The sequence below is a fragment of the Arthrobacter sp. Soil762 genome, from assembly GCF_001428335.1.
Classification (GTDB): Bacteria; Actinomycetota; Actinomycetes; order Actinomycetales; family Micrococcaceae; genus Arthrobacter.
On sequence record NZ_LMSG01000012.1, the window covers coordinates 230,687 to 346,029 of the forward strand.

Genomic DNA, 115,343 nt, shown 5'->3' on the forward strand with positions numbered 1-115,343 from the left:
GGGAGCGCCTGCCGGCAGCCCTCAAGGACAGGGTCCCCGGTGGCATTCGCTCCCGCACAGGCCTGGTGGATTCCGGCCCAGTCGTTGTCCAGGGCGGTGGGCCCAGGAATGATCCTGCCCTGCGGTGCCGGTGATCCGGCGTTACCCGGGGTCAGCAGGGCCGCTCCCGGCGTCAGCTCGCGGGGCTGGGCGGCGGTGGCAGCTTCCTCCGCGGTGAGGCTCGTCTGCAAGACTGCCACGGGTCCGGCCAGCAGGGCGCAGCAGGCAACCACGACGACGGCGGTGCGCCAGGTGCGCACCTGCGGCCAGCGCCATTCCCGGAGGGGTTTTTCCACAAAGCTGGTGGTGAGGACGGCCAGGACCACCGACGCGGCGATGATCGCGGCGCCCTGGATGAGGGTGGGTGCCTCAACGCCGGTAGCGGCCAGCGCAAGCACCAGGACGGGCCAGTGCCACAAATAGAGCGCGTAGGAGTTGTCCCCCAGGGAAACCAGCGGCTTCCAGCTCAGGAGGCGGTCCACACCAAACCGGCTCCCGCTCTGCCCGGCCACAATGATCGCCGCGGCAGCCAGCGTGGGCCACAGTGCCACGAATCCGGGGAACGCCCGGTCCACGGTCAGTAACAGACCGCACGAGACCATGGCCACGAGGCCCGCCCAGCCGAGCACCACCCGCAGGAGTTTCCCGGGTTTCAGGTGCGGCAGGCCAAGTGCCAGCAGCGAGCCCAGCGCGAATTCCCAAAGCCGCGTCCGGGTGTCGAAGTAGGCGTAGGCCTGGTTTGTGGCCGTCTGGTCAATCGAGAACGCGAGCGAGGCAATGAGGATACCGGCGAACGCGGCTGCCACTACGGCGCGGTAGCTGGCGTTGAAGCGGTGCCGGAGGAGCCGCCACACAACAGCGGAAGCGGCGAAGACGAGAGGCCACAGGATGAAGACCTGTCCTTGGATGGACAGGGACCAGAAGTGCTGCAGGGGGCTCGCCGCGGCGTGGTCCTGGGCGTAGTAGTCCACGGCGGTGTCCGCCAGCAGCCAGTTCTGCCGGTACAGCAGCGCCGCCCAGGCCTGGTCCAGGATGACGGGCCAGCGGCCTTGCGGGAGGACCAGCCAGGTGCCTGCCAGGACCCCGAGGATCACCACGACGGCGGCCGGCAGCAGCCGCTTGAAGAGGTGCAGCCAGTGCCGCAGGAGATTGAGGGAGGTGCCGGCCTCCACCTTCCGGACGAAGGACAGCGTCAGCAGGAAGGCCGAGATCAGGAGGAAGATATCCACCCCGCCGGACACCCGGCCAAGCCACACATGGTAGGTCACTACCATCAGGACGGCGAGCGCGCGGAGGCCTTGGACTTCGGGACGGAAGGTCGGTTTCCGGGCAGGCTTCCGCTCGCCGGTATTTGCGTCCAGCGCAGTGCACGGGGCAGCCTCGGCTGGTGCACTGGACACAGAGGACCTCTCCAAGCGGGTAAGCAAAGCATCAAGCCTACGGAGCCGCACGGCGGATGGCCAATCAACGGCCGCCGTCGAGCCCCGTCGGAGCCTGCCACAAACTATGCTGGCCACAGGCCAGCGAAGGGAGAGCATGTGATTGTCCAGCTGCGGATCTGTGTGCCCCGTGAACTGTCGGCAGTGACGTTGGACGCTTGCAAGGAGCACACGGGAACCGCCGAGGTAGCGCTCTTCCCGGGAGCATCCGTGTCGCCGCGGGGCGATGTCATCGACGTCCAGGTTGCCAGGGAAGCGGTGGAGGAACTGCTTGAGAAACTCCACGTCCTGAAGGCGCAGGAGGTGGGATCCATTGCCATCTCCATGCCGGAACTCGTCCTGTCCCGGCGCTCGGACAAAGCGGAGGCTTCTGCCCCCGGAGACGGCGCAGACGCCTTGATCTGGGACGAGGTCACCCGCCAGACGGGCCAGGACTCCCGGCTCACGTGGAGCTACCTTGCCTTCCTGATACTGGCCACACAGCTCGCCGCCATCGGCATCGTGACGAATTCCACCATTGCCATCGTGGGGGCGATGGCCGTGGGGCCGGAATTCGGCCCCCTGGCGGCGCTGGCAGTGGCCTTGGCCCGGCGCCAGTGGGCACTCGGCCGGCGTGCTGCCCTGGCGCTTGGTGTGGGATTCCCGCTGGCCATGCTTCTGGCGGCCTTGACCACGTGGGTCTCCGCGGCACTGGGCCTCTTCGCGGACAACACCCTGGACACAGGGTCTGCGGTGGAGTTCATTTACCACCCGGGACCGTACTCACTGATCGTGGCTGTGCTGGCGGGGGCCGCCGGAATGCTCTCGGTGATCAGCCGGCGTTCGGCCGCGCTCATCGGTGTCTTCATCTCGGTGACCACGGTGCCGGCGGCAGGATTCGTCGCGGTGGCGCTGGTCCTCGGCGAATACCAGAAAGCTGCGGGTTCGGCGCTGCAGCTGCTGCTCAACCTGGTGGGGATTGTGGCCGCTGCCGTGGCCGTACTTGTCTTCTACCGGTTGGTCTCCAGCCGGCTGCCGGAGGGCACGGCGCGCCAGCTCAGGTGGAAGATGCGGCGGACGCGCGGCTGACGGAAACCGGGATTCGTCCGGCCAGGTAGCGCGCATCGCGGCTGGCACCCACAAGGGTGGCCGAAAATGCGGAGTACATAAATTCCTGTCCAAGGAAGAACAGCCCGGGTGAGTCCAGCGCGACGCCGCGTTCCTGTCGGGGCAACCCGCCGCCGTCGAGCATTGCCGGATCGATCCAGCCGAAATCATCCCTGAAGCCCGTGCACCAGATCACGTTGGAGACCTCCAGCCGGGTCCCGTCCGCGAGCACCGGCAGCCCGTTCTCCACCCCGGCAATCCGCGGCACAAGCCGGACGCCTGCGGCGACCAGGTCCTTGGACCTGGTCCGCATAAGGGGCGCGGCGTGCGCCTTGAATGTGGGTGCCGCTTTGCGCCCGATAAGTGTGTTCAGGGTCAGAACGTGGAGCCCTAGGAAACGCAACACCGGCAGGAAGTACCGGGCCGCTGTCCGGCCGTGCTTCACTGGAATCTCGCCTCCCGGTTTGCCCGCCACGAACGTCGGATGCGTCCGGCAGACCTCGAATCCGATCTCCGCTCCCGAGTTCCCCAGCCCGACCACCAGGACCGGACCGTCCTGCAGCTGCCGGGGGTTCCGGTACTGGCTGGAATGCAGCTGGACGACGGCGGGGCTCAGCTCCGCGGCGAAGCCGGGCACCTTGGGTGCCTGGCTGCAGCCGGTGGCGACGACGACGTTGTGCGCCTCCCAGCGTTGACCGTTGGAGGCGGCGACGTAGCGGCCCTCCTCCCGCCACAGCCGGTTGACCCGGACCCCGTGGAGGACAGGCAGGTCGAATCGCTCCGCGTAGCCTTCGAGGTACCCGGCCACGTCGTCTTTCGTGGGGAAGGCCAGCGGATCCGCCGGGAAAGGGGCGCCCGGGAGTCCGTCGTACTTGGCGGGAGTAAACACACGAAGCGAATCCCAGCGCTGGCGCCAGGCGTCTCCCGCCCGGGGGTTGGCATCCAGGATCAGGAACTTCCGTTGTTGTTCGTTCAGGTAATAGCCCATGGCAAGGCCGGCTTGGCCGCCGCCGATGATCATCGTGTCCAGCATGCCGGTCACATCGTTGTGGTTCATCACTGCGCTCCTTTTTGACTGATGTAGATTTCTGCGGCTGAACCCTCCACGGGACCTGCCGTCCGTCCGGCCGTCGTGCCGCCGTCGGCTTCGCGTCCTGTCTCCCTGTAGCGCCACCACCAGGCCAGCATCAGGGCGGATGCCAGGACGTAGGCCAGGTGCAGTGCCCAGATGGGGCCGGCGGGCAGGTTGAAGACATAGATGGAGTGAACGGCATTGGCCACATTGCTCAGGACCAGGTTCCCCAGGCTGTACGAGGCGAGGTCACGCGTGCGGGCCGCTTTCACCAGCATCGGCAGCATTCCCAAAGCAAACAGCACCGTCGAAAGGGTGCCGGCAAGGACTGGAAGGTTCATGCTTTGAGGCTATGGCCGCGCCCCTGGTGGCCGCGTCGGCCGAATCATGCAACTTCAGTCACGGCGCGGCTGGGTAATTCTATGTAGTCAGAACGGTCCTATGTTGTCCGTTAGCCTGCGAGCCCGTGTTCATAGGCATAGCTGGTGGCGGCTGACCGTGACGACAGGCCCAGTTTCAGGAAGATGTTGCTGACGTGCCGGGCTACGGTCTTCTCGCTCAGGTAGAGCTCGCCGGCGATGGCCCGATTGCCCCTTCCGGTTGCCAGCATCTGCAGGACTTCAAGCTCGCGGCGGGTGAGGAGACCCACCGTGCCAGGCGTCGCTTCGCTGTCCAACATGCCTTCGTGCAGCAGCGACGCCGCCCAGGTTGCCGCCGGCGCCGCGCCCAGGTCCAGGAGCGCAGCGTGGGCTGCCTCCAGGTACATCAGTGCGGAGGCCTCGTCGCCAAGTGCGCGGCAGGCACTGCCAGCCAGCGCCTGGCAGCGCGCCGCCTCGTACGGAACACCGAGTTCCTGCCACAGCCTCCACGCCTCCCGGAGCGGTTTCAGGGCAGCGGAGGGGTCGCCGTCGGCCAGGCGGACCGCGCCGTCCGCCTGGCCGGCAACGGCCCGGATCATGGGCATAGAGAATTCACTGGCCAGGGCTTCCAGCTCCTGAAAACCTTGCCGCGCGGCTTCCAGGTCGCAGGCAGCCAACTCGATCTCCACCAGTGCCGGCAGCATGTTCCGGCGGGTTGCGACGTCTGCCGCGGCAGCTGCCCTACGGATCATCGCTTGTGCCTGTAGCGCATTTCCACGGGCAAGCCAGAGCAGCGCGAGGCCAGGCTGTGGCTCATAGCCTGATCGGGCGGCCTGCCGGTAGGAAACTTCGGCGTCGTCCAGTTTTCCACTCAGCCGTTCCACCTCCCCCTGCTGGTAGTAGCCTCCGTAGAGCGCCTGAGGGTCCCCCCTTACGGCAAGTCCCTGGGCAGCAGCAGCCGCCATCAGTGCCTCGGCCCAGGCCCCATGGAGCATGAAGAGTTCGGCGCGGTGCGACTGGCACTGGCCGCTGAAGGACACCATGTCAGGGCGTGCACGGCACCAGCGGTCCAGGGCAGCCGTCCATTCCAGGGCCCTCTCCAGATCGAAGACCAGGTGGCAGTTGCCGATGACTGCGCAGTAGATAATCCCCGACGGGATCGGGGAGAGTTCACCTGCCGTGACGGCCACCATGACCTCGTCAAACATCTTGAGTCCCTTGTCAGCGTGACCAAGCATCAGCGTCGCCTGGCCTGTGCCGAGGAGGGCCAGCGCGGACACGTCTTTGTCGTGGAACCGCTGGCCGAAGTCCGCAACGCGGGTGAAGACCTGCAGGGCGCCTACCGGATCGCCGCCGTATAGCTTGCCGAGGCCCATCGGAAGAAGCAGAAGGCCCTGCACGGCGTCGGGCTCGGCCAGTTCATCCACGAGCCTCTGGCCACGGGCAAACCAGCCCCCGGCCCGTGCCGCCTCCCCCAGGTTCATCAGCTGCATCCCCATCCAGCCCGCACACCGGGCGGCGCCCACGACGTCGCCGACAACGAGGTACTCCTCATGCGCCCGTGTGAGGGTGTCCAGTCCGGCCGTTGTGTTGCCGGTCAGGATTTCCGCGATGGCGAGCCGGTCAAGGTCCGGTGCCGGCAGCCCGCCGCGCTGGTCGGCATCCCGGAAGATCTCGAAGGCATCGGTCCAGCGGTGCTCGCGGAACGCCGACCGGCCCTCGTCGATGCCCGTCTCAGCTGTCATCTGGCCCCTTTCGGACACCAACCGCCCAACCTGTTCGCCCGCGCACGCTGGGTGCGGCGGTACTTAAGCGCCACGGTACGCCCGGTGGAGAAGCGGCACAACTACGAACGCAGCAGCGCGCGCAGCGTCTGGATGGTGTCGGCCTCCGCGGCTGTCTTGTCGTCGCGGTAGCGCTTGACGCGTGCGAACCTCAGCGCGATTCCGCCCGGATAGCGCGAGGACTGCTGAACCCCGTCGATGGCTATTTCGACGACGGTGACCGGCTCCAGCCAGACGGTGCCGGCCGTGCGCCGCATCTCGATCTCCTGGAACCGTTCGGTCTGCCAGCGCAACAGCGCGTCGGTGAGGCCCTTGAACGTCTTGCCCACCATCACGTAACCGCCGGGTTCACCAAACTCTCCGGCCGGGTCCAGGGCGCCGAGGTGCAGGTTGGACAGCAGCCCAGTGCGCCGTCCCGAGCCCCACTCGCACGCGAGCACCACAAGGTCGTAGGTGAGCACCGGCTTCACCTTGATCCAGTTGGAACCACGCCGGCCGGCAGCGTAGGCCGATCCAACAGCTTTCACCACCACGCCCTCGTGGCCCGCGGCGAGCGCGTCGCGCGACACTCGCTCCGCGACGGCCGCGTCCGCCGTGATTTCCCCCGGGATCCGGTGTTCCGGGGCGATGCGCTCGAGCACGCCGATGCGCGTCGACAGCGGCTCCTCGAGCAGGTCGCGCCCGTCGATGTGCAGTACGTCGAAGAACCACGGATGCAACACCGTGGCCCGCACCGCATCCGTCCCGAACCGCGACATGGTCTCCTGGAACGGCCGCGGCCCGCCATCCTCGTCGAGCGCGAGTGTCTCGCCGTCGAGAATCACGTCGCATACCGGCAGTCCGCGCACCACCTCCACCACCTCCGGCAGCCGGTGGGTCACCTCGGCCAGGGTGCGGGTGTAGATGCGAATATCGTCGCCGACGCGATGCACCTGGATGCGCGCGCCGTCGAGCTTGTATTCCACGGACGCCTCCCCCGTGACCTCCAGCGCCGCGGTAGCGCTGGCCGCAGTTGCGGCGAGCATGGGCTGCACGGGGCGGCCGACGACCAGGCCGACGGCGTCAAGCTCTGCTGCGGTGCCCGTGATCGCCAGCAGTGCGGTCTCGCCGAGATCGCCGGAGAGCATCGCCGCGCGGCGTACGGCGTCGACCGGCCGATCGGCGGCGCGGGCAACGGCATCCGTCAGCACCCCCTCAAGCGCACCGGTACGCAATTCACCAAGCAGCACGCCGGCGATGAAAGCTTGCTCGCGCTCGGTGGCTGCCGCCGTGAGCAACCGGAGGGTCGCGGCGCGCTCCGCGGCTGATCCAGCGCCTGCGGTGACGAGCAGCCGATCCAGCGCAGCATCGAGGTCGGCCACAGTCAGGCTCGGTTCGGCGGCTGGCTCCCCCATGGCTGCTGTCATACCGCGCCAGCCGATCCCGACACGGCCCTGTCGCGGCTTGGCGATGAGCAGCCCGACGGCGGCCGCGATGTCCGCGGGCTCGAGCCGGCGCAGCAGGTCGGCCAGTGCGTCGACCTTTGCGAGTCGGGAGCGGGTCGACGCGACGGCATCCGTGGTTTTCACAAGCTCGTCGAGCAGCATGGCATCAGTCTGCCACGCCCGCCGACGCTGGACAGTGAAGAACGCGAACGCTGGACAGCACCGGGACGCCGTTCCAGAATGGACGCGTGGGCATCATCGTCGCGAACCTGTTCATCACCCTCGACGGCGTCTACCAGGCGCCCGGCGGTCGCGAAGAGGACACCGAGAGCGATTTCGCCTTCGGTGGCTGGCAGGCGCCGGTGTCAGATGACGAGGCCGATGCCGCCATCGGCGCCGAGGTCGGCCTCATTGACGCCCTGCTTCTCGGCCGGAAGACCTACGACATCTTCGCGGCTTACTGGCCGCACCAGTCTGACGACGTCGGCAGCACGCTCAACCGGGTGCCCAAGTTCGTCGTCTCCAGCACGCTGACCGCTCCGAGCTGGGCGGGCACCACGGTGCTGCCGGATGCCGCGGCCGCGGGTCGGCTCCGTGAGGAGTACGACCAGGTGCACATGTTTGGCAGCGGCGTCCTCATCCGTTCCCTGCTGGCGGCAGACGTGATCGACCGCCTGCACTTCTGGCTCTATCCGGTCACCCTCGGGCAGGGCAAGCGCCTCTTCGACGCCGGGACTATCCCCGCCTCCTTCCGTCTCGTCGAGCCGGCGCGCACCTTCCCGAAGGGGGCGGTGTCGCTGGTCTACGAGCGCGCGGGCGACGTCAAGACGCAGGACATGCCGGGCGCGTAGCGCGGGAAAGAGGGCCGCGAGTGAGCTGTGAACACAAAGAACCGGCCCAGCCGAAGCTGGACCGGTTCTTTGTGTGGAGACCTAATGCAGGGCCCACGCCGTCCGGGTTCCCTGACCGAGCGAAGCGAGGTGAGGGGGACGGTGGGGATTAGTGGCTGTGGCCTGCGTGCTCGTCTTCGTTTGCGGGCTTCTCCACTACGAGGGTCTCGGTGGTGAGAACCAGCGCAGCGATGGATGCCGCGTTGCGCAGTGCTGCACGGGTGACCTTGACCGGGTCGATGACACCGGCGGCGATCAGGTCCTCGTACTCGCCCGTTTTGGCGTTGAAGCCGTTGTTGGTTTCGAGCTCTGCAACCTTGGCGGTGACAACGTAGCCGTCGAAACCGGCGTTCTGGGCGATCCAGCGAAGCGGCTGGACCAGCGCGCGGCGGACGATGCCCACAGCAGCGGCGGCGTCGCCTTCGAGTGCCTTGACTGCAGGATCCTCGTCGAGGGCCTTCAGTGCGTGGATCAGTGCGGAACCGCCACCGGCCACGATGCCCTCTTCAAGGGCGGCGCGGGTGGAGGACACTGCATCTTCGATGCGGTGCTTCTTTTCCTTCAGCTCAACTTCGGTGGCTGCGCCGACCTTGATGACACCGATGCCGCCGGCCAGCTTGGCCAGGCGCTCCTGGAGCTTTTCGCGGTCCCAGTCGGAGTCGGTGCGGGTCAGCTCGGCGCGCAGCTGGGCAACCCGGGCTGCGACGTCTTCTGCGGAACCGGCACCGTCAACGATGGTGGTGTTGTCCTTGGTGACCGTGATGCGGCGGGCGGTACCCAGCACCTCAAGGCCAACCGAATCCAGGCTGAGGCCCAGTTCCGCGGAGATGACCTGCGCACCGGTGAGGGTGGCGATGTCCTGAAGCATGGCCTTGCGGCGGTCGCCGAAGCCCGGAGCCTTGACGGCAACAACGTTCAGCGTGCCGCGGATACGGTTGACGATCAGCGTGGACAGGGCCTCGCCCTCAACGTCTTCGGCAATGATGAAGAGCGGCTTGGAGCTCTGCAGCGCCTTCTCCAGCAGCGGCAGAAAATCCTGCACGGAGGAGATCTTGCCCTGGTTGATCAGGATAAGGGCGTCTTCGAGGACGGCTTCCTGGCGTTCGGAGTCGGTCACGAAGTACGGGGACAGGTAGCCCTTGTCGAACTGCATGCCTTCGGTGAGGACGAGCTCGGTCTGCGTGGTGGAGGACTCCTCGATGGTGATCACACCATCCTTGCCGACCTTGCCGAATGCCTCGGCGAGGAGCTCGCCGATTTCGTCGCTCTGGGCCGAGATGGCTGCCACGCTGGCAACCTGCGTGCCTTCAACCGGGCGGGCGTTCTCGAGCAGGCGGGCTGCAATGGCTTCTACGGAAACCTCGATGCCACGCTTGATCTGGCCCGGAGCGGCGCCCGCCGCAACGTTGCGCAGGCCTTCCTTGACCAGGGCCTGGGCGAGCACGGTGGCCGTGGTGGTGCCGTCGCCGGCAACGTCGTTGGTCTTGGTGGCTACTTCCTTGGCCAGCTGCGCGCCAAGGTTCTCGTAGGGGTCATCAAGCTCAATTTCGCGGGCGATGGTGACGCCGTCATTGGTGATGGTGGGTGCCCCCCACTTTTTGTCGAGGACAACGTTGCGGCCGCGGGGGCCGAGCGTCACCTTGACAGTGTTGGCGAGCTTATCGATGCCGGCTTCAAGCGACCGGCGTGCAGCGTCGTTAAACGCAAGCTGCTTTGCCATGGTTTTGTCCTTTCAAAGACAGAACCCCGCGCTGCTGTTCAGTCAGGGACGGAACAGCGGCACGGGGATCCAAAGAGTTACTTTACGACGATCGCCAGAACGTCGCGGGCGGACAGCACGAGGTACTCGTTGCCACCGGTCTTGACTTCGGTTCCACCGTACTTGGAGTAGATAACGACGTCGCCAACGGCTACGTCGACAGGGACGCGGTTGCCGTCTTCGAAGCGGCCGGGGCCTACTGCAACAACTTCACCCTCCTGCGGCTTCTCCTGTGCGGAGTCCGGGATAACCAGGCCGGAAGCCGTGGTCTGCTCGGCTTCGAGCGGGCGGACAACAATACGATCCTCAAGAGGCTTAATAGAGACCGACACTCGGACCTCTCCTTCTACGTCAGCGAAATTTGTGGACAGTTGAGCCGCTTCGCCGTGGCTGGCAAACCGTCGTCGCGGTGCCGGCAGCAGCCTGGCTGGCAGCTCGTCATGTGTTAGCACCCTCCTAGGGAGAGTGCTAATGATGACTCTATGTACTGGTTAGCACTCGGTCAAGGTGAGTGCCAGAATTATGTCTCCGGCGAACAGCCTGTTACCGGCCGGTGAGGTCCTCGAGATCGACGTCCTCGTCGCCGTCGTCCCCTTCACTGAAGGTTCCCCGCCGCAGATACAGCACCACGGCGCCGCCCACGGCAGCCAGCATCGAGGCCACCAGCAGGATGATGCCGCCTACGCGTGCCCCGGCATAAAGGCCGCGGATCTCCTGTGCCTCGTCCGTAGCGTCCTGGATGTCCTTGCCGCCCACGGAATACACAGTGGCGTTGAACGTGTCCAGAAAGAAGATGATCACCAGCAGCGCGACGCAGACCACGGCCACTGCGGATCCTGCAATCAGCGCGGGGCGGGCGAACTTCACCAGGTCCGGGTTGCTGGTTTGGGGTAGTCCGGACGGCTGGGTGCCTGCGCTGTCTTCCATGCCTTCAACCCTAGCCGGATCTGGCCGCCGGGCCACCTCCACTAGGCTTGAACCCATGGCTCAAGCACCGCAGGACCAGATCGCCCCACTGCTCACCAGCGAAGGCTGGGAGCTCCTGGCGTCCCTGGGCCCGTACCGCGAGGACAAGTCCTTCGAACTCAACGCGGCCCTCCGCAAGGCCGGGCACTCCCCCGCGCTGGTCTCCGCCGTCCTCACCCAGTCCCGGCTCCGCACCAAGGCCGAGCTGAAGTTCGGCGAGTTCGCCCGGAGCATGCTCTTCACGCAGGCCGGGCTGGAACAGGCCACGCGACTCACGGTTGCAGCCAGGCATGCCGAGCGCTTTGCCCAGGCCGGCGTCCGCCACGTGGCCGACCTCGGGTGCGGCCTTGCCGCGGACTCCCTGGCACTGGCATCGATGGACATCACCGTCACGGCCGTGGAAATGGACGAAACCACGGCCGCCTGCGCCACGGTCAACCTCATCCCCTTCCCGAACGCCACGGTGGTGCATTCGGACGCCACCACCGTTCCCCTGGACGGGGTCGACGGCGTCTGGCTGGATCCCGCACGCCGCGTCACCTCCACGTCGGGTACCAAGCGGATCTGGGATCCTGAGGCGTTTTCACCGCCGCTGTCCTTTGTGGAATCACTCGCCGCCACCGGGCGCGCCGTTGGCGTCAAAATGGGCCCCGGCATGCCGCACGAGTCAGTTCCCGCCGGCTGCGAAGCGCAGTGGGTATCGGTGGGTGGCGACGTCACCGAGGTGGCTCTGTGGTTCAACTCCGTGCGCAGGCCGGGAATCCGCCGCGCGGCGCTGCTGCTCGGCCCGCAGGGTGCCGCCGAGCTGACCAGCGCTGAAGACTTCGACGGCGGTCCCGCCGCGCCGGTGGGTCCGGCAGAGGGCTACCTGTATGAGCCCGATGGCGCGGTGATCCGCGCCGGACTGGTGGCCGACGTCGCGCTTCAACTGCGCGGGCACCTTCTGGACGAGCACATCGCCTACATCTGCGCTCCGGAGCTGGTGGACACGCCGTTCGCCCGCGCCTACAAGGTCCTGGAAGTGATGCCGTACAACGTCAAGGCGCTCAAGGCCTGGGTGAAGGAGAACGGCATCACGGTGCTGGACATCAAAAAGCGCGGCACCTCGGTAACTCCGGAGGAACTGCGCAAGCAGCTGTTCGCCGGAAGCAAGGTGGCCGGGAAAAAGGCCGGCCAAAAAACAGCCACCCTCGTCCTGACCCGCATTGGGGAGGACCGGGTGGCCATCTCGGTGGAACCTGTCTAACGCAGCTAACCGTCCTGAGACGCGGCCTTACTGGGCGCGCATGAAGTCCTCGGCGGCCCGGACCTGCTCGTCGGTGGGCCGGACACCGGTGTAGAGCACAAACTGCTCGAGCGCCTGGATGGTGGCCACCTCGGCCCCCGTGATGACCTGTTTCCCGGCGCCGCGGGCCGCCTTGATCAGCGGCGTCTCCGCGGGCAGCGCCACGACGTCGAACACCACTTTGGCTGCCGCGATCGCATCTTCCGGGAAGGACAGCGAGTCCACTTCCGGACCGCCTTGCATACCGATGGGGGTGACGTTGATGATCAGGTCCGCCGTCCCGCCGTCGAGCGTTGCCCGCCACTGGAACCCGTACTGCTCAGCGAGCGCCCGGCCGGTGTCTTCGTTCCGGGCGATGACGGTGACGTCCGTGAAGCCGGCGTCCCGCAGGGCGGCGACCGTGGCCTTGGCCATGCCGCCGGCGCCCTGGACCAGCACCGAATAGTCCGTGGGCACGGCGTTGCCGGCGAGGAGCTGCTCGATGGCGGTGTAGTCCGTGTTGTAGGCCAACAGACGCCCGTCGGTGTTGACGATCGTGTTGACCGAATCGATGGCTTTAGCGGAAGGATCCAGCTCGTCCACGAGGGCCATCACGTCCTCCTTGTACGGCATGGACACCGCACAGCCGCGGATTCCCAGGCCCCTGACGCCGGCGATCGCCTGGGCCAGGTCGGTGGGGGCGAAGGCCTTGTAGATCCAGTTCAGGTCCAGCTGGTCGTAGAGGTGGTTGTGGAACCGTGTCCCGTTGTTGCTGGGCCGGGCCGACAGCGAAATACACAAGGTCATGTCTTTATTCAGAATGGGCACCTGTCCATTAAACAGCCGTTGCCCGTTTCGGCGATCTGTTGCGGGCCACGTTACGGGCAGCCCGTCCCAGCCGGATAGCTTCCGACGGCGGCGGGCAGTTTTCCCGGGGCCGTCGCATTGCCTGCCAGCACGGCAACGAGGGCGTCAAAGGCACCCTGTGTCCGGCCGTACAGCGCAATCTTGACCGGCGCGCTGGAATCCTGCAGCGGCCAGGGCGCATCCAGGGCCACGGCGATGTCGCCTCCGACCGGCAGACCGGCGTAACCGATGAGGCTGACGAGGGGTCCGGCCCCTGTGCCGAGCCCGGCCTTCGCTGCCGCCGCCTCGAACCGGGCCCTGTCCTGCGCTGATCCGCCGGCAATCCGGATGCTTCCCTCGACGATTGGCGCGCCGCAGTGTCCGGACAGCACGGTGACTGCGGCCGCCGAGACCCGCGCCGAGATGTCGGCGCCGCTGCCGGGGGCTGCGCCGGCAGCGGCCGAGCCGGCGGGCGGCGACGTGACGCGGCCGCGCCAGGTCATCATGGTGGCCACTCGGACAGCTGCTTCGTCCAGGCGCGCCACCGGCAGTGTTCCGGCCGCGACAGCGCTCACGATGGCTGCGTGGGCCTGCCCCACGTCCGTGGGCATCAGGAGCAGGTCCGCGCCCGCGGCGAGCGCCGCCGTTGCTGCGGAGCCGCCCGGGTATTGCTGCTGGACTGCGCCCATGTTGAGGGCATCGGTCACCGCCACACCCTTGAAGCCCATGCCGCGCAGGGCGGCATAGGTGGGGCCGGACAACGACGCCGGGACGCCGGGTTCCAAGGCCGGTACGGCGATGTGCCCGGTCATGACCATCGGCATACCGGCGGCGATGGCCGCCCGGAACGGCTTCCAGTCCCGGGCCTCGAGCTCCGAGATACCCGCGGGCTGCACCGGGAGGTCCTGGTGCGAGTCAACGGTGACGGAGCCGTGGCCGGGGAAATGCTTGACGGCGGGCAGGACGCCGGCCTCCTGCATGCCCTGGGAAAACGCCACCGCCAGTGCTCCCGCTGCATCCGGGTTGCCGGACATTGACCGGGCACCGATGGTGGGATCTGCTGGGCCGATGGTCACGTCCGCGTCGGGGGCGAAGTCCACGGTGAAGCCCAGCGACACGATCTCCGCGGCCAGAGCGCGGCCGGCGTCCTTGGCGAGTGGCGCATTGCCGGCAGCCCCGTAGCTCAGGGCGGTTGGCCATTCGGTCAGGGGCGCACCCAGCCGCGCGACGATCCCGCCTTCCTGGTCCACGCCGATAAGCCCGGGCCAAGGCCTGCCGTCGGCCTTGGCGGCCTGGGCCAGCCGGGCGTTGACAGCAGTCATGGCAGCGGGATCCGCCTGACCACGCGCGTCGAGCGGAATGTTGTCGCCCATAATGATGGACCCGGCCAGATGGAGGCGTTCAATGGTGGCGGCCTGGGCTTCGGCGTCCGTGCCGGCGTACACGGGCATCAGCACCTGGCCGGCCTTCTCCTCCACCGACATCGCCGCCACGGCGGCCGCGGCGACATCCTGGTCCCGCTGCTCGGGGCCCCAGCCCAGCGGCAGCAGCCCGGGGTCGGGTGAGGGAGAAGCGGACGGAGGTGCCGTCGTCGGCCGCCCTGATTCCGGGGTTGCGGCCGGCGCAGGGCCGGAGGTCGCCGGGGCGGTGGCGGGAACCGCCGTGCAGGCAGTCAGGGCGGCCACCGCAGCGGCCGCAATAAGGAGGGTGGTTTTGTGAATACTGTCACGGGTCCAAAGGAACAAGGCCATCAAGACGATGCTACCCCTGCATTAGACTTGAATGCGGCGCGTGCCCAGGGATATCTGAACAGTTAGGGGAACGCATGAAGATTGATTTCGCTTCATCGAAGCAATCAACTCTTGGTGTGGAATGGGAGCTCGCCCTGGTGGACGGCCAGACCGGCGAACTGGCATCAGTGGCCAACGAAGTACTCAGCGGCGTGGTTGCCAAGCACCCCGAACTCAACGAAGACGACGAACACCCGCACATCAAGCAGGAACTCCTGCTCAACACCGTGGAACTGGTCACTGGCATCTGCGAGACCGCCGCCGAAGCCAAGGAAGACCTCAGCCGGTCCCTGGCCGCGGTGCGCGAAATCACCGACCCCATGGGCGTGGAGGTTTTCTGCGCCGGCAGCCACCCGTTCAGCCCGCCGCAGCTGCAGCCCGTGACGGACAAGGCCCGGTACGCCAAGCTGATCGACCGCACCCAGTGGTGGGGCCGGCAGATGGTCATCTACGGCGTGCACGTCCATGTGGGCCTCGACCGGCGCGAAAAGGCACTCCCCGTGCTGGACGGCCTGGTCAACTACTTCCCGCACTTCCAGGCACTCTCGGCGTCGAGCCCGTTCTGGGGCGGCGAGGACACCGGCTACGCATCGCACCGCGCCCTGATGTTCCAGCAACTGCCGACGGCGGGCCTGCCCTTCCAGTTCCCGTCCTGGGATGAATACGAGTCCTACGTCCAGGACATGTTCACCACCGGCGTGATCGACACCCTGTCCGAGATCCGCTGGGACATCCGGCCCGTTCCCAACCTCGGCACCATCGAAATGCGCATCTGCGACGGCCTGGCCACCCTGGAAGAGGTGGGCGCCATTGCCGCGCTCACCCAGTGCCTCGTGGATGAATTCTCCACCACGCTGGACGGCGGCGGGACCATCCCCACCATGCCGCCGTGGCACATCCAGGAGAACAAGTGGCGTGCCGCCCGCTACGGCATGGAGGCCATCATCATCCTCGACGCCGCCGGCAACGAAAAGCTGGTCACAGACCACCTCCTGGAGACCCTGAACCGGCTTGAGCCGGTGGCAGCGAAGCTCGGCTGCCCCGACGAACTGGCCGACGTCGAGAAGATCATCCGCCGCGGCGCCGGGTACCAGCGGCAGCGCCGCGTCGCAGCAGAGCACGGCGGCGACCTGCAGGCCGTGGTGCTGGACCTGGTCAAGCAGATGCGGAACGGCCCGACCGCCTGACCTGTCCGCTCCCGAAACGGGGCACTTCGACACGGACACGCCGGCCGCGGTCGTGATTTACGACGGCGGCTCCCCCAAAGTGCCCCGCGACGGTTCGCCGGGCTAACTGCCTTCAGGCGGGCAGGGACACCGCGGTGACCGGCATCGACGAGTCCGGCGCGAAGCGGATGCCGCTGGGCCCGATCCCGGCCATCACCAGCTGCGCACCGAGGGCCGCCACCATGGCGCCGTTGTCCGTGCACAGGTCAAGCGGTGGCACGTGGAGTCTGATTCCGGCTGACGCACAACGCTGGCCGGTGAGTTCGCGCAGCCTGGAGTTGGCCGCCACTCCCCCGCCCAGCAACACGTCCTCGATGCCATGCTCCCGGCAGGCCAGGACGGCCTTGGACGTGATCACATCCACCACTGCTTCCTGAAAAGCTGCGGCGATGTCGGCCACCGGCACGTCTTCGCCGCGGGCCTCGAACTGCTCGACACACCGCGCCACCGCCGTCTTCAGGCCGCTGAAGGACCAGTCGTAGCGATGCTTTCCCGGTTCCTCGGCAGTGCCCATGTACTTGGGCTGGCTGAGGCCGCGCGGAAAGCGGATGGCTTTGGCGTTGCCTGTACGGGCCAGCCTGTCGATGGCCGGGCCGCCCGGGTAGCCAAGGCCCAGGATGCGGGCCACCTTGTCGTATGCCTCGCCGGCGGCGTCGTCGATGGTGGAGCCGAGGAGCTGGACGTCACTGGTGATGCTGTTGATCTTCAGGATCTCGGTGTGCCCGCCGGAGACCAGCAGGGCACCCAGGTTCTCCGGGAGACTGCCGCCATGACCGAGCCCTGCCGCGGGGCGGGCGGCAGCACCGCCGTCGGGGTTTCCGTCCAGCAGCCCGACGCCGACATGCGCCACCAGGTGGTTGATGGCGTAGAGCGGCTTGCCGGTGGCCACGGCCAGGGCCTTCGCGGCGCAGACCCCCACCATGAGGGCGCCCGCTAGCCCGGGCCCGGAAGTGACGGCGATGGCGTCCACGTCCTCGAGCGTCACGTCGGCGTCGGCCAGGGCCTGCCGCAGAGTGGGCACAAAGGCATCAAGGTGTGCGCGGGAGGCGATCTCGGGGATTACACCGCCAAAGCGGACGTGCTCGTCCATCGAGGAGGACACGGTGTTGGTGAGGAGCGTGGTGCCGCGGACGATGCCGACGCCGGTTTCGTCGCAGGAGGATTCGATGCCCAGCACCAGGGGCTGCGAGCGGTTCATGCCTTGCCTGCTTCTGTTGTGGGTTCGGGGGCTGGTGCGTGAGCTGGTGCGGGGTCGGCTGGTGCGTCGTCGGGGACCAACGCCAGCCGCATGATGAGGGCGTCAACCCCGTCGCGGTAGTACCCGCGGCGGACGTGGATCTGTTCGAAACCGAACCGCACGTACAGCTGCTGCGCCCGGGGATTGTCCGCGCGGACCTCCAGGAGGACGTCCGCGGCACCGCGGTGCCGGGCTTCCTCAATCAGCCGGGCCAGGAGCGTTGAGCCGATGCCCCGGCCTTCGAATTCAGGCACGACGGCGATGGTCTGGACATCCGCGATGGGCTCGATGCACATCAGGCCGGCGTAGCCCACAATGTCCCCGCCGCTTTCCGCCACCAGGTAGCGGCGGGTTTCGTGCTGGGAAAGTTCGGACAGGAACATGTGCAGCGGCCAGGCGTCAGCCGGGAACAGCCTCTGTTCGAGGGCGTCCACGGCGGGCACGTCCTCCAGGGTCATGTCCCGGAAGACCACGCCGTCAGCGCTGGTGGGCATGCTCACAGGGCCCGCTTCCGCGGGCCGGGGACCTGGGCGTCGGATTCGCGGAGGTACAGGGGTGTGGAGTCGAGCAGCTGCCCGCCGGCGGCGAGCCGGGCCAAAGCGAATTGTCCGAGGTAGAGGGCGTCGGGCTGCTCGTTGCTGAAGCCGGGGTCTGCGCGCAGCACGTCACTGTAGAGTCCGGCGCCGGCGCCGTAGGCCGGGAGGTCCGGCAAGTCGGCCGCGAAGCTGACGTGCGGGCCGTCCTCGAGCTGCGGCAACTGGCCGTCGGCGAGGCTGTACCGCGCCCAGTAGACCTCCTTACGCCGGGCGTCCGTGACCACCAGGAATTCGGCCGCGGCATCGGTGGACTCAGCCACTTCCAGTGCCACGGCGTCCAGGCTCATCAGCCCGTACAGCGGTTTGTCCCAGACGAAGGCGAGCGTCCGGGCGGTTGCGATCCCCGAGCGCAGGCCGGTGAACGGGCCGGGGCCCACCCCTGTCACGATCGCGTCAATGTCCCCGCCGGTGACGCCCGCAGAGGCCAGCAGGTCCTCGATGCCGGGTGCAAGCACTTCGGCGTGGCTGCGCGTGTCCTCGGTGGAGAAGCTGGCCACCACGCCTTCGAGGGCGTCGTCCGAGACCAGCGCCGCACTGGCCACGGCGGAGGTGTCGATGGCGAGAATAAGCATCACGGTGTCCCTTCGAAGGCGCCGCCCAGAGCAGGCTTGGTGCTCCAGCGGGGACCAAACCCGCGCAGCACGATGGTGCGGGGTTCGTCGAGGTCCTCGGTGTCGAAGTCCAGGATTTCGGTGTGGGCGGGGTTGGGTTCCCGTGCCGCCGCTTCCGCCGCCCCCGCCAGCCCGATCGGTTCCAGCCCGATCGCGCGGTGCAGGTCCACTTCCAGCCGGCTTTCGCTCAGGTGCTCCACCCGGCCGCGGCCCCACTCCACCACGGTCACGGACGAGTCCAGCGTGTTTTCCAGGTCAATGTCGTCGATTTCCGACGCCGATCCGAGCCGGTACGCGTCCACGTGCACCAGGTCCGGGCCGCCTGGCCGCGGGCCGTCGGGCAGGTTGGGGTGGATGCGGACCAGGACAAAGGTAGGCGAGATGATGCCCGCGCGCACGCCGAGGCCTTCGCCAAGGCCCTGCGTGAAGGTGGTTTTCCCGGCACCCAGCTCGCCGGTCAGTACCAACAGGTCCCCGGCCTGCAGCTCCGCCCCCAAAGCGGCGGCGAGCGCGTGAGTCTCATCCGCCGTCGTGACTCTCAGCGTCTGTTCCCAGGTTGGCATCTCTGCCGGGAGCACGCTCACGGTGCTGTCTGCCCGACGGCGGGACTGTCGTTGATGAACCGGCGCGGCACCCGCGGGCTGATCCGCGTCACGATCTCGTAGTTGTTGGTGCCGGCGGCGACCGCCCAGTCATCCGCCGTGGGACCGCCGTCGTCCCCGTTGCCGAACAGCACCGCTTCGGCACCGACGAGGTCTGCGCCGGCGGGGCCGATGTTGCCGAGGTCGATGACCATCTGGTCCATGGCGATCCGGCCCACCACGGGGTAGGTCCGGCCGGCCACCCGGACGGGACCGCCGGTGGCAACGCGGGGCACACCGTCGGCATAGCCCAGGGGAATCAGCGCCAGGGTACTGGGGCCACTGGTCCGGTAGCGCAGGCCGTACGAGACGCCCTGCCCGTCGGGGACCTGCTTGCACTGGGACACCAGCGTGCGCAATGTCATCGCGGGCCGGAGGCCCAGTTCGGCGGACGTCTGGCCTTCAAAGGGCGAGAGGCCGTAGATGCCCAGGCCCACGCGGACCAGGTCAAAGTGAGTATCGGGGCGGGACAGCGTGGCCGGGGTGTTGGCCAGGTGACGGACTTCGGGGTCCACCCCGGCGTCCTCCGCCACAGCCAGCACCTCGCGGAAGGCCGCCAGCTGTTCATCGGTTTCCGGCCGTTCGGGTTCATCCGCCACGGACAGGTGGGAGAAGATGCCCACCACGCGCAGGAGGCCCTGGTCCTGGTACTCCATGGCTTCGCCCAGCAGCTGGTCCCAGGCATCGAGCGCTACGCCGTTCCGGCCCAGGCCCGTGTCCACTTTCAGGTGGATCCGTGCGGGACGTTCCTGGTCACGCGCGGCGGCCACAATCCGGTCCAGTTCCCAGCCGGAGCAGCCGATGTCGACGCCGGCAGCCACCGCTGCGGCGAAGTTGCTTTCCGCCGTGTGCAGCCAGGCCAGCAGGGGGGCGTCGATGCCCGCGGCCCGCAGTGCCAGCGCCTCGGAGATATGTGCGACCCCCAGCCAGGATGCGCCGGCTTCGAGGGCGGCCCGGGCCACCGGAACCGCGCCGTGTCCGTAGGCGTCGGCCTTCACCACGGCCATGACCTTCGCAGGTGAGGCCGCGTCTGCCAGCCGCCGCACGTTGTGGCGGATGGCGTCCAGGTCAATGACGGCGGACCGCTCGTACCGAGGATCAGGTCCTGAGGCCGCGCGGAAGTCACCGGTTGTTACGGGATAAGTCACGTTAGTGAGTCTAGTGCGGGGGCTCGGGGCGGGATAATCGCGCCGCCAGGGCGCCTGGGCGCCCGGGCACAGCCGTCAGGCGTCGGACAGGTGCGCGATGGTGGCGGTGGCGCGGCGCTGCGCTGCCAGCGGGACGTCGCTGATAATGTCCGCCAGGAAACCGAAGCGGCGAAGCCACTGGCTGCTCTGGCGTTCGGGCCGGGAGTTGGCCCGCTTCCACCAGTCGGCGATGTCTCCCCAGCCGGGCGCTGCCAGCGAACCGCCCACCTCCTGCACGGCAAGGGAGGCGCAGAGGTTGGCGAACCGGAGCCGGTTGCCCAGCGGCCAGCCGGCCAGGCTCCCCACGATGAAGGCCGCGTCAAAGCAGTCGCCGGCCCCGGTGGGATCGTAGGCGGCCACCGGCAACGACGGCACCCACTCTTCCTCCCCGGTTTCTGAGTCCACGGCCATGGCACCTTGCGCACCGAGCGTCACCACGGCCACGGGCACGCGGTCCGCCAGCGCATACAGCGCGGACCACGGATTGTCCTTCCCCGTGAACGCCATGGCCTCACGCTGGTTGGGCAGGAAAGCATGGAAATACTGCAGGTTCTCCAGCCGCACCGGAGCCCACTCCCCGCTGGGATCCCAGCCCACATCCCCGAACAGCTTGACCCCTGCCTGGTGCGCGGCCACCGCCCACGGCTCGATCTCAGCGTCCAACGCGGCAACGCCGGCGAGCGCCTGCGGCGGCGAACCGATCAGTTCCGACGACGTCACGGGGGCCGGGTGGCCATGCGTCACCAGGGAACGGTCGTTGTGGACGCTGAGCGAGACGGTGACCGGGGAATGCCACCCCGGGATGCGGCGCGACAGGCTCAGGTCCACGTGTTCCTGCCCGGCCAGGATTTTCCAGTTGTAGTCGCCGTAGCCGTCGTCGCCGAAGGCGGCTGCCAGTCCCGTGCGCAATCCCAGCCTCGCCGCCGCAATTGCCTGGTTCGCGACGCCGCCGGGGCAACTGCCCATGCCCTCGCTCCAGATTTCCGTGCCCGGCTCTGGCGCGTGCGGCAATCCGGTGAAGATGATGTCCTGGAAAACCGTGCCGGCCAGCAGCAGGTCGAACCCGCCGTCGGACGGTGCGCGGACGGTTGAGAGCGGATCGAAGCGGCGGTCCGGGATGGCGTCCATGTCCGGCACACTACGCCCTGCCGCGGCCCCACGGTAGGGGCGCGCCCGGCGGCCCCCTAGACTGCTGACTATGCGGCTCATGATTGCCGGCGGCGGCGGATTCCGCGTGCCGCTTGTCTACCGGGCGTTGGCGTCCGGCGCGTTTGCGGGGCTGGTCAGCGAACTGGTGCTGTTCGACGTCGATCCCGCCCGCCTCAGCGCCATCAGCGCGGTTCTGCGCGCCATGCCCGAATCCGACGGCGGCCCCTACCGCGGCCCGAACGCAGGTGTCCAGCCCCCCGCCGTGCGCACCACCACGTCCCTGCCGGAGGCCCTGGCGGGTACCGACCTGGTTTTCGCCGCCATCCGTCCCGGCGGTACGGCCGGCCGGATCAAGGACGAACGCGTGGCCCAGGACCTTGGCCTGCTAGGCCAGGAGACCACCGGCGCGGGCGGCATCTCGTACGCCCTGCGCACCATCCCAGAGATGCTGCACCTGGCGCGGCAGATGCGGGAGTTCTGCCCGGACGCCTGGCTGATCAACTTCACCAACCCGGCCGGCATGGTCACCGAGGCCCTGCTGCCTGTCCTCGGCCGGAGGGTCATCGGGATCTGCGATTCGGCGGGCGGGCTGGTGCACCGGGCCGCGAACGCCGTCGGGATTCCGCTGCAGGACGGAAGGCTCGACGGCGTGGGCTACTACGGGCTGAACCATCTGGGCTGGCTGTACCGGCTGGAGTCCGGCGGCCGGGATGTGCTTCCCGGCCTGCTGTCAGACCCCGTTGCCCTCCACACCATCGAGGAAGGCCGGCTGTTCCCGCAGCCGTTCCTCGCGGAGCTTGGCGCCCTTCCCAACGAATACCTCTATTACTACTATCAGCGGGACGGCGCCGTCGCGGCCATGCGCTCCATGGCCCAGACCCGCGGCGAGTCCATCCACCACCAGCAGGCCGACCTGTACCCGCGGCTCGCCTCAGCCGGGGCGGAGGCGTACACATTGTGGGACGCCGCCCGCCGCTCGCGGGAGGAAGGCTACCTCGCGGAGGCGCGGACCCACGGTGAGCAGCGCGACGAGGACGACCTCGCCGGCGGCGGCTACGAACGCGTCGCCCTGGCCGTGATGCGCGCGTTGGCGGGGGCCGGGGACGCCCAGCTCATCCTCAACGCGCCCAACACGCTTCCGTCCGGTCCTGTCGGGGCGACCGCCCCCGGAAGCACCACCCCGAAACCGGCCATTCCGGGACTGCCGGCGGACGCCGTCGTCGAGGTCCCCTGCACCATAACGCCCGACGGCGCGGTTCCACTTCCGCAGTCAGCTCCGGGAGCGGAGCAACTCACGCTCCTCCAGCGGGTCAAGGAGGTGGAGCGGCTCACCGTCCGCGCAGCGACGCATGGAGACCGGGCGGCCGCCGTCGACGCTTTCGGCCGGCATCCCCTGGTGGACTCCCCTGCCCTCGGTGCCACGTTGCTGGCCGGCTACGAGCGCGCCTTCCCTGCACTGCGCGGGCTTTGGCGCGGCTAGAGCTTCCGGTACATCACGTGCAGGCCCACGTATCCCAGCGTCGGGTGGTTGAACGCCTCGGGAATGGTGGCGAGGATTTCGAAGCCCATCCCCTGCCAGGCGGCCACCGCGCGGACATTGCTTTCCACCACGGCGTTGAACTGCATGGCCCGGAAGCCCGCATCCCGTGCCGCCTCGAGGGAGTAGGCGCACAATGCCCGTGCCACGGCTTTGCCGCCGTGGCCGCTGTGGACCATGTAGCCGGCGTTGGCCACGTGGCTGCCCGCGCCGCCCTGGTTGGGATGCAGCTCGCCCGTGCCGATCACGCTGCCGTCGGCCGTCACGGCCACAAACGCCTGGCCGGGGGCGTCCTTGAACCAGCGGGCCCGGGCGTCGGCCTCAGTTGTGTCCCGGTCCCAGGTGAACGTCTCGCCGGACCGGATGACTGGCTCCAGTACGGCCCACATGCCGGGCCAGTCGGCGTCCTTGGCGGGGCGGATCGAGTATTCCGCGGAACTGTGCGGTGTTGTGGCTGCATTCACACGCGCCACGTTAGCAGCCGGCCACGTGCCGGGAGGCCGCCCGGGAGCGGCTGGAGTAGTGTTTTACCGAGTGGGCAACAGCGGGGCCCACGCCGCGCCAGCGGTGGGAAGGAGAAGCCATGACATTGATCCGCAGGGTCGCGTTACTCTCCCTCCACACCTCCCCGATGGAGCAGCCAGGCTCCGGCGACGCCGGCGGCATGAACGTCTACATCCGGGAACTGGCGTCCGCGCTCGCCGAGACCGGCGTAGAGGTGGAGATCTTCACGCGCTCCACGTCAGCCAACCAGGCCGCCGTCGAACATCCGGACCCCGGCGTGTGCGTCCACAACGTGCTGGCCGGGCCGCCGCGGAAGATCCCCAAGGAAGAACTGCCGGGGCTGCTGCACCACATGGTGGCCGAGATCGAGCAGATCCGCCAGCGCCAGCCGCACGGCCGCTACGACGTCATCCATTCGCACTATTGGGTGTCCGGAATCGCCGGCCTGGAGCTCTCGGAGCTCTGGGGCGTACCGCTGGTGCACACCATGCACACCATGGCCAAGGTCAAGAATCTCCTGCTGGAGTCCGGCGAACAGCCCGAGCCGCGGCGGCGCGAGGAGGGCGAGCACCGGATCGTCGACGGCGCCGCCCGCCTGATCGCCAACACCACCGCCGAAGCCGAAGAGCTGGTGTCCCACTACGGTGCCGATTACGACCGCATCGACGTGGCACCTCCCGGCGTGGACCTCAGCACCTTTACACCCGCGTTCCGCGCTCGTTCCCGGGCCGAACGCGGTGTTTCGCCGGGGACGTTCCACTTGGTGTTCGCCGGCCGGATCCAGCGGCTGAAGGGCCCGCAGGTCCTGCTCAAGGCCGCGGCCCTGCTGCGCGCCCGGCGGCCCGAGATCGATCTCCGGCTCACCATCCTGGGCGCCCTCAGCGGGAACAAGGATTTCAACCTCCGGCACCTGATCGCTGAGTCTGGAATGGACGACGTCGTCACGCACCTTCCGCCGGTCAGTGCGGCTGACTTGGCGTCCTGGTTCCGGGCGGCCGACGTTGTGGTGATGCCTTCCTACAGCGAATCGTTCGGGCTGGTGGCCATTGAGGCCCAAGCCTGCGGGACGCCCGTTGTGGGCACCCGTGTGGGCGGACTGTCCCGCGCCATCTGCCATGGCCGGACCGGGCTGCTGGTGGACGGGCACCATGCCAAGGACTGGGCGGACGCGCTCGAAGCCATGTACGACGATCCGGGCACCCGCGCCGATATGGGGCGGGCCGCGGCCATCCGGGCGGAGAACCTCGGGTGGAATCGCACTGCCGCCATCACGCTGGAAACGTACCACGCCGCCGTCGAACAACAGCTGGCCAGCCGGCTGACCCCGGCGTCCCCAACCCTCTCTCACCTTTAAGCCGTTTTCCCCCAACCCTCTCTCACCTTTAAGCCGTTTTCCCCCAACCCTCTCTCACCTTTAAGCCGTTTTTCCCCAACCCTCTCTCACGGCTGAGTCGTCGGCTGATAGATTGTCGCGCACAGTGTTCCGCACAGAGCCAAAGGACATCGATGTCTGAAAACAAGATCCTTAGCGATCTTGAGATCGCGCAAAAGGCCGCCATCCTGCCCATCGGGGAGATCGCGGAGCGGGCCGGGATCAATGCCGATGCCGTGGAACCGTATGGGCGTTACAAGGCGAAAATCGACCCCGCCCGGCTGCGGATTCCGGTGGGGAAGCCCGCCGGCAAAGTGGTCCTCGTCTCGGCCATGTCCCCCACCCCCGCAGGCGAGGGGAAGTCCACCACCACTGTGGGACTCGCCGACTCCCTGGCACGTGCGGGCCATAAGGTCATGATCGCGCTGCGTGAACCGTCCCTTGGCCCCATCCTGGGCATGAAGGGTGGTGCGGCCGGCGGCGGCTATTCCCAGGTCCTGCCCATGGACGAGATCAACCTGCATTTCACCGGTGACTTCCACGCGATCACCGCGGCCAACAACGCCCTTATGGCCCTTGTGGACAACCACATTTTTCAGGGCAACGAGCTGAACATCGATCCGCGGCGTATGACGTTTAAACGCGTCCTGGACATGAACGACCGCTCGCTCCGAGAAGTGGTCATCGGCCTTGGCGGGCCGGCGCAGGGCGTGCCGCGCCAGGACAGTTTCGACATTACGGCGGCCTCCGAGATCATGGCCGTCTTCTGCCTGGCCACGGACCTCGACGACCTTCGCAAGCGCCTGGGCCGAATCACCTTCGGCTACAGCTACGACCGCCGGCCGGTCACAGTGGCGGACCTTGACGTCCAGGGCGCCCTGACCATGCTGCTCAAGGACGCCCTCAAGCCGAACCTCGTCCAGACCATCGCGGGGACGCCCGCCCTGGTCCACGGCGGCCCCTTCGCGAACATCGCGCACGGCTGCAACTCCCTCATCGCCACTCGAACCGCGCAGCAGTTGGCCGACATCGTGGTCACGGAAGCCGGTTTCGGGGCGGACCTCGGCGCCGAAAAGTACATGGACATCAAGGCGCGCATCGCGGACGTGGCACCGTCCGCCGTCGTGGTGGTGGCGACGATCCGGGCGCTCAAGATGCATGGCGGCGTGCCGAAAGACCGGCTCAAGGAGCCGAACGCCGAGGGGCTGGCCGCCGGCGTCCGGAACTTAAAGCGGCACCTACAAAACGTCGAGAAGTTCGGCATCGCGCCCGTGGTGGCCATCAACAAGTTCGCCACGGACACGCCCGAAGAGCTGGAGTGGCTGCTTGCCTGGTGTGCGCAGCAGGGGGTGCCGGCTGCCGTCGCTGACGTCTGGGGCCGAGGCGGCGGGGGCGACGGCGGCGATGAGCTCGCGGCGAAGGTCGCCGTCGCGGTGGCAGCGCCGTCGGACTTCCGGCATCTGTATCCGCTGAACCTGTCAGTAGAGGACAAGATCCGTACGATCGTGCAGGAGATCTACGGGGCAGACGGCGTGGAATTCTCGGTGCCGGCACTCAAAAGGCTGGCTGACATCGAGAAGAACGGCTGGGGCGGAATGCCTGTGTGCATGGCGAAGACGCAGTATTCCTTCACCGACGACGCCTCGCAACTGGGCGCACCCAAGGGCTTCACCATCCATGTGCGCGACCTCATCCCCAAGACAGGCGCCGGTTTCATCGTGGCCCTGACCGGTGCCGTCATGACCATGCCCGGCCTGCCCAAAGAGCCCGCCGCGATGCGCATGGACGTCGACGCGCACGGCAACCCGGTCGGCCTCTTCTGACCTATCCCGCTACCGCCACCACGGACGCTCTCTCACATATGGGGGTGTTCAAACGAACCCTCTCTCACCTTTGGGGCCTTTCCAGGCAACGCTCTCTCACCTGTGGATAACTTCTGCGGGCCCCGGCGACTCTGAGGAACAATGCCGGTATGCACATGCAGACTGCGCTTCCCGCCACATTGGCATCCGGCCCGTTCACGCTCACGGACGCCACGGTCGAAGGCGTCCCTCGGAATCGTCTCCTTCGGCCCGACGTCGCGCATGTCAGCCGCGGACTGTACCGTCCCGCTGACTGGGATTTCGAACTTGAGGCTGCCGCCCGCGCGCTCTCGGCAGCCACTCCGGGTGCCTGGATCTCGCACGTGACGGCGGCACGCCTTCGCAGCTCGTGCCTTCCACCGTGGCTCTCCGACTCCACGGAACTGCATCTGAGCAAGCGGCGGTCCCTGCCGAGCGTTCGCCGCAAAGGCGTGATCGGACATACGGTGACCGCGGCTGATGACGAGGTCGAATCGGTTGACGGAATCCGCATCAGCACGCGGCCGCGCACCTGGCTGGACATGGCCCGCGTGCTGCCGTTGAAGGACCTCATATGCCTGGGTGACGAGTTGATCCGGTTGCCCCGGCAGGCGTTTGAAAACCGCGACGTACCGTTCACAACCGTTGAGGAATTGCGCGCCCTGACGAATCGGCACAAGAACCTGCAGGGAGTCGTCCGCGCCCGCGAAGCCCTGGAACTCATGCGCGTGGGAGCGGATTCCGGCCCGGAGACCCTGCTCAGGCTGGCAATGCTCGACGCTGGGGTGCCCGAGCCCCAGCTTCAGCTCAGGTTGCGCGAGGCAGACCCGCTGTCGCCGTCGGCGGATCTGGGATACCGCAGTCGGCGCGTGGCTATCCAGTACGACGGCGGCCATCACCTCATGCCCAAACAGCAGCTCAGTGATCGGCGACGGGACAAGACCTTCGAAGCCGCTGGCTGGACGGTCCTCCTTTTCGATAAGGAAGATCTGGCCGACGGATTCGAAGGCGCCGTCAGGATGATCAAGAGGGAACTGCGGTCCGCCTGGGTGGATCCCGCCGTCGCGTCGGGCTTTTCGCGCTCAAGGTAATGCGAGAGCGTCCGTCAAAAACGCCCCAAAAGTGAGAGAGCGTCCCAAGGGGCGTTAAACGCCGGACGCTCCCCCACCAAAGTGAGAGAGCGTCCGTCAAAAACCCACCAAAGGTGAGAGAGCGTTTAGCGCTCCAGGTCGCCGCGGATGAAGGCCTCGACCTTTTCACGGGCGAGGTCGTCGTTGAACTGCTCCGGCGGGGACTTCATGAAGTAGCTCGAGGCCGAGAGCAGCGGGCCGCCGATGCCGCGGTCCAGGCCGATCTTGGCGGCGCGGATGGCGTCGATGATCACGCCGGCGGAGTTGGGTGAGTCCCAGACCTCCAGCTTGTATTCGAGCGATACGGGGGCGTCACCGAAGTTGCGGCCTTCGAGGCGGACGAAGGCCCATTTGCGGTCGTCGAGCCACTGGACGTAGTCGGACGGGCCGATGTGGACGTTGCGCGGTGCAATGTCGGCTTCAACGTTGGAGGTCACGGCCTGGGTCTTGGAGATCTTCTTGGACTCGAGGCGGTCGCGTTCCAGCATGTTCTTGAAGTCCATGTTGCCGCCGACGTTCAGCTGGTACGTGCGGTCCAGGGTGACGCCGCGGTCTTCGAAGAGCTTGGCCATCACGCGGTGGGTGATGGTGGCACCGATCTGGCTCTTGATATCGTCGCCCACGATCGGCACGCCGGCAGCGGTGAACTTGTCGGCCCATTCCTTGGTGCCGGCGATGAACACGGGGAGGGCGTTGACGAACGCCACGCCGGCGTCGATGGCAGCCTGCGCGTAGAAGTGCGCTGCATCCTCGGAACCAACCGGGAGGTAGCAGACCATAACGTCTGCCTTGGATTCGCGGAGCGCGGCGACGATGTCCACGGGCTCTTCGGCGGACTGTTCGATGGTCTCGAGGTAGTACTTGCCGAGCCCGTCGAGGGTGTGGCCGCGCTGGACGGTCACACCTGTCGGGGGCACGTCGGCGATCTTGATGGTGTTGTTCTCGCTGGCCAGGATGGCGTCGGCGAGGTCCACGCCCACCTTCTTGCCGTCAACATCAAAAGCGGCAACAAACTGGACATCGTTGACGTGGTACTTGCCGAACTCCACGTGCATCAGACCCGGGATCGTGGCCTGGGGATCGGCGTCACGGTAATACTGCACGCCCTGGACGAGCGAGGCGGCGCAGTTACCCACACCAACGATGGCAACACGAATCGGATTTGCAGACACGGAGCTCCTTTGAAGACAACTTCAGCCGCCAGGACGGTCAGTACCGGAAAGTACGACGGCGGCACGCTGGCAGTGCGCCATTCGGCGCCTTTTCATCTTACCCAACCAAGCGGGGGCCGGGATTGTTCCCGGCCCCCGTCAGTTGAAGCGTTAGGTTGTTACTTCTGCTTCCATAGGTTGATGTCCGACTCGACGGCGAACTCGTCGATGGCCTTGACCTCGTCTGCGGTGAAGTCCAGGTTGTTGATGGCGGACAGGGTGTCTTCCAGTTGCCGGACGCTGGAAGCGCCGACGAGTGCGGATGTCACGGAGGAGCCCTTGCCCTGATCGCGGAGGATCCAGCCGATCGCCATCTGCGCCAGGCTCTGGCCCCGACCCTCGGCGATCCGGTTGAGCCCGCGCACACGGTCCAGGTTCTCGGGAGTGATCATGGCTTCGTCCAGGGACTTCTGCTGCGCTGCCCGGGAGTCTGCGGGCACGCCGTTGAGGTAGCGGCCCGTGAGCATCCCCTGGGCCAGCGGCGAGAAGGCGATGCAGCCGGCGTCCACCTGCTCCAAGGCCTCGTAGAGGTTGGGGCTGCCGTTCTCGGTCCAGCGGTTCAGCATGGAGTAGCTCGGCTGGTGGATCAGCAGCGGCGTGCCCAGTTCCTTCAGGATCCGCGCCGCCTCGAGAGTCTGGGCCGGGGTGTAGGACGAGATACCCGCGTACAGCGCCTTGCCCGAGCGGACTGCCTGGTCCAGCGCGCCCATGGTCTCTTCCATCGGCGTTTCCGGGTCCGGGCGGTGGCTGTAGAAGATGTCAACGTAATCCAGGCCCATACGCTCCAGGGACTGGTCCAGGCTGGCCAGCAGGTACTTGCGGGAGCCAAAGTTGCCGTACGGTCCGGGCCACATGTCGTAGCCGGCCTTGCTGGAGATGATGAGTTCGTCGCGGTACGGCTTGAAGTCGTCCTTGAAGTGGCGGCCGAAGTTGGTCTCGGCGGCGCCGTAGGGCGGTCCGTAGTTGTTCGCGAGGTCGAAGTGGGTGACGCCCAGGTCGAAGGCGCGGCGCAGGATGGCGCGCTGAACTTCGAAGGGCTTGTCGTCGCCGAAGTTGTGCCACAGGCCAAGGGAAATGGCCGGCAGCTTCAGCCCGCTGCGTCCGACGCGGCGGTAGGGCATGGATTCATAGCGGTTTTCCGCGGCTGAATAAGTCATACATACCATCCTGCCATCTGTGACGCGCGCGACAGACCGCAAGGCCCCGGGTTACGGCCGCGGAGCCGGCGGAGCCGGCAGATCAAGTGGAAATCAGGGCGTTCCTGGCCGTGGTGTACGCAGCCGTCGACAGGTAATTCCCGTGAGTCGCAACATCCTCCATGTAACCGCCGGGCTCAAACTCCTCGGCAATGCAGTCCCGCTGCCCCGGGCCGGTGCAGAAGGAATCGATGGGAAAACCCAGATAGTCGGTGCGGCGCCAGATATTGATCCAGTGATTTCGTGGCGGGCTGGGTTCTGCATTGCCCCAATCCCCGTTGAGCAGGGACGCCAGTGTGTATTTCCCGTGCTCAGTCACGTGCATTTGGTTGGCCAGGACGAAATCCCGTGAAACCTGCGTGATCCACGGATCTGCCCGATGTAAGGCTGGACCTGCCGATGGCACTGTGCTGACCACAGCTGGTCCCAGCAGTTCGGGAAAGAACCGCCCGAAGTAGGACCGGAGCTGGACCCCATAGGTGAGCAGCCGGATCCGCGTAAAGTCCGTTTCCGGCGACGTCGCCTTCAGATGAAACAAAGCAGCGATGGCCAGGACGGCACCGAGGCTATGTGCCGAAACCACAATCTGGGCGTCTTTCCGGTTTGCCGGCTGTAACCATGCGGCCATCCTGTCGCTGAGTTCTGGTACCACCCGTTCGCCATAGCAAGGGGGTGCAAAGGGATGCGCTGCCCGGGGAAGGAAACAGATGATGTCCCAAATGAGCGATAGCGGCCGGTCTTTGGAGGACGCGGCGTTTCCGATGGCGAGCCCCAGCACCAGGACAGCACCTGCCACGACTCCCCAGCCGGCGAGATTCAGGTTCACGAATACGGCAATGTCATTGAACCACGCCTGCAGTGCCGAATCATTGGGCGTGCGGCCTCGCGCCGCGCTGGCGGCCAGGCTGACTGTCACGGCCAACCACACAAGGAGGACCACAATCCAGACGGCAGGCTCACCGCGCTGCGCCAGGGAGGACCACCTCTGCCTGTCTGCCACCCTTTGCAGGCGCGGCTCAAGCGATTCCGGCATCTTGCGGGGCCTGAATTCCCCGGGCTCGCCGGGAGGCATACCGACGCCGGAATCATAGGCGCTCGGGTACGCAATGATGCGGCGTTTGAACAGATGCACCACGGCCCAAAAGGCAACCACCGCCACAGCAACCACGATGGCCACCAGCAGGACACCGGCAAACATCCGGTACGCCGTGGGCACAGTGATTTCTCCCAGCGCGGTGCTCTCGGTGACAGAACGCCATACCGGATTTTGCGCGAGGACCTGACCCACAGTTCGCGGACTCCGCAGAAATTCGGCGACGCCGACCACAAGGCTCCCGCTAAGGAACGAGGCAAACATGACCGCCAGGAGCATGAATACCCCGGGCCCAAAGCCGAACCAACCTTCGTGCTCGAAAACGGCAATGCTGCGCCGGCGCATTCTGAGGAGGTCCACGGCCAGCACCAGCCCCGCCACAACTGGAACTAGAAGAATGAGGTCGTTTCCGGGGATGAGGGACCAGGCCAGCAAGGCTGCGGTGGAAATCGAGATTAGTACGAACGCCCTGCTCGCCCGCACACCTGAGCGCGTCACGGCAGCCGACAAACTCAGGATGGTCAGCAGCGCGAGGAGTACTAGAGGCGCCACGCGGGTGCCGGCGAAGGCCCGGGTGACTGTGTCGTCCGGCGTCGCGAAGCAGGCGATGCCGAGTGTTACAGCCAGATGCAGCACCACAGCCACCATGACTAAGCCCGCGGCTTGCTTGCGCTTGAGCGCCGTTTCGACCGGTGCACGGACTTCCGATGACCACGCCACGACCAATACGGCCACCATGAACAACAAAAGGCCGCCTGCCACGAGGAGCGCCATTTCCAGCGCACGTTCACCCGTGCGGCTCAGGGTTTCAGAAATACAGCCGGGGTTGAACCACTGGCCTGCACCGGTGCATTCCGGCGACCGCACAGCGGCGACGGAGTCTGCGTTAATCAGCAGCGCTACGAACGAAAAGCACGCTGCAATGTGAACCACTCCTGTGGACGAAGAAACGAACCTTCGATCCCAGAATCCGGAAGCGGCAAGAATGGGCGGCTTGACGGCGCCAGCTACAGTTTCCTCCGAGCCGCGAGCTTCGGCATGCAGTGTACGCCGTCGGTATTTGGCGTTGGACAAAAGGGAAATTGCGAACAGTAGACCCATGCCCAGCAACGGCACTGACGCCATCACGGTAAGTCGCTGCCCTCGAGTCATGTTCCGAAGCATGTCAGCAGGACCAGGAAGTTGGTTGCAGACCGACACGCCTGGCACACCCTCGAGGCGGCGGAAGCATTGCACCGCCAGCAGGTCGAAGGCCACCGTGCACAGCGCCGCGGTGTAGAACACACTCAGAAGCAAGGCAAACAGTCGCACCGTTCCCGCTCCGTTGCCTGCCGCGAGTTGGCTGCCTCCCTTTGGCCCGTCCTTTTGTAGTCGGCGCGCCCAGTAGGCCGCATTAGCCAGACCGAAGGGCAGCAGCAAAAACCAGGCCAGATTGCTTGCAACAGCACCGATCTTGCCAAAAGTACTGGCGACCGGCGCCGTCCGTGCCAGCTTTCCCCAGCTGTAGGCTTCCACATAAGTTGGCCCCGCAGAGGGAGCCTTCGTCGTAAAGAAACCGCCGAGTTCGTCGCCCTGAACCCTGGTGACGTCGGCGACTTCGCAGCGGAGGAGTTCATGGGGCGGGGTATTGCGGATGCCATGGATCCGCAACTCAAGCGTGGCAGGAACCTTGGATGCGTTGTTCACCGGGTAACCCATGACGGCCTCCATCGCCCGCAAACCACCGAGCCGCCCATCACGGCTGGTCAGTACGCGAATCGTACGCCCGGGTAACTCCAGTGTCTACGTTAACTCGAGGCTACTTCTGCCCCAATAGCCAGCACCGCCCCACTGTGCGCCGAGATCAGGAACGCATCCCCATCCAGCGAAGAAGCCTCGTCCGTCGACAGCAGCACCGTGCCCCGCACACCGTCCACGCGCACAGGCGACGCCGAGAAGTTCAGCAGCACCTCCACGGACCCGCGCCGGAAACGCAACCAGCCGGCGTCGTCGTCGAACATCACGTCCGTTTCCGCGAACCCCAGGCCGGCCAGTTCGGGGTAAGCGCGCCGCAGCGCGGTCAACGAGCGGTACAGCGACAGGAGGCGCGCATGGTCGCCGTCAGCAGCCTCCGCCCAGTTGAGCTTGGAGCGCCGGAACGTTTCGGGATCCTGCGGATCGGGGACGACGGCGGGATCCCACCCCATGCGCTCGAACTCGCGGATCCTGCCCTCCGCCGTAGCCTTGCCCAGCTCCGGCTCGGGATGCGACGTGAAAAACTGCCAGGGCGTGGAGGCACCGAATTCCTCACCCATAAACAGCATGGGCGTAAAGGGCGAGGTCAGCGTCAGCACTGCGGCCACAGCCAGCGGACCGTACGGCAGGGACTGGGACAGCCTGTCCCCGATGGCCCGGTTGCCGATCTGGTCGTGGTTCTGGCTGCACACCACCAGGGCAGCGGGGTGGACCAGCGAGGAGTTGATGGGCCGGCCGTGATGGCGTCCGCGGAAGCTGGAGTAGCTGCCGTCGTGCAGAAAACCGTCCTTGAGGACCTTGGCCAGCACGCCGATCGACGCGAAGTCGCCGTAATACCCAGCGGTCTCGCCGCTGACGTTGACGTGCACCGCGTGGTGGAAGTCGTCGCTCCACTGCCCGGCGAGGCCGTAGCCGTTGGCGTCGCGGGGGTAGATCAGCCGCGGATTGTTGAGGTCCGATTCGGCGATGAGGGTCTTCGGAAGCCCGGTCTCCGCCGAAATGACATCGCCCAGCGCCCCGAACTCTTCCAGGAGGTGCACGGCCCGCTCGTCGCGCAGCGCGTGGACGGCATCCAGGCGCAGGCCGTCCACGTGATAGTCGCGCAGCCACAGGGCTGCATTGTCCAGGATGTATTCACGCACGACGTCGGATCCCGGGCCATCGAGGTTGACCGAATCGCCCCACGTGTTGGCGTCGCCCTGCTTGAGGTACGGGCCGAATCTGGACAGGTAGTTGCCGCTCGGTCCCAGGTGGTTGTAAACCACATCCTGGATGACGCCCAGCCCGGCAGCGTGGGCGGCGTCCACAAAACGCTGGTAGGCCGAGGGCCCGCCGTAGCCTTCGTGGACCGCGAACCACTGGACGCCGTCGTAGCCCCAGTTGTGGGTGCCGTTGAACCCGTTGACCGGCAGCAGCTCCACAAAATCGATGCCAAGGTCCGCGAGATAGCCGAGCTTCTCCGCGGCCGCATCGAGTGTTCCCGCAGGCGTGAAGGTTCCCACGTGGAGTTCGTAGATGACCGAGCCGCGCAGTTCCTTCCCCTGCCAGCCGGCATCCTGCCAGGCATAGGAACCGGGATCGTACGTGCGGGACAGCGCATGGACGCCATCCGGGAGGCGGCGCGACCGGGGGTCGGGCAACGGGTGGGCGTCGCCGTCGAGCAGGTAGCCGTAGTCCACGTCTGCATCCGCCGGCGCGTCCGGCGCGGACCACCAGCCGTCTGCGCCGGGGGCCGCGGATACCTGCTTCATCGGGTAACGCTGCCCGTTGGCGAGCAGCGAGACGGCCGAAGCGTCCGGGGCCCAGACATCGAACCGGCCGGAACCGTGGTGCGTCAGGCTCATGCGTTCTCTCCGTTCACGGGCGCGAGCAGCGCCACAGGGTATTGCTGGAGGATGCCGGCCACCGGCACCGGGCCGGGGCCGTGCGTCCGTCCCGTGAGTTCGTCCCGCATGGCGGTGGAAAGTTCGACGGCGGTATCCCGCCACCCGCCGGCGCGTTCCAGTCCGACGGGAAGCCGCGTTGCCAGGGTCAAGGCGCCGGGTGTGGCGCCAGTGCCGGTGCTGTCCTCCCCGCGGTCGAAGGCCACCAGATGGTCCGCCGCAGCGTGGGAAGCCAGAACGGGCCGGTAGCCCAGGAACAGTTCGGGCCGGTCCCTGCGGAGCCGGAGCGCCCGGGAGGTCAGCAGCAGTTTCGTGGTCTCGTCCCGGAAGTCCGCCAGACTTGTGCCGGCATCCAGTGCGGCCAAAGCTGCCGCCCGGCGCTCAAAGTCGACAGCCCGCCGGTTGTCCGGATCCGCCAGCGACCGGTCCCGGAATTCAGTGCCCTGGTACACGTCCGGTACCCCCGGCATGGTCAACTGGAGCAGCTTCAGGGACAGCGAGTTGGCGGCGGCAAAGGCATCCGTCCGGGCGACGAAGTCCTCGATCACCGTGGTGACCCGGGCGTCGTCGAACGCCGCATCCACAGCAGCCGTGACCCGTGCTTCGAACGTCTCGTCCGGATCCGTCCACGTGGTGGAGTTGGCTGCCTCCCGGGCCGCCTTCTCAGCATAGGCCTGCAGCCGTTCCCGCGACGCCGGCCACGCACCGATGACCGCCTGCCACAGCAGGTTCTCGAACGGGCCGTCGGGCACCGGGGCGAGCCCGCGAAGGGTGTCCAGGGTTGCGGCCCACTCGTCCGGCAGTTCGGCGATCACGGAAATCCGTGCCCGGGTGTCCTCGCTGCGCTTGGTGTCGTGCGTGGTCAATGTGGTCATGGACAGCGGCAGGGACTCCTGGCGCTCGGCCATCCGCCGGTGGAACTCTTCCGGGGCCAGCGAGAAGTGGGAAGGGTCCGCTCCCACTTCCGTCAGTGTCCCCAGGCGGGTGTAGCGGTAGAACGCCGTGTCCTCCACACCCTTGGCCATCACCATGCCGGACGTCTGCTGGAAACGCCGGCCCAGTTCGGTCTCGGGTTTCAGCAGCAGGGGCAGCAGCACGTCCAGCACATTGGCCAGGTCAGGGCGCTGGCGGGCCGCAGCCGCGCAGGCCTCGCGCAGCACGTTCTCACCCGTGGGCAGGTACGTGCGGTACACGGGGAAGGCCGCGATGACCTGGGCCAGGGCATCCGCCGCGACGTCCTCGGAAAGACCCGGCGGCAGGCCCTCGTCAGAAGGAACAAGGCGGGCCAGCCGCAGGATCTCGGACCGCAGCATGCCGTCCGCCACGGCGCGCTTGGTCCCCAGGATCATGCCCGCATAGTCCGCAGGCTCGCCGGAGCGCAGCTGTGCATCCAACGCGTCCAACGCAGCCTCGCCGGCCGGGTCCACCAGCAGGCGGTCCAGGTCAGCCAGGGCGTCGTAACCGGTGGTCCCCTCGCAGGCGAATTCCGTCGGGAGCTCCTCCCCCGGCTCCAGGATCTTCTCTACCAGGACGTATGCTCCGCCGCTGAGGTCCTTGAGCCAGCGAAGGTACCCGGCAGGATCCGCCAGGCCGTCCGGGTGGTCCACGCGCAGCCCGTCAACCAGGCCGTCGTCGAACCAGCGCTTCACCTCGGCATGGGCCTGGTCGAAGACCCACGGGTCCTCCACCCGGATGCCTGCCAGCGTGTTGACCGCGAAGAACCGCCGGTAGTTCAGCTCGCTGTCCGCCCGGCGCCAGGAGACGAGTTGGTAATGCTGCCGGTCATGCACAGCCCGCGGGGAGTCGCCGTCGGCGTATGTACCCGCGGCCAACGGAAAGCGGTGGCCGTAATAGTGCAGCTCGCCATCCGCAACCTCCAGAAGCCCCAGGTCGTCATCGCTGCCCAGGACGGGGATCCGGATCCGGCCGGCACCAAAGTCCCAGTCGACGTCGAACGCGCCCGCGTACGGCGAGCCGCGCCCTTCCTGCAGCAGCGACCACCACCACGGGTTCTGCGCCGGCGAGGCCACGCCCACATGGTTGGGGACGATGTCCACCAGCACGCCCATGCCATGCTCCCGTGCTGCTGCGGATAGTGCCAGCAGGCCTTCCGGGCCGCCCCGCTCCGGGTCCACCGATGACGGGTCCGTCACGTCATAGCCGTGATCGGAACCATGTTCCGCCGTCAGGATCGGCGACAGGTAGACCCAATCCACGCCCAGTGATTTCAGGTACGGAACGGTCGCGGCCGCATCAAAGAGCGTGAAGCTGCTGCGTATCTGGAGCCGGTAGGTGGACGCCGGAACCTTCACTTGGCGCCGCCCTTCCGGTCCCCCACTTTCGTGGTCTTCCCGTGCTCGGCCACCATGGGTGTGCTGAGGGACTCGGTCTCGCTGGTGGCGGTCTGCGACAGCGCGGCGAGCGATGCGGCTACGGAATGGTCCGGTTCAACATCGGGAACACTGTGGGCGCGGAGGACCACCAGCGACTTTGCGTCCACCGGCAGGGCCCCACCGGCCTGGACCGGTTCGGTGTCCGCGTTGTGGCCGGCGGTATCGATGATGATGTCCCAGGCCGGCGCGTATTCGTCGGCCGGCAGCGTGAAATTCACCATGTCGTCGTGGGCGTTGAAGTACAGCAGGAAGTTCACGTCCGTGATCCGGCGGCCGCGGGCATCCTTGCCGCGGATTCCGTCGCCGTTGAGGAAAACGCCTACCGAGCGGCCGAAGCCGCTGTCCCAGTCCTCCGGCTGCATGGTGTCGCCGTCAACATCGAGCCATACGATGTCCGGCAGCCGTTCGCCTTCGCCTCTGCGGACGGGGCGGCCGTCGAAGAACCTGCTCCGGCGGAACGTGGGGTGCTTGGCGCGGAGCGCGTTGACGGCGGCGGTGAACTCGACGAGTGGCTGGTCGATGTTCTCCCAGTTGACCCAAGTCAGTTCCGAATCCTGGCAGTAGCCGCTGTTGTTGCCCTGCTGGGTGCGTCCCATTTCGTCACCGTGCAGCAGCATGGGCACACCTTGGGACAGGAGCAGCGAGGCGATGAAGTTCCGCTGCTGGCGGGCGCGCAGCCCCAGGACAGCGGGATCATCCGTGGGGCCTTCAGCGCCGCAGTTCCAGGACCGGTTGTGGGATTCGCCGTCGTTGTTGTCCTCGCCGTTGGCGTCGTTGTGCTTCTCGTTGTAGGACACCAGGTCTGCCAGCGTGAAGCCGTCATGGGCGGTGACAAAGTTGATCGATGCGACGGGCCGGCGGCCCGAGTGCTCGTACAGGTCGGCGGAGCCGGTGAGGCGGGAGGCGAATTCGCCCAGCGTGGCTGGTTCGCCGCGCCAGAAGTCGCGGACGGTGTCGCGGTACTGGCCGTTCCACTCCGTCCACTGCGGCGGGAAGTTGCCCACCTGGTAGCCGCCGGGACCCACATCCCAGGGCTCGGCGATGAGCTTGACCTGGGACACCACCGGGTCCTGCTGGATGAGTTCGAAGAAGGTGGAGAGCTTGTCCACGTCGTAGAACTCGCGGGCCAAAGTGGAGGCGAGGTCGAAGCGGAAGCCGTCCACGTGCATTTCGGTGACCCAGTACCGCAAGGAATCCATGAGCAGCTGCAGCGAGTGAGGCTGGCGGACATTGAGCGAATTGCCGGTGCCCGTGTAGTCCATGTAGTGCTTCTCGTCGCCCTCCATGAGGCGGTAGTAGGAGGCGTTGTCGATGCCCTTGAAGGACAGCGTGGGGCCCAGGTGGTTGCCCTCGGCGGTGTGGTTGTACACAACGTCAAGGATCACCTCGATGCCGGCGCGGTGCAGGGTGCGGACCATGGCTTTGAAGTCCTGGACCTGCTGGCCGGTGTCGCCGGTGGAGCTGTAGGTGTTCTGCGGCGCGAAGAAGCCGATGGTGTTGTAGCCCCAGTAGTTGTTCAGGCCCTTGTCCTTCAGGGTTCCCTCGTTGACGAACTGGTGCACCGGCATCAGCTCGATCGCGGTGATGCCCAGTTTCTGCAGGTGCGCGATGACCGACGGGTGTGCCACGCCGGCGTAGGTGCCGCGCTGCTCTTCGGGGATCTCCGGGTGGAGCTGGGTCAGGCCCTTGACGTGGGCCTCGTAAATGACCGACTTGTGGTACGGAATGCGGAGGTTATGGTCGCCGTCCCAGTCGAAGAACGGGTTGATCACCACGCCCATCATCATGTGCGGCGCGGAGTCCTCATTGTTGATGGAGTCCGGGTCACCCAGGTTGTAGGAGAAGAGCGCCGGCTCCCAGTCCATCTGCCCGTGCACGGCTTTGGCGTAGGGGTCCAGGAGCAGTTTGTTGGGGTTGAAGCGGTTGCCGGAGTCCGGGTCGTAGGGCCCGTGGACGCGGTAGCCGTACTTCTGGCCGGGCTGGACCTGCGGGACGTAGCCGTGCCACACGTAGCCGTCCACTTCATCGAGCCGGAACCGGGTTTCCACGCCGTCGTCATCGAAGAGGCACAGCTCTACCTTTTCGGCGCGTTCGCTGAACAAAGCGAAGTTCGTGCCGGTCCCGTCAAAAGTGGCGCCAAGCGGATATGCCGTTCCGGGCCAGATTTCCATGCGTACTCCTCATCGTTGTTCGACAGCGGGTGCGTGGACACAAAACCGCCCCTGCCGGTACAAAACCTATGCCTACGGTAGCGGGTGGGCGTGACTATTACGTTTCCGGCCCGCTGGTTTACTAAGCAGGCTGATTTTATACCAGACGTCTGGTACGGCGTCCGCAATCCGGCCTGCCGTCAGCGGTCCGCCACCGGACGCGGCCGCTCCCGCGAGGCCGTGGAGACTGGCCCCGAGGGCGGCAATGGCTGCCCAGCGCTCGTCCGGATCGATGCCCGCATCACGGAAGCGCCCGACGTCGGACCCCAGCTGGGCGAGCAGCGCACCGATGATGCCGGCCAGGATGTCGCCGCTTCCGGCGGTGGCGAGCCACGCCGTGCCGTCCGCCTGGCTGTAGAAATCCTGGAAGGGCGACGCGACCAGGGTGGTGGCACCCTTCAGCAGGACGGTGGCCTCGGTGAGCACGGCGGCATGCCGGGCCGCGGCGAGGGTGGAGGACTCGACGGCGGTACGGTCCGGGGCGGGATCAAAGTCCGGGCTGTCCGGGGACGAGGCGAGCCGTTGGAGGAGGGCCGCCAGCTCGCCGGCGTGCGGCGTGAGAATCACCTGCGGCGCCAGGACCGCAGGCAGGGCAGGCAGCGCCCCGGCGTCGGCGATCACGGGCAGGCCGGATTCCACGGCGTCACGGGCGCGCCGGAGCTGTTCGGTGTCGCCGGGACCCATGCCCGAACCCACTAGCCACGCCTGGACGTGCGTGTCCGCCACGGAGCCCGTGCTGCACACCACCTCCGGGCACGACTGCCGCACCAGGTCGGCCACCTCGGGCGGGCCCAGGTAGCGGACCATGCCCGCGCCGGCCGCCAGGGCACCCCGGCAGGCCAGCACGGCGGCGCCCGGATAGTCGGCGGATCCGGCCACGACGCCCAGGACGCCGCGGGAATACTTGTGCGAGCGCCTCCCGGGCTCGGGCAGGAGCCGGGCCAGGTCCACCGGCTCAAACCTGCGCAGCGCCGGCCAGGGCAGTTCGTCTTCGATGCCGATAGGAACCACGTGGATCCGGCCGACGTGATCGGCGCCCGGGTCCGCCAGGAGCCCCACTTTGGCCGCGGCGAAGGTGACGGTCAGGTCCGCGGACAGGACCGGCGCATGGGCTTCCCCGGTGTCGGCGTCGACGCCGCTGGGGACATCGCAGGCCACCACAATGCCCGGTCCTTCGGATGACAGCCGCATATCGGAAAGGCCGCTCACCAGGTCGGCGGCCGCCCCGCGAAGACCCCCGCTGGCACCCGTTCCCAGGATTGCGTCAATCACGACGTCGGCACCCGCAGTGTGTGCCGCAAGCTCGCTGGCGTTGAATTCGGTGAGGAGGTGGACGCGGCCGCCGGCGCGCTCAAAGGCAGCGAGCGCCTCGGTGTGGGCCGTTCCGGCCGTGAGCACCGCCGTCGTACGCATTCCCCTGGCGGCCAGGAATGAAGCGGCGAAGAGGCCGTCTCCCCCGTTATTGCCTTTGCCGGCCAGGACGGCCACGCTGGCGCCGTAGAGCGGCTGGCCGCGTGACTTCAGCTCGTGGACCACCGTGTTGGCGAGCCCGTGGGAGGCCCGCCGCATCAGTACAGCGCCCATCCCGGCAGCCAGGAACGGCTGTTCTGCCGCCCTGATCTGGGTTCCGGTATAGGCGCTGATCATGGTGTCAGGTCCGTCGTTGGGCTGAGCAGTAAGTGGCTCAGCCTTCCGCCAGTACCGTGGCCGTGGCGATCCCGCCATCGTGGCTCATGGAGACGTGCCAGCGTTTGACGCCCTTGGACTCGGCCACCGCCAGTACAGTTCCTTTGACCTGGATGGTGGGGCCGTGCTGGTCCAGGCCGATCCAGCAGTCCTGCCAGTTCATGCCCGCCGGCGCGCCGAGGACCTTGGCCACGGCCTCCTTGGCGGCGAACCTCGCAGCCAAGGAGCGGGTGTTCAGCTCGCGTTCCGCGGGCACGAACAGCCGGTCCCGGAGCCCCGGGGTGCGTTCAAGCTGGCGGCCGAACCGCTCGATGTCTACAACGTCTACGCCAATGCCAACGATCATGGCGCTATTCTACGGGGACGCTCGTGACCTGCCGTGCACACAGGGCCCCGCCATTACGTTTTCGTAATCAGGCTGGTATGATTACGAAAAGGTAATCACCACGAACCTATTACGAGTAACTCATCAAGGAGGCCGCGTGCACGGCGTCATGAAGTCAGTGGCCGACCTGGGCCTGATGGTCTACGGCGTCCGCCAGCGCAGCGGGCTCTCCCAGCGCGAGCTGGCCAGCCGGCTCGGAGTCAGCCAGCGGTACCTCTCCGAACTGGAGACGGGCAAGCCCAAGGTGCTCAACGACCAGTTCTTCGCCGTCATGGAAAAACTCGGAATCGAACTGACGTTCCGGGAAGGCGCCGACCGTGGCTGAAGTGCAGGATGTCCACCTCTACGGCACCGTCATCGGGCGCATGGTCCGCCACGGCGCGACCACAGTGACGTTCGAATCCTCCGACGCCGGGATGGCCCGGTTCGGGATCGGCTCGCGGATCCTGTCCGCCAACCTGCCACTTGGGCCCCGCCCCTCGACCCCGGAGGCGGCCACCGCGTTCTTCGGTGGACTGCTGCCGGAAGGGTCCGGCCGGACCAACCTGGCCAAACAGGCGCAAGCCAGCCGCAACGACGTGTTCGCCCTGGTCTCCTATGCCGGGCGGGACGTCGCCGGTGCCGTCCGCATCGGCGGGGACCCAGGGGAACCGGCCGAATCCTATGAAGCACTGACCGATGAGCAGATCGCCGAGCGGCTGGCTCTCATCAACGACTACGCGCTTGGCGCCGCCGCCGGCGGCGGCTCCCTTGCTGGCTACCAGCCCAAAACCACGCTTGCCCTGCTGGACGGGGTCTGGCACGCGGGCATCGACGGCGCCGCATCCACGCACATCATCAAGCCCGTGGCCGCGGGGAACGAGCACGCGCTGCACGCCGAGGCGTACTGCCTGGAGCTTTCGCGGCGGATCGGGCTGACCACGTTCGCCAGCGACGTGCGCACCTTTGCAGGCCGGACCGTCCTCGTCCTCGAGCGTTACGACCGCCGCGTCGCCGGTCGGAGCGTCGAACGCATCCACCAAGAGGACGGCGCGCAGGCCCTCGGACTGCATTGGGACACGGACAGCAAGTTCGAAGGCGTCAATTCCGCCGCAAACCTGAAGAACCTCGCCGGACTGCTGCGACGACGCCGGGACATCCTCGGAGCCGGGACCGACGACCGCGAGACGCTGCTCGCGCACACGGCCTTCAACACCGCCGTAGGCAACACCGACGCCCACGCCAAGAACTTTTCCACCCTCCGGCGCCCCAGCGGCGCCGTCACACTGGCGCCGCTCTACGACGTGTCAACACACGCCCTGGCGCCCAACGGCCAGCTGAACATGTCCCTCCGAATCAACGCCCGCGCGTATCAGCCGTCGCTAACAATGGAGGACCTGGTTGCAGAAGGCGTCTCCTGGGGACTCGATGAACGGCATGCATGGCGCGCAGTCACCGGAACGCTCGAAGAGCTGGCGCACGCCCTCGAACAGGTCGACGGATCGACCGTCGGGGAAAAAGTGGCACGGTACATCGGCCACGGGACGAGGAATCTTCTGGACGGCAAGGCCGCCGGGATCGGCGGCGCACACCCGTCCCTGGCTGCGCTGGGTCCAGTTCCTGGCGCGCCCCCGCGCAGCTGAAACTCGAGCCTGCGCACCAAGAACAAAAGCCCCGAGCCTAAGGCTCGGGGCTTCCGTTTCGCAGGGCACCGACCGGCTCGTGGCCGGTCAGGCTGCGGTTACTCTACGGTGACGCTCTTGGCGAGGTTGCGCGGCTGGTCCACGTCGTAGCCCTTGGCCGAAGCCAGGGCCAGGGCGAAGATCTGCAGCGGGACCGTGGTGAGCAGCGGGGCCAGCAGCACGGGGGTTTCCGGGATGTAGAAGACGTGCTCGGCATAGGCCTTCACGGCTTCGTCGCCCTCTTCGGCGATCACAATGGTCTTGGCGCCGCGCGCCCGGACTTCCTGGATGTTGGAGACCACCTTGGCGTGCAGCGAGTCGCGGCCGCGCGGGGACGGGACCACCACAAACACCGGCTGGCCCTCCTCGATCAGCGCGATCGGGCCGTGCTTGAGTTCACCGGCGGCGAAGCCCTCGGCGTGGATGTAGGCGAGCTCCTTGAGCTTCAGCGCACCTTCCATGGCCACCGGGAAGCCGACGTGGCGGCCCAGGAACAGCACGGACTTCGCATCCGCCATGGACACGCCGAGTTCCTTGATCTGCGCCTCGTTGTCCAGGATCCGCTGGATCTTGGCCGGGATCTTGTTCAGGTCCGCCAGGATGTCCTTGATCTCGCCCTGGAACTTGTTCCCGCGCAGCTGCGCCAGGTACAGGCCCAACAGGTACGCCGCGGTGATCTGCGCCAGGAACGCCTTCGTGGAAGCCACGGCGATTTCCGGGCCGGCGTGCGTGTACAGCACGGCATCGGATTCACGCGGAATAGTGGAGCCGTTGGTGTTGCAGATCGAGACCGTCTTGGCGCCCTGTTCCTTGGCGTAGCGGACGGCCATCAGGGTATCCATGGTCTCCCCGGACTGGGAGATCGAGACGATCAGGGTGTTCTCGTCCACGATCGGGTCCCGGTAACGGAACTCGTGGGAGAGCTCCACCTCGGTGGCGATCCGGCACCAATGCTCGATGGCGTACTTGGCCACCTGCCCGGCATACGCGGATGTCCCGCAGGCCAGCACAATGATCTTGTCGACGTTCTTCAGCAGCTGCGGGTCAATGCGGAGCTCATCCAGGGTCAGTTTGCCGTTGACGTCCGAGCGGCCCAGCAGGGTCTGCAGCACGGCGTCGGGCTGGTCATGGATTTCCTTCTCCATGAAGGACGGGAAGCCGCCCTTTTCCGCCGATTCCGGATCCCAGTCAACGTGGTATTCCTTGCCCTCGGCCGGGGCGCCATAGAAATCGGTGATCTCCACCGTGTCAGCGGTGATGGTGACAATCTGGTCCTGGCCCAGCTCCACCGCGCGGCGGGTGTAGTCAATGAACCCGGACACGTCCGAGCCCAGGAAGTTCTCGCCCTCGCCCAGGCCCACCACCAGCGGTGAGTTGCGGCGGGCGGCCACCACAACATCGGGCTGGTCAGCGTGCACGGCGAGGAGGGTGAACGCACCCTCGAGCCGCTGGCAGGCGAGCTGCATCGCCTTCGTCAGGCCGCCGTCGGACGTGTCGCCGTGAAGTTTGCCGCGGAAAATATCCCCCAGCAGTACAGCGGCGACCTCGGTGTCCGTCTCGGACTCGAACGCGTAGCCCTTGGCCACCAGCTCGCGCTTGAGCTCGGCAAAGTTCTCGATGATGCCGTTGTGGATCAGGGCCAGCTTGCCGCCGTCGGACAGGTGCGGGTGCGCATTCTGGTCCGTGGGGCCGCCGTGCGTGGCCCAGCGGGTGTGGCCGATACCGGTGAACGTCTCCGGCAACGGACGCTCCTCCAGTTCGGCCAGGAGGTTGCTCAGTTTGCCGGACTTCTTCCGGGACTCGATGGCACCTTGCGAGACCACCGCCACCCCCGCGGAGTCGTAACCCCGGTACTCCAGACGGCGCAATCCCTCAAGGACTACATCCAACGCACTGTGACCGGCATTCACACGGCCAGCAGAATGGCCCACATATCCAACGATTCCACACATGGGCTCCAGCTTATCGGCAGCCGGGTTGAGATCTAAACTTAGGGCACTCCATTTCGCTCTCAGCCGCGCGAGGGGCAGAATCTCTAAAGTGACTTTGCAACGCAATGAAGCGAACGGTGAGGGTGTCTCCCCGTTCGTTGAGCTGGACCGCCAGACCTGGTCCCGGCTCGCCGCCCAGATGGAGCAGCCCCTTAACGAAGAGGACATTGTCCGTCTGCGTGGCCTCGGCGATCCCCTGGACATGAAGGAGATCCGCGAGGTCTACCTGCCTCTCTCCCGGCTCCTGCACCTCTATGTGGAGGCCGCGGGCCAGCTTCATGCGGCCACCACCACCTTCCTGGGTGAGCAGACCCAGCGCACCCCGTTTGTCATCGGCGTGGCCGGCTCGGTGGCCGTAGGCAAATCCACCATCGCCCGCGTGCTTCGGGAGATGCTGCGGCGCTGGCCCGGCACCCCCAACGTTGAGCTGATCACCACCGACGGCTTTCTCTATCCCCTGGCTGAGCTCAAGCGGCGTCAGTTGCTGGAACGCAAGGGTTTCCCTGAGTCGTACGACCGCCGCGCGCTGCTGCGCTTTGTGAGCGAGATCAAGGGCGGCGCGGAGGAAGTCCGGGCGCCCTGGTACTCCCACGTCACGTACGACATCGTTCCGGACAAGGAAGTGGTGGTCCGCCGCCCGGACGTGCTGATTGTGGAGGGCCTGAACGTGCTGGCCCCGGCCCGTCCGCGCCATGACGGCAAGCAGGGGCTGGCACTGAGCGACTTCTTCGATTTCTCCATCTATGTGGACGCCAAGACCTCTTACATCGAGGAGTGGTACGTGGAGCGGTTCCGCAAGCTCCAGAGCACTGCGTTCGCACAGCCGGAGTCCTACTTCCACCGCTACGCATCGCTGTCCCCCACTGAGGCGGAGAGCACCGCCCGGGACATCTGGAAGCGCATCAACGAGCCCAACCTGGAGGAAAACGTCCTCCCCACCCGCGGCCGCGCCCAGCTCGTATTGTCCAAGGACGCCGACCACACCATCCGGCGCATGCTCCTACGGAAGGTTTAACCCACGTGTGCCACAACTGCGTGGCAGACGGCCCCTCGGGGGCCAGCCGCCGGTCCTTCGCCCGCTTCCTCGCCGCCGGAGCCGGGCTGACGGTGCTCGCAGCGTGCACGCCGGAGGCACCCGCCGCGGTGGCGCCGGCGTCCTCCCCTGCACCTGGGGTGACTTCCGCATCCCCCTCTGCCGTGTCGGCCCCGTCAGTGGACAGCACGACGGCGGCAGCTGAGCCGCCGCCTCCGGCTCCCGTACCGCCGTCGGCAGCGCTGCCCCGCCAGTTCTCCCTGACGGATCCGGCCAGCCCGTGGCTGGTGGTCAACAAGCGCCGCCCGCTGGCGCCGGCGGACTACGTTCCGGCGGATCTGGTCCAGCCCAACGTCCGGCTGGCCGTTTCCGGCGAGGCGGCCCTGCTGAACAGCACGACGGCGGCGGCCGCGGAAGCGATGTTCGCCGCGGCCGCGGAGGACGGCGTGAGCATGACGCTGGCGAGCGGTTACCGCTCGTACGGCACCCAGGTGGCCACATACAACGGCTATGTTGCGGCCCGCGGCCAGGCCGATGCCGACACCGCCAGCGCCCGTCCCGGCTACTCGGAACACCAGACAGGCTGGTCTTTCGACATCGGCGACGGCGGCGGTGCATGCGGCTTCCAGCCGTGCTTCGCCGATCAGCCCGCGGCGGTATGGGCGAAGGCGAACGGCCACCGCTTCGGATTTGTGGTGCGGTATCCGTGGATGTTCCACCCGATCACCGGCTACTACTACGAGCCGTGGCACCTTCGGTACATCGGTGCGGAGGCTGCCACCGACATGGCCACCCGGGGCATCAACACTGTCGAGGAGTACTTCGGGGTGGAAGCGGCGCCGGGGTACGCCTGAACAGATCGAACCTGCCGATCCGGCCGTCCCGCCGGGGGCGTCGTCCTGTAGTCTCGCTGTCCATGACGGGGAAACCGATAACGCAGGTCTTGAATAGTTTGTCGAGCACCGGACAGCGGTCCCTGCGGCGCTTCAGCCGGGGTTTGGATCGGCTTATCACGCCAGATCGCCTGCGTAACTACCCACTGATCTTGATCATCGCAGGCTCACTTGGATTATTGGCTGCCACAATCATCCGCATCACGGACCCAGCGGTCCACGGGGCCTACCTGCCCGACTACCTTGCCCATTGGACCGGGGGGCGGCTGCTGTGGGAGGACCCACAAAACCTCTATGACCCGCGCACGCAGAGCCAGGTCCAAAGTGAAGCCATAGGAACATCAGTAGGCCTGTCCTGGTTCGTTTCGCCGCCCATAGTGGCCTTCCTCTATGCGCCGCTGGCCCTCATACCCTACAACGTCAGCGGGCTCGTCTGGCTGGTCTTGAGTTCAGCGCTTCTGGTTTGGTGCATCCTTAGCCTAGCCACACTTGCACCGAAGCTCATGATTCAAAAGCGCAAGCTCGTCATCCTTGCTGTTTTTGCTGCACCTCCAACATTCGAGCTCCTCGGCAGCGGGCAGGATTCCGCTTTCGTCCTTATGCTGTGGCTGATCGGGATCCGCCTCTTCCAAACCAGCCATCCGCTCTGGGCTGGCGCGGTGCTCGGCCTTGGATTCGCGAAGCCCCAGTTGGTACTCGTGATACCTCTGGTACTCCTGGCCACACGGAACTACAAGGCACTCGCCGCCTTCTCGGCAGTGATCGCTGCCGTCAGTGGTGTCTCGCTTGGCCTGGTGGGTCTCGAGGGCCTCGGTCAATGGACAGGCGCCCTTTCTAGCCCCCTTTATATGACCGAAGTGCAACAAGGCCAAGCATGGAAGATGGTGGGGCTTCCATCATTTGTTCAAGCGTTACTGCCCCCGGCGTGGGGCGCCGGCATAGCACCCCTCCTGACTGCAGCGTCCCTGCCCATCGGGGCAACGGTCCTCGTGTTGTCCATCCTGCGTCTCCGGAACACAGGCATGGACAGTCAAGCAGTTTGGATAGCGACCTTGGCGACGACAGTCACGTTCTCACCCCACCTGGCAACGTATGATGCCGTGCTGTTCATTCCAGTAGTGATCTTCCTGCTGGAGCGGCGCCCCACGCGATTCCTGCGCGTGGCTACGGTGCTGGCATTCGCGCTGATGTGGATGGTCGCTTTCCTCCATATGGCGGCCCTGTCGCAGCCTTGGCCGCTCTCTATTCTTGATGCTCCGTGGTCGGCTTTACCGCTGGCCGCCATTTGGCTTGAGTCAATGCGCGCGCTCAGGCCTGGACGTTTGGGAGTAGTGTCGCAGGAGGCCGGCAGGTCCAACCCGTCCGAGGGAACAACATTGACGGACGCTCCACCGGCCAAGGCCGACAGGCAGCAAGCCAGCGAGTAGTCCGTTCACTTTGGCGAGACGCGTCTGGTGCTCAGGGCGTTGTCATCCGCGGTTAACCAAAGTGGGTTAGCTTGGAACATATGTTGACAGGATTCAAGAATTTCATCATGAAGGGCAACGTCGTAGACCTTGCCGTCGCCGTCGTGATGGGTGCCGCTTTCGGCGCCGTCGTGACCTCAATCGTAGAAGGCCTGCTCACACCGCTGATCGGCCGCCTGTTCAGTGCCAAGGGCATTGCAGAAATGCAATGGGAGGGATTCATGTATGGATCCGTCATCTCCTCCATCATTTCATTCGTACTGGTGGCCGCCGCCATTTACTTCGTGGTCATCATGCCGATGAACCACATGATCGAACTCCGCAACCGCAAACTGGGCATCAACCAGGCGGTCAAGGAAGAGGCTGCAGAGGATCCGCAGATCGCCCTGCTCACCGAAATCCGCGACTCGCTGCAGAACCGAGCTGTGTAACTTCACCGCAACCAAGTGTGGCCCGCTTCCTGGATGGAAGCGGGCCACGTTTGTTTGTGGCTTGGATCAGTCCGTGACCAGTTAGTCGGCGACCAGCTCAAGCGCGAGCTCGGTGCGGACAACCTGGGCCAGTCGTTCAGCGATGGAGTGGGCTGTTGCCTCATCCCCTGCTTCCACCATGACCCGCACTACGGGTTCGGTGCCTGAGGGGCGGAGCAGGACACGTCCGGTATCGCCCAGCTCGGCTTCGGCCAGGACCACGGCCTGCGCCAGCGCGTCGGAACTACCCACGCGGGTGCGGTCAACGCCCTTGACGTTGATGAGTACCTGCGGGAGCTTGGTCATCACAGTGGCGAGCTGCTTGAGCGGCCGGCCCGTCAGGGCGACCTGCGCGGCAATCTGGAGCCCGGTGAGGACGCCGTCGCCTGTAGTGGCGTAGTCAGCGAAGATCACGTGGCCGGATTGCTCGCCGCCGAGGTTGTATCCGCCGTCGCGCATCTCCTCAAGGACGTAGCGGTCCCCGACACCCGTTTCGCGGATCGTGATACCTGCTTGGCGCAGGGCGATCTTGAGACCGAGGTTGCTCATCACGGTGGCCACCAGGACGTCGTCGGTGAGCTTGCCTGAGGCTTTGAGGGCGACGGCCAGGATCGCCATGATCTGGTCACCGTCCACCTCTGTGCCTTCGTGGTCTACGGCGAGGCAGCGGTCGGCGTCGCCGTCGTGGGCGATGCCGAGGTCCGCTCGGTGCTTCAGCACGGCGGCCTTGAGCGGACCGAGATGGGTGGAGCCCACGCCGTCGTTGATGTTGTGGCCGTCCGGCTCGGCGCCGATCACGATAACATCGGCGCCGGCGTCCTTGAATACCTGGGGTGAGCAGCCGCTGGCGGCGCCGTGGGCGCAGTCCAGGACTACCTTCAGGCCGTCGAGTCGGTGCGGAAGCGTCTGCAGGAGGTGGACGATGTAGCGGTCCTCAGCATCGGAGAAGCGCTGGATCCGTCCAACATCGCTGCCGACGGGCCGCTGGGGCTCCTTGCCCATCTGCTCCTCGATGGCGTTCTCCACGTCATCAGGAAGCTTCTGGCCACCGCGGGCGAAGAACTTGATCCCGTTATCAGGGGCAGGATTGTGGGAGGCCGAGATCATGACGCCGAAGTCGGCGTCGAGGTCTGCCACGAGGTAGGCCGCGGCCGGCGTCGGGAGAACCCCGGCGTCGTAGACGTCGATACCGGAGCTGGACAGCCCTGCCTCGACGGCGGCGGCGATGAATTCCCCGCTGGCGCGGGGGTCACGCGCCACCACGGCACGGGGCCGGGTGCCACTGGTACTGCGGTCATGACCAAGCACGACGGCGGCCGCCTGGGCCAGGTTCATCGCAAGCTCGGCAGTCAACAGGCCGTTAGCCAGGCCCCGGACACCATCTGTTCCAAATAATCTAGACATCGTGGACAAGTCTAGAGGATGGATGCTCGGCGGCCGGTGTTGGTCCAAACGTCACGCTCCCGCAGCCAGGCCACTGCTATGCGCTACTACTTCGTGCGCTGCACTTCTAAGTGTCGCAGCCAACAAATCTATACAGGACAGCCACGCCTTGCTGGTCAATTTTGACGAACGCTGGTGAACTATCTGCTCCGTCCAAGCCTGGGAAGTCATTGACTTCCTTGCGTTCCGGATCAATGTAGCGGCCGCCGAAATCGAGGAGGAATCGAACGTTCTCACGCTTTGCTGCCGCGCAAACCTCGGATTCGGGACGGGCCTGGTTCAGTTTCTCCGACGTTAGGAGGCGGTCTTTGTTGGATCCCGTATACGCATGCGCGAACAGAACACGGCGATCCGCAATTGCATAGGCCGTTGAACTACCATTCCACGGATTATTGGCCATAACAGCGTCCACCGGCACATGGTCACTCAGCCGCTTCATCAACTCGAGTTCGTCGGGGCTCAGCAGCGGCGAGGAGTCATCCAGAGCGTACGTATGCTCTCGGCCGGGCGTCGTTTCGGAATTCGTGGGCCAGATAATGATGGATGCGGCCAAAGCTGCGACGCCAACTGGAACTATCCACTGAATCCGGCGCTGGGAGATATTTTCGAATATCCAGGCACCAGCCGCGCCGGCAAGAACTGCCCAGAACATGGGCAGGAGCGCAGCTAGGCGAGGCGGATCACCGTACCACGCGCCGATCACGATTTGCCTGACAATTGGATCTGGAACCGCTGCGGACACGACGTAGAGCACAACCGCACCGGCGTAGGACGCCAGAAACCACCATTCAGTACGTCTCCGGGCCAGCACTACCGTTCCGAGTAGCGTCAACGCTGCGAACCCCCATGGGACAGTGCCATGCGTTGGTGCGTTTAACAGGACGCTCCCGGCGGCGGCCAGCAGTGAGTCGAATGGGTCCCACGTGGTGGTCCAAGGGCGCACCACAGCCCAGACGACTAGACCGGAACTGAATGCGCTGATCCAGACTGCTGTCCACTTCAAGTAACCGAAGAGATCCGACTGCCGTTGCTTGAGGGTTCGAAAGGACCGCCCCGCAGCCATGACCGCAAAAATCGAAGACAGGCCAACAAGAGCCACTAGACCTGACATATGCGTGAGTACAAGGCCTGGTATCCCCACGACCAGCATCGTTGCGGCCAATGGCCAGGGCATGGGGCTAATCTTTCCAAACCTCAATGCTGACGCCAGCACTGCGACGAGCGGCGGCAACAAGGTCACCGCCAGCATGTAGGGAAAGAGCGGACCGAAATCGCTCTTCTGGCTCTGCATGACAGTGAACGGGAACGCGAAGAACCCGGCGCAAGCAACGGCCGCACAGAGCAGCCCAACAATCTTCGGCCCGACCACCAAATGGACCAGCAGTAGTACGCCAAGCGGCCAGGCAACGGCCACGATCGCAAGGTTAAGGGCATTGGCGGCTTCAATTATGGGCAAGCCCGTCGCCTCAGTAGTCAATGCCGCCAGCGCGTGCCAGATCTGCGGATACAGCCCGGACGATTCGCCCATCAAAGAACGCACGGCGAACGGCGATCCGTCTCCGGCATTTACTATCTCTCGCACCAGATTGAGGTGAAACGGCGTATCAATACCCTGGTTGATGTTCCCAGGATGCTCAACAATTTGGATGTAGCGCACAGACAGCAGGGATACCGCGGCCAAAACAGCGAGCAAGTACCCTGTGCCTTGCTTGTGCTCGACCGCGGACCATGAAAAATTGGCCGGCCAGCGCTTCCTAGCGAAGCGTACCGCCACCAGAACAACCCCGCCAACCATCACTGTGACAACAGCGAAGCTCACCACGTTCCAATGTATCCGCAACCACCAGAAGGCGAGCGTGGAAAATCCCACAAGTGACGTCGTCATCAGGGGTGCAAGTGAAATCACCCAAATATGCCGAAGCCCTAGCGCCCAGCCCAAAAGTAGCCCGGGCATCATGAGTACTGCGATTGCCCCGACGAGACCCGGCAGGGCAGAAAACCAATCCATCAAGGATTACCCAAGTATTCCATCAATAATTCCCAAGTTTCCACTCACCGCTAGCAAGCCCCCCGCGCATGCCTATAGCATACACAGCATGAAACCTTGCCATGGGGGCCTGGCGCTTGAAATTGTTGTACCGGTTTTCAATGAGGAAACTGTACTCGAAAAGAGCATCACTACGCTCGCAAACTATCTGACACTTGAAATGCCATCGACATGGCAAATCACAATTGCTGACAACGCCAGCACGGACAATACGCCAAGTATTGCTACTCGCTTGACCGAAAAATTGCCAAACGTCACTTACCGGCGTTTGAATGCCAAGGGACGCGGTCATGCGCTTCGCGACGCTTGGAGCGCGTCCAACGCCGAGGTTCTCGCGTATTTGGATGTCGACCTCTCAACAGATCTTGCGGCCCTTCCCCCGCTGGTCGCGCCCCTGCTATCCGGCCATTCCGATATCTCCATCGGCACACGACTCGGTCAAAACTCCCGCGTCAGCCGCGGTCCGAAGCGTGAGTTCATCTCCCGCTCTTACAACTTATTACTGAAACGCACCATGCAGGTGCGGTTCTCCGACGCGCAGTGTGGGTTTAAGGCCATCCGCGCAGATGTTGCCAGAAGATTACTTCCTCATGTGGAGGACAACGGCTGGTTCTTTGATACTGAGCTTCTGATTATCGCGGAACGATCTGGCCTTCGGATTCATGAGATTCCAGTGGACTGGGTAGATGATCCCGACAGCCGAGTAGACATCCGGCAGACTGCGTTCGATGACGTCCGCGGACTCATACGCGTCGCAGGATCGTTGGTAAGGGGCTCGATTCCCGTTCAAGCAATCTACGCCGAGCTGGGACGGCGTCCTATCGTTCCCCAGTCACGGCCTAGCTTCTTTGGTCAGGTAATTAGGTTCGCCATGGTGGGAACGATTTCCACCATGGCCTTCGCTCTTTTGTTCATGTTATTCCAAGGCTCCCTTGGGGCGCAGCAAGCCAATTTCTTGGCTCTCCTCCTGACCGCGGTTGGCAATACGGCGGCCAATCGCCGCTTCACATTCGGTATCAATGGGCCAGAGAAACTTTTCACCCAGCAGTTCCAAGGGTTGGTGGTGTTCGCGCTGGCTTGGTCAATCACTTCGTCATCGCTACTGGTCCTCCATGCCGTCTCGCCGAACTCTTCATCTACCATGGAGCTCGTGACGCTCACCGCCGCCAATGTCCTCGCCACGCTCATGCGCTTTGCCCTGCTACGAATATGGGTATTCCGTGTTCGCAGCTCGGAGGGCACCTCCAAAAACGTTGTGTCCCCTGGCGTCAAAACGGCACCAGTCGCTTGAGGGCTTCAACCGACGACCCTATGGGCTCCGATCAGATCTCGACGGAAGTATCTCCTGCCGCGAGTACGCCCGAAGAACGGCGTCGCTTCTCTCGACGACTGACCCGGCCGTCGTGGGAACGCCGAGCGCTATGTGCCCTTATGGTGCTAACCAGCCTGCTTTATCTGTGGGGCCTGGACCATAACGGCTGGGCCAATTCGTACTATTCTGCCGCAGCCATGGCAGGTTCCCAGGATTGGACAGCCTTCTTTTTCGCGTCGTCTGACCCAGGCAACGCAATAAGCGTCGACAAGCCTCCGCTCAGCCTTTGGGTGATGTCCGCATCTGTCTGGGCCTTTGGCCTGAGTCCTTGGAGCATCCTGGTCCCACAAGCACTCATGGGCGTCGCGAGCGTCTATCTGCTTCACCGCATGGTTCGAACCTACGTCAATGCTGCCAGCGCGCTTTTAGCCGCCGCATTTTTCGCTGCAATGCCGGTAGCAACAGTCATGTTCCGCTACAACAACCCGGATGCCCTACTTGTACTGCTGATGATCGGAGTGGCCTATACAGCGCTGGAATCAATCCGCCGTGGCAGCCCCCGGTGGCTTATCTTTGCCGGCGCGCTCACCGGTGCGGCCTTACTGACCAAACAACTTCAGGTGGCACTGGTCCTGCCAGCCGTTGCTGCGGCATACCTGATGTTTGCCACTGCTCCCTTGATTAGGCGGATACTGCACCTCTGTGGCGCCCTTCTGGCGGCGGCCATTGCCGGGGGGTGGTGGTTCGTTCTCGTGCAACTGACACCCGCTTCCAGCCGTCCCTTTGTAGGAGGATCACGTCTCAACAGCGCGGTGGAACTGACCTTGGGCTACAACGGCCTGGATCGACTTACCGGCGAGGACGCCAGCCGCACCATGTCCCCCACGGCAGCTCACTTAGCGGAAAAACTGGACCCAGGATTCCAGCGGTTCCTCCAGCCGCAGTTCACCGGACAATTCGGGTGGTTTTTGCCACTCGCCATCGCCGGCCTGTGCTTTGCCATCTGGCATCTAATACGACGCAGCGGCAGTCGGAATTATCGTGCATTCCTCGTACTCTGTGGAGTGTGGTTCTTGTGCTCCGCCACCGTCCTCGCCTTCATGTCGGGCATCGTTCATCCCTATTACGCCCTCACGGCAATCCCGCCATTGTGCGGCTTGGCTGCCGTAGGCCTGATCCATATGTACCGCCTGCGGAGCCGCCGGAATATTCGGTTAGCGCTGGCCGCCACTTTCCTCAGCACCATGGTCCTCGGCTTCCTTTCTGCCGTACGCTCTACTGCTGATTTTCCTGTGGGCCCTCAAGTTGCTTTGGTCCTATGGTCAAGCACTATCGCTCTTCAGCTTCTTCCTCCGCCTACGGCTGCCCTCCGGACCATCTCCACAGGCCTCCTAGCAGTCACCCTAATGGCTGGGCCCGTAGTGTGGTCGGTCAATACAGTCCTAAGCCCGCACGCGGGCGCAGGAGTCGTTTCTGGACCAAGTATTCTAGGCATCCGAACTGACCACCCTGATCGCCAGCAACTCGGGTCGGATATGCCCCCGAGTTTCACGGCAGTGATGTTCGGCGACATACCGGAAAGAGGCGTCGTTTCGCGGCTCATTGCTGCACCCCCCAGCACAGCATGGGCAGCTGCGATGGTGGGATCAGAGACTGCAGCGAATTACCAGCTGGAAAGCAAACGATCCGTGCTGCCCCTTGGCGGCTTTGATGGCACGGATCCGTTCCCCACACTGGAACAATTCCAGATGATGGTGGACCACGGACAAGTGAGCTCACTGGTCATCCAGGAACTGCCTCCTTTGACGCTAGAGGGCCGTGGCGAGTCCGCAAGAATTGTCGAATGGGTCAGAGCTCAGTATCCTGCGGAGCAAATCGGCGCCGCCCAGTACTTCAACCTGCTGCCGTAACACTCGAAATTTGGTAGGTGGGCCAGGGCCCTTCTACTCGCACCGCTTCATGTGCACATCGCGTGGTCCGCCAGCGAGCGGCTCCTGCCGCTACTCGACGTGGGCAGGTCAGTTCTCGGTCCACGAGCGCGTCCATCTGGTTCAAACAAAAGCAAAATGCCTTTTCGGGGCGTACGGCAAAAGCCCGCCCCGCCAATGGCGGGACGGGCTTCTGTGCAAGCGGACGACTTAGCGCTTGGAGTACTGCTGAGCCTTACGGGCCTTCTTGAGACCGGCCTTCTTACGCTCGATGACGCGTGCGTCACGGCGCAGGTAACCGGCCTTCTTCAGGGTGGCGCGGTTGTTCTCGGTGTCGATCTCGTTCAGCGAACGGGCGATGCCGAGGCGCAGGGCACCGGCCTGGCCGGAGATGCCGCCACCGTGGATGCGGGCAATGACGTCGTAGGCGCCATCAAGATCGAGGATCTTGAAGGGCTCGTTGACGTCCTGCTGGTGCAGCTTGTTCGGGAAGTAGTTGTCCAGCGCACGGCCGTTGATGGTCCACTTGCCGGTGCCGGGGACGATGCGCACGCGGGCAACAGCTTCCTTGCGGCGGCCAACTGCGGCGCCGGCAACGGTCAGTGCCGGGCGTTCCTTCTTCGGCGCTTCTGCTTCCGCAGGACCGCTCTCCGAGGTGTAGCTGGTCGGGTTTTCCTCAGCCACAACGGCCTCGGTGGTCTCTTCGTTCTGAGCCACGATTCTCCTTGTATAGATAAGTTGTTTGGTGGCCAGGACTACTGGGCGACCTGGGAAATTTCGAACGTCTTGGGCTGCTGGGCGGCGTGGGGGTGCTCTGCACCGCGGTACACCTTCAGCTTGCCCAGCTGCTGTGCAGCGAGGGAATTCTTGGGAAGCATGCCCCTGATGGCCTTCTCAACGGCGCGGACCGGGTTGGATTCCAGGAGTTCCGCGTAGTTGACGGAGGTCAGGCCGCCCGGGTAGCCGGAGTGGCGGTATGCCCGCTTCTGCTCCAGCTTGGCGCCGGTCAGGGCGACCTTTTCAGCGTTGATGATGATGACGAAATCGCCCATGTCCATGTGGGACGCAAAGGTGGCCTTGTGCTTGCCGCGCAGCAGGATTGCGGTCTGGCTCGCGAGACGACCAAGGACAACGTCTGTGGCGTCAATGACGTGCCACTGGCGGTTGATATCGCCGGGCTTCGGGGTGTACGTACGCACGGTTTTTGCCTCGTTCTTGTTCTGGCGTTCTTGTTTAGGTGTCACTCAAGCGTGTGCACCTACTATCTATGCGCTACCGGAACAGAGGTGAGGGCTCTATGTAACCAGTCATCCTCAGGTCTCGAATGTGCTCGTTGAGTAGTTATCCTGCAACCGGATTCTCAAGCGGGCACGCATCATCGAGAAAGGACACGCACAACGACTACCAATGTTAGCTTGAACCGGGCCTCAGGGTCAAAATGGGGTAGCCGGAGGCTCATTCATGATTCCGCCGGCCCGACTTAAGCAGGGGATACAGTGACTTCTTGGGGCGACGCCGGCTCAGCCGGGCCACTGTTCGTGGCCGCCATCGGCCTCTTGGGACTCATTCTCTCACCGTTGGCCGAACTGCTCATTGCCAAGCTGCTCCCCCGCGTCGGTCCTCTGCCTGGTCTGCGGGCAAGGATCACGACGGCGGCGATCACCGCCGCCCTCTGCGCCGCCTTCGCATTCCGGTTCGGCGTCGACCCAGAATTGCCGGCATTCCTGCTCCTCGCCGTTCTTGGTGTGCAGCTGGCGAGAATAGACGTCTCGCTGCATTTGCTGCCGAACCCTTTGGTGCTTGCGCTATTACTAGGGGGCCTTTTATTCCTCTTAGGGGCCACATTTGGCGGGGAACAGTGGTCCAGCCTCGTTCGCGCACTGGCCGGCACCGCAATTCTCTTCGTCACCTACCTGATTCTGGCGTTAATCTCGCCAGCGGGCCTTGGAATGGGCGACGTCAAGCTCGCCGCTCCCGTGGGCCTCTACTTGGGATACCTAGGCTGGAGCCAACTCCTTTACGGCGGACTGCTGGGGTTCATTCTGAACGGCCTTGTGACGGTGCTTGTCGTGGCACGAAACCGCAAAGAGCGCACGTCAGAGGTGGCTCACGGGCCATCGATGATCGGCGCCGTACTGGGCGTCGGGCTCTTGATGCTCTAGGCCTGGGATCGGCCCAATCCCCATCCCTGGTTGCTCGCGCAACAGGAATCCAAGTAGTCGTCTATTGATGCGTCCACCAATCTAAGTACTCGCATATAGGTTCCGAGTACGCACGGAAAAGGCCCCTGAAAAAGTCGAGTACTACTACGCATTGTTGCCTAGAACCGCCAATGACAATCTCTTCTTAGCGAAGTCCAGCCGCTAAGGAATTATGGGGGCAGCTGGAAATTCGTTGAAACATCAAAAAAATCACTTTCATCGAATTAAGGATAATAAAATGACTTCTCTTATGGTCTCCATGATGGCTTTTGTTGCCGGCGTGAAGGATCGTCTCGCATCTGAAAAGGGAGCGACGATGGTGGAATACGGCCTGATGGTCGCGCTGATTGCAGTGATCGTCGCAGTCGGTGCCGGCATCTTGGGCCTCGGCATCGATCAGCTGTTCCAGGACGTCAACGGTCAGCTCCCGTAGTCCAATCCCAAGTGGATCTGGCGCCGATCTCAAGGTCGGCGCCAGATTCTTTACAGCACCTCAAACTCACGCATGGTTGCGGTGAATCAATAGCACCTGCGATGAAGCTAGATCCGGGGAGACGGTCTTGAAACCGAAACAGAAGGAGCGCGGCGCAGTAGCCGTTGAAATGGCAATTTTGTTGCCCCTACTGCTCTTAATTCTCATTGGCACTATGGAGTTTGGTCGTGTATTCAACGTTCTAAACTCGTTGACTCAGGCCGCTCGTGAGGGCGCCCGGCATGCTGCCATCCACTACAACGACGCGGACCTTGATGTTGGAGGCACGGCATTGGCAGCAGCTCCATCCCTCGCAGGGCTGGGTGTAGCGGTTGACGACGATGCCGACAGCTGTTCCCCAGGAGCGAATGTGACTGTGACCACCAGCGTCACGCTTGGTTCCCTTTCGGGCTTTCTTGATGCCGGCTTCTTCGGATCTCCAGGTATCTTCCCAATGGCGCTCGAAGGAGTAGGAGTGATGAGATGCGGTGGCTGAACCTGACTTCGAAGTTCGACGGTAACGGTCCCGAACAAGTCCACGGGAAGGAGCGAGGGGCCGCTGCGGTACTCGTGGCAATCTCTATGGTGGTTCTACTGGGCTTCGGCGCGCTGGCCGTAGACGTCGGAGCCATGTATGCAGAGAAAGCTCAGTTGCAGAACGGAGCAGACGCGACTGCCCTCGCCATTGCAGGTGATTGCGCCAAAGGTCTTAACTGTGCCGCGGCAATGACTGACTCTGATAACCGGCTCGCTGACGACAACGCCAGGGATGGCGCCAGCGGGGTTTTCTCGGTTACCCAACCAAATACCACCACTGTGCGCGTTGAGACCAACGCCCAAGCACCGGGTTCCACAGACGATAGCTTCGCGTTGTACTTTGCCCGGGTCTTGGGCCATGAGAGCAGCGTCATTCACGCCAGAGCTGAGGCCACCTGGGGCACTCCTTCAGCAGCGAAGACTTTGCCATGGACAATCAGCGAGTGTGTGTTCAAGCAATTTCTGTCGCCCTCGCAGCTTGCCGAATTCAACTCAACGCAGACCTTTACAGGTGATCCTGTCCCCACACGCATCCTCTTCCGATATGACCAGAATGTGCCCACATTTCCAGGCTGCGACGCTCAAAACGGCTATGCACCCGGTGGGTTTGGTTGGCTCGACACCGACAGTGGCTGCTCAACCGACATCGACGTCGCCAACAGCGAAGTGGGCAGCAACCCGGGCAACGACTTGCCGAACGTCTGCCACGACATGCCTGCCACGATCAAGGATGCGCCGGTCCTCATCCCCGTGTTTACGACCGCTACAAAGAACGGCCAGAAGACAGAGTACGAGTTGTCTGGCTTTCTCGCTTTTCAAGTAACCGGTTTCAAGTTCGGCGGTGGTCCGGGGCTCACCGACCTGGATCCACTCGCCCCAGCCTGCGATGGCGGTAACTGCCGAGGCATTCAAGGCTACTTCACCCGCTTCGTCTCGATTGAAGAGGGAATAGCCTCTACGGGCGGACAACCCAATTACGGTGCCACGCGGGTCTTTCTAAGCAATTGAGGCCCACACAGAGCCGGGTTTCTCCGACTCATTCAGTCTCATCTAAAAAGGAGCAATGAAGTGAAATCACGCCTACTGGGAGGCATTGCGGCACTAGTGTTGGCAATCATCGGAACTGCACTACTCGTGGTTTATGTACAGGGAGCCGACGCTAGGGCAGCGCAAGGGCTCGAACCCGTAAATGTGCTCGTGATCAAAGAATCGGTACCCGCCGGCACCAAAGCAGAAGACCTCAACAAATTCGTCCAAGTGGAAGCAATTCCGCAGGCTGCAGTTCCCGAAGGAGCCCTTGAGCATCTCAACGATCAGTCAGGCAAGGTAACCTCCGTCGCTTTAGAGCCCGGGGAACAGCTCCTCGCATCCCGGCTCGTCGATCCCCGAGAACTCGTGCCAGGGACCGTTCCCGTTCCCGATGGACTGGAAGAGGTCACATTCCTCCTCTCCCCTGAGCGCATCCTGGGCGGCCGCCTTGAGGCTGGTGACACGGTCACTGTCTACACATCCTTCAAATCCGAGGACGGCATGCCAGCAGACGCCACCGTTCCAGCCGAGATCAAGGGCTGGAAGCAGTCCACGGGCCTTCTGTTCCATGACGTCCTGGTGACAGCGGTGCAGAAAGCGGCACCCGATACCAAGAAGTCCGGGAGCAACGACGGCACTGGGACTACAGATAGCGGAATCGCGATGCCAAACGGGTCCGCATTCATCACCGTCGCCAGGAGCGACGCCGATGCAGCCAAGATGGTTTTTGGCGCAGAGTTCGGCACGATCTGGCTTGCCAAGCAGACGGACGCCACCACGAAGAGTGACCCCCCGGTCACAACCTTTGGAGGACTGTACTAATGAGCCGCTTTGTTGCCATCACAGCGGTTCGGGATTTTGAGGGCCGCGTTCGGCAGGCGATCACCGGCGCCCTGCACGGCGAGCTGCAGACCCTTACCCCGGACGTCCTGCGGGGTGGTCCAGATGATGTCTTCAAGCAGCTCAACGGGGCACCGCCGGAAGTCCTGATTCTAGGCCCTGGCGTAGCACCAGACGACGCGCTGAAGCTCGCAACAGTATTTGACCTTCAGTACCCGGAGGTCAGCCTCCTTCTAATTGCCGAGCCCACGCCCGATCTTGTGCTTCGTGCTATGCACTCTGGCATCAGAGACGTTGTCACCCCGGAAATCGTCGTTAACGACCTCCGCATCCTCCTCGAACGCGCATGCCTCGCTTCAGCGAGTCGGCGTAGGGGAATGGCACCGGCTGCCGAATCGGGGCAGGAGCGTGGCCGCGTAATCGCGGTGATGTCCCCCAAGGGAGGAGTCGGCAAAACCACTGTGGCCACTAACCTGGCCATCGGGTTGGGCAAGGTCGCTCCAATGGCCGTGGTGATTGTGGATCTGGATCTGCAGTTCGGTGATGTGGCGTCAGGACTCATGCTTGAGCCTGAGCACTGCATTACTGAAGCTGTGCATGGCACTGCAGCCCAGGACTCGATGGTCCTTAAGGCGTTCCTCACCGTGCATCCCGCCGGCATCTATGCACTCTGTGCACCCCGGACGCCAGCTGAGTCGGACTACATAACGGCGGACCATGTCAGCCGCCTGATCAACCAGCTGGCAGGTGAATTCAAGTACGTCATTGTGGACACTGCCCCCGGGTTAGGGGAACACGTCCTGGCCACTCTCGAGCAGGCCACCGACGGCGTCTGGGTGTGCGGGATGGATGTGCCAAGCGTCCGGGGCCTCCGCAAGTCCTTCAGTGTCCTTAAGGAACTGCAACTCCTGCCGCAAGGCAGGCATACCGTACTCAACTTTGCGGACCGGAAAAGCGGACTCTCAGTGCAGGATGTCGAGGCCACCATCGGCGTCCCGATAGATGCCATCATTCCACGTTCACGGACGCTTCCGTTCTCAACTAATCGCGGTGTTCCGGTGCTGCAGAGCACCATCAGAGACTCAGCCTCAAAAGGCCTTAAGAGGCTGGTGGATCGCTTCGACCCGCTTTGGGTGTCTTCAACCCACAACAAACTTCACCGAAGGGTGGTTGTATCGTGAGGCTTTCAGATCGGCTCTCCAGGTCAAACAACGACGGCGGCGCAGCCATCCCAGAAGACATCGCTGCTACAGCAGTCGAAATCTCACCGCCAACGCGGGGACTTAAGGACTTGCCGCCAGCACCGGCCCGCCCATCATTTGGATCACCATTGGCATCTTTGAACGGAACACCACCGCCAGTTGTCGATGCCTTGGCCGGACTCAAACAGCGGGCTGCGCTTGCGCTTTTCGAACGCATGGGAACCCGGTTCGGTGATTCCTCGGGGTCCGAAGACGAGCTCCGGGCATCTGCAGTCGAGGAGCTTTCGGCGGTCATCGACGATGAACAAGTTCCGTTGTCGCCGGAAGAACGGCGCCGGTTGATCCGCGAAATTGCGGACGAGGTCATGGGTTTCGGACCACTACAACGACTCCTGGAGGATCCGTCCGTAACTGAGATCATGGTGAATCGCTTTGACCAGATCTACATCGAGCGAAACGGCCATCTCAGCTTGACGGGTTCGCAGTTCAGCTCCGATGACCACCTGCGAAAAGTCATCGAGCGCATCGTGTCGAAGGTCGGTCGTCGAATCGACGAATCATCGCCCCTGGTAGATGCGCGCTTGGAGGATGGCTCTCGAGTGAACGCCATCATCCCACCTCTTGCGGTGAATGGCCCGTCCCTCACCATTCGCAAGTTCAGCCATGTGCCGCTGACGGTGCGTAACCTCATTGAGTGGGGTTCCATCACGGTAGAAATGGCGGAACTTCTTAGTGCGTGCGTCAAGGCCCGGCTGAACATCATCGTTTCCGGCGGAACAGGTACAGGTAAGACCACCTTGCTGAACGTACTGTCCTCTTTCATCCCCGAAGAGGATCGCATTGTGACCATCGAAGACGCTGTAGAACTCCAACTGCAACAAGAGCACGTGGTTCGCTTAGAAAGCCGGCCGCCGAACATCGAAGGCAAGGGTGCGATCGGCATCCGCGAACTGGTCCGCAATTCGCTCCGCATGCGCCCGGACCGAATCATTGTGGGGGAGGTCCGCAGCGGCGAGTCTCTGGACATGCTTCAGGCGATGAACACCGGTCACGATGGTTCCCTTTCCACAGTGCACGCCAATTCCCCACGCGACGCCGTTGCCCGTCTGGAGACGTTGGTTCTCATGGCCGGAATGGACTTGCCGCTTCGAGCCATCCGCGAGCAAGTGTCGTCAGCGGTCGACCTCATCATCCAGGTGACCAGGCTGCGCGATGGGAGCCGCCGGGTGACGCATGTAACGGAGGTCCAGGGTATGGAAGGCGACATCGTAACTCTCCAAGACGTGTTTCTTTTCGACTATGCAGCGGGAATGGACGCGCAGGGGAGATTCCTCGGCAAGCCTGTCTCCACTGGAATACGTCCGCGGTTTTTGGACCGCTTCTCGGAACTGGGCATCACCGTGTCGCCTGCCGTGTTTGGCGGCGGCATGAATCCACCACAGGGGAGGCGGTAGTCGGTGGAGAATCCAATCGTCCTCATAGCCGCCATTGTGGCGTGCTTCGGCGCATTGCTTGTGCTGTTCCTCGTTGTTCTGAAGCCACAGTATGGAGCAATTCCCGTAGACCGCAGGCGTCCCGAGTCGGCGCCGGATCAGTCATCATTCAGCAGAGTTTCACAATCAGTTGTCAATGGCATGGGCGGAGTTCTGGGCAAGTCCGGCGGACCCTTCAACCAAAATTTACTGTACAACGCCGGCATAAAGATGGGACCCGCTGATTTCACCGTCATGGTGGCAGTCGTTTCCTTCTTGGCTGGTTTCATGGGGGCACTGCTGACCAACCCTGTGATCGGCGTCGTCCTAGGTGCAGTAGTACCCTTCGTAACGCGTCTGGTCCTGAGTATCCGCACTGACAAACGCCGCGGCAAGTTCGAATCCCAACTCATTGACACCATCCAGATGCTTATTGGTGGGCTGCGCGCGGGTCACAGCGTTATGAGGTCCATGGAGGCTGCGGGCTTGGAATCCGAGGCACCCACCTCTGAAGAGCTGCGAAGGATCGTTAACGAAACGCACATCGGGATGGACCTCCGGCAGGCATTGGATGAAACAGCCGAACGAATGGACAGCGAGGACTTCCGTTGGATCGGGCAAGCCATCCAGATCAACAGGGAAGTTGGTGGCGATCTTGCCGAGGTACTTGAACAAGTGGCAGGAACGATCCGCGAGCGTAGTGAGATCAAAGGACAGGTTCGCTCCCTGAGTGCTGAAGGCAAGATGTCTGCCGTGGTCCTGATGGGCATGCCAGTCGCTGTTGCGGTCATGCTTTCGTTCATCAATCCGACCTACATGAGCGTTTTCGTTGAGGAGCCCGTGGGCAACCTGCTCGTGGCCGTCAGCCTGGTCATGTTCATCTGTGGTGGGTTCTGGATGAGCCGCACCGTAAAGATCAAGTTCTAGGGGGGACCTCATGACTCCAATAGCCTGGCTTATCATCGCGGCCATTATGCTGCCGCTGGCCTACTTCACGTGGGTTCTGGTCACATTAGACCGACGTGGAGCTCTAGCAGTCCAATCAAATCTCGGCCAGGGATTCGCCCAGAACGGGGCAATTGCTTCTACGCGTCCTCCCCTGATGCTGGGAGTTGCGAAAAAGCTCACGTCTGGCAGTTACGAAGCAAAACTAGATCGATGGCTTTCTCTGGCAGGCCGTCCCGTGTCGATGCCCCTTGAGAAGCTGATCGTAGCCAAGCCGCTTCTTGCTCTGGCGGGAGCGGTAGTCGGCATTCTGGTCTTTCGTAACTCACCAACGCCGCAGAGTGTTGGCATCGGGCTCTTCGTGACCGTACTTGGCTACTTCGTTCCGGACCTGTTGGTGTACAACAAGGGGGTAAAGCGCCAGGAAGCCATAGAACTCGAGTTGCCGAACACGCTCGACCAGATGCTTATCTCTGTGGAGGCAGGACTAGGCTTCGAAGCTGCCATGGCTAGGGCCGGTCAGTACGGGGAGGGACCTCTGGCCCAAGAGCTGATGCGGACACTCCAGGACATGCAAGTTGGGCGTCCTCGCCAGGAGTCTTACCAAGCTCTCGCAGAAAGGTCTTCGGTGGCAGATTTGCGCAGCTTCGTGCGTGCCGTTGTCCAAGCCGATAAGTACGGCATTGGCCTCGCAAGAGTCCTCCGTACACAAGCCAAGCAGGCAAGGGTGAAGCGCCGGCAGCGAGCGGAGGAAAGGGCAATGAAACTGCCGGTCAAAGTACTTTTCCCGCTCCTCGTTTTCATTTTCCCGGTGCTCTTCATCGTCCTCCTCGGCCCGGCAGCCATCAACATCATGAAAATACTGTTCTAAGCAAGCCCGCCGCGCCACTCGGCGCCCAAATACCGGACCCCCTCGGAACCCAGAACCGAGGGGGTCCGTTTGTGTGCCCCGGCCTCGAGCCATTCCGAGCCTCAACACAATAAACGCGAAGGTGGAACGCAGGAAATGCGCAAGATAGGAAGCCTTTGCGCAGGATGTAGCGAGGTCCGATCAATGTCGCATCAAGGATTGCTAGCTTCAGTATCAGAGCTGGTGCAGGGCCAGCCATCCGACTCGCTCAGGAGTACGAAATGCTTTCTCTTATCGCCACCCTTCAGACACTCGGTGTCAAACTTAAGAACCGCCTCGACAACGAAAAGGGCGCAACTGCTGTCGAATACGGCATCATGGTTGGCCTCATCGCCGTCGTCATCATCGTCGCCGTGAGCCTTTTGGGCACAACGCTGGACGGCCTCTTCGACACGGTCAACAACACCATCTAAGCCGCCACCTCCCGGGAGCAATTTGGGACTTCGGACGTGGCGATCTAACCACGCTCAAGGGGTTGTGCGGGGCAGCCCAAAACTGCGCCGCACAACCTGTTTCCACGCCCTGAAAACAGTGCAGCTCACTGGAATACAAGAGAGGGATGCGGCGGATGCGTGAACCATCAGAGCGCGGGGCGGCCGCCGTCGAGTTCGCGATCCTGTTGCCTGTTCTCCTCATGCTGGTGCTGGGAACCATTGAATTCGGCCGCGCCTACAATGCCCAGATCACCCTCACGAATGCCGCCCGCGACGGCGTCCGGGTCATGGCAATCGGCAATGACCCCGCCGGCGCGAAGACCGCGGCTAAAAATGCGGCAGCATCCGTCAGCACGGCGATTCCCACCTCCGACGTCACGCTCAGCACCGATGTCTGCAGCACCGGCAACCAGGTGACGTTGACCATCAAGTACAAACTGTCCACCATCACCGGCATCGCCGGCCCGTTTCCGATGACAGGAAAAGGAGTCATGCTGTGCGGCGGCTGACCCAGGACACGCAAGCCAACGAACGCGGCGCCATCACTGTCATCGTGGCACTCCTCATGGTGGTCCTCCTTGGCTCCGTGGCGATCGCCGTCGACTTCGGAGTGATCCACTCCGAACGCGCACAGCTCCAGAGCGGCGCCGACGCCGCCGCCATCGGCATGGCCCAGAAGTGCGCCCGTGATGCCAGCGATCCGTTATGTTCGACGACGTCAACGCTCGCCGGAAGCCTCGCGAACCAAAATGCCCTGGACGGCATGAGCAAGGTCCACTCCATTGCGCTCGATAAGACAGCGCGGACTGTGGCTGTTGCGACATCGGCGAAGGAAACCGGCGGCACCGATAACTCGGTGTCCCTGTTCTTCGCGGACATACTCGGTGTCCCCACCAAAGAGGTCGGAGCCCGGTCTTCGGCTGTGTGGGGCAGTCCAAAGGCCGGACGGACCGCTTTTCCTCTCGCCTTCTCCATCTGCCAGGTGAAGGGCCATGTCGATGGTTCGCTTCAGCTCCTCCAGGATCACGGTTCGAATACCAACCCGGACTGCAACTACGGGCCGTCCGGCGCTGCCGTGGCCGGCGGCTTCGGCTGGCTGGCACCTGACGCCGGTAAATGCGGCGGCACCATCGATCTTGCCCTCAGCGAAGGCGGCAGCGATACCGGCAACAACGCCCCGGGGAACTGCTCCACAGAACTCAACCGCTGGGCCAGTGAAATCACCGCTGGCAGGGAGATCGTCGTCCTCCTTCCCGTTTTCAACAGCGTTGTCGGCACCGGGACAGGTGCCGTGTACGGCCTGATATCTTTTGCCGCCTTCAAAGTCACCGGCTGGAAGTTCAGCGGAAACAGCGGGCTACCCTACGAATTCCGCAGCGAAATCTCTGCAGCCACCGGCGTGACGTCGTCCACTGAATGTAAAGGCGACTGCCGCGGAATCATCGGCAGCTTCGTCAAGTACGTCTCCCTCGCCGACGGCTACACGCTCGGACCAGTGGACGAGTACGGCGCCACCATCGCCCGCATGACCCTGTAGCCCACTCGCACCCGCCAATCCCCAACCCAGGAGTAAAAAGTGAAGTCTCGCCTGCTGGCAGGAACGGCTGCGATTGCATTGGCGATTGTGGGCGCCCTTCTCATCATCTTCTACGCCCAGGGCGCCGACCAGCGCGCCATGGCCACCACCAAACCCGTGGATGTCCTGGTGGTCAAGACAGCAATTCCCGCAGGCACACCCGTTAAGGAGATGGCCGCGTCCCTTGCCCTTGAGCAGGTTCCCGCCGCAGGCGTCGCCGACACCGCCCTCAAAACCCTGGACAACTCCGCAGGCACCGCCAGCGCCGTGGACCTCCTGCCGGGTGAGCAGCTACTCGCCGAACGGCTCGTCGCTCCGGAACAAGTAAAACGTGACGGCGCCATGGAAGTACCCGCCGGCTTCCAGGAAGTCTCCTTCGAAGTGGAGCCCAAAAGGGTGGTCGGCGGACGCATCAAGGTCGGAGACCACGTCGGCTTTTTCCTCTCGTTCGAGAAGGGAGCCTTCAAGGCCAGGCCCGAAGATGAGACTACACAGCTGACGGTCCGCAAGGCCCTGGTCACCGCGGTCCAACGTGCCCCCCAGACTGAGCCTGCAGGGAAACCGGCGGAAGGCGAACCGGACCCGCAGGACACCACCCTCCCCGTGGGCTCCCTCATGCTCACCGTCGCGGTCAACGACGTCGACGCCGGCAAGATCGTTTTCGCCTCCGAGTTCGGCCGCATCTGGCTCACCAAGGAACCCCTCGACGCCCAGGACAACGGCCCCCGCATCGAGCGCAAGGAAGTGGTGCACAAGTGAGCCGCTTTGTCCTCCTCTCCCCCAACATCGATTTCGACCGCAAACTTCGCCAGGCCGTAGCGAACGGAATCCGGGGCACGGTGCAGACCATCGCTTCGGACATCCTCCCAGCCGGCCCGCAGGAACTCTTTGCCCTCCTCAACCAGGAGCAGCCCGAGGTTCTCATAATCGGCCCGGATGTTTTCGCTGATGAGGCGTTGCGTTTTGCAAAGGTCTTCGACGTCCAGCTGCCAGGGCTCAGCATTGTCCTCGTCAGCGATGCCGATCCGTCCGTCCTTCTCCACGCTATGCGCGCGGGTATCCGGGACATAATGAGCCCCAGCGCCGATGCCGCCGAGATTCGCGTCCTACTGGAACATGCCTGCCAGTCCTTCGCGACCCGAAACCGCACTCTTGATTCACCGCCGGCCGAAAATGCCGGCAAGGGACTCGTGGTCGGAGTATTTTCCCCCAAGGGTGGCGTGGGCAAGACCACTCTTGCGACTAACATCGCCATCGGTCTTGGCCAGATCGCACCCATGAGCGTTGTCATCGTTGACCTGGACCTCCAGTTCGGCGATGTCGCCTCCGGCCTGTACCTCAATCCCGAGCACACCGTCACGGACGCCGTGACACCGGCCGCAGCGCAGGACTCCCTTGTCCTTAAGGCCTTCCTGACCGTCCATCCGGCCGGTATCTACGCCCTCTGTGCGCCGCCAACCCCGGTGGATGCTGACCACATCACGCCCGATCAGATCACGCACTTGCTTGAGCAGCTGGCCAGGGAGTTCCAGTACGTGGTCCTGGACACTGCACCCGGTCTCCCCGAGATCGGGATTGCGGCCATGGAACAGTGCACCGATGTGGTGTGGGTGAGTGCCATGGACATCCCCAGCCTTCGCGGCCTGCGGTCCGGCCTGGAAGTCCTCCGGCAATTGGAAATCACGCCGGAGTCACGGCATGTAGTCCTGAACATGGCTGATGCCAAGGCAGGCCTGACCGTCCAGGACGTCGAATCCACCATCGGCGCTCCCGTGGACATCAGCATCCCGCGTTCCCGCGCCGTTGCGCTTTCCACCAACCGGGGCATCCCCGTCTTGCAGGAATCCAAAAAGGATCCCGCTGTCAAGAGCCTCAAGCAGCTGGTTGAACGCTTCAACCCCGCCTGGCGGACCCAGGCCCAGCGCAAGCTTCACCGAAGGGTGGTCATCTAATGAAACTCTCCGACCGGATCAACGCAGTCCAGGACAGGAACCAGGCCGCGCACCCTGCGCACCCCGTGAACCCTGCCGTCAAAGGCATGACGTCGGTCCGCACCACCGTCCCCCAGCGTGCGGCGTCCGCGGCGAGGGTGGAGGAATCCGCTGGGTTGCACCCTGCCGCCGTCGTACCTTCACCAGCCACTGCATCGGACCCGGCGGCCCAGACACCCAAGTCAAAACCTGTGGATGTCTTTGCTGCGATGAAACTGCGTGCCGCGAACGCCCTCTTTGAACGGATGGGTACGCGGTTCAACGATGCGTCAGTGACAGAACATGAGCTCCGGAGCACTGCGAAGGAAGAGCTCACCAAGATCATTGACGCGGAGCAGGTTCCACTGTCCGCTGAGGAACGCATCCGGCTTGTCCGCGATGTCGCCGACGACGTCCTCGGTTATGGCCCGCTACAGCGGTTGCTGGACGATCCGGCCGTCACGGAAATCATGGTCAACCGGATGGACCAGATCTATGTCGAACGCAAAGGCAAGCTCACGCTCACCGAATCGCGCTTCAGCTCCGAAGAGCATCTGCGTAAGGTCATTGAGCGCATTGTTTCCAAGGTGGGGCGCCGGATTGACGAGTCATCTCCGCTGGTGGACGCCCGGCTTGAGGACGGCTCACGTGTCAACGCCGTCATCCCGCCACTGGCCGTTGGCGGATCATCGCTGACCATTCGAAAGTTCAGCAAGGTACCCCTGACGGTCCGCAACCTGATTGACTTCGGCACCCTGACCCCGGAGATGGCTGAACTGCTGGACGCCTGTGTGAAGGCCAAACTGAATATCATCGTGTCCGGCGGCACCGGAACCGGCAAGACGACCCTACTTAACGTCCTGTCCTCGTTCCTTCCGGGAGACGAACGGATCGTGACCATCGAGGACGCCGTGGAGCTGCAGATCCAACAGCAGCATGTGGTCCGGCTTGAAAGCCGTCCGCCGAACACCGAAGGCAAGGGCGAGGTGACCATCCGCGAACTGCTGCGCAATTCCCTGCGTATGCGGCCGGACCGCATCGTGGTGGGTGAGGTCCGCGGTGGTGAATCCCTTGACATGCTGCAGGCCATGAATACCGGCCACGATGGCTCTCTCTCCACGGTGCACTCCAACTCGCCCCGCGACGCCGTCGCCCGTCTGGAAACGCTGGTGCTTATGGCCGGCATGGACCTGCCGTTGCGGGCCATCCGCGAACAGATCGCGTCCGCCGTGAACCTTATTGTCCAGATCTCGCGCCTGCGGGACGGATCCCGCCGCATCACTCATGTGACTGAGGTCCAGGGCATGGAAGGGGACATCGTCACCCTCCAGGATGCGTTCGTTTTCGATTACTCGGCCGGGGTGGACGCCCATGGCCGGTTCCTTGGCAAACCCGTTGCCACCGGCATCCGGCCGCGGTTCATTGACCGGTTCGAAGATCTCGGTATCCACGTCTCACCGGCGGTGTTTGCCGGTTCTCTCTCCCCGGTCGCTAAATGACCGCCGTGACACTGTACGTGGGGATCGTCGTCCTGCTGGCGGCGATCAGCCTCCTCGGCATCGCAGTACTGGCCCCCGGCACCCCCGAGGTGCCGTTGGACCGCCGTCGTCCGTTCGAATCTAACCCGCCGACGACGTTGACGCGCTTTGCGGCCTCCGCAGTGGCCTCCTTCGAGCGGATGCTTGGAGGACGCAATGTCCAGCTTTTCTCCCGTGCCCAGCTTGAAATCGCTGGACTCCGGCTGAGCCAGGCGGAATTTTTCATCCTTGTGGCCGCCGGCGCTTGTGTGGGATTCCTCGTGGGCATCGTGACCGTCGGGCCCCTCATCGGGTTACTTCTGGCAATGCTGTCGCCCTTCGTAGGGCATCTCGTGCTGAATTATCTGGCGGGGAAGCGGCGGGCTAAGTTTGATGCGCAGCTTAGCGATTCGCTTCAGCTCCTCTCCGGCGGACTGCGCGCAGGTCACAGTATCCTCCGCGCGATCGACGCAGCCGCGTCAGAGTCCCAGAAACCGACGTCGGAAGAGATGCGGCGTGTGATCACCGAGACGAGCCTCGGCCGTGAGCTGCTGGCAGCACTCAACGACACCGCTCTCCGGATGAAGAACGAAGACTTCGTTTGGGTTTCCCAAGCAATCCAGATCAACCGCGAGGTGGGCGGAAACCTTGCGGAGGTCCTGGACCAGGTGAACGAAACCATCCGGGAACGAGGCGAAATCAAGGGCCACATCAAGGCCCTCGCCGCGGAAGGAAAGTTCTCCGCGTACATTCTCATTGCCATGCCGTTCGGCATTGTGCTTATGCTCATGACACTGAACCCTGGCTACATGAATCCAATGTTCAGCCATCCCTTGGGCTGGGCCATGCTGGGTGCCTCGTTTGTCCTTATGGCCATCGGCTCGCTGTGGATGCGCAAGATCATCGACCTGAAGTTCTGAGGACATGATGAACCCCCTGATACTCCTCTCCGTGGTCCTGGTCTGCGTTCCCGTGGCCGCGGTGGCCTGGTCAGTCCTGACAGCCGATCAAAAGGGCCGGGTAGTAACCGCCGAGCTCCTCAGCCGTGGCGCCTCCCTCTCAGGCTCAGTACCTGAGCCCAAGACAGGCTTGCTCGAATCCATCGGGCGGCGGCTGACTCCGCCCACGTACGTCGCATTCCTGGACAGGCTCCTTTCGCTGGCAGGACGGCCAGTTTCCATGCCCCTGGGAAAGGTTCTTGGTTCCAAGCTCGCCATCGGACTGGCGGGTGCGTCCCTCGGGATCTACCTGAGCGCCGTCGGAAGCACACCGATCATGAAGCTCGCGGGCATCTTCCTGCTCTTCCTGGGTTACTTTATCCCGGACCTGATGCTTTACAGCAAGGGCACGGAACGCCAGAAGGCCATGCAGCTGGAACTGGCCAACACGCTTGACCAGATGCTGATCTCGGTGGAAGCCGGCCTCGGCTTCGAAGGGGCTATGGCCCGGGCCGGCGAAAACGGCAAAGGGCCGCTGGCTGAAGAGCTGGTCCGCACGCTGCAGGACATGCAGGTGGGCCGCAGCCGCCGTGAGTCTTACCAGGCGCTGGCAGGGCGGACCAGCATTCCTGAACTTCGGAGCTTCGTCCAAGCCGTAATCCAGGCCGATACCTACGGCATCGCCATCAGCCGGGTCCTGCGCATCCAGGCAAAGGTCATGCGGGTAAAACGCCGCCAGCGTGCCGAGGAGAAAGCCATGAAACTGCCCGTGATGATCCTCTTTCCGCTGCTGTTCTTTATTTTTCCCGTGCTCTTTATTGCCATTCTGGGGCCGGCGGTTATCAACACGGTTGTCACATTCAGCGGGCAATGACCCCGAAAAATCATCATGCAAGGATGACTCAAGGTTTCCACAGGTTCTACTCAAAACGGACTCACAAGTAACTACAGGAAGTAGCCTTGAAGCATGAATAGTCCACGACTCACCTCCAGCAGCGGGGGTGTCCCTGCCGAGCCGTCGGCTGCAGGGTCTGTTGTGGACGTGCCTTCCGGACAGCAGCAGACGGGAGAAGAGGCCATGCGCTGGGTCGAACCGGACATCCTGGCGGAGCTGGAAGCAGAACTGGACGGCCCGGAACTTGCACTTGGATTCGCGCGCGATTACGCGTCTTTGTGGGACCAGCGCTTCAGCCGGCTGTCGGCAGCGGTCCACACCGGGGACCGCCCCATTGCCTTGGACGCCGTCATCAGCCTGCGGATCGCTTCAGCCATGGTGGGCGGGATCCGTTTGTCAGTCCTGGCTCAAGCACTGGAGGATGCCATCCGCCGCAGCGACTTCGCCCAGGGCCAGGCCCTGCTGGCAATCGTGGCCGAGCACGGCTTTCGTACAGTCTCAGAACTCCACGCGAACTACATCCTGAAAGACGACTAACCCTTCAGTGACCAGCCCCCGGCCAGCCCTGCAGGTCGGTCCTTGTTGGTGCGAGCCGGTAGCCCACTCCGCGCACCGTCTGAAGCCAGCGCGGTGACAGCGGATCCTCCCGAAGCTTGCGGCGCAGGTTCCCGACGTGGACTTCCACGGCCCGCTCGTCAGCCTCACTGATATACGCATCGGGCTCATAAAGGTCACCCCGGACCGCTCGCACCAGATCGGACCGCGTACACACCGCCCCCTCGCCGCGGAGCAAAGTGTGCAGGAGGTCGAACTCGCTGCGCGTGAGCCCGAGGTTGACTTCACCAATCACCACCGTGCGCGTCCGGTAGTTCAGAATGAGCCCGTTGTGCTGGAGAACTCCCGCGTGGGTGAAGGTTGCCGGCGCGGCCGGAGGTGAAGCCCATGCAGCCGCCTCGGGTGGACTGGTGACCTCATGGCGCGGCCTGCGCATCATTGCCGCCACCCTGGCCCGGAGTTCACGCGGCCGAAAGGGCTTGGCAATGTAGTCGTCCGCCCCGGCGTTCAGGGCCGAGAGCAGATCCGGCTCCTCGGTCCGGCCGGTCAGCATCACAACGTAGGCATCACTGAAATTCCTGATCCGCCGCAGGACCTCAAACCCGTCAATGTCCGGAAGGCCGATGTCCAGCGTGACCACCTGGGCCTTGTTATGTCGTACCACTTCTACGCCCTCCCGCCCTTCGGCGGCAGTATGGACCTCAAAGCCTGCCTGGCGAAGCACTCCCTCAAGGAGGTTCCGCACATCGGCGTCATCTTCAATTACTACAGCTACCCCAAGATCTTCCATGTCTATCCCTGTTGCCAGGTGGACGAGGCCCCCATCAGCCCAGCGCCAATCCCTCATCCACTCCAACTCTCTATACGGTACAAGTATGAACGGCAGATAACACGCCTTCTAGAGATTAGTTTTGGAAAGTCAATTACGATGACAACGCATACGCATTAGGATTCAGATGGTTGACTGTGCCGCCCTTCAGGAATTCGGGCGCATAAATTCATTGGGGACGGAATTGGGGCCGTCAGAAAAGGTGGATATCCTATGCCCGTACGTCCCTCACCCCGGGCGGTGGCGCTCTATTTCAAAAAACTTGGCCCCCGCACCCAGGTGGCACTGTGCCAGCTTCCGCTGTCGCTGATTGTCGCCGTCCTCGGCGTGATGACACCGTTCACCTGGCCATCCCTGCTGGTCAGTCCGCTCTACTTGGCTGCAATCGCCCTTCATCTCATGCTTTTCGTGGCCTGTTTCCTCACTCCTTGGGAGCGCCTGCCCCATAGCTCCTACTTGGTGATTCCGATTCTTGACCTACTGGCGATCGCGCTGCTGCGCAACGGCGCCGCGCCGCTCCTGCCGGGCCTGGCAATTCTGGTCGTATTTCCGGTAATCTGGCTGGCCGCGTCCGGGATCATGGTTCGCACCAGCCTCGTGCTGAGCGCTCTGGGGCCGCTCCTAATAATGCTCCCCACAACGGCCGCAAAATTCCCCAACTTTACGGCATCGGACATCACGGCCCTCGTTCTTTTCCCCCTCGTTATGCTGGCTGTTTCACTCGCAATCCGATTCGCCAGCGTCAATATGCGGGTTCAGCAGCGGCAGCTGCAGGCCATGGGCGAGGAACTGCGGGAACTGCTGGCCGCGAGCCGGGAACGCGAGAAACTTCTGATGACCATCCTGGACGCTACCGACGTCGGCATTGTTGCCGTCGATTCGAACGGTGACCAGCTGCTGGCCAACAACATGATGCGGCGTTGGCAGCAGCCCGCCGCACCGGCCGGCGTCGCGCCTGCCGACCACGGCGAACAGCTGGTCTTCGCCCAAGACAAAGTGACTCCCCTGCCACCGGACAAGCGTCCCCTCCGGCGCGCCGTCGGGGGTGAATCGTTCGCGGACTATCTCGTCTGGATTGGCGATGTCCCACAGCAGCGCGCGGTGTCCACCGCCGCCAGGCCGTTAATGGACGACGGCGGCCGCCTCACCGGAGCGGTGGTCGTCTACAGCGACGTGACGGGTCTGGTTGAAGCCATGGCCGCGAACGAGGAACTGGTCTCGAACGTGTCCCACGAATTCCGGTCGCCGCTGAATTCCATCCTGGGCAACATCGACCTGGTGCTCGAGGACAGCGACGGGCTCTCCGCCCTCACGGTCCAACGCCTGGACGTGGTGCAGCGGAACTCCGAACGGCTGCTCGCACTGGTCTCGGACCTGACGCTTGAGGCGTCCGCCGCCCTGAACGTCCACCCGAAACGCACCGACATTTCCGGCCTCGTCGAGACCAGCATCGGCTCAGCCCAGGCGCACGCGGAGCGGTCAGCCGTAGCCCTCGTGGCCGACGTTCCCTCCCCGCTCTGGGCCTACGCCGACCCGCTGCGGATCGGCCAGGCACTGGACAACCTCGTGTCAAACGCCATCAAGTACTCCCCCGACGGCGGCACTGTGACCATCAGCGCGGCCGGCAACGACGACTGGGTCAAGCTTGTTGTTCAGGACACCGGGATGGGCATGGCGCCGGAGGACGCGGCCAAGGTCTTCAGCCGGTTCTTCCGCGCCGAGTCGGCCCGGGACGCGGCCATCCCCGGAGCCGGGTTGGGCCTTTCCATCACCAAGACCATCCTGGAACGCCACGGCGGGGCCATCGCCTGCGCCAGTGCCCTGGGCAGCGGCAGCACGTTCACCATGACGATCCCCACCCCCTCCTCGACTGCTCTGTAAGGGCCCTTTTCGAGGTCCAAAAGGGCGCAGGGCCCACTCCGGCAGGGTTCCCTGGCCGAACTTGTGAGGCGAGGGGCCCGGTGGGGATCAGTCGATGGCGTAAGGGGCCCGAGCACCGGACCGCTTCAGTGCTTGCGGACTGCCCTCGTCAGTTCTGCGCGAGCCAGCATCTCGTCGTCTGAAGGGTAAGCCACTTCCTCTAGGACCAGCGGGTGCGGGGCGGCCAGAACGGACTTGGCATCCCGCTTCTTCGCCAGCAGGCGCTCATGCAGCCAGCCCGGCTCCTCGATGCCCTCCCCCACGAACAAGGCCGAGCCAACCAGTGAGCGCACCATGTTGTGACAGAACGCGTCGGCCTGGACGGTGGCCACAATGACGCCGTCCTCTCCGCGGTGGAACTCGAAACGCTGCAGTTCGCGGACGGTGGTGGCACCCTCCCGCGGCTTGCAGTAGGACAGGAAGTTCTGCAGCCCCAGCAGCTGCGCTGCACCTTCGTTCAGCAGATCCACGTCCAGGGGGCTTTGGTGCCAGAGCGTGAAGTACCGTTCGAGCGGATCCCACAGGGCGGGTCCGTCCGCGATGCGGTAGCTGTAGCGCCGCCAGAGTGCAGAGAACCTGGCATCGAACCCCACGGGAGCCAGGGACACCAGGTGGACCTCGATAGCCCCGCTCAGGTCCCCCAACCCTCTGCTGAGGGCGCCACGAATCCGCCGCAAAAATGCGACGGCGGGATCCAGTTCGTGCCCGCGCGGCAGCTTCAGCCACTCGGCCTCAGTCAGGTCCAGGTGGACCACCTGGCCGCGGGCGTGCACGCCGGCGTCGGTACGTCCCGCCACGGTGACCCGGATGGGACGGCGGATCAACAAAGCCAGTGCCTCTTCCAGGATGCCCTGGACGGTCCGCAATCCCGGCTGCACTGCCCACCCGTTGAAGGGGCCGCCGTCGTACGATAAATCAAACCGGACACGCAAAAACCCGCCGCCCCCCAAAACGGGGGCAGCGGGTTTTTGGTCGTTCATAGACATAAGTCTACTGGAGCGTCAGAGTCTGATTACTCAGCTTCGACGGCCTGTGCAGCTTCGCCACCGGCAGGCACGAAGCCTGCGGCTGCGGCGGACTCTGCAGAGTCGAACCAGACTTCAGCAGTCGTGGCGTCGTACCAGCGTGAGCCGGGAACGTGGTACTTCATGGAGTCCTCGTTGCCCTTGACCTCGAAGCCCTCAGGGGCAACGTTGTCAGCCGTAGCAGGCTTGGAGCCGGCGTACTTGGCTTCAGCAGCTTCGGTCTCAGCAGCTTCAACCGGAGCTTCTTCAGCAACCGGAGCAGCCTTGGCGGCAGCCTGGGTAGCCTCGGCCACAACGGCCTGCTTGGCGGAAACCGGCTCGAGAACCAGTTCGATGACAGCCATGGGAGCGTTGTCGCCCTTGCGGTTGCCGATCTTGGTGATGCGGGTGTAGCCGCCGTCGCGGTTCTCCACTGCCTGTGCAATGTCGGTGAACAGCTCGTGGACGATGCCCTTGTTGCTGATCAGGCCGAGTACACGGCGGCGGGAAGCCAGGTCGCCACGCTTGGCGAAAGTCACCAGGCGCTCGGCGTACGGCTTCAGTCGCTTGGCCTTGGTCACCGTGGTGGTGATCCGCTTGTGCTCGAACAGTGCGGCGGACAGGTTCGCGAGCATAAGACGCTCGTGAGCCGCTCCGCCTCCGAGGCGCGGACCCTTAGCGGGGGTAGGCATAATAGTTTCTCCTCATATGGAAGCCAGTGGGCTGCGCACACCGTGGTGCATCCAGCCAGCCGGCCAAGATCTGTTTGTTAGAGTTCGTCGTCGCCGAAAGCGGCGTCGTCCTCTTCAATTGCTGCGGCGCGTGCTGCGAGGTCAAAACCGGGAGGCGAGTCCTTGAGGGACAGGCCCAGTTCAACCAGCTTTGCCTTGACCTCGTCAATGGACTTCGCACCGAAGTTACGGATGTCCATGAGGTCAGCCTCAGAGCGTGCAACGAGTTCACCCACGGTGTGGATGCCCTCACGCTTGAGGCAGTTGTAGGAACGGACGGTGAGGTCCAGATCCTCGATCGGCAGTGCCATGTCTGCTGCCAGGGCAGCATCCGTCGGCGACGGGCCAATCTCGATACCTTCAGCTGCGGTGTTCAGCTCGCGGGCCAGACCGAAGAGTTCCACCAGGGTGGTACCTGCGGAAGCAACAGCATCGCGCGGGGCGATGGCCTGCTTGGTCTCGACGTCGACAATGAGCTTGTCGAAGTCGGTGCGCTGCTCAACACGGGTTGCTTCCACGCGGAAGGTAACCTTCAGGACCGGCGAGTAGATCGAGTCGACCGGGATACGGCCGATCTCGGAGTCGCCGGACTTGTTCTGAGCTGCCGAAACGTAGCCGCGGCCGCGCTCGATGGTCAGTTCGAGTTCGAACTTGCCCTTCGAGTTCAGCGTGGCAATGTGCAGATCCGGGTTGTGGAATTCGACGCCGGCCGGCGGAGCGATGTCCGCGGCGGTGACGACTCCGGGTCCCTGCTTGCGCAGGTAAGCCACAACCGGCTCGTCGTGCTCGGAGGAAACCGAGAGGCTCTTGATGTTCAGGATGATCTCAGTGACATCTTCCTTGACACCCGGAACCGTGGTGAACTCGTGCAGCACGCCATCGATCCGGATGCTGGTTACAGCGGCACCGGGGATGGAGGAAAGCAGGGTACGGCGGAGGGAGTTTCCGAGGGTGTAGCCGAAGCCCGGTTCCAGCGGTTCAATGATGAAACGCGAGCGGTTATCGGAGACGACCTCTTCGGAGAGGGTGGGGCGCTGTGCAATGAGCACTTAGGTTTCCTTTCGGCGAGCATCCGCTATATGACGCAACACAGGTGGTGGAAATTCGGTCTGAAGACTTAACGCGGCTGGGCTTGCCCGGACCATTGACGGTCCGGGCAAGCTCAAGCTGCTGGAAAAGCCTTAGACGCGGCGGCGCTTCGGCGGACGGCAGCCGTTGTGCGCTGCGGGGGTGACGTCCTGGATGGAGCCAACCTCCAGGCCAGCGGCCTGCAGCGAGCGGATTGCGGTCTCGCGTCCTGAACCCGGTCCCTTGACGAAAACGTCAACCTTGCGCATGCCGTGCTCCTGCGCACGCTTGGCAGCAGCTTCGGCAGCCATCTGGGCTGCGAACGGGGTGGACTTGCGTGAGCCCTTGAAGCCAACCTCACCTGAGGAAGCCCAAGAGATAACAGCGCCGTTCGGGTCCGTGATGGACACGATGGTGTTGTTAAAAGTGCTCTTGATGTGCGCCTGGCCCAGCGCGATATTCTTTTTGTCCTTCTTACGCGGCTTGCGAACCGCGCCACGAGTCTTCGGGGGCATTTTTTCTCCTACAGAAAGTTATTGGGGGAAGACGAGTCAATCCCGAGGGATTTAACGAGCCTTCTTCTTGCCTGCAACGGTGCGCTTCGGACCCTTACGGGTACGTGCGTTCGTCTTCGTACGCTGTCCGCGCACTGGCAGGCCCTTGCGGTGGCGAATACCTTCGTAGCTGCCGATTTCAACCTTGCGGCGGATATCAGCTGCTACTTCGCGGCGAAGGTCACCCTCAACCTTGTAGTTGCCTTCAATGTAGTCACGAAGTTCTACCAGCTGGGCATCGGTGAGGTCCTTAACGCGGACGTCAGCGCTGATGCCAGTGGCAGCCAGGGTTTCGTGTGCACGGGTCTTGCCCACGCCGTAGATGTAAGTAAGCGCAATTTCCAACCGCTTTTCGCGGGGAATGTCTACGCCAGCGAGACGAGCCATAGTGGCAGTGCTCCTTGAATAAACCGGAGGTCGTAGGCAGTACACCCGCACGTTCTGTGCGGCCCCAGCCTCCGACCGGGGGTTAGCTGTCCGGGCTCATACGTCCCAGTTCAGCTTGTGCTGCCTTTTATTTACTTGCGTGGGTTAGCAACCCAGGATTTCCCTCAGGAGGGAAATTAGCCCTGGCGCTGCTTGTGGCGCGGGTTCTCGCAGATCACCATGACCCGGCCATTACGGCGGATCACTTTGCACTTTTCGCAGATCTGCTTGACGCTCGGCTTGACCTTCATGGCATTCCTTTGCGTGTGGCAGTTGGTCAACTGGAGCAGCCGTCAGCTCATGCTGAGGCCGCCCAGAATTTACTTGTAGCGGTAGACGATACGACCCCGAGTGAGGTCATAAGGGCTCAGTTCCACCACTACCCGGTCCTCAGGGAGAATCCTGATGTAGTGCTGGCGCATCTTGCCTGAGATGTGCGCGAGTACGATGTGCTTGTTGGTCAGCTCAACGCGAAACATCGCGTTAGGCAGCGCCTCAGTCACAACGCCTTCGATCTCAATGACCCCGTCCTTCTTGGCCATACCCTCCGCTAACTGTTGTTGCCGCAGCCCTGCCGGATTGCACCGGACATGGCCACGAACGTTTTTGTTGGATCGGTTACCGCCTCCGGCCCCAAACAGGGCACAGCTGGGCAGACAACCAACAAGCCACTTTACTGTAAGTGGGTAGAAAGTCCAAACCAAAAATGAAAGTACACACCCTACCCGGTAATTGCGCTTGCCGAAATCCCGTCGAGGATGGCCAAGCGTACGACGTCGGCTGCCGCGCTCTGCAGGGTAATGAGACTCGCCTGCCGGGCAGTTTCAGTACTCCGGTCCAGCGCCACGCCGCCAGTTGCGAGGCAGAACACAGTATCCCCGTCGGCCAGGGTGTGCGAAGGATTGAGCGCGCGAGCCAAGCCGGCATGCGCGGCAGAAGCAGTCCGCTTGCATTCTGCGGGGTCCAAGACAGCGTTCGTAGCAACAACCACGAGTGTCGTATTGAGCGCAGGGGGGCCCGCAGTGTCGACGGAGGGTTCGGGATTCCCCGGAGGCAGCACCGGAAACCCCAGGGCGTTCACCACGGCCAGCGCCCCCACAACCACCCCGTTTTCGAGCGTGACCGAAGCCGTCCCCACTCCCCCCTTGAACTGTCCGCGTCCGATCATCGCTCCGGTGCCGGCGCCCACACTGCCGCGTCCGACGTCGTGCCCGTCCTTTTCGGCAGCAGCGGCGACGGCCGCCGCGTAGCCCATGTCCGCCGTCGGGCGCGCCGAGAAGTCGCCTCCCCGGCCCAAGTCGAAGATCGCGGCGGCTGGAACAATCGGCACCACTCCCCCGGGAACGGCGAAACCCCGGCGATTCTCCTCGCACCAACGCTGTGCACCGTGGGCGGAGACGAGCCCGTAGGCGCTGCCGCCGGTGAGGACCACGGCGTCAACCGTGGACACCAGCGTGGTGGGATCCAGTGCGTCAGTCTCATGCGTTCCCGGGCCACCGCCCCGGACATCCACCGACCCGACAGTGCCAGGCGCTGGCAGCACCACGGTGACGCCAGTCAGCCAGCCGTCCCCGGTCTTCTGCACGTGGCCAACCCTGATCCCAGGCACATCCGTGATTGCTCCCATGGCTCCATTCTGCCCTGCGCACCATTTCCGGACAGCCGCTGCGGACTGTGGGCTCGCTCACCGGGGAATCAAACGTTTTGTGAACGGGCTCCGAAGCCTCGGCTAACAATCCGCTGCGGAGTCGAATCCGGCCCTGACCAGACCCGACGATGTGATGGAGTGATCTCAAATCCGCTCCAGCCCCTGCCATCGCAGGCTTTCCGATTGAGATCCATGACACCACAGCTCACCGCCAAGGCGGGCCTTCCCCCGACGCAGACGGGGGAAGACACGACAAAGAATCCGGCCGCCACTCTGGCCCGGAACCGCAATCGCTGGTCGCGTCGAAAGCGCCAGGACTTCTTCGTCTTCCTCGCGCTGGCCCTGCCGAACCTGCTGCTCATCGCGGTCTTCACCTACGTCCCGCTGTTCAACAACCTCTACTACTCCACGCTGAACTGGACGCTCGGCTCCGCGTCGGCCACCGTCGTCGGGCTGGAAAACTACGTCACGTTCTTCACCAGCGCGGACGCCGCCCGGGTCCTTGGCACCACCGCCGTATTCACTGCCGCAACCGTGGGCGGCTCCATGGCGCTGGGCCTGCTGGTGGCGCTGGCCCTGAACTCGAAGGTCCGCGGCACCACCTTTGCCCGGTCGGCCGTCTTCGCACCGTATGTGCTGTCCGGGGTTGGTGTTGGCCTGGTGTGGCTGTTCATCTTTGATCCCGGCTACGGCGTGCTGGCCTGGATCCTGCGGGGCCTCGGGCAGCAGAGCCCGCAGTGGATCAACGATCCGGACCTCTCGCTGGTAATGGTCATCATCGTGTACGTCTGGAAGAACCTGGGCTACTGCGCGGTGGTGTTCCTCGCCGGGCTGCAGTCCCTGCCGCAGGACGTGATGGAGGCGGCGTCGCTGGACGGTGCCAGCAGTTTCCGGCGCTTCGTCAGCATGTCGCTGCCGCTGCTCTCCCCCACCACATTCTTCCTGCTGATCACCACCATGCTCAGCTCGCTCCAGGCCTTCGACCTCATCCGGATCATGACGCCCCTGGGCAGCGGCACCAGCACCCTCATCTACGAGGCGTACCTCCAAGCCTTCGGCGCCTACAACCGCGCCGGCTATTCCGCCGCCATCTCGGTGGTCCTGTTTGTCATCCTGCTGGTCATCACGGTGCTGCAGCTGCGGTTCGTCGAAAGGAAGGTGCACTACTCGTGAGCACTCCCGCCGCCGTCCTTCCGGACCCTTCAACGCCCGACGCCGTCCCGCCCCTCGAGCGGCCGTTCTCCCATGCCAACCTGGCCAGGACAGTCGCTGCCGGGTATGCGCCGCTGGCCGTCGCCGTCCTGATGGTGTTCCTGCCGCTGCTGTGGATGGTGCTGAGCTCGTTCAAGCAGCCCGGCGAAATCGTCACCCTGGATCTGCAGGTGCTCCCGGCAGCCCTTGACCCGGAGAACTATCGGGTGGCCATGACCACGGTCCCGTTCGGTCAGTTCTTCCTGAACAGCACCATCGTCACCGTGGTGGGCGGCGGCATCAAAGTGATCCTTGCCCTGCTGACCGCCTATGCCCTGGTATTCGTGCGCTTTCCGTTCAAGAACCTGATCTTCGTCCTGATCCTCGTGGCCCTGATGGTTCCCGCGCAGGTGTCCATCCTGCCGAACTACATCCTGATCGCCGGAATGGGTGGCAAGAACACCCTGTGGGGCATCATCCTGCCCGGCCTGGGCACTGCCTTCGGCACGTTCCTGCTGCGCCAGCACTTCCTCACCCTGCCCGGTTCGATTCTGGAATCCGCCGAGATCGACGGCGCCGGCCACTGGCGTCGGCTGTGGCAGATCGTGGTTCCGGTGTCTGTTCCGTCCATCGCCACGGTTGCCCTGGTCACCGTGGTCAGCGAATGGAACGAGTACATCTGGCCGCTCATCATCACGGACAAACCGGAAAGCATGACGCTTCCAGTGGGCCTTACCCTGCTGCAGAACTCCGAGAGCAACGGCGCAGGCTGGGGAATCATGATGGCCGGCGCCGTCCTGGTGATCGTCCCCATCCTGGTCATCTTCGCCATGCTCCAGCGCTACATCGTCGCCGGCCTGACCCAGGGCAGCGTGACGGGCTAGCCTCCGGCGAGCACCGCCGTCGGGTATTGCCCGAGCACCGCCGTCGGGCATTGCCGCCGGACATCCAAACCATCCATCCACCGCATCCAGCAGTACCGAGGCACACAACGAAAGGCAGCACCATGTCCTTTACCCTTGATCGACGGTTCTTCCTCACCCTGGCAGGTGCCGGGGCAGGCGCCGCAGCGCTCTCCGCCTGCGGCGGCCCGTCCACAACACCCGGAGCCGGGGTGACTACCGCCGCCGACATCGACTTCAGCGCCGTCAAGCCGGCCGCGTCCATCGATTTCTGGTCCAACCACCCGGGCAAGTCTCAGGACGTGGAAAAGAGCATCATCGAGAAGTTCCACGCCAAGTACCCGGACATCAAGGTGAACCTGGTGACGGCCGGCGCCAACTACGAGGAAATCGCCCAGAAGTTCCAGACCGCCCAGGCCGCCAAGTCAGGCCTGCCGTCCCTGGTGGTCCTCTCCGACGTCTGGTGGTTCCGCTACTACCTGAACGAGAGCATCATCCCGCTCGACTCCCTGGTCAAGCAGTTGGACGTCAAGCTGGACGACTTCCGCACGTCGCTGGTGGACGACTACAAGTACGACGGCAAGCAGTGGGCACTCCCCTACGGCCGGTCCACGCCCCTGTTCTACTACAACAAGGACCACTTCGCCGCAGCAGGCCTGCCGGACCGTGCCCCCGCCACCTGGCAGGAATTCGCCGGCTGGGCCCCCAAGCTCAAGGCAGCTTCCGGCGCCCAGTATGCCTTTATGCACCCCGCCCTGGCCGGCTACGCGGGCTGGACCCTGCAGAACAACCTGTGGGGCGAAGGCGGCGGCTGGTCCAAGGAATGGGACATCACCTGTGATTCAGCCGAGTCCGTGGCGGCACTCCAGGCGGCCCAGGATTCCGTATACAAGGACGCCTGGGCTGGGGTCTCCTCCAAGGAATCCGCCGACGACTTTGCCGCCGGCCTGGCCTCGGCCACGTTGTCTTCGACGGGATCACTGATCGGCATCCTGAAGTCCGCCAAGTTCAACGTGGGCGTCGGCTTCCTGCCGGGCGGCTCAAAGGTCACGTCAGGTGTGTGCCCCACCGGCGGCGCCGGCCTGGGCATCCCCAGCGGTGTCACCAAGGAAGAGCAGCTGGCAGCAGCAATGTTCCTGCAGTTCATGACCGAGCCGGAGAACACTGCAGCCTTCTCAGCCGCGACCGGCTACATGCCCACGCGCACGTCCGCCGACATGACCGCCGTGCTGGCCAAGACCCCGCAGATCAAGATCGCCATGGATCAGCTGGTCGTGACCAAGGTCCAGGACAACGCCCGCGCGTTCCTGCCCGGCGCCGACCAGGAGATGGCCAAGGCCGCCGCCAAGATCCTGACCCAGGAGGGCGACGTGAAGGCCACCATGACCGAGCTGAAGGCGACCCTCGAGGGGATCTACACCAAGGACGTCAAGCCCAAGCTCAAGAGCTGACGCTCCTCAACACCTGCGACACGCAAAATCCCTGCCGCTACCGGTATTCAGGTAGCGACAGGGATTTTGCGCGTCAGCAGCGCCTGGGCCCACGACCGCCGGGTTCCCTGGCCGAGCTTGCGAGGTTAGGGGGCGGTTGGGGAGCGTCGAAACCTACGGGATCGGGACAGGCACGACGCCGAGCGGCACCAGGTGCTCCGCTCCGCCGTCGGGGGCTGAGAGTACCCAGATCCCCTTTTCGTGGACGGCAACCGAGTGCTCCCATTGGCAGGAGCGCTTGCCGTCGGTGGTCACAACTGTCCAGTCGTCCTCCAGCACTGCGGTGTCGATGCTGCCGCGGACCAGCATCGGCTCGATGGCCAGGCACAGTCCGGGCTTGATTTTGGGGCCGCGGTGGCTGGTGCGGTAGTTGAGGACATCGGGGGCCATGTGCATCTCGGAGCCGATGCCGTGGCCCACGTAGTCCTCCAGGATGCCCAGCGGCTTGCCCGGCACGGAGGAGACGTAGTCGTCGATGGCTGCGCCGATGTCGCCCACGTGGGTTCCTGTGGCCAGGGCGGCGATGCCGCGCCACATGGCTGCTTGGGTGACGTCGGAGAGACGCTGGTCCTCGGGGTCTACATTGCCCACGATGACGGTCCGTGCCGAGTCGGAGTGCCAGCCGTCAACTATGGCGCCGCCGTCGATCGAGATGATGTCGCCGTCGTTGAGGATCTTACCGCCGGGGATGCCGTGCACCACTTCCTCGTTCACCGACGTGCAGATGGTCGCGGGGAACCCGTGGTAGCCGAGGAAGTTCGACTTGGCGCCGGCCTCGTTCAGCACCGCAGCGAAGACGTCGTCCAGCTGCTTGGTGGTGACGCCGGGAGCGGCTGCGGCCACCGCTGCGTCCAGCGCACGGTTCAGCACCAGCCCGGCGTCGCGCATGATGCGCATCTGGGCGTTGGTCTTGTATTCGATACGGGGCTGGCCGAAGGCCATGGTGTGTCCTCTCAATGGCTGAGGCTCCTCCCGGTTGCCGGGAGGAGCCTCGGAAAAGCTTGTTGCGTGGCTCAGGCGGCCTGGGCTGCCTTGATGGCCTGCATCACGCGGTCGGTGACCTCGTCGATGCCGCCGATGCCGTCAACCTGGGTCAGGATGCCGCGTTCGGCATACTTGGCCACAACGGCCTCGGTCTGCTCGTGGTACAGGTCCAGGCGGTGGCGGATCACGGCTTCGTTGTCGTCGCTCCGGCCGGTTTCCTTGGCACGGCCCAACAGGCGCGAGACGAGTTCCTCGTCGTCGGCAGTGAGCTGCAGGACGACGTCGAGCTTTTCTTCGCTGTTCGCGAGGATCCCGTCAAGGTAGTCCACCTGCGCCGTGGTGCGCGGGTAGCCGTCCAGGAGGAAGCCGTTTTCGACGTCGGATCCAGCTCCACCTCAAGGAGGGCTTCGCGGCGGTTGGCGGCNTCGGCAGTGAGCTGCAGGACGACGTCGAGCTTTTCTTCGCTGTTCGCGAGGATCCCGTCAAGGTAGTCCACCTGCGCCGTGGTGCGCGGGTAGCCGTCCAGGAGGAAGCCGTTTTCGACGTCGGACTCGCTGAGGCGGTCGCGCACCATCTTGTTGGTGACGCTGTCCGGAACGAAGTCTCCGGCGTCCATGTACGTCTTGGCCTCGATGCCAAGGGGCGTTTCGCCTTTTACGTTGGCGCGGAAGATATCACCGGTGGAAATCGCCACGACGCCGAGGCGCTCGGAAATGCGTTCCGCTTGCGTTCCTTTTCCGGAACCGGGGGGTCCAATAATCAACATTTTCGTCATCGCAAAAGCCCTTCGTAGTGACGTTGCTGTAGCTGCGCATCTATTTGCTTGACGGTTTCAAGGCCAACGCCCACCATGATCAGGATCGAGGTGCCACCGAACGGGAAGTTCTGGTTCGCGTTGATCAGTACCAGTGCCACCAGCGGAATCAGTGCCACGAAGCCCAAGTACAGGGCGCCGGGCAGCGTGATCCGGGAGAGCACGTACTGCAGGTAGTCCGCGGTCGGTTTTCCGGCACGGATACCCGGGATGAAACCGCCGTACTTCTTCATGTTGTCGGAGACCTCTTCAGGGTTGAAGGTGATCGCGACATAGAAGTAGGTGAAGAACACGATCATGGCGAAGTACAGCGCCATGTAGATCGGGTGGTCTCCTCGGGTCAGGTTGTTGTTGATCCACTCAACCCACGGAGCCAGCGCCTCGCCGGCTTTGGGCTGGTTGAACTGTGAGATCAGTCCCGGCAGGTAGAGCATGGACGATGCGAAGATCACGGGGATCACGCCTGCCATGTTCACTTTGATGGGGATGTAGGTGCTTGTGCCGCCCACGGTCCGGCGTCCGATCATCCGCTTGGCATACTGCACCGGGACGCGGCGCTGGGATTGCTCCACGAAGACCACCAGGGCAACCGTCACCAGGCCGATGGCCAGGACCATAAAGAACGTGCCGGGGCCCTGTGAGCTCCAGATGGCGCCCAGGGACGTGGGGAACGTTGCCGCGATGGAGGTGAAGATGAGCAGCGACATGCCGTTGCCCACACCCTTTTCGGTGACGAGTTCGCCCATCCACATGATGAGCCCGGTACCGGCGGTCAGCGTGATGATCAGCAGGATGGTGGTGATGATGCTGTCATCGGGAATGATCGGCAGGGCACAGCCCGGAAGCAACTGGCCTGAACGTGCCAGCGACACCAGCGTCGTTGCGTTCAGCAGGCCCAGGGCAATGGTGAGGTACCGCGTGTACTGGGTGAGTTTGGACTGCCCGGAGGCGCCCCCCTCGTACAGCTCCTGGAACCGGGGAATGACCACCCGGAGCAGCTGCACAATGATACTGGCCGTGATGTACGGCATGATGCCCAGCGCGAAGATGGACACCTGAAGCAAGGCACCGCCGCTGAACAGGTTGACGAGCTGATAGAGCCCGCCAGCGGTCTGACCGTTCTGCAAGCATTGCTGGACATTCTGGTAGTTCACACCAGGCGAGGGGATGAATGCACCCAAGCGGAAGATTGTGATGATTGCCAGCGTGAACAACAACTTGCGTCGCAGATCAGGCGTGCGAAAGGCCCGGCCAAATGCGCTAAGCAAGCGTCCTCCTGTGTTGTTTATGAGCATGGTGTGATGGGGGACAATAATCCCAACAACCGAGTCTAACGGGTGGATCGGCCCTGCGAATAATCCGCGAACCCGCGATTGCGGCGAACGGGCGGAAATAGTCGGCAGGCGGATGCGAAAAAAACTCCCGGCGTGCAGGGCCCTGGGGGCCTTGCACGCCGGGAGTTCACAACGGGCGTTCGCCCACCGTCTACTAGAGAGCGGTGGTGCTTCCGCCTGCTGCAGCAATCTTTTCTGCGGCGCTGGCCGAGAATGCGTGGACGGTGACGTCAACCTTGACGGTGATGTCGCCGGTGCCAAGCACCTTGACGGGCTGGTTCTTGCGAACGGCACCCTTTTCGACCAGGTTCTCCACGGTGACGGTGCCACCTTCCGGGAACAGCTCGTTGAGCTTGTCCAGGTTTACAACCTGGAACTCAACCCGGAACGGGTTCTTGAAGCCGCGCAGCTTCGGCAGGCGCATGTGCAGCGGCAGCTGGCCGCCGGCAAAGCCAGCCTTGATCTGGTAGCGGGCCTTCGTACCCTTGGTACCGCGACCAGCGGTCTTACCCTTGGAACCTTCACCACGACCAACGCGGGTCTTGGCGGTCTTGGCACCCGGGGCGGGACGCAGGTGGTGAACCTTCAGCGTGTTCTGCTTCTCAGCAGTCGCGCTCTGTGCCGATTCGGCGGTTTTTTTCTCTGCCATTTACTTCGCCTCCTCTACCTTTACCAGGTGCGGAACCGTGTTGAGCATTCCGACAGTCACGGCGTCGGCGGTGCGGACAACGGTGTGTCCGATCCGCTTCAGGCCGAGTGACCGAAGGGTGTCGCGCTGGTTCTGCTTGCCGCCAATGGCGGACTTGATCTGAGTGATCTCCAACTGAAGGTCGGAGGGAATCAGGTTCTTAGCCATGGCTTAGACACCCGCCTTCTGGTTCAGGATTGCCTTCACCATTGCCGGCGGAGCAACCTCGTCCAGCGGCAGGCCGCGGCGTGCTGCCACTGCTGCCGGCTCTTCGAGCTGCTTCAGCGCAGCAACAGTCGCGTGAACGATGTTGATGGCGTTGGAGGAACCCAGCGATTTGGAGAGGATGTCGTGGATGCCCACGCACTCCAAGATGGCGCGGACCGGACCACCGGCAATAACACCGGTACCGGCGGAAGCCGGACGCAGCATTACGACGCCCGCAGCGGCCTCACCCTGAACGCGGTGCGGGATGGTGTTGCCAATGCGGGGAACGCGGAAGAAGGACTTCTTAGCCTCTTCAACGCCCTTCGCGATTGCGGCAGGAACTTCCTTAGCCTTGCCGTAGCCCACGCCGACCATGCCGTTACCGTCACCAACGACGACCAGAGCGGTGAAGCTGAAGCGACGACCACCCTTGACCACCTTGGAAACGCGGTTGATGGTGACAACGCGTTCAATGAACTGGCTCTTCTCGGCTTCGCGGCCGCCGTCACGGCCACCACGGCCACCACGGCCGCCGTCGCGACCGCCCTGAGCACGGTCGCCACGCTCGCCGCCACGACGAGCGCCACCACGGCGGTCATCGGCAGCAGCTGCGGGCGCTGTGGTCTCAGTGGCCGGAGCAGCTACGGCTTCAGTAGCCTTCTGATCTGCAGACACAGTGTCCTTTTCCTTGTTTGCTTCCGTCACAGTGACAGCCCACCTTCACGTGCACCGTCAGCGACGGCGGCGATCCGGCCGTGGTACTTGTTACCACCGCGGTCGAAGACAACTGCTTCGATACCGGCAGCCTTGGCACGAGCGGCAACGAGCTCGCCAACGCGCTTGGCCTTGGCGGTCTTGTCGCCTTCGAATGCACGAAGGTCGGCTTCCAGTGTGGAGGCGCTTGCTACGGTCAGGCCCTTGGTGTCATCGACAACCTGGACGAATACGTGGCGTGCGGAACGGTTGACGACCAGACGAGGACGTACAGCCGTGCCGGAGATGCGCTTGCGGATACGAAGCTGGCGGCGGCTGCGCGAAGCAGACTTGCTCTTGTTCGTACGCTTCTTGTTAATTGAGATGGCCATGGTTACTTACCAGCCTTTCCGACCTTGCGGCGGATGACTTCGCCTGCGTAGCGGATGCCCTTGCCCTTGTAGGGGTCCGGCTTCCGCAGCTTGCGAATGTTGGCAGCAACCTCGCCGACCTGCTGCTTGTTGATACCTGAAACAGAGAGCTTGGTCGGGGTCTCAACTGCAAAGGTGATGCCGTCCGGTGCGGTGACATTTACCGGGTGGCTGTAGCCGAGAGCGAACTCAAGGTCAGATCCCTTGGCCTGAACGCGGTAACCAGTACCAACGATTTCAAGCTTCTTCTCGTAGCCCTTGGTAACGCCCTCGATCATGTTGGAGATCAGGGTGCGGGTCAGGCCGTGGAGTGAACGGGAGGCGCGCTCGTCGTTCGGGCGGGCGACAGTCAGGGTCTCTGCTTCCAGGGAAACCTCGATCGGGCTGGCCACAGTGTGGTTCAGCTCGCCTTTGGCACCCTTGACGCTGACGACAGAGCCGTCAACCTTGACCTCAACGCCGGCAGGAACGGTGATGGGGAGACGTCCAATACGTGACATTATTCTCTTCCTTTCCCGTTACCAGACGTAGGCGAGGACTTCGCCGCCCACGCCCTTCTTGCCGGCTTGCTTATCAGTCAAGAGGCCGGAAGAGGTGGACAGGATTGCGACACCCAGGCCACCGAGCACGTGCGGGAGGTTGGTGGACTTTGCGTAAACACGCAGGCCCGGCTTGGAAATACGGCGAACGCCAGCGATTGAACGCTCGCGGTTCGGTCCGAACTTAAGGTCCAGGGTCAGCTTCTTGCCAACCTCTGCGTCTTCTTCTTTCCAGGAGGCGATGTAACCTTCAGCCTTCAGGATGTCGGCAACGCGTGCCTTGAGCTTGCTGTACGGCATGGACACGGAATCGTGGTACGCCGAGTTTGCATTGCGCAGACGCGTAAGCATGTCTGCGACCGGATCAGTCATTGTCATTTGGGCTCTTGCCCTTCCTCATAACGGTTTCCTCGCTGCCGCGTAAAGCTTCAGCGAAGGACCTGTTACGTAGTTAGATTAGTCTTCGGCCTTGAACGGGAAACCAAGCGCCTTGAGCAGCGCGCGGCCTTCGTCATCGGTCTTGGCGGTGGTTACAACCGTGATGTCCATACCGCGTACGCGGTCAATGGAATCCTGGTCGATTTCGTGGAACATAACCTGTTCGGTCAGACCGAAGGTGTAGTTGCCGTTACCGTCGAACTGCTTGCCACTGAGGCCGCGGAAGTCGCGGATACGGGGCAGAGCCAGCGTGACCAGACGATCCAGGAATTCCCACATGCGGTCTCCACGCAGAGTTGCGTGTGCGCCGATGGGCATGCCTTCGCGCAGCTTGAACTGTGCGATCGACTTGCGGGCCTTGGTTACCTGCGGCTTCTGGCCGGTGATCAGGGTCAGATCGCGGACAGCGCCGTCGATCAGCTTGGAGTCCTTAGCGGCATCTCCAACACCCATGTTCACAACGACCTTCACCAGGCGGGGAACCTGGTTAACGTTGCTGTACTTGAATTCCTCAACGAGCGTGCTCTTGATGGAATCGGCGTACTTGGTCTTCAGACGAGGAACGATCTTCGCTGCCGGAGTCTCGAGAGTCTCAGTCATTAGATGTCCTTCCCGGAGCTCTTGGCCACGCGGACACGCACGTCGCGCTTCACGCCATTGCGCTCCACGGTCTCGGTGCGGAAACCAACGCGGGTGGGCTTCTTGGTGGACGGGTCAACCAGAGCCACGTTGGAGATGTGGACCGAAGCTTCTACGACCTCGATGCCACCAGTCTTGGTGCCGCGCTGCGACTGACCGGCCTTCGTGTGCTTGGTTACGCGGTTAATGCCTTCGACCAACACGCGGTTGGTCTCCGGGAATACGCGCAGAACCTTGCCCTGCTTGCCTTTGTCGCCGCCGCGCTCAGCCTTGGCGCCAGTGATGACCTGAACGAGGTCACCCTTTTTGATCTTAGCCATGGACTAGAGCACCTCCGGAGCCAGAGAAACGATCTTCATGAACTTCTTGTCACGAAGTTCACGACCAACCGGTCCGAAGATACGGGTACCGCGGGGGTCACCGTCAGCCTTCAGGATCACAGCTGCGTTCTCGTCAAACTTGATGTAGGAACCATCCGCACGGCGGCGTTCCTTCTTGGTACGGACGATGACTGCCTTAACAACATCGCCCTTCTTTACGTTGCCGCCCGGAATTGCATCCTTGACGGTAGCGACGATGACGTCGCCAATGCCTGCGTAGCGACGGCCAGATCCACCGAGAACGCGAATGGTAAGGATTTCCTTAGCACCCGTGTTGTCGGCGACCTTGAGTCGCGACTCCTGCTGAATCACTATTTACTCCTTGCGTCGCGCCGGTTCTCAGACCGAAAATCTTCCTACGGAATGAGCCTTGCGGAACGGTTGATCGGGGTGTCTCTTGACCTGCCTGGATTTTGCCAGACCAGGCCTAAACGCCCGTGCCAAAAACATTTGCTTCCCAAGCGGATCCGGACAGGTCCGAAGCACTAGGGGGCACTATGCCGTGGCACGATTGTTTACGAGGTTGATGACGGCGCACAGAGGGCGCCATACAAACTCAATATCCTAGCACAGTTGCGGCCATCTCCCATATCACACGGCGGCATCCAGAGCACAACCACCGCGGTGACGAGCCGGCAACGCACGACGGCGTCACGCACGGCACGCTTTCGGCCCACCGGCAGTGCCCCTCCCCCGGAAACCCGGCCTCCCGCCGTCGGACGCTCTCTCACCTAATGCGCCTTTTCGGCGGACGCTCTCTCACTTTCCTAAGAAAAGTGAGAGAGCGTTCCGGGATTTCCCGCATTAAGTGAGAGAGCGTCCTGATGCAAACGCGGACGACGGCGTAACGCACGGCACGCTTTCGGCCCACCCGGGGTGCCGCTCCCCCGGAACCCGGCGTCCCGCCGCCGGCCGTCCTCCAGAAACCTGCTCCGCGTGACAGCCCAGCCAGCCCACCCCCGCAAATGCGGAAAACCCCCGCTCCCAAAAGGGAACGGGGGTTTCCGGTGCAGTACCTGCAAGCAGGCTGCGGGGTGTTACTTGGCCTTTTCGAGGATCTCGACCAGACGCCACCGCTTGGTAGCGGACAGCGGGCGGGTCTCGGCGAGGAGAACGAGGTCGCCGATGCCGGCGCTGTTCTCTTCGTCGTGAGCCTTGATCTTCGTGTTGCGGCGGATGACTTTACCGTACAAAGCGTGCTTTACGCGGTCTTCTACCTGGACAACGATGGTCTTTTCCATCTTGTCCGAGACTACGTAGCCACGCTTCGTCTTACGGTCACCGCGTTCGCCAGCCGTAGCTGCTGCGGAAACAGTTTCCGTCACGTTCTCGTCCTTTTCACTCACTTGGCATCCTCCTCGGCGTCAACCGTTTCAGCCGTTTCGGCCTTCTTGGTTGCAGCCTTCTTGGACTTCTTCTCTTCCTTGGCTTCCACAACCGGTGCGGCAACCTCGGCACGAATGCCCAGCTCGCGCTCACGGAGAACGGTGTAGATGCGTGCGATGTCCTTCTTTACCGCGCGCAGACGACCGTGGTTCTCCAGCTGACCGGTGGCGGACTGGAAACGCAGGTTGAACAGCTCTTCCTTAGCCTTACGGAGCTCTTCAACGAGGCGCTCGTTGTCGAACGTGTCCAGCTGTGCGGATGCAAGTTCCTTGGATCCTACTGACATTTCTATTCACCACCTTCGCGACGCAAAATGCGTGCCTTCAACGGGAGCTTGTGGATTGCCAGGCGCAGGGCCTCGCGAGCTACCGATTCCTCGACGCCGGAGATCTCAAAGAGAACCCGGCCCGGCTTGACGTTTGAGACCCACCATTCCGGTGAACCCTTACCGGAACCCATGCGGGTTTCGGCAGGCTTCTTGGTGATCGGACGGTCCGGGTAAATGTTGATCCAGACCTTACCGCCACGCTTGATGTGGCGGGTCATCGCGATACGGGCAGACTCGATCTGACGGTTGGTGACGTATGCCGGGCTCAGAGCCTGGATACCCCACTCACCGAAGGAGACCTTGGTGCCACCCGTAGCAGCGCCGGAACGACCCGGGTGGTGCTGCTTACGGTGCTTGACTCGACGTGGGATAAGCATTTAAGCCTGTCCTCCTTCTACTGCAGCAGGTGCAGCCTCAACTGCCGGAGCCTCGGCAGCCGGAGCTGCCTCTGCTGCCGGACGGTCGGTACGACGGCGGCGGTCACCACGGTCAGCGCCGCCGGCGCCACCCGGGCGGCCCGGACGGTCGCTGGGACCGCGGCCACGGGACGGAGCAGCAGCTGCCTGCTGAGCCAGTTCCTTCGCGGTGACGTCACCCTTGTAGATCCAGACCTTCACGCCGATGCGGCCGAAGGTGGTCTTGGCCTCGTAGAAGCCGTAGTCGATGTTCGCACGGAGGGTGTGCAGGGGCACACGGCCTTCGCGGTAGAACTCCGAGCGGGACATTTCTGCGCCACCCAGTCGACCGGAGCAGGCGATACGGATGCCCTTGGCACCTGCACGCTGAGCGGACTGCATGGCCTTCTTCATCGCACGGCGGAAAGCCACGCGGGAAGTCAGCTGCTCAGCAACGCCCTGGGCAACAAGCTGTGCTTCCATCTCGGGGTTCTTGACCTCGAGGATGTTCAGCTGGACCTGCTTGCCCGTCAGCTTCTCAAGCTCGCCGCGGATGCGGTCTGCTTCAGCGCCGCGGCGGCCGATAACGATACCGGGACGTGCCGTGTGGATATCCACTCGGACACGGTCACGGGTGCGCTCGATCTCAACCTTGGCGATACCGGCGCGCTCCATGCCAACTGACATGAGCTGGCGGATACGGATGTCTTCGCGAACGAAGTCCTTGTACCGCTGTCCGGGCTTGGTGCTGTCAGCGAACCAGTGCGATACGTGATCGGTGGTGATGCCGAGTCGGAACCCGTGCGGGTTAACTTTCTGTCCCACTTAGCGAGCCTCCTCTTTCTCAGGTGTAGCGACTACCACAGTGATGTGGCTGGTGCGCTTCTTGATCTGAAATGCACGACCCTGAGCACGCGGCTGGAACCGCTTCATGGTCGGGCCTTCATCAACGAACATTTCGCTGATGATGAGGTCGCTTTCGTCAAACGAAACACCGTCGCGGTCCGCGAGGGACCGGGCGTTTGCGATTGCCGACTGTACTACCTTGAATACCGGCTCCGAAGCTGCCTGGGGGGCAAACTTCAGAATTGCCAGAGCCTCATTCGCTTGCTTACCACGAACAAGGTTGACGACGCGCCGGGCCTTCATAGGCGTTACGCGGATGTGACGCGCAATTGCCTTGGCTTCCATTGCTTTCCTTCTCTCGTCTTTGACGTAAGTGCAGGCGCCTAGCGGCGCTTGCCCTTACGGTCGTCCTTGACATGGCCGCGGAATGTCCGCGTGGGAGCGAATTCGCCGAGCTTGTGCCCGACCATCGACTCAGTGACAAACACCGGAATGTGCTTGCGTCCGTCGTGTACGGCGATCGTGTGCCCAAGCATGTTGGGGATGATCATCGAACGGCGGGACCAGGTCTTGATGACGTTCTTGGTGCCCTTTTCGTTTTCCCTGTCCACCTTTACAAAGAGGTGCTGGTCAACGAAAGGACCTTTTTTCAGGCTGCGTGGCATGTGTCCAGGCTCCTATCGCTTGTTCTTGCCAGTACGACGGCGACGAACAATAAGCTTGTCGCTCTCTTTGTTGGGACGCCGGGTGCGGCCTTCCCGCTTACCGTTCGGGTTGACGGGGTGACGTCCACCGGACGTCTTACCCTCGCCACCACCGTGCGGGTGGTCAACCGGGTTCATCGCGACACCACGGACGGTCGGGCGAACGCCCTTCCAGCGCATGCGGCCGGCCTTACCCCAGTTGATGTTCGACTGCTCGGCGTTGCCGACCTCGCCGACGGTTGCGCGGCAGCGCACGTCAACGTTGCGGATTTCGCCGGAAGGCAGACGCAGCTGGGCGAATCGGCCTTCCTTGGCTACAAGCTGGATCGATGCGCCGGCGGAGCGGCCCATCTTGGCGCCGCCACCCGGACGCAGTTCAACTGCGTGGATTACGGTACCAACCGGGATGTTGAGCAGCGGCAGGTTGTTACCGGGCTTGATGTCAGCACCGGAACCTGCCTCAACGACGTCACCCTGGGAGAGCTTGTTCGGGGCGATGATGTAACGCTTGGTGCCATCAACGTAGTGCAGGAGGGCGATGCGAGCCGTACGGTTCGGATCGTACTCGATTTCGGCAACGCGGGCGTTCACGCCGTCTTTGTCGTGGCGACGGAAGTCGATCAGACGGTACTGGCGCTTGTGGCCACCACCCTTGTGACGGGTCGTGATCTTACCGGAGTTGTTACGGCCGCCCTTTTTGGGCAGCGGACGTACCAACGACTTTTCCGGCGTCGACCGCGTGATTTCGGTGAAGTCCGCTACGCTCGAGCCACGACGGCCCGGGGTAGTCGGCTTGTATTTACGGATTCCCATAATTTATTTCCTCGTTAAAGTGGTCTCCGCTACGAGAGCGGACCGCCGAAGATGTCGATGGTGCCTTCTTTGAGGCTCACAATTGCACGCTTGGTGTTCTTGCGGGTACCCCATCCGAATTTGGTGCGCTTGCGCTTACCGGCACGGTTGATGGTGTTGATCGATTCGACCTTGACGGAGAAAATCTTCTCCACGGCCAGCTTGATCTCGGTCTTGTTCGAGCGGGGGTCCACCAGGAAGGTGTACTTGCCCTCATCGATCAGGCCGTAGCTTTTTTCCGATACGACGGGTGCAAGCACGACGTCGCGCGGGTCTTTGATGGTGGCTGCACTCACTTGGCATCCTCCTCGTTCTTTGCTACTGCCCGGTCAGCAACGAATGCTTCGTAGGCAGCCTTGGTGAAGACAACGTCGTCAGAGACGAGTACGTCGTAGGTGTTCAGCTGGTCTGCGTACAGAACGTGAACACCGGCGAGGTTGCGCACGGAAAGTGCTGCAACATCGTTGGCGCGCTCGATGACAACCAGCAGGTTCTTGCGCTCGGAAACTCCGCGCAGCGTTGCCAGTGCGTTCTTGACGGACGGCTTGGTGCCCTCCACCAGTTCAGCAACAACGTGGATGCGTCCGTTGCGTGCCCGGTCAGAGAGTGCGCCGCGCAGTGCAGCAGCAATCATCTTCTTGGGGGTGCGCTGGCTGTAGTCACGCGGTGTGGGACCGTGGACTACGCCACCACCGGTCATGTGAGGAGCACGGATTGAACCCTGACGGGCGCGGCCGGTGCCCTTCTGCTTGAACGGCTTGCGACCTGCACCGGAAACTTCGGCGCGGGTCTTGGTTTTGTGGGTACCCTGGCGAGCAGCAGCGAGCTGGGCTACGACGACCTGGTGCAGCAGCGGCACGTTGGTCTGAACGTCGAAGATCTCTGCAGGCAGGTCAACCTTGACAGTGCTAGTCATTGAACTAGGCTCCCTTCACGGCGGTGCGTACGAGTACGACCTGGCCGCGGGCGCCGGGGACGGCACCCTTGATCAGGAGCAGCGACTTCTCGACGTCAACTGCGTGAACCGTGAGGTTCAGCGTGGTGTGACGAACGGCGCCCATGCGGCCGGCCATTTTCATGCCCTTGAAGACGCGGCTCGGGGTGGATGCGCCACCGATTGAACCGGGCTTACGGTGGTTCTTGTGAGCACCGTGTGAGGCGGGAGCACCGTGGAAGCCGTGACGCTTCATAACACCGGCGAAGCCCTTACCCTTGGTGGTGCCAATAACGTCGATCTTCTGGCCGGCCTCGAAGAGCTCAACAGAAAGCTCCTGGCCCAGCTCGTAAGTGTCAGCATCTGCAGTGCGCAGTTCGACGACGTGGCGGCGAGGCGTGACGCCTGCCTTTTCAAAGTGACCAGCCAGCGGCTTGGTGACCTTGCGGGGATCGATCTGGCCGTAGCCGATCTGAACAGCTACGTAGCCATCAGTGTCTGCGTTGCGCAGCTGGGTGATGACGTTCGAATCTGCCTGGACCACAGTGACGGGGATGAGCTTGTTGTTCTCGTCCCAGACCTGGGTCATGCCGAGCTTCGTGCCCAGCAGGCCCTTTACGTTACGGGTTGCGGTCATAGTCTCTCAGCACCTCCCTACAGCTTGATTTCGATGTTCACGTCGGCCGGCAGGTCGAGACGCATAAGCGAATCAACAGCCTTCGGCGTGGGATCGATAATGTCGATAAGACGCTTGTGCGTGCGCATTTCAAAGTGCTCGCGGCTGTCCTTGTACTTGTGCGGAGAGCGGATAACACAGTAAATGTTCTTCTCCGTCGGCAGCGGCACGGGGCCAACTACCGTTGCGCCTGCGCGCGTGACCGTCTCAACGATCTTCCGTGCTGAAACGTCAATGACCTCGTGGTCATATGACTTCAGCCGGATGCGGATTTTTTGTCCCGCCATGTCGCCTGACTCTCTTTCAGTTAGTGCTGCTCCCGGTGAGGGCTGCTCTGTTCACTTTCTTGTTGCATGTGGCTGCCGAAGCATTTGAAGTCTGAACTACCACCCGCCGCACAAGCTGAATCCGGAAGAATCCGGGTTCCTCAACCTGCCGACGTAACCGACCCCCGCGGTCGGGCGTGTCGCGCTTAGCACGCATACAAATCCGCAGTTCCATGGGGAGTGGGTTATGTTTGGGCTTCCACTTGGACCCTGACACCCGGCATTATCCGGATCGGGACACGAAGAAGCGCTTGAACAACTCATCTAGTATGCCGGATATTATGCCCAGAAGCGAATCTGCAGGCTGACGCCTCCCCTTGCAGCAGATGTGCCAGCACACTGCGCATTCGGGCCCTGCGCGGCCTGGGGTCATTGCCTTCGGCAACATCCGAATGGATGATGGGGGAATGACCGTCGAAAATGACGTTTCCGTCCAGGATCTGGCCGACCGACTGCCCAGCTCGTTCACCCTCGGTGTTGCCGCGGCCGCCTTCCAGATCGAAGGCTCCCTCTCGGCTGACGGACGGGGTCCCTCCGGCTGGGACGCCTTCGCGGAGAAACCCGGCGCCATCATCGATGGCCACTCCCCAGCAGTGGCCTGCGACCACTACAACCGCTCGCCCGAAGATGTGGCTCTGATGCGGGACCTCGGCGTGGATTCCTACCGCTTTTCCATCTCCTGGCCGCGGATCCAGCCGGACGGCCGCGGCGCGTTCAACAAACAGGGCCTGGACTTCTACGACCGCCTGATCGACCAGCTGCTCGAAGCCGGCATCTCCCCCATGGCCACCCTCTACCACTGGGATACACCACTGCCCTTGGAGCACCGTGGCGGCTGGATGAACAGAGCCACCGCCGAACGCTTCGCTGAGTACGCAGGCGAGGCCGGCCGGCGTTTTGGTGACCGCGTAGACCAGTGGGTAACCCTCAACGAACCAGCCTCGGTAGTCCTCAACGGCTATGCGCTGGGCGTCCATGCCCCCGGACGGGATCTCCTCTTTGACGCCTTTCCTGCTGTCCACAACCAGCTGCTTGCCCATGGCATGGCCGTCCAGGCGTTGCGCGCAGCAGGGGTCCGCGGCGGAATCGGCGTGACCAACCTCCACTCCCCCGTCCGGCCGGCCACGCGAAAAATCACGGACAAATACATCGCGCTGGTTTTCGACCTGATGCTCAACCGCATCTATGCCGATCCCGTCCTCCTGGGCCGATACCCCCGCCCGCCGCTCATCGCCAAGCCCTGGTTCCGGTCGTTCGGCAGAATCCCCGACGCCGACCTCCGCACCATCCACCAGCCCCTGGACTTCTACGGCGTGAACTATTACTACCCCACGAAGGTGGCAGCCGGACGGGGTCCGGCCGAAAGCCCCACCGGTCCTGCCGAGGCGATGGTGCGGGTGCCGTTCCATCAGGAGCCGTTCCCCGAATACGGCACCACGGGTTTCGGCTGGCCGGTAGCGCCGGAGCATCTGGGCATCCTGCTGCGCGAACTCAAGGACCGCTATAAAGCGGGCCTGCCCCCGCTGTACATCACCGAAAGCGGCGCCAGCTTCCCGGAGCCCGACCATGTGAGCGGCCCCATCCAGGACCTGGGGCGGATCAATTACATCGCGGACCACCTGCGGCACGCGCTGGAGGCGACGGCACCGGGCGGAATCGCCCACGACGTGGACCTCCGCGGCTACTATGTCTGGACGCTGATGGACAACTTTGAATGGGCCGCGGGGTACTCACAGCGCTTCGGCCTGGTGCACGTGGATTTCGACACCCAGGAGCGCACACCCAAGGAATCGTTCTACTGGTACCGGGCGCTCAGCCAGGCCCGGAAATCACTGGCCGGCGAAGGCCAGCCTGGCTGAACACCGGCGAACACCGGCGAACACCCCGGCCGGCTGAGGCCCGGTGGCCTTGCTACTTGTCCTTGTTTGCCCGGTTGATGCGCTTGGCGCGGTCAATCTCGCTGCGGAAATGCTTCTTGGCCCAGAAAACTCCGGCGACCACGGCGACCACGATGATCAGAAAAATCAGCCATTCCATGATGTACTCCTCTCGCTGTCAGCAACAGTATCAGTGCCGGCGGGACGGTTCCCTGCCCTCGCGGGACGGTGAGCTGGACTCAGGACCCGGGGTCACCGCTGGTCCCGCCTCCGGCGCCTGACCGGCCGTTCCGCGGTTCAGCCGCCAGACGGCAAAGACGATCAGCCCCACAGCGATGAACGCCAACAGCAGGAACGTGTACTGCCGCATGGCCCACAGAATGCAGGCGGCCACCCCTGCCGCACCCCACCAGACGAAGAGCCGTTCCCCCAGGCCAAGGCCTGCCATGAGCAGCAGGGCGAGGAGCACCAGGACCCACAGCTGCTGCCCAGCGTTAGCGCCGAACACTATGCCCAAGCCGCTCAGCGAGAGCAACGCAGAGGCCGCGCCCACCAGTAACCGGCCGGCAGCTTGGTTGCCGGCGAAGTAGCGCAAGCCACCGAGGACAGCGGCCAGGACCACGTACCACTGGACCACCCAGAAGGGACTGGGAAGGTCGGTCAATAGCCGGCCTGTGCGACCGTCAGGCGCGTCCAGTTCGAAGATGGCAGCGCGCTGGATGGCTACTGTGAGGACCAACGCACCCACTTCGAGGGCGATCCGTCGCGCCCTTGCGGGTGCCTCCCTGTAGGACACCCCGACGGCGGCGGCCAGCACTGAGGCCGCCGTCCAGGACGTTGCATCGTGCCGGATTCCGACGAAGACCACCAGCACGAGGCCGAGGAACGCCGCACCGGCAAGCGACCAACGACGCACCGGCTCGGCCTGCAACGGGCCGCTGCGCATGAGCCGCACGGCATAGAGGGCGACCGAAGCCACGCCAGCGCCGGTCAGCCATGGCAGGAATCCGTCCCAGACTACGGGGACATCCTGATACGCCTCCGCCGCCAAGGCGACGGACCCGCCGAGCGCGGCCACGGCTGCCGGCGGATACAGCACCTGCAGATACTCGATATGCGATGCGGTAAAGCACACGGCTGACAGGGCCAGGACAGCCGCTCCCGTCACCCAGTCGGCCGCCAACGGCGAGATCAGCAGCCCAACACCGGCAAACGAGCCGGCGGTAACCAGCCAGAGCCAGTGCTCGACGTCCGCGTCGCCAGCGGTCTGTTGGTGACCATCCTGCGCGTGCCCGTTCTGAGTGAGCCCGTTCCGCCGGCCCGCGTTCTGCCGGTGTCGCAGGATGCCGGCAGCGGTTGCGAGCAGCGCACCACCCAGCAGAGTCACGGCAGTGCCGGTGTGGCTCAGGACCGCGGTTACAAGGAACGTCCCGCCGAACGTGAACAGCGGTCCCAAAGCGAGCACGCCGAACAGCGCAGCATACACAGCGAAGTAGCGGGCTCCGTAGGCACTGAAGAGTCTCCTGGCAACCACAGCAGAGACAAGCAGCAACAGCAGTTCCAGCAACACCACCCAGCGGCCGCCGTCGGCGTCCTGCGCCAGCAGCCCGACGCCACCCGGCCTCGTCACGTAGGCCAGCGGCAGCAATGCCTGCCCGGCCAGGGTGATCCAGACTGCAGCCTGCTGGAAGGGGATGTCAGCCAGCCGTGAGCGCATCACCCAGCGGACGGCATGCTGGGCCGCGAGCACAAGGGCAAAGGTCACCGAAACCACAGTGGGCGACGCGGTGATGTCGTAGCTGAGGACCACCGCGAGGCCTGCCGTCAGCACGCGGGCCGCCACAAAGTACCAGCCCTTCCTGGCCCGCTGTTGCTCGGCCACCACCATCAGCGTGGAGTAGACCGCGAAGATACCCAGGATAAGTTCCACCCGAAGTAGATCGCCATCGCTGAAGGCCAGCAGCACAACAAATGCAAACGGGGCCAACCAGACTGCACCCGCCACGCTGCGAAGGAAGTACCCCGAGGCCGCCGCGCCTAGGGCCACGAGTCCTGCAGCGGTGGTTTCCTGCCAGTCTGCGGAACCTGACTGCAAGAGGCTGGCAATGCCGGCCAACTGGAGAAGGAGCACTGCGCCCGCGTCAGCAAGAATCCCGCGGGGAGCACGACGGCGGACGGCAGCAACCAGCGGAAAGCACAGCTGGAGTGCCAGCACGGTCACCAGGACCGTTGCCGGGTGGACCACTTCGACCGCGATGACCACCGGGCCGCCGTCCCGCTGCAGCTGGTGAAAAGCTGTCAGGGCAAGTACGGTGACTGCCGCCCTGGCGAACCACCAGTAGGCCCAGCGGTGTTGGCGCAGGGGCAGGCGAATCGCAGTGATGACCAGATACGCCGCCACTAACAACAACGCCGTGTTCCCGGCGCCTTGTGAAACGGCTTGGAACGCGACCGTCGCGGCGACCACGGACATACCCAGCGGCAACGCCTCCCACACCGTTGCAACCCAGTCCGGTTCCGTAGCCGGCCGTGGAACCACCAGGGCTCCGATGACAAAAGCGGCAGCAAGCTGGATGATCACGCAGACGGCTGTCAGGCCGTGGTCCGGCGAGGCCTCAATGAACGGCATCCCGACCAGAACCAGTGCACCCCCGGCACCGAAGACGCCCAAGGTTGCCTCCGGCGCCAAAGTCCGCACGCCCGCGCGTTCCAGGAGCGCCGTAAGGAGTTGCTGGCACACGAGTGCCAGCAACAGCGCGAACACGGACGCCTCGGCCCGCCCGGGGCCGTCATCCATCACGGCCGCGACAGTTACGGGGACCGCGCAGGTGAGGGCCAACCGGGACCCCAGAACCAACCGGCCACGGAAATCACCTGACGCCAAAACCCCACGGATCGCCCAGAAGCCGGCCGCGGCGAGCAGCATTCCGGCGAGCGGCCACGCGCCCATCGAAGGCGAAACTATGCCGGCAAGGACCAGTGCGGCCACGGGCGCCCATTCGGCCCGGCCGGCCCACTTGGCTGCCAGCACCATGCCCGTGGCCAACGATAAGGCCACCGGCATCCACAGCGGCAACGTAGTACCCGCTGCGACTGAACCGTAGCCGTCCATTGCGCGGAAGAAGCCGACAGCGGTCTCCTGAACGCTGAACGCCGTGGTGGCAGCGAGTTGCAGAGCAAACGTCGCCCGGGCATCAACCTGCCAGCGTTCTCCAGCGGCGTTTGGGCTGTTGCCGACGGCGGACGGGCCTGCCTGCTGCTGGCGAAACCAGCCCGTCAGCCTGGCCGACAGGAACGCCAGCCCCACTGCCTGGGCGGCGAACAGTACGCCGGCGGCGAGCAGGGCATCGGTCCCCCGGCCGGTCAGGTGCCAGATCTCGACGGCGGCAGCTACAGTCAGGGCGGCCCGTGCCGCATAGAAGTTGATCAGCCGGAACCGCCCCGGAACAGCGGCCATAAGGGCAAAATAGACTCCGCACATCCCGATGACCAGCGCGTACTCAGCTTTGTCCAAGTGCAACGGCACGCAGGTCGCGGCGACGGCGACGGCCGGAACCACCAACGGGTGCAGGACCATCAGCGGCCTGACATACACCGGCGGCAGCCAACGCGGCCGGGCAAGGGCAATGCCAGTTAGCAGCACGGCGACGGCTATGAGCGCAGCGAAATACCAGACGAGCGCGCCACCCAGGATTGAAACGCCGGAGAACGCTGTGGAAGCCACAAACGTGAAGGAAAGGTACACGAGAACCCTGCTCTCCAGCCGGACCGCCGCCGCAACATAAGCCGCGGTACCGATCAGCGACGTGATCAGCCAGGCGGACGGGCCGTGATGCAATGCGAAGTTGTACAGTGCCAGCCCGGTCACAGGAACCAGGGCAAGCCCGGTGCCGGTGAACGCCACGGCAGCAGGCTTCAGCCGCGGGACCCGGGCGTGCAGTACAAATCCCGCGCCATAGAAAAGCGCCGTGACTGCGCAGACGCCGGCAAAGCGCAACATGGGCGGAAGGCTGGTGCCGATGAAGAGTGCTGCGGCAGCCACCAGCAGCAGGCTGGCCACGTACAGCGTAATGTTGATGTTCTGCCGGTCCCGCTTTTCACGTCGGGCCTGGCGCTCAGCCGGTGTCTCCGGATATGGCTGGAACGAGGCGGCCGGAGACTGCGGCGGAATCCTCGGTGGCACCGACGCGGTGGGCGACGGCCACGATAAGGGCGCCGAAGGCGACGCCGGCACCAGGGAGATGCTGACGTCGGCGGGCACTGGCGTGGCCGGCGTGGGCACACTGGTGACCGCCGCCGTCGTACGCTGCCCCAGGGGCGGGCCCTCCCTCAGCCGTGAGTCGGCGTCGGCAGAACTTGGTGATTGTGTGGCCACCGGACTCGGCTGGCCGGACGCCTGAAGCTTGGCCACGGCGTCAAGCCACCCCTGAAGGTGACCGGCGCGGTACCCCGCTTCATATGATTCGTCCCTCACGGCGATCCCTTTCCAAAGGACAGGCCTGCCTGCACAATTAATCCATTGATTGGATTAATAATAGCAAAGAACAGCCCCGCTGCACTAGCAGCGGGGCTGTTCCAAACTTTGCGTCAGGCCGTCAGACGGCCATCGGCTCCGTAATCAACAAGTAAATTACTTGATGATCTTGGTAACGCGTCCTGAACCAACGGTGCGGCCGCCTTCGCGGATAGCGAAGCCGAGGCCCTCTTCCATGGCGATGGGCTGGATGAGCGCAACGGTCATCTCAGTGTTGTCGCCAGGCATAACCATTTCCGTGCCTTCCGGCAGGGTGATAACGCCGGTTACGTCCGTGGTGCGGAAGTAGAACTGCGGGCGGTAGTTCGAGTAGAACGGGTTGTGGCGTCCGCCTTCATCCTTGGAAAGGATGTAGACGTTGGCCTCGAAGTCGGTGTGCGGGGTGATGGAACCCGGCTTGACGACAACCTGGCCACGCTCTACGTCATCGCGCTTCAGACCGCGGAGCAGGAGGCCACAGTTCTCGCCGGCCCATGCTTCGTCGAGCTGCTTGTGGAACATCTCGATACCGGTAACCGTGGTCTTCTGGACCGGGCGGATGCCGACGATCTCGACCTCGGAGTTGATGGCGAGGGTTCCACGCTCGGCGCGGCCCGTTACAACGGTGCCACGGCCGGTGATCGTGAAGACATCTTCGATCGGCATCAGGAACGGCTTGTCACGGTCGCGTACGGGGTCCGGAACGGACTCGTCAACGGCGGCCATGAGGTCCTCGACGGACTTGACCCAGATGGGGTCGCCTTCGAGAGCCTTCAGACCGGAAACGCGAACAACCGGAGCTTCATCGCCATCGAAGCCCTGAGCCGAAAGCAGCTCACGAACTTCCATTTCAACGAGGTCCAGCAGCTCTTCGTCGTCGACCATGTCCGACTTGTTCAGCGCAACCAGCAGGTAGGGAACGCCAACCTGGCGGGCAAGCAGAACGTGCTCGCGGGTCTGAGCCATCGGGCCGTCAGTGGCGGCAACCACGAGGATTGCACCGTCCATCTGTGCAGCACCGGTGATCATGTTCTTGATGTAGTCAGCGTGACCCGGAGCGTCTACGTGTGCGTAGTGGCGCTTCTCGGTCTGGTACTCAACGTGGGAAATGTTGATCGTGATGCCACGCTGGCGCTCTTCCGGAGCAGAGTCAATCGACGCGAAGTCGCGCTGCTCGTTGAGAGTCGGGTACTTGTCGTACAGCACCTTGGAAATGGCGGCAGTCAGCGTCGTCTTACCGTGGTCAACGTGACCAATGGTGCCGATGTTGACGTGCGGCTTAGTCCGCTCGAACTTTGCCTTTGCCACAGGTTCCTCCTAGAACGTTTTCAAATGACTTACCCTTCAACCGCGCTTATCGCGGCAGAAACTCAGGCAAGTCTACTTGGGGGGCTTTGGATTGGTGAAATTGCAGATTCAGGAACTAATACTAGTCCCTCGAGCCTGTTCGTGCAGATGGCCGGGGCCCGGCTGGACCGGACCCGGCCACCTGCACCAGGTGAGCTTCCGTGAACCGGAAACGCACCCGAGTTTTTGCTGCGAAAGTCGGAAGACTACTCGCCGCGGTTCTTCTGGATGATCTCGTCGGCAAATGCCTTCGGGACCTCCGCGTAGCTGTGGAACGTCATGGAGTACACAGCGCGGCCCTGGGTCTTCGAACGCAGGTCACCGATGTAGCCGAACATGCCGGACAGCGGGACGTGAGCACGGATGACCTTGACGCCCTGTGCATCTTCCATGGACTGCATCTGGCCACGGCGGGAGTTGAGGTCACCGATTACTTCACCCATGTATTCCTCAGGGGTGCGGACCTCTACATCCATCAGCGGTTCGAGCAGGATGGGGTTCGCCTTGCGTGCGGCTTCCTTGAAAGCCATACGGCCGGCGATCTTGAACGCCATTTCCGAAGAGTCAACATCGTGGTAAGCGCCGTCAATCAGCGTCGCCTTGATGCCAACAACCGGGTAACCGGCCAGGACGCCGTCATTCAGTGCATCCTGGATACCGGCGTCAACCGACGGGATGTATTCGCGCGGAATACGGCCACCGGTGACCTTGTTCTCGAACTCGTAGAGCTCGCCTTCGGAAGTATCCAGCGGCCCAATGGCAATCTGGATCTTTGCGAACTGACCCGAACCACCGGTCTGCTTCTTGTGCGTGTAGTCGTGACGCGCAACAACATTCTTGATGGTTTCGCGGTAAGCGACCTGCGGCTTGCCGACGTTGGCCTCGACCTTGAATTCGCGGCGCATGCGGTCCACCAGGATATCCAGGTGGAGCTCGCCCATGCCGGCGATGATGGTCTGACCGGTGTCCTCGTTGAGGGAGACCTGGAAGGTCGGGTCCTCAGCGGAGAGCTTCTGGATAGCCAGTGAGAGCTTCTCCTGGTCACCCTTGGTGTTCGGTTCGATGGCAACCGAGATCACGGGCTCCGGGAAGCTCATGGACTCGAGGACGATCTGGCTGTTGGAGTCACACAGGGTGTCGCCCGTGGTGGTGTCCTTCAGCCCGATCGCTGCGTAGATGTGGCCGGCGGTAGCGCCCTCAACGGGCATTTCCTTGTTGGCGTGCATCTGGAACAGCTTGCCGATGCGCTCCTTCTTGCCCTTGGTGGAGTTGACCACCTGAGCGCCTGCTTCTACGTGACCGGAGTACACGCGGATGAAGGTGAGCTGGCCGAAGAAGGGGTGCGCAGCAATCTTGAACGCCAGAGCCGAAAACGGCTCCTCGGAGGAAGGCGCGCGCGTGAGTTCCTTCTCTTCGTCGCGAGGATCGTGGCCGATCATCGGCGGGACGTCGAGCGGGTTCGGCAGGTAGTCAACCACGGCGTCAAGCATCGGCTGAACGCCGCGGTTCTTGAACGCGGAGCCACAGAAGACCGGGTAGAGCTCAGAGTTGATCGTCATCTTGCGGATGCCGGCCTTGAGCTCCTCGACGGTGAGTTCTTCACCCTCGAGGTACTTCTCCATGAGCTCTTCGGTAGCGTCAGCCACCGTCTCAACGAGGGCAGCCCGGTATTCCTTGGCCTTCTCCAGCAGATCCGCGGGGATCTCCTGGACCTCGTACTTGGCACCCATGGTGACGTCACCCTTGGAGTCGCCCGGCCAGACCAGCGCGCGCATTTCCAGGATGTCGACAACGCCGACGAAGTCGTTCTCGGCACCGATCGGCAGCTGCATTACGAGCGGCTTGGCACCGAGGCGGCTGATGATGGTATCTACCGTGTAGTAGAAGTCAGCACCGAGCTTGTCCATCTTGTTGACGAAGCAGATACGCGGAACGTTGTACTTGTCAGCCTGGCGCCAAACGGTCTCAGACTGGGGTTCCACACCTTCTTTACCATCGAACACGGCAACGGCGCCGTCGAGGACGCGCAGTGAGCGCTCAACCTCGACGGTGAAGTCAACGTGGCCGGGGGTGTCAATGATGTTGATCTGGTTGTTGTCCCAGAAGCAGGTCACGGCGGCAGACGTGATGGTGATGCCGCGTTCCTTTTCCTGTTCCATCCAGTCAGTCGTCGAAGCGCCGTCGTGCGTTTCGCCGATCTTGTGGTTCACACCTGTGTAGAACAGAATGCGCTCGGTGGTGGTGGTCTTGCCAGCATCGATGTGGGCCATGATGCCGATGTTGCGGACCTTACTAAGGTCTGTAAGCACGTCCTGTGCCACGGTGTCTCCCTTTCGGATGGACTACGCGTTCGCCGCCGGCTCAGTCGAGCCGGCGGCGTCCGGGAAGTATTACCAGCGGTAGTGTGCGAAGGCCTTGTTGGACTCGGCCATCTTGTGGGTGTCTTCGCGACGCTTCACAGCGGCACCGAGACCGTTGGAGGCATCCAGGATTTCGTTCTGGAGGCGCTCGGTCATGGTCTTTTCACGGCGGGCCTTGGAGTAGCCAACCAGCCAACGCAGGGCGAGGGCGGTGGAGCGGCCCGGCTTGACCTCAACCGGAACCTGGTAGGTGGCGCCACCAACGCGGCGTGAGCGGACCTCGAGGGAAGGCTTGACGTTCTCCATGGCCTTCTTGAGGGCTGCTACGGGGTCGCCGCCGGACTTGGCGCGGGCGCCTTCGAGGGCACCGTAAACGATGCGCTCTGCGGTGGACTTCTTACCGTCAACCAGCACCTTGTTGATCAGCTGGGTAACCAGCGGGGAGCCGTAAACGGGATCTAGTACGAGCGGCCGCTTGGGGGCCGGACCCTTGCGAGGCATATTACTTCTTCTCCATCTTTGCGCCGTAACGGCTGCGTGCCTGCTTACGGTTCTTCACACCCTGGGTATCGAGGGCGCCACGGACGATCTTGTAGCGAACGCCGGGGAGGTCCTTCACGCGACCGCCGCGAACGAGCACAATGGAGTGCTCCTGCAGGTTGTGGCCTACACCGGGGATGTAAGCGGTAACTTCAACGCCACCGTTGAGGCGCACACGTGCAACCTTACGAAGAGCCGAGTTCGGCTTCTTGGGGGTGGTGGTGTAAACGCGGGTGCAAACACCGCGGCGCATCGGGCTGCCGTTAAGCGCGGGAGCCTTGGTCTTTTTGACCTTAGGCGTGCGGCCCTTGCGGACCAGCTGGTTAATCGTAGGCACTCTCGTGTTCTCCGTTGGTTTGATCTCTACCTTCACGCTCAGGCGCCAGCCTGAACACAATGGTTTTGGCGTTGCTCCTTGCAGCTGCGGCCTCTGGAAACTTGCGTAGGCGTGCAAAAGCGTGGCATTCGTTGCGCACCTTACCCGCAACCCGGAAACAAGCTCCACCCAGCATCATGAGAACAAAACCAAAATGATGCTGCGGCGGCCTTCATCCACTGCCACACAGAACAATTACACAAAGTTTAGCACGGCTGGACCCGGGCCCTTAATCGGGTGTAGACGAAAGGCCCCGCCTCCACAGAGTGGAAGCGGGGCCTTTCAACGCAGTCGACTAGCGGAAATCGTTGCCGAGATCGTAGTCATCCAGCGGGATGGCGTGGAACTCAGGAGCTCCGTCGCCGCCCAGGGAGTCGTACGAGAAGTCACTGAATGCGCTGGGGCCGGTGAACAGGTTGGCCTTTGCTTCCTCAGTGGGCTCCACGGTGACCTCGGTGTAGCGCGGGAGACCCGTGCCGGCCGGGATCAGCTTACCGATGATGACGTTCTCCTTGAGGCCGAGCAGCGGGTCGCTCTTGCCTTCCATGGCCGCCTGCGTCAGGACGCGGGTGGTCTCCTGGAAGGAAGCTGCCGACAGCCAGGACTCGGTGGCCAGGGACGCCTTCGTGATGCCCATGAGCTCAGGACGTCCGGAAGCCGGAGTCTTGCCCTCGGACACAACGCGGCGGTTGGCCTCCTCGAAGCGGCTGCGCTCGGCGAGCTCGCCGGGGAGCAGATCCGATTCGCCGGACTCGATGACCGTGACGCGGCGCAGCATCTGGCGAACGATAACCTCGACGTGCTTGTCGTGGATACCGATGCCCTGGCTGCGGTACACGCCCTGCACCTCGTCCACCAGGAACTTCTGCGCGGCACGGGGACCCATGATGCGCAGAACCTGCTTGGGATCCACCGGACCGTTGATGAGCTTCTGGCCCACTGTGACGTGCTCGCCATCCTCAATGAGGAGGCGTGAACGGCGCAGTACCGGGTAGGCGATCTCTTCAGAGCCGTCATCCGGAGTGATGACCAGGCGCATCTGACGCTCGGACTCTTCGATGTTGATGCGGCCGGCTGCTTCAGCAATCGGTGCGACACCCTTCGGAGTACGGGCTTCGAAGAGCTCCTGGATACGGGGCAGACCCTGGGTGATGTCGTCGCCACCGCTGGCGGAAACAGCACCACCGGTGTGGAACGTACGCATGGTCAGCTGGGTACCGGGCTCACCGATGGACTGTGCGGCGATGATGCCGACGGCCTCGCCGATGTCCACGGTCTTGCCGGTGGCCAGTGAACGGCCGTAGCACAGGGCGCAGGTGCCGACGCGGGACTCACAGGTGAGTACGGAGCGGACCTTGACCTCGGTGATGCCGGCTGCGAACAGCTCAGCGATAACGACGTCGCCGCAGTCGGTGCCGCCGGCCGCAAGGACATTGCCCTTGGAGTCCACAACATCAACAGCGAGCGTACGGGCGTAGGCGCTGTTCTCGACGTTTTCGTCCAGGACCAGCTCGCCGTTGGCGTCCGGCACGGCGATTGCCGTGACCAGGCCGCGCTCGGTGCCGCAGTCCTCTTCGCGGACGATGACGTCCTGCGACACGTCCACCAGACGACGGGTCAAGTAACCCGAGTTGGCGGTACGCAGCGCGGTGTCAGCCAGACCCTTACGGGCACCGTGAGTGGCGATGAAGTATTCCAGCACCGACAGGCCCTCGCGGTAGGAGGACTTGATGGGACGCGGGATGATTTCACCCTTAGGGTTGGCCACCAGGCCACGGATACCCGCGATCTGACGGACCTGCATCCAGTTACCACGTGCACCGGAGGACACCATGCGGTTGATGGTGTTCATCGGCGACAGGTTGTCACGCATCACCTGGGCGATCTCGTTGGTTGCCTTGTTCCAGATCTCGATCAGTTCCTGGCGACGCTCGTCGTCGTCGATCAGGCCCTTGTCGTACTGGCCCTGGATCTTGGCAGCCATGGTTTCGTAGCCAGCGAGGATCCGCGGCTTGTCCTTGGGTACCTCGATGTCCGAGATGGCGACCGTAACGCCTGAGCGGGTGGCCCAGTAGAAACCGGCGTCCTTCAGGTTGTCCAGCGTTGCCGCCGTGACCACCTTGGGGTAGCGCTCGGCGAGATCGTTGACGATCGTGGACAGTTCGCCCTTGTCCGCAACGTTCTCAACCCACGGGTAATCCGCCGGCAGCGTCTGGTTGAAGATGACCTGTCCCAGGGAGGTCTGGACGATCACCGGCTGGCCGGCTTCCCAGCCTTCCGGGGCTTCCCAGCCCGCGTAAGGAACGAAGCCTTCGAGACGGATCCGGACCTGCGAGTTCAAGTGCAGCTCGCGGAGGTCGTAGGCCATGATGGCTTCGGCAACCGAGGAGAAGACGCGGCCTTCGCCAGCTGAACCGACGCGCTTGGTGGTCAGGTGGTAAAGACCGATGATCATATCCTGCGAAGGCAGGGTGACCGGACGGCCGTCGGACGGCTTCAGGATGTTGTTCGAGGACAGCATCAGGATGCGCGCCTCGGCCTGGGCCTCGGGGCTCAGCGGAAGGTGGACTGCCATCTGGTCGCCGTCGAAGTCAGCGTTGAAGGCGCCACAAACCAGCGGGTGGAGCTGGATTGCCTTACCTTCAACAAGCTGCGGTTCGAACGCCTGGATGCCAAGGCGGTGCAGGGTAGGTGCACGGTTGAGCAGCACCGGGTGTTCGGTGATGATCTCTTCCAGCACGTCCCAGACCTGCGGACGGTAACGCTCGACCATGCGCTTGGCCGACTTGATGTTCTGTGCGTGGTTGAGGTCAACCAGTCGCTTCATCACGAACGGCTTGAAGAGCTCCAGGGCCATCTGCTTGGGCAGACCACACTGGTGCAGCTTCAGCTGCGGGCCGACGACGATGACCGAACGGCCGGAGTAGTCAACGCGCTTGCCGAGGAGGTTCTGGCGGAAACGACCCTGCTTGCCCTTGAGCATGTCGCTCAGGGACTTCAGCGGACGGTTGCCAGGACCGGTGACCGGACGGCCGCGACGGCCGTTGTCGAAGAGGCTGTCAACTGCTTCCTGAAGCATGCGCTTCTCGTTGTTGACGATGATCTCCGGGGCACCGAGGTCAAGCAGGCGCTTGAGGCGGTTGTTGCGGTTGATCACACGGCGGTAGAGGTCGTTGAGGTCGGAGGTCGCGAAGCGGCCACCGTCCAGCTGGACCATCGGGCGCAGTTCCGGCGGGATCACCGGGACAGCGTCCAGCACCATGCCGAGCGGGCTGTTGTTGGTGGTCAGGAACGCGTTGACCACCTTCAGGCGCTTCAGGGCGCGGGTCTTACGCTGACCCTTGCCGTTGGCAATGATGTCGCGCAGCAGGTCAGACTCGGCCTGCATGTCGAAGTTCTCAAGACGCTTCTTGATGGCTTCGGCACCCATGGAGCCTTCGAAGTACATGCCGTAGCGGTCGCGCAGCTCGCGGTAGAGGCCTTCGTCGCCTTCGAGGTCTGCGACCTTCAGGTTCTTGAAACGGTCCCAGACCTGCTCGAGGCGCTCGATCTCGGCGTCGGCACGCTTACGCACGTTGGCCATCTGACGGTCCGCGGAGTCGCGGGCCTTCTTCTTGTCGGCAGCCTTGGCCCCTTCACCTTCGAGGCGCGCGATCTCGTTTTCGAGGTCACGGGCGATCGTGGCGATGTCGGAGTCGCGGTTGTCGATCAGCTGCTTCTTCTCGATGTCGTGCTCAACCTGAAGGTTGGGCAGTTCCTCGTGGCGGCTGTCGGCGTCAACGCTGGTGATCATGTAGGCAGCGAAGTAGATGACCTTTTCGAGGTCCTTCGGTGCCAGGTCAAGGAGGTAGCCCAAGCGGGACGGAACACCCTTGAAGTACCAGATGTGCGTGACCGGGGCGGCCAGCTCGATGTGGCCCATGCGCTCACGGCGGACCTTCGCACGGGTGACTTCAACGCCACACCGCTCGCAGATGATGCCCTTGAAGCGCACGCGCTTGTACTTACCGCAGTAGCATTCCCAGTCGCGGGAAGGGCCGAAGATCTTCTCGCAGAAGAGGCCGTCCTTCTCGGGCTTGAGCGTGCGGTAGTTGATGGTTTCCGGCTTCTTAACCTCGCCGTAAGACCAGCCACGGATGTCATCCGCGGTGGCGAGGCCGATCTGCATGAGGCCGAAGGAGGATTCGCTGGACATATGGTCCCTGTTCTCTCTTGTTCTCTAAATTCTGAAGTCTTGGTTACGGGAAGAGGGAGGTGATGTCCGACGGCGGGTGGTCACCCGCCGTCGGACATCAACCTGCTAAACCTCTTCTACGGAACTGGGCTCTGCACGAGACAGATCGATGCCCAGTTCTTCCGCAGCCGTGAAGACTGCGTCATCAGAGTCACGCATTTCAATTGTGGTTCCGTCCGTGGAAAGTACTTCCACGTTCAGGCACAGCGACTGCATTTCCTTGATCAAGACCTTGAAGGACTCAGGAACGCCCGGCTCGGGGATGTTCTCGCCCTTGACGATTGCTTCGTAGACCTTGACACGACCGTGGATATCATCCGACTTGATGGTGAGGAGTTCCTGGAGCGTGTACGCGGCGCCATAAGCTTCCAGCGCCCACACTTCCATCTCACCGAAGCGCTGGCCACCGAACTGTGCCTTACCACCCAGCGGCTGCTGCGTGATCATGGAGTACGGGCCGGTGGAACGGGCGTGGATCTTGTCGTCCACCAGGTGGTGGAGCTTCAGGATGTACATGTAGCCGACCGAGATCGGATCCGGGAACGGCTCGCCGGAGCGGCCGTCGAAGAGGCGGGTCTTGCCTGAGGAGTTGATCAGGCGGTCGCCGTCGCGGGTGACGTTGGTGGAGTCCAGCAGACCCGTGATTTCCTCTTCACGGGCGCCATCGAACACCGGCGTTGCAACAGTGGTCTGGCCACTCTCGCGCGGCAGGTTCGGCAGCTGCTTCATCCACTCGGGCTCGCCTTCGATCTTCCAACCGGTCTTGGCAACCCAGCCGAGGTGCGTTTCCAGCACCTGGCCGACGTTCATACGGCCCGGAACACCCAGCGGGTTCAGGACAATATCAACGGGGGTACCGTCGGCAAGGAAGGGCATGTCCTCGATCGGGAGGATCTTGGAGATAACGCCCTTGTTGCCGTGACGGCCGGCGAGCTTGTCGCCGTCGGTGATCTTGCGCTTGGCGGCCACGTAGACGCGCACCAGCTGGTTCACGCCCGGGGGCAGTTCGTCGTCGTTGTCGCGGTCGAAGACGCGGACGCCGATGACGGTGCCGGACTCGCCGTGCGGAACCTTCAGGGAGGTGTCGCGCACTTCGCGGGACTTCTCACCGAAGATGGCGCGCAGCAGGCGTTCTTCCGGGGTCAGTTCGGTTTCACCCTTCGGGGTGACCTTTCCGACCAGGATGTCGCCGGCTTCAACTTCGGCACCGATGTGGATGATGCCGCGCTCGTCCAGGCCTGCCAGGACTTCCTCGGACACGTTGGGGATGTCACGGGTGATTTCCTCGGCACCAAGCTTGGTGTCGCGGGCATCGATCTCGTGCTCCTCGATGTGGATGGAGGAAAGAACGTCCTCGGCAACAATGCGCTGCGAGAGGATGATGGCGTCCTCGAAGTTGTGGCCTTCCCATGACATGAATGCCACGAGCAGGTTCTTACCAAGGGCGAGTTCGCCCTGGTCC

Annotated in this window: 109 protein-coding genes and 2 pseudogenes (2 of these 111 running past the window's edge); 40 read left to right on the top strand and 71 right to left on the bottom strand. The window is 63.7% G+C overall.

Annotated elements, in window-relative coordinates:
* A protein-coding gene (locus tag ASG77_RS09075) for an acyltransferase family protein (RefSeq protein ID WP_056345134.1) crosses the window boundary here: on the bottom strand, positions 1-1,400 show its 5' portion. Its footprint begins 643 nt before the window's first position; the window shows 1,400 of its 2,043 coding nt (coding positions 1-1,400); its start codon is at positions 1,398-1,400; the stop codon falls past the left edge of the window.
* 228 nt (positions 1,401-1,628) lie between these two features.
* Between ASG77_RS09075 and ASG77_RS09080 the strand changes: the two genes are divergently transcribed.
* The gene (locus ASG77_RS09080; protein WP_442854238.1) at positions 1,629-2,546 is read left to right on the top strand and encodes a DUF389 domain-containing protein; all 918 of its coding nucleotides are present in this window, start codon (positions 1,629-1,631) and stop codon (positions 2,544-2,546) included.
* On the opposite strand, the gene ASG77_RS09085 is transcribed toward ASG77_RS09080, so the two are convergent.
* The 4 genes from ASG77_RS09085 to ASG77_RS09100 all read right to left on the bottom strand — a co-directional run bounded on the left by ASG77_RS09085 (position 2,515) and on the right by ASG77_RS09100 (position 7,365).
* Complete coding sequence (locus ASG77_RS09085) at positions 2,515-3,621, bottom strand: flavin-containing monooxygenase (protein ID WP_056344159.1); 1,107 nt, start codon at positions 3,619-3,621, stop codon at positions 2,515-2,517. The two genes, ASG77_RS09080 and ASG77_RS09085, sit on opposite strands and share 32 nt — an antisense overlap.
* Entirely contained in the window at positions 3,621-3,977 is a 357-nt protein-coding gene (locus ASG77_RS09090) for a hypothetical protein (protein ID WP_056344162.1), read from the bottom strand. The genes ASG77_RS09085 and ASG77_RS09090 overlap by 1 nt, the downstream gene beginning before the upstream one ends.
* Before the next feature lie 110 nt (positions 3,978-4,087).
* The gene (locus ASG77_RS09095) at positions 4,088-5,740 is read right to left on the bottom strand and encodes a helix-turn-helix transcriptional regulator (RefSeq protein ID WP_056344165.1); all 1,653 of its coding nucleotides are present in this window, start codon (positions 5,738-5,740) and stop codon (positions 4,088-4,090) included.
* A gap of 101 nt (positions 5,741-5,841) precedes the next feature.
* Entirely contained in the window at positions 5,842-7,365 is a 1,524-nt protein-coding gene (locus ASG77_RS09100) for an ATP-dependent DNA ligase (protein ID WP_056344169.1), read from the bottom strand.
* Positions 7,366-7,451: 86 nt separating this feature from the next.
* Between ASG77_RS09100 and ASG77_RS09105 the strand changes: the two genes are divergently transcribed.
* Positions 7,452-8,054 carry a dihydrofolate reductase family protein gene (locus ASG77_RS09105; RefSeq protein ID WP_056344172.1) on the top strand — a complete coding sequence of 201 codons (603 nt, stop codon included), beginning with the start codon at positions 7,452-7,454 and terminating at the stop codon, positions 8,052-8,054.
* 148 nt (positions 8,055-8,202) lie between these two features.
* Here the strand turns inward: ASG77_RS09105 and groL are convergent, their stop codons facing one another.
* The 3 genes from groL to ASG77_RS09120 all read right to left on the bottom strand — a co-directional run bounded on the left by groL (position 8,203) and on the right by ASG77_RS09120 (position 10,779).
* A complete protein-coding gene (groL, locus tag ASG77_RS09110) occupies positions 8,203-9,813 on the bottom strand; it encodes a chaperonin GroEL (RefSeq protein WP_056344175.1) in 1,611 nt (536 codons plus the stop codon).
* A 77-nt stretch (positions 9,814-9,890) separates the two neighbouring features.
* Positions 9,891-10,184 carry a co-chaperone GroES gene (gene groES / locus ASG77_RS09115; protein ID WP_056344177.1) on the bottom strand — a complete coding sequence of 98 codons (294 nt, stop codon included), beginning with the start codon at positions 10,182-10,184 and terminating at the stop codon, positions 9,891-9,893.
* 211 nt (positions 10,185-10,395) lie between these two features.
* Positions 10,396-10,779: a hypothetical protein gene (locus tag ASG77_RS09120; protein WP_056344181.1), complete on the bottom strand. Its 384-nt coding sequence runs from the start codon at positions 10,777-10,779 to the stop codon at positions 10,396-10,398.
* A 55-nt stretch (positions 10,780-10,834) separates the two neighbouring features.
* Here ASG77_RS09120 and ASG77_RS09125 point away from each other — a divergent pair, with 55 nt between their 5' ends.
* Positions 10,835-12,064, top strand: a complete 1,230-nt coding sequence (locus tag ASG77_RS09125; RefSeq protein ID WP_056344184.1) for a class I SAM-dependent methyltransferase — start codon at positions 10,835-10,837, stop codon at positions 12,062-12,064.
* Positions 12,065-12,091: 27 nt separating this feature from the next.
* On the opposite strand, the gene ASG77_RS09130 is transcribed toward ASG77_RS09125, so the two are convergent.
* Both ASG77_RS09130 and ASG77_RS09135 read right to left on the bottom strand, forming a co-directional pair.
* Entirely contained in the window at positions 12,092-12,910 is an 819-nt protein-coding gene (locus ASG77_RS09130; protein WP_268760655.1) for a shikimate 5-dehydrogenase, read from the bottom strand.
* A 50-nt stretch (positions 12,911-12,960) separates the two neighbouring features.
* A complete protein-coding gene (locus ASG77_RS09135) occupies positions 12,961-14,412 on the bottom strand; it encodes a glycoside hydrolase family 3 N-terminal domain-containing protein (protein ID WP_056345137.1) in 1,452 nt (483 codons plus the stop codon).
* 341 nt (positions 14,413-14,753) lie between these two features.
* Between ASG77_RS09135 and ASG77_RS09140 the strand changes: the two genes are divergently transcribed.
* Complete coding sequence (locus tag ASG77_RS09140) at positions 14,754-15,905, top strand: glutamate--cysteine ligase (protein WP_056344189.1); 1,152 nt, start codon at positions 14,754-14,756, stop codon at positions 15,903-15,905.
* A 112-nt stretch (positions 15,906-16,017) separates the two neighbouring features.
* Here the strand turns inward: ASG77_RS09140 and tsaD are convergent, their stop codons facing one another.
* The 6 genes from tsaD to ASG77_RS09170 form a co-directional block, all read right to left on the bottom strand.
* On the bottom strand, positions 16,018-17,142 hold the full coding sequence (tsaD, locus tag ASG77_RS09145) for a tRNA (adenosine(37)-N6)-threonylcarbamoyltransferase complex transferase subunit TsaD (protein WP_056344192.1): 1,125 nt from the start codon (positions 17,140-17,142) through the stop codon (positions 16,018-16,020).
* Positions 17,139-17,675: a ribosomal protein S18-alanine N-acetyltransferase gene (rimI, locus tag ASG77_RS09150; protein ID WP_056344195.1), complete on the bottom strand. Its 537-nt coding sequence runs from the start codon at positions 17,673-17,675 to the stop codon at positions 17,139-17,141. Before rimI ends, tsaD begins: the two co-directional genes overlap by 4 nt.
* Before the next feature lie 2 nt (positions 17,676-17,677).
* Complete coding sequence (gene tsaB, locus ASG77_RS09155; protein ID WP_056344197.1) at positions 17,678-18,349, bottom strand: tRNA (adenosine(37)-N6)-threonylcarbamoyltransferase complex dimerization subunit type 1 TsaB; 672 nt, start codon at positions 18,347-18,349, stop codon at positions 17,678-17,680.
* Entirely contained in the window at positions 18,349-18,951 is a 603-nt protein-coding gene (gene tsaE, locus ASG77_RS09160; RefSeq protein ID WP_056345139.1) for a tRNA (adenosine(37)-N6)-threonylcarbamoyltransferase complex ATPase subunit type 1 TsaE, read from the bottom strand. Before tsaE ends, tsaB begins: the two co-directional genes overlap by 1 nt.
* 17 nt (positions 18,952-18,968) lie before the next feature.
* Positions 18,969-20,177: an alanine racemase gene (gene alr / locus ASG77_RS09165; protein WP_056344200.1), complete on the bottom strand. Its 1,209-nt coding sequence runs from the start codon at positions 20,175-20,177 to the stop codon at positions 18,969-18,971.
* A 75-nt stretch (positions 20,178-20,252) separates the two neighbouring features.
* Positions 20,253-21,344 (bottom strand): carbohydrate kinase family protein, encoded by a 1,092-nt coding sequence (locus ASG77_RS09170; protein ID WP_056344204.1) that lies wholly within the window; start codon positions 21,342-21,344, stop codon positions 20,253-20,255.
* 70 nt (positions 21,345-21,414) lie between these two features.
* On the opposite strand from ASG77_RS09170, the gene ASG77_RS09175 reads away from it, so the two are divergent.
* Positions 21,415-22,845, top strand: a complete 1,431-nt coding sequence (locus ASG77_RS09175; RefSeq protein ID WP_056344208.1) for a family 4 glycosyl hydrolase — start codon at positions 21,415-21,417, stop codon at positions 22,843-22,845.
* On the opposite strand, the gene ASG77_RS09180 is transcribed toward ASG77_RS09175, so the two are convergent.
* Entirely contained in the window at positions 22,842-23,366 is a 525-nt protein-coding gene (locus tag ASG77_RS09180; RefSeq protein ID WP_056344210.1) for a GNAT family N-acetyltransferase, read from the bottom strand. The two genes, ASG77_RS09175 and ASG77_RS09180, sit on opposite strands and share 4 nt — an antisense overlap.
* Before the next feature lie 119 nt (positions 23,367-23,485).
* On the opposite strand from ASG77_RS09180, the gene mshA reads away from it, so the two are divergent.
* The 3 genes from mshA to ASG77_RS09195 all read left to right on the top strand — a co-directional run bounded on the left by mshA (position 23,486) and on the right by ASG77_RS09195 (position 27,710).
* On the top strand, positions 23,486-24,760 hold the full coding sequence (gene mshA / locus ASG77_RS09185; RefSeq protein ID WP_056344213.1) for a D-inositol-3-phosphate glycosyltransferase: 1,275 nt from the start codon (positions 23,486-23,488) through the stop codon (positions 24,758-24,760).
* A 152-nt stretch (positions 24,761-24,912) separates the two neighbouring features.
* Positions 24,913-26,601: a formate--tetrahydrofolate ligase gene (locus tag ASG77_RS09190; RefSeq protein WP_056344217.1), complete on the top strand. Its 1,689-nt coding sequence runs from the start codon at positions 24,913-24,915 to the stop codon at positions 26,599-26,601.
* 149 nt (positions 26,602-26,750) lie between these two features.
* Positions 26,751-27,710 (top strand): DUF559 domain-containing protein, encoded by a 960-nt coding sequence (locus ASG77_RS09195; RefSeq protein ID WP_056344219.1) that lies wholly within the window; start codon positions 26,751-26,753, stop codon positions 27,708-27,710.
* 125 nt (positions 27,711-27,835) lie between these two features.
* Here ASG77_RS09195 and ASG77_RS09200 read toward each other — a convergent pair whose 3' ends face one another.
* The 8 genes from ASG77_RS09200 to ASG77_RS09235 form a co-directional block, all read right to left on the bottom strand.
* On the bottom strand, positions 27,836-28,921 hold the full coding sequence (locus ASG77_RS09200) for an inositol-3-phosphate synthase (RefSeq protein ID WP_056344223.1): 1,086 nt from the start codon (positions 28,919-28,921) through the stop codon (positions 27,836-27,838).
* A 158-nt stretch (positions 28,922-29,079) separates the two neighbouring features.
* Positions 29,080-30,117: an L-glyceraldehyde 3-phosphate reductase gene (gene mgrA / locus ASG77_RS09205; RefSeq protein ID WP_056344228.1), complete on the bottom strand. Its 1,038-nt coding sequence runs from the start codon at positions 30,115-30,117 to the stop codon at positions 29,080-29,082.
* An 82-nt stretch (positions 30,118-30,199) separates the two neighbouring features.
* Positions 30,200-32,959, bottom strand: a complete 2,760-nt coding sequence (locus ASG77_RS09210) for a hypothetical protein (protein WP_156380239.1) — start codon at positions 32,957-32,959, stop codon at positions 30,200-30,202.
* A gap of 77 nt (positions 32,960-33,036) precedes the next feature.
* Positions 33,037-34,827: a malto-oligosyltrehalose trehalohydrolase gene (treZ, locus tag ASG77_RS09215; protein ID WP_056344232.1), complete on the bottom strand. Its 1,791-nt coding sequence runs from the start codon at positions 34,825-34,827 to the stop codon at positions 33,037-33,039.
* Positions 34,824-37,178, bottom strand: a complete 2,355-nt coding sequence (gene treY, locus ASG77_RS09220; protein ID WP_056344236.1) for a malto-oligosyltrehalose synthase — start codon at positions 37,176-37,178, stop codon at positions 34,824-34,826. The genes treZ and treY overlap by 4 nt, the downstream gene beginning before the upstream one ends.
* Positions 37,175-39,430, bottom strand: coding sequence for a glycogen debranching protein GlgX (gene glgX / locus ASG77_RS09225; RefSeq protein WP_056344239.1), 2,256 nt, complete (start codon positions 39,428-39,430; stop codon positions 37,175-37,177). Before glgX ends, treY begins: the two co-directional genes overlap by 4 nt.
* A gap of 72 nt (positions 39,431-39,502) precedes the next feature.
* The gene (locus tag ASG77_RS09230; protein WP_056344242.1) at positions 39,503-41,116 is read right to left on the bottom strand and encodes an NAD(P)H-hydrate epimerase; all 1,614 of its coding nucleotides are present in this window, start codon (positions 41,114-41,116) and stop codon (positions 39,503-39,505) included.
* A 37-nt stretch (positions 41,117-41,153) separates the two neighbouring features.
* On the bottom strand, positions 41,154-41,501 hold the full coding sequence (locus ASG77_RS09235) for a holo-ACP synthase (protein ID WP_056344245.1): 348 nt from the start codon (positions 41,499-41,501) through the stop codon (positions 41,154-41,156).
* 136 nt (positions 41,502-41,637) lie between these two features.
* Between ASG77_RS09235 and ASG77_RS09240 the strand changes: the two genes are divergently transcribed.
* A complete protein-coding gene (locus tag ASG77_RS09240; protein ID WP_200950725.1) occupies positions 41,638-41,865 on the top strand; it encodes a helix-turn-helix domain-containing protein in 228 nt (75 codons plus the stop codon).
* Entirely contained in the window at positions 41,858-43,162 is a 1,305-nt protein-coding gene (locus tag ASG77_RS09245; protein WP_056344248.1) for a type II toxin-antitoxin system HipA family toxin, read from the top strand. Before ASG77_RS09240 ends, ASG77_RS09245 begins: the two co-directional genes overlap by 8 nt.
* Before the next feature lie 98 nt (positions 43,163-43,260).
* On the opposite strand, the gene glmS is transcribed toward ASG77_RS09245, so the two are convergent.
* Positions 43,261-45,153 (bottom strand): glutamine--fructose-6-phosphate transaminase (isomerizing), encoded by a 1,893-nt coding sequence (glmS, locus tag ASG77_RS09250; RefSeq protein WP_056344251.1) that lies wholly within the window; start codon positions 45,151-45,153, stop codon positions 43,261-43,263.
* An 88-nt stretch (positions 45,154-45,241) separates the two neighbouring features.
* On the opposite strand from glmS, the gene coaA reads away from it, so the two are divergent.
* The 4 genes from coaA to mscL all read left to right on the top strand — a co-directional run bounded on the left by coaA (position 45,242) and on the right by mscL (position 49,015).
* Positions 45,242-46,207: a type I pantothenate kinase gene (coaA, locus tag ASG77_RS09255; protein ID WP_056344255.1), complete on the top strand. Its 966-nt coding sequence runs from the start codon at positions 45,242-45,244 to the stop codon at positions 46,205-46,207.
* A 5-nt stretch (positions 46,208-46,212) separates the two neighbouring features.
* Entirely contained in the window at positions 46,213-47,079 is an 867-nt protein-coding gene (locus tag ASG77_RS09260; protein WP_056344257.1) for a M15 family metallopeptidase, read from the top strand.
* Between the two features lie 62 nt (positions 47,080-47,141).
* Positions 47,142-48,545 carry a glycosyltransferase family 87 protein gene (locus ASG77_RS09265; protein WP_082575925.1) on the top strand — a complete coding sequence of 468 codons (1,404 nt, stop codon included), beginning with the start codon at positions 47,142-47,144 and terminating at the stop codon, positions 48,543-48,545.
* 80 nt (positions 48,546-48,625) lie between these two features.
* Positions 48,626-49,015, top strand: a complete 390-nt coding sequence (gene mscL, locus ASG77_RS09270; RefSeq protein ID WP_056344261.1) for a large conductance mechanosensitive channel protein MscL — start codon at positions 48,626-48,628, stop codon at positions 49,013-49,015.
* Positions 49,016-49,096: 81 nt separating this feature from the next.
* Here the strand turns inward: mscL and glmM are convergent, their stop codons facing one another.
* Complete coding sequence (gene glmM / locus ASG77_RS09275; RefSeq protein WP_056344265.1) at positions 49,097-50,458, bottom strand: phosphoglucosamine mutase; 1,362 nt, start codon at positions 50,456-50,458, stop codon at positions 49,097-49,099.
* A 106-nt stretch (positions 50,459-50,564) separates the two neighbouring features.
* Entirely contained in the window at positions 50,565-52,505 is a 1,941-nt protein-coding gene (locus ASG77_RS09280; protein WP_056344267.1) for a DUF6541 family protein, read from the bottom strand.
* A gap of 88 nt (positions 52,506-52,593) precedes the next feature.
* On the opposite strand from ASG77_RS09280, the gene ASG77_RS09285 reads away from it, so the two are divergent.
* Entirely contained in the window at positions 52,594-53,835 is a 1,242-nt protein-coding gene (locus ASG77_RS09285; protein ID WP_056344270.1) for a bifunctional glycosyltransferase family 2/GtrA family protein, read from the top strand.
* A 140-nt stretch (positions 53,836-53,975) separates the two neighbouring features.
* Positions 53,976-55,766, top strand: coding sequence for an ArnT family glycosyltransferase (locus ASG77_RS09290; protein ID WP_056344273.1), 1,791 nt, complete (start codon positions 53,976-53,978; stop codon positions 55,764-55,766).
* A gap of 228 nt (positions 55,767-55,994) precedes the next feature.
* Here ASG77_RS09290 and rpsI read toward each other — a convergent pair whose 3' ends face one another.
* Together rpsI and rplM are read right to left on the bottom strand one after the other, a co-directional pair.
* Positions 55,995-56,501 carry a 30S ribosomal protein S9 gene (gene rpsI / locus ASG77_RS09295; RefSeq protein ID WP_056344277.1) on the bottom strand — a complete coding sequence of 169 codons (507 nt, stop codon included), beginning with the start codon at positions 56,499-56,501 and terminating at the stop codon, positions 55,995-55,997.
* Positions 56,502-56,539: 38 nt separating this feature from the next.
* Positions 56,540-56,983 carry a 50S ribosomal protein L13 gene (rplM, locus tag ASG77_RS09300; RefSeq protein WP_056344281.1) on the bottom strand — a complete coding sequence of 148 codons (444 nt, stop codon included), beginning with the start codon at positions 56,981-56,983 and terminating at the stop codon, positions 56,540-56,542.
* A 297-nt stretch (positions 56,984-57,280) separates the two neighbouring features.
* Between rplM and ASG77_RS09305 the strand changes: the two genes are divergently transcribed.
* The 18 genes from ASG77_RS09305 (at position 57,281) to ASG77_RS09390 (ending at position 73,259) form a co-directional block, all read left to right on the top strand.
* The gene (locus ASG77_RS09305; RefSeq protein WP_082575929.1) at positions 57,281-57,946 is read left to right on the top strand and encodes a prepilin peptidase; all 666 of its coding nucleotides are present in this window, start codon (positions 57,281-57,283) and stop codon (positions 57,944-57,946) included.
* Positions 57,947-58,223: 277 nt separating this feature from the next.
* Complete coding sequence (locus ASG77_RS09310) at positions 58,224-58,418, top strand: Flp family type IVb pilin (protein WP_200950727.1); 195 nt, start codon at positions 58,224-58,226, stop codon at positions 58,416-58,418.
* 127 nt (positions 58,419-58,545) lie between these two features.
* On the top strand, positions 58,546-58,953 hold the full coding sequence (locus tag ASG77_RS09315) for a TadE/TadG family type IV pilus assembly protein (RefSeq protein ID WP_056344286.1): 408 nt from the start codon (positions 58,546-58,548) through the stop codon (positions 58,951-58,953).
* On the top strand, positions 58,941-60,002 hold the full coding sequence (locus ASG77_RS09320; RefSeq protein ID WP_082575930.1) for a TadE/TadG family type IV pilus assembly protein: 1,062 nt from the start codon (positions 58,941-58,943) through the stop codon (positions 60,000-60,002). Before ASG77_RS09315 ends, ASG77_RS09320 begins: the two co-directional genes overlap by 13 nt.
* A gap of 60 nt (positions 60,003-60,062) precedes the next feature.
* A complete protein-coding gene (gene cpaB, locus ASG77_RS09325; protein ID WP_056344290.1) occupies positions 60,063-60,845 on the top strand; it encodes a Flp pilus assembly protein CpaB in 783 nt (260 codons plus the stop codon).
* A complete protein-coding gene (locus ASG77_RS09330) occupies positions 60,845-62,044 on the top strand; it encodes an AAA family ATPase (protein ID WP_056344292.1) in 1,200 nt (399 codons plus the stop codon). Before cpaB (ASG77_RS09325) ends, ASG77_RS09330 begins: the two co-directional genes overlap by 1 nt.
* 149 nt (positions 62,045-62,193) lie before the next feature.
* Complete coding sequence (locus tag ASG77_RS09335; RefSeq protein ID WP_235564423.1) at positions 62,194-63,519, top strand: CpaF family protein; 1,326 nt, start codon at positions 62,194-62,196, stop codon at positions 63,517-63,519.
* A 3-nt stretch (positions 63,520-63,522) separates the two neighbouring features.
* Positions 63,523-64,464 carry a type II secretion system F family protein gene (locus ASG77_RS09340; protein WP_056344300.1) on the top strand — a complete coding sequence of 314 codons (942 nt, stop codon included), beginning with the start codon at positions 63,523-63,525 and terminating at the stop codon, positions 64,462-64,464.
* Positions 64,465-64,474: 10 nt separating this feature from the next.
* A complete protein-coding gene (locus ASG77_RS09345; RefSeq protein ID WP_056344303.1) occupies positions 64,475-65,353 on the top strand; it encodes a type II secretion system F family protein in 879 nt (292 codons plus the stop codon).
* Between the two features lie 260 nt (positions 65,354-65,613).
* The gene (locus tag ASG77_RS09350; RefSeq protein WP_056344306.1) at positions 65,614-65,805 is read left to right on the top strand and encodes a Flp family type IVb pilin; all 192 of its coding nucleotides are present in this window, start codon (positions 65,614-65,616) and stop codon (positions 65,803-65,805) included.
* A gap of 155 nt (positions 65,806-65,960) precedes the next feature.
* Positions 65,961-66,335 carry a TadE/TadG family type IV pilus assembly protein gene (locus tag ASG77_RS09355; RefSeq protein WP_056345143.1) on the top strand — a complete coding sequence of 125 codons (375 nt, stop codon included), beginning with the start codon at positions 65,961-65,963 and terminating at the stop codon, positions 66,333-66,335.
* The gene (locus tag ASG77_RS09360; RefSeq protein WP_056344309.1) at positions 66,323-67,363 is read left to right on the top strand and encodes a pilus assembly protein TadG-related protein; all 1,041 of its coding nucleotides are present in this window, start codon (positions 66,323-66,325) and stop codon (positions 67,361-67,363) included. The genes ASG77_RS09355 and ASG77_RS09360 overlap by 13 nt, the downstream gene beginning before the upstream one ends.
* 39 nt (positions 67,364-67,402) lie before the next feature.
* Complete coding sequence (gene cpaB / locus ASG77_RS09365) at positions 67,403-68,161, top strand: Flp pilus assembly protein CpaB (RefSeq protein ID WP_056344312.1); 759 nt, start codon at positions 67,403-67,405, stop codon at positions 68,159-68,161.
* The gene (locus tag ASG77_RS09370; RefSeq protein ID WP_056344314.1) at positions 68,158-69,354 is read left to right on the top strand and encodes an AAA family ATPase; all 1,197 of its coding nucleotides are present in this window, start codon (positions 68,158-68,160) and stop codon (positions 69,352-69,354) included. Before cpaB (ASG77_RS09365) ends, ASG77_RS09370 begins: the two co-directional genes overlap by 4 nt.
* Positions 69,355-69,602: 248 nt before the next feature.
* Positions 69,603-70,871, top strand: a complete 1,269-nt coding sequence (locus ASG77_RS09375; protein ID WP_442854239.1) for a CpaF family protein — start codon at positions 69,603-69,605, stop codon at positions 70,869-70,871.
* The gene (locus tag ASG77_RS09380; RefSeq protein ID WP_442854237.1) at positions 70,868-71,809 is read left to right on the top strand and encodes a type II secretion system F family protein; all 942 of its coding nucleotides are present in this window, start codon (positions 70,868-70,870) and stop codon (positions 71,807-71,809) included. The genes ASG77_RS09375 and ASG77_RS09380 overlap by 4 nt, the downstream gene beginning before the upstream one ends.
* Positions 71,810-71,816: 7 nt before the next feature.
* On the top strand, positions 71,817-72,701 hold the full coding sequence (locus ASG77_RS09385; RefSeq protein WP_056345148.1) for a type II secretion system F family protein: 885 nt from the start codon (positions 71,817-71,819) through the stop codon (positions 72,699-72,701).
* 93 nt (positions 72,702-72,794) lie between these two features.
* Complete coding sequence (locus ASG77_RS09390; protein WP_235564425.1) at positions 72,795-73,259, top strand: Hpt domain-containing protein; 465 nt, start codon at positions 72,795-72,797, stop codon at positions 73,257-73,259.
* A 4-nt stretch (positions 73,260-73,263) separates the two neighbouring features.
* Here ASG77_RS09390 and ASG77_RS09395 read toward each other — a convergent pair whose 3' ends face one another.
* Positions 73,264-74,067 carry a response regulator transcription factor gene (locus ASG77_RS09395; protein WP_056345150.1) on the bottom strand — a complete coding sequence of 268 codons (804 nt, stop codon included), beginning with the start codon at positions 74,065-74,067 and terminating at the stop codon, positions 73,264-73,266.
* 252 nt (positions 74,068-74,319) lie between these two features.
* On the opposite strand from ASG77_RS09395, the gene ASG77_RS09400 reads away from it, so the two are divergent.
* Positions 74,320-75,987, top strand: a complete 1,668-nt coding sequence (locus tag ASG77_RS09400) for a sensor histidine kinase (protein ID WP_056344322.1) — start codon at positions 74,320-74,322, stop codon at positions 75,985-75,987.
* 125 nt (positions 75,988-76,112) lie between these two features.
* Here ASG77_RS09400 and ASG77_RS09405 read toward each other — a convergent pair whose 3' ends face one another.
* The 8 genes from ASG77_RS09405 to ASG77_RS09440 all read right to left on the bottom strand — a co-directional run bounded on the left by ASG77_RS09405 (position 76,113) and on the right by ASG77_RS09440 (position 81,436).
* Positions 76,113-77,006, bottom strand: coding sequence for a tRNA pseudouridine synthase A (locus tag ASG77_RS09405; protein ID WP_200950729.1), 894 nt, complete (start codon positions 77,004-77,006; stop codon positions 76,113-76,115).
* A gap of 32 nt (positions 77,007-77,038) precedes the next feature.
* On the bottom strand, positions 77,039-77,722 hold the full coding sequence (gene rplQ, locus ASG77_RS09410) for a 50S ribosomal protein L17, sunset domain variant (RefSeq protein WP_056344328.1): 684 nt from the start codon (positions 77,720-77,722) through the stop codon (positions 77,039-77,041).
* 77 nt (positions 77,723-77,799) lie between these two features.
* Entirely contained in the window at positions 77,800-78,810 is a 1,011-nt protein-coding gene (locus ASG77_RS09415) for a DNA-directed RNA polymerase subunit alpha (RefSeq protein ID WP_056344331.1), read from the bottom strand.
* A 132-nt stretch (positions 78,811-78,942) separates the two neighbouring features.
* Positions 78,943-79,344, bottom strand: coding sequence for a 30S ribosomal protein S11 (gene rpsK, locus ASG77_RS09420; RefSeq protein WP_018769149.1), 402 nt, complete (start codon positions 79,342-79,344; stop codon positions 78,943-78,945).
* A gap of 51 nt (positions 79,345-79,395) precedes the next feature.
* Entirely contained in the window at positions 79,396-79,770 is a 375-nt protein-coding gene (gene rpsM, locus ASG77_RS09425; protein WP_028275004.1) for a 30S ribosomal protein S13, read from the bottom strand.
* A gap of 176 nt (positions 79,771-79,946) precedes the next feature.
* Positions 79,947-80,060 (bottom strand): 50S ribosomal protein L36, encoded by a 114-nt coding sequence (gene rpmJ / locus ASG77_RS09430; RefSeq protein ID WP_009358722.1) that lies wholly within the window; start codon positions 80,058-80,060, stop codon positions 79,947-79,949.
* A 69-nt stretch (positions 80,061-80,129) separates the two neighbouring features.
* Entirely contained in the window at positions 80,130-80,351 is a 222-nt protein-coding gene (gene infA, locus ASG77_RS09435) for a translation initiation factor IF-1 (protein WP_009358723.1), read from the bottom strand.
* A gap of 179 nt (positions 80,352-80,530) precedes the next feature.
* Entirely contained in the window at positions 80,531-81,436 is a 906-nt protein-coding gene (locus tag ASG77_RS09440) for a P1 family peptidase (RefSeq protein ID WP_056344334.1), read from the bottom strand.
* Positions 81,437-81,649: 213 nt separating this feature from the next.
* On the opposite strand from ASG77_RS09440, the gene ASG77_RS09445 reads away from it, so the two are divergent.
* The 3 genes from ASG77_RS09445 (at position 81,650) to ASG77_RS09455 (ending at position 85,001) form a co-directional block, all read left to right on the top strand.
* Complete coding sequence (locus ASG77_RS09445) at positions 81,650-82,630, top strand: carbohydrate ABC transporter permease (RefSeq protein WP_200950731.1); 981 nt, start codon at positions 81,650-81,652, stop codon at positions 82,628-82,630.
* On the top strand, positions 82,627-83,532 hold the full coding sequence (locus ASG77_RS09450; RefSeq protein WP_056344339.1) for a carbohydrate ABC transporter permease: 906 nt from the start codon (positions 82,627-82,629) through the stop codon (positions 83,530-83,532). Before ASG77_RS09445 ends, ASG77_RS09450 begins: the two co-directional genes overlap by 4 nt.
* Positions 83,533-83,654: 122 nt before the next feature.
* Positions 83,655-85,001 carry an ABC transporter substrate-binding protein gene (locus ASG77_RS09455; protein ID WP_056344341.1) on the top strand — a complete coding sequence of 449 codons (1,347 nt, stop codon included), beginning with the start codon at positions 83,655-83,657 and terminating at the stop codon, positions 84,999-85,001.
* A 153-nt stretch (positions 85,002-85,154) separates the two neighbouring features.
* On the opposite strand, the gene map is transcribed toward ASG77_RS09455, so the two are convergent.
* From map to rpsJ, 24 genes and pseudogenes are all read right to left on the bottom strand, one after another.
* A complete protein-coding gene (gene map / locus ASG77_RS09460) occupies positions 85,155-85,982 on the bottom strand; it encodes a type I methionyl aminopeptidase (RefSeq protein ID WP_056344343.1) in 828 nt (275 codons plus the stop codon).
* A 71-nt stretch (positions 85,983-86,053) separates the two neighbouring features.
* Positions 86,054-86,407: pseudogene (locus ASG77_RS09465) on the bottom strand (nucleoside monophosphate kinase); the annotation flags it as partial.
* A gap of 42 nt (positions 86,408-86,449) precedes the next feature.
* Positions 86,450-86,790, bottom strand: a pseudogene (locus tag ASG77_RS09470) (nucleoside monophosphate kinase); the annotation flags it as partial.
* A 5-nt stretch (positions 86,791-86,795) separates the two neighbouring features.
* Entirely contained in the window at positions 86,796-88,106 is a 1,311-nt protein-coding gene (gene secY / locus ASG77_RS09475; protein WP_056344347.1) for a preprotein translocase subunit SecY, read from the bottom strand.
* A gap of 220 nt (positions 88,107-88,326) precedes the next feature.
* Positions 88,327-88,821: a 50S ribosomal protein L15 gene (rplO, locus tag ASG77_RS09480; protein ID WP_056344350.1), complete on the bottom strand. Its 495-nt coding sequence runs from the start codon at positions 88,819-88,821 to the stop codon at positions 88,327-88,329.
* On the bottom strand, positions 88,822-89,028 hold the full coding sequence (rpmD, locus tag ASG77_RS09485; protein ID WP_056344352.1) for a 50S ribosomal protein L30: 207 nt from the start codon (positions 89,026-89,028) through the stop codon (positions 88,822-88,824).
* Between the two features lie 3 nt (positions 89,029-89,031).
* Positions 89,032-89,772, bottom strand: a complete 741-nt coding sequence (gene rpsE / locus ASG77_RS09490; protein WP_056344356.1) for a 30S ribosomal protein S5 — start codon at positions 89,770-89,772, stop codon at positions 89,032-89,034.
* Positions 89,769-90,152 (bottom strand): 50S ribosomal protein L18, encoded by a 384-nt coding sequence (gene rplR / locus ASG77_RS09495; protein ID WP_056344358.1) that lies wholly within the window; start codon positions 90,150-90,152, stop codon positions 89,769-89,771. The genes rpsE and rplR overlap by 4 nt, the downstream gene beginning before the upstream one ends.
* Before the next feature lie 2 nt (positions 90,153-90,154).
* A complete protein-coding gene (gene rplF / locus ASG77_RS09500) occupies positions 90,155-90,691 on the bottom strand; it encodes a 50S ribosomal protein L6 (protein WP_056344361.1) in 537 nt (178 codons plus the stop codon).
* Between the two features lie 18 nt (positions 90,692-90,709).
* A complete protein-coding gene (rpsH, locus tag ASG77_RS09505) occupies positions 90,710-91,108 on the bottom strand; it encodes a 30S ribosomal protein S8 (RefSeq protein WP_056344363.1) in 399 nt (132 codons plus the stop codon).
* A 78-nt stretch (positions 91,109-91,186) separates the two neighbouring features.
* Entirely contained in the window at positions 91,187-91,768 is a 582-nt protein-coding gene (rplE, locus tag ASG77_RS09510) for a 50S ribosomal protein L5 (protein WP_056344366.1), read from the bottom strand.
* Positions 91,768-92,127 carry a 50S ribosomal protein L24 gene (rplX, locus tag ASG77_RS09515; RefSeq protein WP_056344369.1) on the bottom strand — a complete coding sequence of 120 codons (360 nt, stop codon included), beginning with the start codon at positions 92,125-92,127 and terminating at the stop codon, positions 91,768-91,770. The genes rplE and rplX overlap by 1 nt, the downstream gene beginning before the upstream one ends.
* Positions 92,128-92,130: 3 nt before the next feature.
* Positions 92,131-92,499: a 50S ribosomal protein L14 gene (gene rplN / locus ASG77_RS09520; RefSeq protein WP_024366126.1), complete on the bottom strand. Its 369-nt coding sequence runs from the start codon at positions 92,497-92,499 to the stop codon at positions 92,131-92,133.
* Positions 92,500-93,224: 725 nt separating this feature from the next.
* Entirely contained in the window at positions 93,225-93,533 is a 309-nt protein-coding gene (gene rpsQ / locus ASG77_RS09525; RefSeq protein WP_056344371.1) for a 30S ribosomal protein S17, read from the bottom strand.
* Positions 93,530-93,859, bottom strand: a complete 330-nt coding sequence (gene rpmC, locus ASG77_RS09530) for a 50S ribosomal protein L29 (protein WP_056344372.1) — start codon at positions 93,857-93,859, stop codon at positions 93,530-93,532. The genes rpsQ and rpmC overlap by 4 nt, the downstream gene beginning before the upstream one ends.
* A gap of 2 nt (positions 93,860-93,861) precedes the next feature.
* On the bottom strand, positions 93,862-94,278 hold the full coding sequence (gene rplP / locus ASG77_RS09535) for a 50S ribosomal protein L16 (RefSeq protein WP_056344375.1): 417 nt from the start codon (positions 94,276-94,278) through the stop codon (positions 93,862-93,864).
* Positions 94,279-95,121: a 30S ribosomal protein S3 gene (gene rpsC, locus ASG77_RS09540; protein WP_056344378.1), complete on the bottom strand. Its 843-nt coding sequence runs from the start codon at positions 95,119-95,121 to the stop codon at positions 94,279-94,281.
* Positions 95,122-95,487 (bottom strand): 50S ribosomal protein L22, encoded by a 366-nt coding sequence (gene rplV / locus ASG77_RS09545; protein WP_056344381.1) that lies wholly within the window; start codon positions 95,485-95,487, stop codon positions 95,122-95,124.
* Between the two features lie 38 nt (positions 95,488-95,525).
* Positions 95,526-95,807: a 30S ribosomal protein S19 gene (rpsS, locus tag ASG77_RS09550; protein WP_056344384.1), complete on the bottom strand. Its 282-nt coding sequence runs from the start codon at positions 95,805-95,807 to the stop codon at positions 95,526-95,528.
* A gap of 12 nt (positions 95,808-95,819) precedes the next feature.
* The gene (gene rplB / locus ASG77_RS09555; protein WP_056344386.1) at positions 95,820-96,659 is read right to left on the bottom strand and encodes a 50S ribosomal protein L2; all 840 of its coding nucleotides are present in this window, start codon (positions 96,657-96,659) and stop codon (positions 95,820-95,822) included.
* Positions 96,660-96,688: 29 nt separating this feature from the next.
* Entirely contained in the window at positions 96,689-96,994 is a 306-nt protein-coding gene (rplW, locus tag ASG77_RS09560; RefSeq protein WP_018773664.1) for a 50S ribosomal protein L23, read from the bottom strand.
* On the bottom strand, positions 96,991-97,614 hold the full coding sequence (gene rplD, locus ASG77_RS09565; RefSeq protein ID WP_056344389.1) for a 50S ribosomal protein L4: 624 nt from the start codon (positions 97,612-97,614) through the stop codon (positions 96,991-96,993). The genes rplW and rplD overlap by 4 nt, the downstream gene beginning before the upstream one ends.
* A 4-nt stretch (positions 97,615-97,618) precedes the next feature.
* Positions 97,619-98,269, bottom strand: a complete 651-nt coding sequence (gene rplC, locus ASG77_RS09570; protein ID WP_056344391.1) for a 50S ribosomal protein L3 — start codon at positions 98,267-98,269, stop codon at positions 97,619-97,621.
* Between the two features lie 17 nt (positions 98,270-98,286).
* Positions 98,287-98,595: a 30S ribosomal protein S10 gene (gene rpsJ, locus ASG77_RS09575; protein WP_038464699.1), complete on the bottom strand. Its 309-nt coding sequence runs from the start codon at positions 98,593-98,595 to the stop codon at positions 98,287-98,289.
* Between the two features lie 446 nt (positions 98,596-99,041).
* On the opposite strand from rpsJ, the gene ASG77_RS09580 reads away from it, so the two are divergent.
* Positions 99,042-100,493 (top strand): GH1 family beta-glucosidase, encoded by a 1,452-nt coding sequence (locus ASG77_RS09580; protein ID WP_056344393.1) that lies wholly within the window; start codon positions 99,042-99,044, stop codon positions 100,491-100,493.
* Between the two features lie 52 nt (positions 100,494-100,545).
* On the opposite strand, the gene ASG77_RS22845 is transcribed toward ASG77_RS09580, so the two are convergent.
* Positions 100,546-100,671 (bottom strand): hypothetical protein, encoded by a 126-nt coding sequence (locus ASG77_RS22845; RefSeq protein WP_268760658.1) that lies wholly within the window; start codon positions 100,669-100,671, stop codon positions 100,546-100,548.
* A gap of 30 nt (positions 100,672-100,701) precedes the next feature.
* Positions 100,702-104,511 carry a hypothetical protein gene (locus tag ASG77_RS09585; RefSeq protein ID WP_200950733.1) on the bottom strand — a complete coding sequence of 1,270 codons (3,810 nt, stop codon included), beginning with the start codon at positions 104,509-104,511 and terminating at the stop codon, positions 100,702-100,704.
* On the opposite strand from ASG77_RS09585, the gene ASG77_RS22220 reads away from it, so the two are divergent.
* Positions 104,480-104,911, top strand: a complete 432-nt coding sequence (locus tag ASG77_RS22220; RefSeq protein ID WP_200950735.1) for a hypothetical protein — start codon at positions 104,480-104,482, stop codon at positions 104,909-104,911. The two genes, ASG77_RS09585 and ASG77_RS22220, sit on opposite strands and share 32 nt — an antisense overlap.
* Positions 104,912-105,141: 230 nt before the next feature.
* Here ASG77_RS22220 and tuf read toward each other — a convergent pair whose 3' ends face one another.
* The 6 genes from tuf to rpoB form a co-directional block, all read right to left on the bottom strand.
* The gene (tuf, locus tag ASG77_RS09590) at positions 105,142-106,332 is read right to left on the bottom strand and encodes an elongation factor Tu (protein WP_056344396.1); all 1,191 of its coding nucleotides are present in this window, start codon (positions 106,330-106,332) and stop codon (positions 105,142-105,144) included.
* A gap of 245 nt (positions 106,333-106,577) precedes the next feature.
* Positions 106,578-108,692 carry an elongation factor G gene (gene fusA, locus ASG77_RS09595; RefSeq protein ID WP_056344399.1) on the bottom strand — a complete coding sequence of 705 codons (2,115 nt, stop codon included), beginning with the start codon at positions 108,690-108,692 and terminating at the stop codon, positions 106,578-106,580.
* A gap of 69 nt (positions 108,693-108,761) precedes the next feature.
* Positions 108,762-109,232 (bottom strand): 30S ribosomal protein S7, encoded by a 471-nt coding sequence (gene rpsG, locus ASG77_RS09600; protein WP_011692813.1) that lies wholly within the window; start codon positions 109,230-109,232, stop codon positions 108,762-108,764.
* 1 nt (position 109,233) lies between these two features.
* Positions 109,234-109,608 carry a 30S ribosomal protein S12 gene (gene rpsL / locus ASG77_RS09605; protein WP_011692814.1) on the bottom strand — a complete coding sequence of 125 codons (375 nt, stop codon included), beginning with the start codon at positions 109,606-109,608 and terminating at the stop codon, positions 109,234-109,236.
* A gap of 334 nt (positions 109,609-109,942) precedes the next feature.
* Positions 109,943-113,842, bottom strand: coding sequence for a DNA-directed RNA polymerase subunit beta' (locus tag ASG77_RS09610; protein WP_056344403.1), 3,900 nt, complete (start codon positions 113,840-113,842; stop codon positions 109,943-109,945).
* 105 nt (positions 113,843-113,947) lie between these two features.
* A protein-coding gene (gene rpoB, locus ASG77_RS09615) for a DNA-directed RNA polymerase subunit beta (RefSeq protein WP_056344405.1) crosses the window boundary here: on the bottom strand, positions 113,948-115,343 show its 3' portion. Its footprint extends 2,114 nt past the window's final position; only the last 1,396 of its 3,510 coding nucleotides appear in the window; its start codon lies off the right edge, out of view; it ends in the stop codon at positions 113,948-113,950.

Bases quoted from the DNA above. Each gene is read 5' to 3' on its own strand.
- ASG77_RS09085 (WP_056344159.1), bottom strand. From the start codon at position 3,621: ATGAACCACAACGATGTGACCGGCATGCTGGACACGATGATCATCGGC.
- ASG77_RS09090 (WP_056344162.1), bottom strand. From the start codon at position 3,977: ATGAACCTTCCAGTCCTTGCCGGCACCCTTTCGACGGTGCTGTTTGCT.
- ASG77_RS09095 (WP_056344165.1), bottom strand. From the start codon at position 5,740: ATGACAGCTGAGACGGGCATCGACGAGGGCCGGTCGGCGTTCCGCGAG.
- ASG77_RS09100 (WP_056344169.1), bottom strand. From the start codon at position 7,365: ATGCTGCTCGACGAGCTTGTGAAAACCACGGATGCCGTCGCGTCGACC.
- groL (WP_056344175.1), bottom strand. From the start codon at position 9,813: ATGGCAAAGCAGCTTGCGTTTAACGACGCTGCACGCCGGTCGCTTGAA.
- ASG77_RS09120 (WP_056344181.1), bottom strand. From the start codon at position 10,779: ATGGAAGACAGCGCAGGCACCCAGCCGTCCGGACTACCCCAAACCAGC.
- ASG77_RS09125 (WP_056344184.1), top strand. From the start codon at position 10,835: ATGGCTCAAGCACCGCAGGACCAGATCGCCCCACTGCTCACCAGCGAA.
- ASG77_RS09135 (WP_056345137.1), bottom strand. From the start codon at position 14,412: ATGTCGGTGGAGGAGAAGGCCGGCCAGGTGCTGATGCCCGTGTACGCC.
- ASG77_RS09140 (WP_056344189.1), top strand. From the start codon at position 14,754: ATGAAGATTGATTTCGCTTCATCGAAGCAATCAACTCTTGGTGTGGAA.
- tsaD (WP_056344192.1), bottom strand. From the start codon at position 17,142: ATGAACCGCTCGCAGCCCCTGGTGCTGGGCATCGAATCCTCCTGCGAC.
- rimI (WP_056344195.1), bottom strand. From the start codon at position 17,675: ATGCCCACCAGCGCTGACGGCGTGGTCTTCCGGGACATGACCCTGGAG.
- tsaB (WP_056344197.1), bottom strand. From the start codon at position 18,349: ATGCTTATTCTCGCCATCGACACCTCCGCCGTGGCCAGTGCGGCGCTG.
- tsaE (WP_056345139.1), bottom strand. From the start codon at position 18,951: ATGCCAACCTGGGAACAGACGCTGAGAGTCACGACGGCGGATGAGACT.
- ASG77_RS09170 (WP_056344204.1), bottom strand. From the start codon at position 21,344: ATGGACGCCATCCCGGACCGCCGCTTCGATCCGCTCTCAACCGTCCGC.
- ASG77_RS09175 (WP_056344208.1), top strand. From the start codon at position 21,415: ATGCGGCTCATGATTGCCGGCGGCGGCGGATTCCGCGTGCCGCTTGTC.
- mshA (WP_056344213.1), top strand. From the start codon at position 23,486: ATGACATTGATCCGCAGGGTCGCGTTACTCTCCCTCCACACCTCCCCG.
- ASG77_RS09190 (WP_056344217.1), top strand. From the start codon at position 24,913: ATGTCTGAAAACAAGATCCTTAGCGATCTTGAGATCGCGCAAAAGGCC.
- ASG77_RS09195 (WP_056344219.1), top strand. From the start codon at position 26,751: ATGCACATGCAGACTGCGCTTCCCGCCACATTGGCATCCGGCCCGTTC.
- mgrA (WP_056344228.1), bottom strand. From the start codon at position 30,117: ATGACTTATTCAGCCGCGGAAAACCGCTATGAATCCATGCCCTACCGC.
- ASG77_RS09210 (WP_156380239.1), bottom strand. From the start codon at position 32,959: ATGGAGGCCGTCATGGGTTACCCGGTGAACAACGCATCCAAGGTTCCT.
- treZ (WP_056344232.1), bottom strand. From the start codon at position 34,827: ATGAGCCTGACGCACCACGGTTCCGGCCGGTTCGATGTCTGGGCCCCG.
- glgX (WP_056344239.1), bottom strand. From the start codon at position 39,430: ATGGAAATCTGGCCCGGAACGGCATATCCGCTTGGCGCCACTTTTGAC.
- ASG77_RS09230 (WP_056344242.1), bottom strand. From the start codon at position 41,116: ATGATCAGCGCCTATACCGGAACCCAGATCAGGGCGGCAGAACAGCCG.
- ASG77_RS09235 (WP_056344245.1), bottom strand. From the start codon at position 41,501: ATGATCGTTGGCATTGGCGTAGACGTTGTAGACATCGAGCGGTTCGGC.
- glmS (WP_056344251.1), bottom strand. From the start codon at position 45,153: ATGTGTGGAATCGTTGGATATGTGGGCCATTCTGCTGGCCGTGTGAAT.
- ASG77_RS09265 (WP_082575925.1), top strand. From the start codon at position 47,142: ATGACGGGGAAACCGATAACGCAGGTCTTGAATAGTTTGTCGAGCACC.
- mscL (WP_056344261.1), top strand. From the start codon at position 48,626: ATGTTGACAGGATTCAAGAATTTCATCATGAAGGGCAACGTCGTAGAC.
- glmM (WP_056344265.1), bottom strand. From the start codon at position 50,458: ATGTCTAGATTATTTGGAACAGATGGTGTCCGGGGCCTGGCTAACGGC.
- ASG77_RS09280 (WP_056344267.1), bottom strand. From the start codon at position 52,505: ATGGATTGGTTTTCTGCCCTGCCGGGTCTCGTCGGGGCAATCGCAGTA.
- ASG77_RS09285 (WP_056344270.1), top strand. From the start codon at position 52,594: ATGAAACCTTGCCATGGGGGCCTGGCGCTTGAAATTGTTGTACCGGTT.
- ASG77_RS09290 (WP_056344273.1), top strand. From the start codon at position 53,976: ATGGTGCTAACCAGCCTGCTTTATCTGTGGGGCCTGGACCATAACGGC.
- ASG77_RS09310 (WP_200950727.1), top strand. From the start codon at position 58,224: ATGACTTCTCTTATGGTCTCCATGATGGCTTTTGTTGCCGGCGTGAAG.
- ASG77_RS09320 (WP_082575930.1), top strand. From the start codon at position 58,941: ATGCGGTGGCTGAACCTGACTTCGAAGTTCGACGGTAACGGTCCCGAA.
- ASG77_RS09330 (WP_056344292.1), top strand. From the start codon at position 60,845: ATGAGCCGCTTTGTTGCCATCACAGCGGTTCGGGATTTTGAGGGCCGC.
- ASG77_RS09345 (WP_056344303.1), top strand. From the start codon at position 64,475: ATGACTCCAATAGCCTGGCTTATCATCGCGGCCATTATGCTGCCGCTG.
- ASG77_RS09350 (WP_056344306.1), top strand. From the start codon at position 65,614: ATGCTTTCTCTTATCGCCACCCTTCAGACACTCGGTGTCAAACTTAAG.
- ASG77_RS09355 (WP_056345143.1), top strand. From the start codon at position 65,961: ATGCGTGAACCATCAGAGCGCGGGGCGGCCGCCGTCGAGTTCGCGATC.
- ASG77_RS09375 (WP_442854239.1), top strand. From the start codon at position 69,603: ATGAAACTGCGTGCCGCGAACGCCCTCTTTGAACGGATGGGTACGCGG.
- ASG77_RS09380 (WP_442854237.1), top strand. From the start codon at position 70,868: ATGACCGCCGTGACACTGTACGTGGGGATCGTCGTCCTGCTGGCGGCG.
- ASG77_RS09385 (WP_056345148.1), top strand. From the start codon at position 71,817: ATGAACCCCCTGATACTCCTCTCCGTGGTCCTGGTCTGCGTTCCCGTG.
- ASG77_RS09390 (WP_235564425.1), top strand. From the start codon at position 72,795: ATGAATAGTCCACGACTCACCTCCAGCAGCGGGGGTGTCCCTGCCGAG.
- ASG77_RS09395 (WP_056345150.1), bottom strand. From the start codon at position 74,067: ATGGAAGATCTTGGGGTAGCTGTAGTAATTGAAGATGACGCCGATGTG.
- ASG77_RS09400 (WP_056344322.1), top strand. From the start codon at position 74,320: ATGCCCGTACGTCCCTCACCCCGGGCGGTGGCGCTCTATTTCAAAAAA.
- ASG77_RS09405 (WP_200950729.1), bottom strand. From the start codon at position 77,006: ATGAACGACCAAAAACCCGCTGCCCCCGTTTTGGGGGGCGGCGGGTTT.
- rplQ (WP_056344328.1), bottom strand. From the start codon at position 77,722: ATGCCTACCCCCGCTAAGGGTCCGCGCCTCGGAGGCGGAGCGGCTCAC.
- rpsK (WP_018769149.1), bottom strand. From the start codon at position 79,344: ATGCCCCCGAAGACTCGTGGCGCGGTTCGCAAGCCGCGTAAGAAGGAC.
- rpsM (WP_028275004.1), bottom strand. From the start codon at position 79,770: ATGGCTCGTCTCGCTGGCGTAGACATTCCCCGCGAAAAGCGGTTGGAA.
- rpmJ (WP_009358722.1), bottom strand. From the start codon at position 80,060: ATGAAGGTCAAGCCGAGCGTCAAGCAGATCTGCGAAAAGTGCAAAGTG.
- infA (WP_009358723.1), bottom strand. From the start codon at position 80,351: ATGGCCAAGAAGGACGGGGTCATTGAGATCGAAGGCGTTGTGACTGAG.
- ASG77_RS09440 (WP_056344334.1), bottom strand. From the start codon at position 81,436: ATGGGAGCAATCACGGATGTGCCTGGGATCAGGGTTGGCCACGTGCAG.
- ASG77_RS09445 (WP_200950731.1), top strand. From the start codon at position 81,650: ATGACACCACAGCTCACCGCCAAGGCGGGCCTTCCCCCGACGCAGACG.
- ASG77_RS09455 (WP_056344341.1), top strand. From the start codon at position 83,655: ATGTCCTTTACCCTTGATCGACGGTTCTTCCTCACCCTGGCAGGTGCC.
- map (WP_056344343.1), bottom strand. From the start codon at position 85,982: ATGGCCTTCGGCCAGCCCCGTATCGAATACAAGACCAACGCCCAGATG.
- rplO (WP_056344350.1), bottom strand. From the start codon at position 88,821: ATGGCAGAGAAAAAAACCGCCGAATCGGCACAGAGCGCGACTGCTGAG.
- rpmD (WP_056344352.1), bottom strand. From the start codon at position 89,028: ATGGCTAAGAACCTGATTCCCTCCGACCTTCAGTTGGAGATCACTCAG.
- rplR (WP_056344358.1), bottom strand. From the start codon at position 90,152: ATGGCCATCTCAATTAACAAGAAGCGTACGAACAAGAGCAAGTCTGCT.
- rplF (WP_056344361.1), bottom strand. From the start codon at position 90,691: ATGTCACGTATTGGACGTCTCCCCATCACCGTTCCTGCCGGCGTTGAG.
- rpsH (WP_056344363.1), bottom strand. From the start codon at position 91,108: ATGACAATGACTGATCCGGTCGCAGACATGCTTACGCGTCTGCGCAAT.
- rplE (WP_056344366.1), bottom strand. From the start codon at position 91,768: ATGACTGAGACTCTCGAGACTCCGGCAGCGAAGATCGTTCCTCGTCTG.
- rplX (WP_056344369.1), bottom strand. From the start codon at position 92,127: ATGGCTAAGATCAAAAAGGGTGACCTCGTTCAGGTCATCACTGGCGCC.
- rpmC (WP_056344372.1), bottom strand. From the start codon at position 93,859: ATGTCAGTAGGATCCAAGGAACTTGCATCCGCACAGCTGGACACGTTC.
- rplP (WP_056344375.1), bottom strand. From the start codon at position 94,278: ATGCTTATCCCACGTCGAGTCAAGCACCGTAAGCAGCACCACCCGGGT.
- rplV (WP_056344381.1), bottom strand. From the start codon at position 95,487: ATGGAAGCCAAGGCAATTGCGCGTCACATCCGCGTAACGCCTATGAAG.
- rpsS (WP_056344384.1), bottom strand. From the start codon at position 95,807: ATGCCACGCAGCCTGAAAAAAGGTCCTTTCGTTGACCAGCACCTCTTT.
- rplB (WP_056344386.1), bottom strand. From the start codon at position 96,659: ATGGGAATCCGTAAATACAAGCCGACTACCCCGGGCCGTCGTGGCTCG.
- rplD (WP_056344389.1), bottom strand. From the start codon at position 97,614: ATGACTAGCACTGTCAAGGTTGACCTGCCTGCAGAGATCTTCGACGTT.
- rplC (WP_056344391.1), bottom strand. From the start codon at position 98,269: ATGACCGCAACCCGTAACGTAAAGGGCCTGCTGGGCACGAAGCTCGGC.
- rpsJ (WP_038464699.1), bottom strand. From the start codon at position 98,595: ATGGCGGGACAAAAAATCCGCATCCGGCTGAAGTCATATGACCACGAG.
- ASG77_RS09580 (WP_056344393.1), top strand. From the start codon at position 99,042: ATGACCGTCGAAAATGACGTTTCCGTCCAGGATCTGGCCGACCGACTG.
- ASG77_RS22845 (WP_268760658.1), bottom strand. From the start codon at position 100,671: ATGGAATGGCTGATTTTTCTGATCATCGTGGTCGCCGTGGTCGCCGGA.
- ASG77_RS09585 (WP_200950733.1), bottom strand. From the start codon at position 104,511: ATGTTGCGCTTTGCCGGCGTCTGCGCAGTCACGGCGCTTTTCTATGGC.
- rpsG (WP_011692813.1), bottom strand. From the start codon at position 109,232: ATGCCTCGCAAGGGTCCGGCCCCCAAGCGGCCGCTCGTACTAGATCCC.
- ASG77_RS09610 (WP_056344403.1), bottom strand. From the start codon at position 113,842: ATGTCCAGCGAATCCTCCTTCGGCCTCATGCAGATCGGCCTCGCCACC.